Annotated in this window: 98 protein-coding genes and 1 riboswitch; of the genes, 79 read left to right on the top strand and 19 right to left on the bottom strand. The window is 47.3% G+C overall.

Translation table 11 applies throughout. The features are described 5' to 3' along the window. The first annotated feature begins 66 nt into the window (after positions 1-66). The 14 genes from glnA (at position 67) to BLA28_RS01395 (ending at position 17,517) form a co-directional block, all read left to right on the top strand. Positions 67-1,410: a type I glutamate--ammonia ligase gene (gene glnA / locus BLA28_RS01460; protein ID WP_069155751.1), complete on the top strand. Its 1,344-nt coding sequence runs from the start codon at positions 67-69 to the stop codon at positions 1,408-1,410. A gap of 107 nt (positions 1,411-1,517) precedes the next feature. Further along, on the top strand, positions 1,518-2,078 hold the full coding sequence (locus tag BLA28_RS01455; protein ID WP_069155750.1) for an ANTAR domain-containing response regulator: 561 nt from the start codon (positions 1,518-1,520) through the stop codon (positions 2,076-2,078). 20 nt (positions 2,079-2,098) lie between these two features. Continuing rightward, complete coding sequence (dapF, locus tag BLA28_RS01450) at positions 2,099-2,956, top strand: diaminopimelate epimerase (protein WP_334293114.1); 858 nt, start codon at positions 2,099-2,101, stop codon at positions 2,954-2,956. 44 nt (positions 2,957-3,000) lie between these two features. Beyond that, complete coding sequence (locus BLA28_RS01445) at positions 3,001-4,215, top strand: LL-diaminopimelate aminotransferase (RefSeq protein ID WP_069155748.1); 1,215 nt, start codon at positions 3,001-3,003, stop codon at positions 4,213-4,215. Positions 4,216-4,640: 425 nt separating this feature from the next. Next, entirely contained in the window at positions 4,641-5,972 is a 1,332-nt protein-coding gene (gene aspS, locus BLA28_RS01440) for an aspartate--tRNA(Asn) ligase (RefSeq protein WP_069156562.1), read from the top strand. A gap of 93 nt (positions 5,973-6,065) precedes the next feature. Further along, positions 6,066-6,359, top strand: coding sequence for an Asp-tRNA(Asn)/Glu-tRNA(Gln) amidotransferase subunit GatC (gene gatC, locus BLA28_RS01435; protein WP_009254475.1), 294 nt, complete (start codon positions 6,066-6,068; stop codon positions 6,357-6,359). A 67-nt stretch (positions 6,360-6,426) separates the two neighbouring features. Next, positions 6,427-7,947: an Asp-tRNA(Asn)/Glu-tRNA(Gln) amidotransferase subunit GatA gene (gatA, locus tag BLA28_RS01430; RefSeq protein WP_069155747.1), complete on the top strand. Its 1,521-nt coding sequence runs from the start codon at positions 6,427-6,429 to the stop codon at positions 7,945-7,947. A gap of 4 nt (positions 7,948-7,951) precedes the next feature. Then, complete coding sequence (gene gatB / locus BLA28_RS01425) at positions 7,952-9,382, top strand: Asp-tRNA(Asn)/Glu-tRNA(Gln) amidotransferase subunit GatB (protein ID WP_069156561.1); 1,431 nt, start codon at positions 7,952-7,954, stop codon at positions 9,380-9,382. 346 nt (positions 9,383-9,728) lie between these two features. Next, positions 9,729-11,456, top strand: coding sequence for a sensor histidine kinase (locus BLA28_RS01420; RefSeq protein WP_069152099.1), 1,728 nt, complete (start codon positions 9,729-9,731; stop codon positions 11,454-11,456). Beyond that, positions 11,449-13,011, top strand: coding sequence for a response regulator transcription factor (locus BLA28_RS01415; protein ID WP_069155746.1), 1,563 nt, complete (start codon positions 11,449-11,451; stop codon positions 13,009-13,011). Before BLA28_RS01420 ends, BLA28_RS01415 begins: the two co-directional genes overlap by 8 nt. Positions 13,012-13,211: 200 nt before the next feature. After that, positions 13,212-14,573 carry an ABC transporter substrate-binding protein gene (locus BLA28_RS01410; protein WP_069152101.1) on the top strand — a complete coding sequence of 454 codons (1,362 nt, stop codon included), beginning with the start codon at positions 13,212-13,214 and terminating at the stop codon, positions 14,571-14,573. Positions 14,574-14,649: 76 nt separating this feature from the next. Continuing rightward, a complete protein-coding gene (locus tag BLA28_RS01405) occupies positions 14,650-15,522 on the top strand; it encodes a carbohydrate ABC transporter permease (protein WP_009254469.1) in 873 nt (290 codons plus the stop codon). Further along, complete coding sequence (locus BLA28_RS01400; RefSeq protein ID WP_069155745.1) at positions 15,519-16,355, top strand: carbohydrate ABC transporter permease; 837 nt, start codon at positions 15,519-15,521, stop codon at positions 16,353-16,355. The genes BLA28_RS01405 and BLA28_RS01400 overlap by 4 nt, the downstream gene beginning before the upstream one ends. Before the next feature lie 61 nt (positions 16,356-16,416). Next, positions 16,417-17,517: a hypothetical protein gene (locus BLA28_RS01395; RefSeq protein ID WP_069155744.1), complete on the top strand. Its 1,101-nt coding sequence runs from the start codon at positions 16,417-16,419 to the stop codon at positions 17,515-17,517. Positions 17,518-17,647: 130 nt separating this feature from the next. Here the strand turns inward: BLA28_RS01395 and BLA28_RS01390 are convergent, their stop codons facing one another. Then, positions 17,648-19,147 (bottom strand): response regulator, encoded by a 1,500-nt coding sequence (locus BLA28_RS01390; protein WP_069155743.1) that lies wholly within the window; start codon positions 19,145-19,147, stop codon positions 17,648-17,650. After that, positions 19,125-20,930: a sensor histidine kinase gene (locus BLA28_RS01385; RefSeq protein ID WP_081365574.1), complete on the bottom strand. Its 1,806-nt coding sequence runs from the start codon at positions 20,928-20,930 to the stop codon at positions 19,125-19,127. The genes BLA28_RS01390 and BLA28_RS01385 overlap by 23 nt, the downstream gene beginning before the upstream one ends. Positions 20,931-21,173: 243 nt before the next feature. Between BLA28_RS01385 and BLA28_RS01380 the strand changes: the two genes are divergently transcribed. The 17 genes from BLA28_RS01380 to BLA28_RS01300 all read left to right on the top strand — a co-directional run bounded on the left by BLA28_RS01380 (position 21,174) and on the right by BLA28_RS01300 (position 40,608). Then, positions 21,174-22,493 carry an ABC transporter substrate-binding protein gene (locus BLA28_RS01380; protein WP_169897192.1) on the top strand — a complete coding sequence of 440 codons (1,320 nt, stop codon included), beginning with the start codon at positions 21,174-21,176 and terminating at the stop codon, positions 22,491-22,493. Beyond that, positions 22,468-23,652, top strand: coding sequence for a serine hydrolase domain-containing protein (locus BLA28_RS01375; RefSeq protein ID WP_069155741.1), 1,185 nt, complete (start codon positions 22,468-22,470; stop codon positions 23,650-23,652). The genes BLA28_RS01380 and BLA28_RS01375 overlap by 26 nt, the downstream gene beginning before the upstream one ends. A 32-nt stretch (positions 23,653-23,684) precedes the next feature. Continuing rightward, the gene (locus BLA28_RS01370; protein WP_009254461.1) at positions 23,685-24,350 is read left to right on the top strand and encodes an aspartate/glutamate racemase family protein; all 666 of its coding nucleotides are present in this window, start codon (positions 23,685-23,687) and stop codon (positions 24,348-24,350) included. After that, positions 24,347-25,288, top strand: coding sequence for a carbohydrate kinase family protein (locus tag BLA28_RS01365; protein WP_069155740.1), 942 nt, complete (start codon positions 24,347-24,349; stop codon positions 25,286-25,288). The genes BLA28_RS01370 and BLA28_RS01365 overlap by 4 nt, the downstream gene beginning before the upstream one ends. Next, the gene (locus BLA28_RS01360; protein ID WP_069155739.1) at positions 25,279-26,115 is read left to right on the top strand and encodes a sugar phosphate isomerase/epimerase family protein; all 837 of its coding nucleotides are present in this window, start codon (positions 25,279-25,281) and stop codon (positions 26,113-26,115) included. The genes BLA28_RS01365 and BLA28_RS01360 overlap by 10 nt, the downstream gene beginning before the upstream one ends. A gap of 21 nt (positions 26,116-26,136) precedes the next feature. Beyond that, positions 26,137-27,009, top strand: a complete 873-nt coding sequence (locus BLA28_RS01355; protein ID WP_069155738.1) for a sugar phosphate isomerase/epimerase family protein — start codon at positions 26,137-26,139, stop codon at positions 27,007-27,009. A gap of 17 nt (positions 27,010-27,026) precedes the next feature. Beyond that, entirely contained in the window at positions 27,027-27,908 is an 882-nt protein-coding gene (locus BLA28_RS01350) for a class II fructose-bisphosphate aldolase (protein WP_069155737.1), read from the top strand. Between the two features lie 50 nt (positions 27,909-27,958). Further along, positions 27,959-29,407, top strand: coding sequence for an L-fucose/L-arabinose isomerase family protein (locus tag BLA28_RS01345; RefSeq protein ID WP_069155736.1), 1,449 nt, complete (start codon positions 27,959-27,961; stop codon positions 29,405-29,407). A gap of 12 nt (positions 29,408-29,419) precedes the next feature. Continuing rightward, positions 29,420-30,493 (top strand): aldose epimerase family protein, encoded by a 1,074-nt coding sequence (locus BLA28_RS01340; protein ID WP_069155735.1) that lies wholly within the window; start codon positions 29,420-29,422, stop codon positions 30,491-30,493. Positions 30,494-30,504: 11 nt separating this feature from the next. Continuing rightward, positions 30,505-31,437 (top strand): ABC transporter permease, encoded by a 933-nt coding sequence (locus BLA28_RS01335; protein ID WP_034593471.1) that lies wholly within the window; start codon positions 30,505-30,507, stop codon positions 31,435-31,437. Between the two features lie 15 nt (positions 31,438-31,452). Then, complete coding sequence (locus BLA28_RS01330) at positions 31,453-32,352, top strand: carbohydrate ABC transporter permease (RefSeq protein WP_016359944.1); 900 nt, start codon at positions 31,453-31,455, stop codon at positions 32,350-32,352. Between the two features lie 142 nt (positions 32,353-32,494). After that, positions 32,495-34,288, top strand: coding sequence for an extracellular solute-binding protein (locus tag BLA28_RS01325; RefSeq protein WP_044971214.1), 1,794 nt, complete (start codon positions 32,495-32,497; stop codon positions 34,286-34,288). 90 nt (positions 34,289-34,378) lie between these two features. Further along, on the top strand, positions 34,379-35,170 hold the full coding sequence (locus tag BLA28_RS01320) for a sugar phosphate isomerase/epimerase family protein (RefSeq protein WP_069155734.1): 792 nt from the start codon (positions 34,379-34,381) through the stop codon (positions 35,168-35,170). A 90-nt stretch (positions 35,171-35,260) separates the two neighbouring features. After that, the gene (locus BLA28_RS01315) at positions 35,261-36,412 is read left to right on the top strand and encodes a Gfo/Idh/MocA family protein (protein ID WP_069155733.1); all 1,152 of its coding nucleotides are present in this window, start codon (positions 35,261-35,263) and stop codon (positions 36,410-36,412) included. 75 nt (positions 36,413-36,487) lie between these two features. Further along, positions 36,488-37,339, top strand: a complete 852-nt coding sequence (locus BLA28_RS01310; RefSeq protein WP_009254449.1) for a sugar phosphate isomerase/epimerase family protein — start codon at positions 36,488-36,490, stop codon at positions 37,337-37,339. 20 nt (positions 37,340-37,359) lie between these two features. Further along, entirely contained in the window at positions 37,360-38,553 is a 1,194-nt protein-coding gene (locus tag BLA28_RS01305) for a Gfo/Idh/MocA family protein (RefSeq protein ID WP_069155732.1), read from the top strand. A gap of 447 nt (positions 38,554-39,000) precedes the next feature. Then, positions 39,001-40,608 carry a four-carbon acid sugar kinase family protein gene (locus tag BLA28_RS01300; RefSeq protein WP_242955394.1) on the top strand — a complete coding sequence of 536 codons (1,608 nt, stop codon included), beginning with the start codon at positions 39,001-39,003 and terminating at the stop codon, positions 40,606-40,608. A 1-nt stretch (position 40,609) separates the two neighbouring features. Here BLA28_RS01300 and BLA28_RS01295 read toward each other — a convergent pair whose 3' ends face one another. Next, a complete protein-coding gene (locus BLA28_RS01295) occupies positions 40,610-41,440 on the bottom strand; it encodes a helix-turn-helix transcriptional regulator (RefSeq protein WP_069155731.1) in 831 nt (276 codons plus the stop codon). Positions 41,441-41,589: 149 nt separating this feature from the next. Here BLA28_RS01295 and BLA28_RS01290 point away from each other — a divergent pair, with 149 nt between their 5' ends. The 3 genes from BLA28_RS01290 to BLA28_RS01280 are packed head-to-tail and all read left to right on the top strand — an operon-like array spanning position 41,590 to position 45,419. Beyond that, positions 41,590-42,408, top strand: a complete 819-nt coding sequence (locus BLA28_RS01290; protein WP_069155730.1) for a sugar phosphate isomerase/epimerase family protein — start codon at positions 41,590-41,592, stop codon at positions 42,406-42,408. 12 nt (positions 42,409-42,420) lie between these two features. Next, positions 42,421-43,569: a Gfo/Idh/MocA family protein gene (locus BLA28_RS01285; RefSeq protein ID WP_081329792.1), complete on the top strand. Its 1,149-nt coding sequence runs from the start codon at positions 42,421-42,423 to the stop codon at positions 43,567-43,569. 32 nt (positions 43,570-43,601) lie between these two features. After that, positions 43,602-45,419 carry an extracellular solute-binding protein gene (locus BLA28_RS01280; RefSeq protein ID WP_069155729.1) on the top strand — a complete coding sequence of 606 codons (1,818 nt, stop codon included), beginning with the start codon at positions 43,602-43,604 and terminating at the stop codon, positions 45,417-45,419. 96 nt (positions 45,420-45,515) lie between these two features. On the opposite strand, the gene BLA28_RS01275 is transcribed toward BLA28_RS01280, so the two are convergent. Beyond that, positions 45,516-47,237: a hypothetical protein gene (locus BLA28_RS01275; protein WP_069155728.1), complete on the bottom strand. Its 1,722-nt coding sequence runs from the start codon at positions 47,235-47,237 to the stop codon at positions 45,516-45,518. A 265-nt stretch (positions 47,238-47,502) separates the two neighbouring features. Between BLA28_RS01275 and BLA28_RS01270 the strand changes: the two genes are divergently transcribed. Continuing rightward, on the top strand, positions 47,503-48,573 hold the full coding sequence (locus BLA28_RS01270) for a diguanylate cyclase (RefSeq protein ID WP_069152104.1): 1,071 nt from the start codon (positions 47,503-47,505) through the stop codon (positions 48,571-48,573). Between the two features lie 34 nt (positions 48,574-48,607). Further along, positions 48,608-49,873: an AfsR/SARP family transcriptional regulator gene (locus BLA28_RS01265; RefSeq protein ID WP_009254439.1), complete on the top strand. Its 1,266-nt coding sequence runs from the start codon at positions 48,608-48,610 to the stop codon at positions 49,871-49,873. A gap of 114 nt (positions 49,874-49,987) precedes the next feature. Here the strand turns inward: BLA28_RS01265 and BLA28_RS01260 are convergent, their stop codons facing one another. Then, positions 49,988-50,674, bottom strand: a complete 687-nt coding sequence (locus tag BLA28_RS01260; RefSeq protein WP_069155727.1) for a hypothetical protein — start codon at positions 50,672-50,674, stop codon at positions 49,988-49,990. Positions 50,675-50,915: 241 nt separating this feature from the next. Here BLA28_RS01260 and BLA28_RS01255 point away from each other — a divergent pair, with 241 nt between their 5' ends. The 4 genes from BLA28_RS01255 to BLA28_RS01240 all read left to right on the top strand — a co-directional run bounded on the left by BLA28_RS01255 (position 50,916) and on the right by BLA28_RS01240 (position 55,499). Then, positions 50,916-51,410, top strand: a complete 495-nt coding sequence (locus tag BLA28_RS01255; RefSeq protein WP_009254437.1) for a DUF6106 family protein — start codon at positions 50,916-50,918, stop codon at positions 51,408-51,410. 145 nt (positions 51,411-51,555) lie between these two features. Next, positions 51,556-53,010, top strand: coding sequence for an IMP dehydrogenase (guaB, locus tag BLA28_RS01250; RefSeq protein WP_009254436.1), 1,455 nt, complete (start codon positions 51,556-51,558; stop codon positions 53,008-53,010). Positions 53,011-53,181: 171 nt separating this feature from the next. Further along, complete coding sequence (locus tag BLA28_RS01245) at positions 53,182-54,873, top strand: AAA family ATPase (protein WP_069155726.1); 1,692 nt, start codon at positions 53,182-53,184, stop codon at positions 54,871-54,873. A gap of 14 nt (positions 54,874-54,887) precedes the next feature. Continuing rightward, complete coding sequence (locus BLA28_RS01240; protein WP_069155725.1) at positions 54,888-55,499, top strand: sugar O-acetyltransferase; 612 nt, start codon at positions 54,888-54,890, stop codon at positions 55,497-55,499. A gap of 61 nt (positions 55,500-55,560) precedes the next feature. On the opposite strand, the gene BLA28_RS01235 is transcribed toward BLA28_RS01240, so the two are convergent. Then, complete coding sequence (locus BLA28_RS01235) at positions 55,561-56,160, bottom strand: histidine phosphatase family protein (RefSeq protein ID WP_069156557.1); 600 nt, start codon at positions 56,158-56,160, stop codon at positions 55,561-55,563. Positions 56,161-56,824: 664 nt separating this feature from the next. Here BLA28_RS01235 and BLA28_RS01230 point away from each other — a divergent pair. The 6 genes from BLA28_RS01230 to BLA28_RS01205 all read left to right on the top strand — a co-directional run bounded on the left by BLA28_RS01230 (position 56,825) and on the right by BLA28_RS01205 (position 63,388). Then, positions 56,825-57,409, top strand: coding sequence for a TetR/AcrR family transcriptional regulator (locus BLA28_RS01230; protein WP_009254430.1), 585 nt, complete (start codon positions 56,825-56,827; stop codon positions 57,407-57,409). 146 nt (positions 57,410-57,555) lie between these two features. Further along, a complete protein-coding gene (locus tag BLA28_RS01225; protein ID WP_069155724.1) occupies positions 57,556-58,296 on the top strand; it encodes a transglycosylase domain-containing protein in 741 nt (246 codons plus the stop codon). Continuing rightward, on the top strand, positions 58,289-58,984 hold the full coding sequence (locus tag BLA28_RS01220) for a response regulator transcription factor (RefSeq protein ID WP_069155723.1): 696 nt from the start codon (positions 58,289-58,291) through the stop codon (positions 58,982-58,984). Before BLA28_RS01225 ends, BLA28_RS01220 begins: the two co-directional genes overlap by 8 nt. A gap of 61 nt (positions 58,985-59,045) precedes the next feature. Then, on the top strand, positions 59,046-60,149 hold the full coding sequence (locus BLA28_RS01215) for a sensor histidine kinase (RefSeq protein ID WP_069156556.1): 1,104 nt from the start codon (positions 59,046-59,048) through the stop codon (positions 60,147-60,149). A gap of 138 nt (positions 60,150-60,287) precedes the next feature. Further along, a complete protein-coding gene (locus BLA28_RS01210; RefSeq protein WP_009254425.1) occupies positions 60,288-60,965 on the top strand; it encodes an ABC transporter ATP-binding protein in 678 nt (225 codons plus the stop codon). Positions 60,966-60,967: 2 nt separating this feature from the next. Beyond that, complete coding sequence (locus tag BLA28_RS01205) at positions 60,968-63,388, top strand: ABC transporter permease (RefSeq protein ID WP_069155722.1); 2,421 nt, start codon at positions 60,968-60,970, stop codon at positions 63,386-63,388. Between the two features lie 26 nt (positions 63,389-63,414). Here BLA28_RS01205 and BLA28_RS01200 read toward each other — a convergent pair whose 3' ends face one another. After that, entirely contained in the window at positions 63,415-64,845 is a 1,431-nt protein-coding gene (locus BLA28_RS01200) for a hypothetical protein (RefSeq protein WP_069155721.1), read from the bottom strand. 207 nt (positions 64,846-65,052) lie between these two features. Continuing rightward, a riboswitch (ZMP/ZTP riboswitch) is annotated at positions 65,053-65,131 on the top strand. 116 nt (positions 65,132-65,247) lie between these two features. Here BLA28_RS01200 and BLA28_RS01195 point away from each other — a divergent pair. Continuing rightward, positions 65,248-65,961 (top strand): IMP cyclohydrolase, encoded by a 714-nt coding sequence (locus BLA28_RS01195; protein WP_009254422.1) that lies wholly within the window; start codon positions 65,248-65,250, stop codon positions 65,959-65,961. Positions 65,962-65,980: 19 nt separating this feature from the next. Beyond that, positions 65,981-67,159, top strand: a complete 1,179-nt coding sequence (locus tag BLA28_RS01190) for a phosphoribosylaminoimidazolecarboxamide formyltransferase (RefSeq protein WP_069155720.1) — start codon at positions 65,981-65,983, stop codon at positions 67,157-67,159. A gap of 65 nt (positions 67,160-67,224) precedes the next feature. On the opposite strand, the gene BLA28_RS01185 is transcribed toward BLA28_RS01190, so the two are convergent. Together BLA28_RS01185 and BLA28_RS01180 are read right to left on the bottom strand one after the other, a co-directional pair. Further along, complete coding sequence (locus BLA28_RS01185; RefSeq protein ID WP_069155719.1) at positions 67,225-68,115, bottom strand: hypothetical protein; 891 nt, start codon at positions 68,113-68,115, stop codon at positions 67,225-67,227. 485 nt (positions 68,116-68,600) lie between these two features. Continuing rightward, positions 68,601-69,542, bottom strand: a complete 942-nt coding sequence (locus BLA28_RS01180; RefSeq protein WP_069155718.1) for a DUF975 family protein — start codon at positions 69,540-69,542, stop codon at positions 68,601-68,603. A 361-nt stretch (positions 69,543-69,903) separates the two neighbouring features. On the opposite strand from BLA28_RS01180, the gene BLA28_RS01175 reads away from it, so the two are divergent. The 15 genes from BLA28_RS01175 (at position 69,904) to BLA28_RS01105 (ending at position 89,056) form a co-directional block, all read left to right on the top strand. Beyond that, positions 69,904-71,574, top strand: coding sequence for a glutamine--tRNA ligase/YqeY domain fusion protein (locus BLA28_RS01175; protein WP_069156555.1), 1,671 nt, complete (start codon positions 69,904-69,906; stop codon positions 71,572-71,574). Between the two features lie 43 nt (positions 71,575-71,617). Further along, positions 71,618-73,036: a MocR-like pyridoxine biosynthesis transcription factor PdxR gene (gene pdxR / locus BLA28_RS01170; protein WP_069155717.1), complete on the top strand. Its 1,419-nt coding sequence runs from the start codon at positions 71,618-71,620 to the stop codon at positions 73,034-73,036. Between the two features lie 31 nt (positions 73,037-73,067). Continuing rightward, on the top strand, positions 73,068-74,438 hold the full coding sequence (locus tag BLA28_RS01165; protein ID WP_069155716.1) for an aldehyde dehydrogenase: 1,371 nt from the start codon (positions 73,068-73,070) through the stop codon (positions 74,436-74,438). Positions 74,439-74,467: 29 nt separating this feature from the next. Further along, positions 74,468-74,839: a DUF3783 domain-containing protein gene (locus BLA28_RS01160; RefSeq protein ID WP_069155715.1), complete on the top strand. Its 372-nt coding sequence runs from the start codon at positions 74,468-74,470 to the stop codon at positions 74,837-74,839. 22 nt (positions 74,840-74,861) lie between these two features. Continuing rightward, positions 74,862-75,182 carry a hypothetical protein gene (locus tag BLA28_RS01155; protein WP_069155714.1) on the top strand — a complete coding sequence of 107 codons (321 nt, stop codon included), beginning with the start codon at positions 74,862-74,864 and terminating at the stop codon, positions 75,180-75,182. A 1,080-nt stretch (positions 75,183-76,262) separates the two neighbouring features. Next, positions 76,263-77,246 (top strand): LacI family DNA-binding transcriptional regulator, encoded by a 984-nt coding sequence (locus BLA28_RS01150; protein WP_044971407.1) that lies wholly within the window; start codon positions 76,263-76,265, stop codon positions 77,244-77,246. A 541-nt stretch (positions 77,247-77,787) separates the two neighbouring features. Beyond that, positions 77,788-79,146, top strand: a complete 1,359-nt coding sequence (locus BLA28_RS01145; protein WP_069155713.1) for an ABC transporter substrate-binding protein — start codon at positions 77,788-77,790, stop codon at positions 79,144-79,146. Between the two features lie 176 nt (positions 79,147-79,322). After that, complete coding sequence (locus tag BLA28_RS01140) at positions 79,323-80,207, top strand: carbohydrate ABC transporter permease (RefSeq protein ID WP_009254406.1); 885 nt, start codon at positions 79,323-79,325, stop codon at positions 80,205-80,207. Then, positions 80,207-81,067 carry a carbohydrate ABC transporter permease gene (locus tag BLA28_RS01135; protein ID WP_025485514.1) on the top strand — a complete coding sequence of 287 codons (861 nt, stop codon included), beginning with the start codon at positions 80,207-80,209 and terminating at the stop codon, positions 81,065-81,067. Before BLA28_RS01140 ends, BLA28_RS01135 begins: the two co-directional genes overlap by 1 nt. Before the next feature lie 128 nt (positions 81,068-81,195). Then, positions 81,196-82,185 carry a LacI family DNA-binding transcriptional regulator gene (locus tag BLA28_RS01130; RefSeq protein WP_009254404.1) on the top strand — a complete coding sequence of 330 codons (990 nt, stop codon included), beginning with the start codon at positions 81,196-81,198 and terminating at the stop codon, positions 82,183-82,185. A gap of 179 nt (positions 82,186-82,364) precedes the next feature. Beyond that, positions 82,365-83,813, top strand: a complete 1,449-nt coding sequence (gene gtfA / locus BLA28_RS01125) for a sucrose phosphorylase (protein WP_069155712.1) — start codon at positions 82,365-82,367, stop codon at positions 83,811-83,813. A gap of 300 nt (positions 83,814-84,113) precedes the next feature. Continuing rightward, on the top strand, positions 84,114-85,148 hold the full coding sequence (locus tag BLA28_RS01120) for a Gfo/Idh/MocA family oxidoreductase (RefSeq protein WP_069155711.1): 1,035 nt from the start codon (positions 84,114-84,116) through the stop codon (positions 85,146-85,148). Positions 85,149-85,152: 4 nt separating this feature from the next. After that, the gene (locus BLA28_RS01115) at positions 85,153-86,484 is read left to right on the top strand and encodes a hypothetical protein (RefSeq protein WP_069155710.1); all 1,332 of its coding nucleotides are present in this window, start codon (positions 85,153-85,155) and stop codon (positions 86,482-86,484) included. A 26-nt stretch (positions 86,485-86,510) separates the two neighbouring features. Further along, the gene (locus tag BLA28_RS01110; RefSeq protein ID WP_242880547.1) at positions 86,511-88,031 is read left to right on the top strand and encodes a xylulokinase; all 1,521 of its coding nucleotides are present in this window, start codon (positions 86,511-86,513) and stop codon (positions 88,029-88,031) included. Next, positions 88,019-89,056 (top strand): alcohol dehydrogenase catalytic domain-containing protein, encoded by a 1,038-nt coding sequence (locus BLA28_RS01105; protein ID WP_069155708.1) that lies wholly within the window; start codon positions 88,019-88,021, stop codon positions 89,054-89,056. Before BLA28_RS01110 ends, BLA28_RS01105 begins: the two co-directional genes overlap by 13 nt. 148 nt (positions 89,057-89,204) lie before the next feature. Here BLA28_RS01105 and BLA28_RS01100 read toward each other — a convergent pair whose 3' ends face one another. Both BLA28_RS01100 and BLA28_RS01095 read right to left on the bottom strand, forming a co-directional pair. Then, on the bottom strand, positions 89,205-89,918 hold the full coding sequence (locus BLA28_RS01100; protein ID WP_069155707.1) for an SDR family NAD(P)-dependent oxidoreductase: 714 nt from the start codon (positions 89,916-89,918) through the stop codon (positions 89,205-89,207). Then, the gene (locus BLA28_RS01095) at positions 89,918-90,385 is read right to left on the bottom strand and encodes a VOC family protein (RefSeq protein ID WP_069155706.1); all 468 of its coding nucleotides are present in this window, start codon (positions 90,383-90,385) and stop codon (positions 89,918-89,920) included. The genes BLA28_RS01100 and BLA28_RS01095 overlap by 1 nt, the downstream gene beginning before the upstream one ends. Before the next feature lie 299 nt (positions 90,386-90,684). On the opposite strand from BLA28_RS01095, the gene BLA28_RS01090 reads away from it, so the two are divergent. From BLA28_RS01090 to BLA28_RS01025, 14 genes are all read left to right on the top strand, one after another. After that, positions 90,685-92,088 carry an ABC transporter substrate-binding protein gene (locus BLA28_RS01090; RefSeq protein WP_071698865.1) on the top strand — a complete coding sequence of 468 codons (1,404 nt, stop codon included), beginning with the start codon at positions 90,685-90,687 and terminating at the stop codon, positions 92,086-92,088. A gap of 70 nt (positions 92,089-92,158) precedes the next feature. Then, positions 92,159-93,019 (top strand): carbohydrate ABC transporter permease, encoded by an 861-nt coding sequence (locus BLA28_RS01085; protein ID WP_081329790.1) that lies wholly within the window; start codon positions 92,159-92,161, stop codon positions 93,017-93,019. Between the two features lie 3 nt (positions 93,020-93,022). Continuing rightward, entirely contained in the window at positions 93,023-93,850 is an 828-nt protein-coding gene (locus BLA28_RS01080; RefSeq protein WP_069155703.1) for a carbohydrate ABC transporter permease, read from the top strand. 29 nt (positions 93,851-93,879) lie between these two features. After that, positions 93,880-95,235 (top strand): GH1 family beta-glucosidase, encoded by a 1,356-nt coding sequence (locus BLA28_RS01075; protein ID WP_069155702.1) that lies wholly within the window; start codon positions 93,880-93,882, stop codon positions 95,233-95,235. A 36-nt stretch (positions 95,236-95,271) separates the two neighbouring features. Beyond that, a complete protein-coding gene (locus tag BLA28_RS33630; protein WP_009254392.1) occupies positions 95,272-95,442 on the top strand; it encodes a hypothetical protein in 171 nt (56 codons plus the stop codon). Positions 95,443-95,480: 38 nt separating this feature from the next. Beyond that, the gene (locus tag BLA28_RS01070; RefSeq protein WP_071698864.1) at positions 95,481-96,278 is read left to right on the top strand and encodes a DeoR/GlpR family DNA-binding transcription regulator; all 798 of its coding nucleotides are present in this window, start codon (positions 95,481-95,483) and stop codon (positions 96,276-96,278) included. Between the two features lie 43 nt (positions 96,279-96,321). Next, complete coding sequence (gene deoC, locus BLA28_RS01065; protein WP_069156553.1) at positions 96,322-97,023, top strand: deoxyribose-phosphate aldolase; 702 nt, start codon at positions 96,322-96,324, stop codon at positions 97,021-97,023. A 167-nt stretch (positions 97,024-97,190) separates the two neighbouring features. Continuing rightward, positions 97,191-97,847 (top strand): ThuA domain-containing protein, encoded by a 657-nt coding sequence (locus BLA28_RS01060; RefSeq protein ID WP_069155701.1) that lies wholly within the window; start codon positions 97,191-97,193, stop codon positions 97,845-97,847. 14 nt (positions 97,848-97,861) lie between these two features. Continuing rightward, positions 97,862-98,557: an SDR family NAD(P)-dependent oxidoreductase gene (locus BLA28_RS01055; RefSeq protein WP_242880546.1), complete on the top strand. Its 696-nt coding sequence runs from the start codon at positions 97,862-97,864 to the stop codon at positions 98,555-98,557. Positions 98,558-98,650: 93 nt separating this feature from the next. Further along, positions 98,651-99,268, top strand: coding sequence for a hypothetical protein (locus BLA28_RS01050; RefSeq protein ID WP_069155699.1), 618 nt, complete (start codon positions 98,651-98,653; stop codon positions 99,266-99,268). 547 nt (positions 99,269-99,815) lie between these two features. Further along, positions 99,816-100,796: a GDSL-type esterase/lipase family protein gene (locus BLA28_RS01040; RefSeq protein WP_069155697.1), complete on the top strand. Its 981-nt coding sequence runs from the start codon at positions 99,816-99,818 to the stop codon at positions 100,794-100,796. A gap of 33 nt (positions 100,797-100,829) precedes the next feature. Beyond that, positions 100,830-101,408, top strand: a complete 579-nt coding sequence (locus BLA28_RS01035; RefSeq protein ID WP_069155696.1) for a DUF4358 domain-containing protein — start codon at positions 100,830-100,832, stop codon at positions 101,406-101,408. Positions 101,409-101,425: 17 nt separating this feature from the next. Continuing rightward, entirely contained in the window at positions 101,426-102,841 is a 1,416-nt protein-coding gene (locus tag BLA28_RS01030) for an MBOAT family O-acyltransferase (protein WP_069155695.1), read from the top strand. Positions 102,842-102,864: 23 nt separating this feature from the next. Then, positions 102,865-103,989: a DHHW family protein gene (locus tag BLA28_RS01025; RefSeq protein WP_242880545.1), complete on the top strand. Its 1,125-nt coding sequence runs from the start codon at positions 102,865-102,867 to the stop codon at positions 103,987-103,989. Positions 103,990-104,126: 137 nt separating this feature from the next. Here the strand turns inward: BLA28_RS01025 and BLA28_RS01020 are convergent, their stop codons facing one another. From BLA28_RS01020 to BLA28_RS00980, 8 genes are all read right to left on the bottom strand, one after another. Continuing rightward, positions 104,127-104,960, bottom strand: coding sequence for a hypothetical protein (locus BLA28_RS01020; protein WP_069155693.1), 834 nt, complete (start codon positions 104,958-104,960; stop codon positions 104,127-104,129). Positions 104,961-105,395: 435 nt separating this feature from the next. Further along, positions 105,396-105,803, bottom strand: coding sequence for a toxin-antitoxin system HicB family antitoxin (locus BLA28_RS01010; RefSeq protein WP_050018713.1), 408 nt, complete (start codon positions 105,801-105,803; stop codon positions 105,396-105,398). Between the two features lies 1 nt (position 105,804). Beyond that, complete coding sequence (locus BLA28_RS01005; RefSeq protein ID WP_009254378.1) at positions 105,805-106,053, bottom strand: hypothetical protein; 249 nt, start codon at positions 106,051-106,053, stop codon at positions 105,805-105,807. A gap of 556 nt (positions 106,054-106,609) precedes the next feature. Continuing rightward, a complete protein-coding gene (locus BLA28_RS01000; RefSeq protein ID WP_081329789.1) occupies positions 106,610-107,536 on the bottom strand; it encodes a carbohydrate ABC transporter permease in 927 nt (308 codons plus the stop codon). 11 nt (positions 107,537-107,547) lie between these two features. After that, complete coding sequence (locus BLA28_RS00995) at positions 107,548-108,504, bottom strand: ABC transporter permease (RefSeq protein ID WP_069155692.1); 957 nt, start codon at positions 108,502-108,504, stop codon at positions 107,548-107,550. Positions 108,505-108,557: 53 nt separating this feature from the next. Further along, positions 108,558-110,045 carry an extracellular solute-binding protein gene (locus BLA28_RS00990; RefSeq protein ID WP_207650787.1) on the bottom strand — a complete coding sequence of 496 codons (1,488 nt, stop codon included), beginning with the start codon at positions 110,043-110,045 and terminating at the stop codon, positions 108,558-108,560. Between the two features lie 44 nt (positions 110,046-110,089). Next, the gene (locus tag BLA28_RS33945) at positions 110,090-110,314 is read right to left on the bottom strand and encodes a hypothetical protein (RefSeq protein WP_069155691.1); all 225 of its coding nucleotides are present in this window, start codon (positions 110,312-110,314) and stop codon (positions 110,090-110,092) included. Positions 110,315-110,354: 40 nt separating this feature from the next. Then, the gene (locus tag BLA28_RS00980; protein WP_069155690.1) at positions 110,355-111,377 is read right to left on the bottom strand and encodes an ArsR/SmtB family transcription factor; all 1,023 of its coding nucleotides are present in this window, start codon (positions 111,375-111,377) and stop codon (positions 110,355-110,357) included. Between the two features lie 464 nt (positions 111,378-111,841). Here BLA28_RS00980 and BLA28_RS00975 point away from each other — a divergent pair, with 464 nt between their 5' ends. Together BLA28_RS00975 and BLA28_RS00970 are read left to right on the top strand one after the other, a co-directional pair. Beyond that, on the top strand, positions 111,842-113,359 hold the full coding sequence (locus BLA28_RS00975; protein WP_242880544.1) for a glycoside hydrolase family 43 protein: 1,518 nt from the start codon (positions 111,842-111,844) through the stop codon (positions 113,357-113,359). 13 nt (positions 113,360-113,372) lie between these two features. Next, complete coding sequence (locus BLA28_RS00970) at positions 113,373-115,184, top strand: glycoside hydrolase family 2 protein (RefSeq protein WP_069155688.1); 1,812 nt, start codon at positions 113,373-113,375, stop codon at positions 115,182-115,184. Positions 115,185-115,343: the final 159 nt, after the last annotated feature.

Below are 115,343 nucleotides of genomic sequence, written 5' to 3'. Positions count from 1 at the left end.
TGGAAACGGATGGCAGAGGGAATTGATTAACCAAGGGATTATTTCGGTAAGAAAGGAATGAAGTGTATGCAATCATCCAAAAAGAATTATACCAAAGAGGACATCATGAACCTGGTGGAAGAGGAAGATGTGGAATTTATCCGACTCCAGTTCACAGATATGTTCGGCTGCCTGAAAAATATGGCAATTACCTCCAGCCAGCTGCTGAAAGCGCTTGATAACAAATGTATGTTTGACGGTTCGGCAATTGAAGGCTTTGTTAAGATTGAAGAATCCGATCTTTTTCTTTATCCGGATTTAAGCACCCTGGAAATATTTCCCTGGAGACCGCAGCAGGGAAAGGTGGCACGGCTGATTTGTGACGTATATCGTCCGGGAGGAGAGCCTTTTGAGGGTGACTCCAGATATATTCTCAGGCGTGCGCTGAAGGAAGCGGAAGAAATGGGGTATACTTTTAAGGTGGGGCCGGAATGTGAATTTTTCCTGTTTCATATGGATGAGAATGCCATGCCGACAACGATCAGCCATGAACAGGCCGGGTATTTTGATTTGGGACCGGTGGATCTGGGGGAGAATGCCAGAAGGGATATGGTGCTGACCCTGGAGGATATGGGCTTTGTTGTGGAGTCGTCACATCATGAGGCGGCGCCTGCCCAGCATGAAATTGACTTTGAATACGATGAGGCTCTTGCCACAGCTGACAATATAATGACCTTCAAGCTTACCGTGAAAACAATTGCCAAGCGCCACGGCCTTCATGCCACTTTTATGCCGAAACCCAAGGCAGGGGTGAACGGCTCCGGCATGCATATTAATATGTCTTTATCCAGGGACGGAAGGAATATATTCCAGGATCCGGAAGGGAAGGACGGACTGAGCAGGGAGGCTTATTATTTTATCGGCGGTATTATGAAGCATATTAAGGCGATTACCGCGATTACCAATCCTCTGGTTAATTCCTATAAAAGGCTGGTTCCCGGATATGAAGCGCCGGTTTATATCGCCTGGAGCACGACGAACAGGAGTCCGCTGATACGGATACCTGCGTCAAGAGGGGATGAGACACGGATTGAGTTAAGAAGCCCGGATCCGGCGGCCAATCCTTATCTGGCGCTGGCAGTCTGCCTGCGTGCGGGCCTGGAAGGGATCCGTGAAAAGATAGAGCCCCCTGAAAGTGTCAACTGCAATATTTTTTCCATGTCCGATGAGGAAAAGAGCCTGGCAGGCATCGAGAGGCTTCCGGGTACCCTTTTTGAAGCCATTGAGGAACTGGAAAAGGATGAATTTATCCAAAACAGCCTGGGCAATCATGTGGCAAACAAATATATAGAGGCAAAAAAGGAAGAATGGAACAAGTATTGCGCCCAGATAACGGATTGGGAAATCGATGAATATTTGTACCGGTATTAAGCGTATCTTTTTCTTGCAGCTGTCGGGCATTCTTATGCATAATTTTACAGCCTGAGATCCGGACAGTGTATCCGTAACAGTTGTTACGCATAGAAGGAGGTGCGCATGTGACAAATATCATTGTGGTCTTTCCCAAAATAGAGGATGCCAAAAGCATCAAGAATGTTCTTGTGCGCAATGGTTTTTCTGCTATGGCGGCCTGTACCACCGGAGCACAGGCAATTGGGTTGGCGGAGGATTATACCAATGGTATCGTCATCTGCGGCTATAAGCTGATAGATATGCTTTATTCCGAACTTTTGGATTGTCTTCCCGAGGGGATGCAGATGCTGCTCATGGCTTCCAATGCTTACCTCGGAGAGGTGAATCTGAAGGGTGCCGGGCGGGACATTGTATGTCTTTCCATGCCCTTGAAGGTACATGAACTGGTGAGTACCGTGGACATGATGTGTCAGTCCGTGGAAAGGCGGCGCAGACGCCAGCGGCTCATTCCCAGGGAGCGGAAACCGGAGGAGCTGGCCCTGATCAAAGAGGCGAAATGCCTGTTGATGGAGCGGAACCATATGTCGGAAGAGGAAGCGCACAGATATATACAGAAATGCAGTATGGACAGCAGTACCAGCATGGTGGAGACGGCTAAGATGGTGCTGACTACGATGCAGTATTAGAAAGGGATAAGCGGATGCAGATAAATTTTACGAAGATGCAGGGCTGCGGGAATGATTATGTTTATATCAATGGATTTACGGGATTTACGGAGATTATTCCGCAGCAGCAGAAGCCTGATTTTGTAAGAAAAATGAGTGACAGGCATTTCGGAATCGGAGGAGACGGCGTGATTTTTGTCAATCCGTCGCAGACGGCTGATTTTGAAATGGAGATGTATAATGCGGACGGCACCCGTGCGGAAATGTGCGGGAATGGTATCCGCTGTGTGGGGAAATTTGTATATGACAAGGGGCTGACGGAAAAAAAAGATATCCGGGTGGAAAGCTTTGGAAAGGTGAAGTATTTACAGCTGCTGACAGAGGGCGGGACGGTGAAGAATGTCCGTGTGAATATGGGAGAGCCCATACTGAAAGCTGAGGAGGTTCCGGTTGTATGTGATAAGGAGCAGGCGGTTTCGGAGCCTGTCGTGGTGGAAGGAAAAACATATGAGATGACCTGTGTTTCCATGGGGAATCCTCATGCGGTTGTGTATATGGAGGATGTGGCAGGTCTTGCCATAGAAAAGATAGGGCCTTTTTTTGAAAATCATCCCCGCTTTCCCCGCAGAGTCAATACGGAGTTTGTAAAGGTGCTGGATAAAAATACTGTGGAAATGCGTGTCTGGGAACGGGGAACGGGTGAAACTCTGGCCTGCGGGACGGGCTGCTGTGCCGTGGCTGTAGCCTGTGTCCTGAATGGCCTGACCGGAAGGAAAGTTACGGTTAAGGTACTTGGCGGACAGCTGGATATTGAGTGGGAGGAACGTACCAATCTGGTGTACATGACAGGACCTGCAGTAACGGTTTTTGAAGGAAGCGTGGATTTTTCTGCTGTCTGAAAAAATTGTGTGCAGGAATAAGTAAGAGATAAACGGAGGAAACTATGTTTAAGGTAAATGAAAATTATCTGAAATTGCCGGGCAGCTATCTTTTTTCCACAATAGGCAAAAAGGTGAATGCCTATGCCGCTGCCAATCCGGATAAAAAGATTATCCGTCTGGGGATCGGGGATGTAACCCAGCCGCTTCCGGCTGCTGTTGTTGAGGCCCTTCATAAAGCGGTGGATGAGATGGCCGACGCTTCCACATTCCATGGGTATGCGCCGGATCTGGGGTATGAGTTTTTAAGGAATGCCATTGTGGAAAATGATTTCCGCGCCAGAGGCTGTGATATCAGGGCGGATGAAATTTTTGTTTCCGATGGGGCCAAATCGGATTCTGCCAATATCCAGGAAATTTTTGGGCTGGATAATAAGATTGCGGTCTGTGATCCGGTGTATCCTGTTTATGTGGATTCCAATGTGATGGCGGGAAGGACCGGAAGCTATGATGCGGCGTCGGAAACATGGAGTGAGGTAATTTATATGCCCTGTACGGCGGAAAACGGGTTTGTGCCTGAACTGCCGAAAAAGACGCCGGATATGATTTATCTGTGCTTTCCGAATAACCCTACGGGCTGTACCATTACTAAGGATCAGCTCCAGGTATGGGTGGACTATGCCAATAAGGTCGGGGCTGTGATTATTTTTGATGCGGCTTATGAGGCCTATATTGCACAGGAGGATGTGCCTCATAGTATTTATGAGTGTGACGGGGCAAGAACCTGTGCTATTGAGCTGCGTTCGTTTTCAAAGAATGCAGGTTTTACGGGGCTGAGGCTCGCTTATACGGTTGTGCCGTGTGATCTGAAGGCCGGGGATGTGGCTTTGAACGGGCTGTGGGCCAGAAGGCATGGGACGAAGTATAACGGGGCGCCTTATATTGTGCAGAGAGCCGGGGAGGCTGTTTATTCGAAAGAGGGAAAGCAGCAGATCCGAGAGATGGTGGGGCGGTATATGAAGAATGCCCACTATATTCTTGAGGGACTGAAAGGTGCCGGGTATGAGGTTTACGGCGGGGTGAATTCGCCTTATGTGTGGATGAAAACGCCGGATAAGATGACGAACTGGGAGTTTTTTGATTATCTGCTTGAAAAGGCTAACGTGGTGGGGACGCCGGGATCGGGATTTGGACCCAGCGGAGAGCATTATTTCAGGCTGACGGCTTTCGGGAGTTATGAGAATACGGTGGAGGCTGTGGAGAGGATTAAGGGGATTTAAGGGTTTTTCAGGCCCGCCCGGCTTTTAGCTGGTAAAAAAACCCCTTGCCAAATAATTATATTTGTGTTATTATGTGAAACAATTTATAGAAAAGCAAAGAACGGGACTCTTGTCAGGGGAAGCGACAGGAATGCAGCGCCACCGACTGAAAGCGCTGCTTGTGAAAGCTGACGAAGGGAACACCCGGGAGCTGGTTATCTGAAATCTTTTCGGAGACGTAGGGTAATCCGTGTGACGCGCGTTAAGTGTAAGAGTGGATGAGGCGATGAAGCATTTTGTTGGAAGTGCCGTCTTGTCAATGCGGGTGGTACCGCGGATTTGAATGGAATCCGTCCCGGAATGCAGTTTACTGCATTCCGGGACTTTTTTATGTCCGCCCCGCAGCCGGAAACTGCAAACCAGCCACAAAAAAGGAGACCAGAATTATGGAGTTTTTAACGGGAGTACTGCAAAAAGAAACAATGGAAATTTCAGACCTTGTCAGGCCCGGCCTGGAGGGGAGCGAGGTAAAGGTAAATGGGGCGATCCATACCATACGGGATATGGGGCCGATTGCTTTTGTCATTCTCAGGAAGAGGGAAGGGCTGCTGCAGTGCGTATATGAGCCGGGTGCGGCGGACTTTTCCCTGAAGGATTTGAAGGAGGCTGATACCATAGAGGTGTCCGGGACCCTGGCGCTTTCCGAAAAAGCGCCGTCCGGAATAGAGGTCAGGATGAAGTCGGTCAGGATTCTTTCGGAACCCACAGAGGCAATGCCCATCCCGGTTTCCAAATGGAAAATGAACGTTTCTCTGGAAACAAACCTGGATTTAAGGCCGATATCCCTGCGAAATATCAGAGAACGCGCCAAGTTCCGCATCCAGGAAGGAATTGTAAGGGGCTTCCGTGATTTCCTGACAGCCCAGGGCTTTACGGAAATCCATACTCCTAAAATCGGTTCCAAGGGAGCCGAGGGCGGAGCCAATATTTTCAAGCTGGATTATTTTCACCGTCCTGCAGTTCTGGCACAAAGCCCACAGTTTTATAAACAGATGATGGTAGGGGTATTTGACCGGGTATTTGAAACAGCGCCTGTGTTCCGTGCGGAAAAGCACAACACCAAACGCCATCTGAACGAGTATACTTCCCTTGATTTTGAAATGGGTTATATCGATGGGTTTGAGGATATTATGGCGATGGAAACCGGCGCCCTTCAGAACATCATGAAGCTTCTGGAAAAGGAATACCAGAGGGAGCTGAAGCTTCTGGGAACGGAGCTCCCCAGGGTGGATAAAATCCCCTGTGTAAGATTCGACGAGGCGAAGCGGCTGGTGAGCGAAAAGTATGACCGGCCCATTAAAAACCCCTATGATCTGGAACCGGAGGAAGAGGTGCTCATCGGTAAGTATTTCAGGGAAGAATTCGGAAGCGATTTCGTATTTGTCACACATTATCCCAGTAAAAAGCGTCCTTTCTATGCTATGGATGATCCTGCGGATCCTACCTATACATTGAGCTTTGACTGCCTTTTTAAGGGAATGGAAATCACGACAGGCGGACAGCGTATCCATGACTACGGCATGCTTATCGATAAAATATATAAGCGCGGCATGACTGAGGAAGGAATGGAGCACTACCTGATGGCTTTCAAACACGGCATGCCTCCCCACGGAGGCCTCGGCATCGGACTGGAACGCCTTACCATGAAGCTTATCGGAGAAGATAATGTCCGTGAAACAACACTGTTTCCCCGTGACTTGAGCCGACTGGAACCTTAAGGGCAGACGTAACCGGGATAGCGGCTCAAGTCACGTGGGACTATGGGTCGACTCGAACCTTAATAACTGCCGAACAATAGAAAGGAGCTAACCATGGCAAATATCATTGATGATGAAACAATCGAGTATGTAGGTATCCTTGCCAAACTGGAATTATCCGGCGAAGAGAAGGAGCAGGCCAAGGCAGATATGGGCCGGATGCTGGATTATATAGATAAACTGAACGAACTGGATACGGAAGGTGTGGAGCCCATGAGCCATCTCTTTCCGGTGACCAACGTATTCCGGGAGGATGAAGTCACAAACACGGATAACAGGGATAAAATACTGAAAAATGCACCGGGAGAAAAAGAAGGGATGTTCAAAGTACCGCGTACGGTGGAATAGCCCGGAGGAACGGGCGGTGCTTTGAAAAAGGAAGGCCTCCATAATAGAGGCGGAAAGAGAGGGAGACATGAGCCTGTTGGAATGTACGGCCCTGGAGCTGGCCGATAAAATAAAGAAAAAGGAATGTACCTGTCAGGACGCTGTTCAGGCAGTTTTCGCACAAATTGAGAAACAGGAAAAGAACTATCACTGCTATATCAGCCTGGATAAGGAACGGGCCCTGAAAAGGGCCGGGGAGGTGCAGGCGGCCATTGATTCCGGTGAATTGACAGGCCCCCTGGCGGGAGTGCCGGTAGCCGTGAAGGATAATATCTGTACGGAGGATGTGGAAACCACCTGTGCATCCCGCATCCTTTCCGGTTTCGTTCCCACCTTCAGTGCAGAAGCCGTGGTGAATCTGGAAAAGGCAGGAGCCATTATTCTGGGAAAGACAAATATGGATGAATTTGCCATGGGTTCCACGACGGAAACCTCCGCCTATGGAGTTACCAGGAACCCCTGGAACCCGGAGCATGTGCCGGGAGGCTCCTCAGGAGGTTCGGCAGCAGCCGTAGCGGCAGGGGAATGTTACTTTGCCCTGGGCAGCGATACAGGCGGCTCTATCCGCCAGCCGGCGGGCTTCTGCGGCGTGGTCGGGATGAAGCCTACCTACGGAACGGTGTCACGCTATGGACTCATTGCCTATGGCTCTTCCCTGGATCAGATAGGGCCGCTGTGCAGGGATGTTTCAGACTGCGCAGCCGTACTTGAAGCCATAAGTTCCCACGACACAAAAGATTCCACCTCCATGGAACGTGAGACGGATTTCACGTCGGCGCTTACCGCTGATGTGAGCGGCATGCGGATTGGAATCCCCAGAGACTATCTGGGAGAAGGTCTGGACGGGGAAGTGAAGGAAGCCGTGCTGAGGGCAGCCGGAGAGCTTGAGAAAAAAGGGGCGGTGCTGGAGGAATTTGATTTAAGTCTTGTGGAATATGCCATACCCGCCTATTATACTATTGCTTCCGCGGAAGCCAGCTCCAATCTGGAACGGTTTGACGGCATCAAATACGGGTATCGAGCCAAAGATTATGATGGCCTTCATTCCATGTACAAAAAGACACGTTCCGAAGGCTTTGGCCCGGAAGTGAAACGCCGTATTATGCTGGGATCTTTCGTCCTGAGCTCCGGCTATTATGATGCGTACTATCTGAAGGCGCTTAAAGTGAAGGCGCTGATTAAAAAAGCTTTTGATGAGGCATTCGGACGTTTTGACTGCCTGCTTGGGCCGGTAGCGCCCACTACGGCTCCGCAGCTCGGCAAAAGCCTCACAGACCCCTTGCGGATGTATCTGGGAGACATCTATACCATCTCCGTGAACCTTGCCGGCCTTCCTGCTGTCAGCCTTCCCTGCGGAGTGAGCAGCGACGGGCTGCCCATTGGACTGCAGTTGATCGGCGACTGTTTTCAGGAGAAAAAACTGATCCGTGCGGCCTATACCTATGAACAGGCGAGAGGGAAGTTCCCCCTCAGCCCGGCATGGGAAGGAAGAAATGCCAAAACGGCAGATGGCACTGTAAATGCAGGTACGGACGGAAAGGAGGCATGAGAAAATGGCAAAACAATATGAAACAGTAATCGGCCTGGAGGTTCATGTGGAGCTGGCTACCAAAACAAAAATCTTCTGCGGCTGTTCCACCGCCTTCGGAGGCGCTCCCAACACCCATACCTGCCCGGTATGCACAGGGATGCCCGGCTCCCTGCCCGTCCTGAACAAGCAGGTTGTGGAATACGCCATCGGCGTGGGCCTGGCAACGGGCTGTACGATCACCAGATACTGCAAGTTCGACAGAAAAAACTATTTTTACCCGGATAACCCGCAGAACTATCAGATTTCCCAGCTCTATCTGCCCATATGCAGGGACGGCCATGTGGAGATCGAAACGGCCTCCGGAACCAAAAGTGTGGGAATCCATGAGATCCATATGGAAGAGGATGCAGGAAAGCTGATACATGATGAATGGGAAGACATTTCCCTTGTGGATTACAACCGTTCCGGCGTCCCTCTGATCGAAATTGTTTCCGAACCGGATATGCGCAGTGCGGATGAGGTCATCGCCTATCTGGAGAAGTTCCGGCTGATCATCCAGTATCTGGGTGCTTCCGACTGCAAGCTGCAGGAAGGGAGCATGCGCGCGGATGTCAACCTGTCTGTGAGAGAGGTGGGAGCTTCTGCATTTGGAACCAGGACGGAGATGAAAAACCTGAACTCCTTTAAAGCGATCGCCCGTGCGATAGAAGGAGAAAGGGAGCGGCAGATAGAGCTCCTGGAGGAAGGAAAATCCGTAACGCAGGAAACCAGGCGCTGGGATGATAATAAGGAATATTCCTACGCCATGCGCTCCAAAGAGGATGCCCAGGATTACCGTTATTTTCCGGATCCGGATCTGACTCCGGTATTTATCAGTGATGAATGGCTGGAACGAATCCGGGAAAAACAGCCGGAGTTCCGGACGGAAAAAATGGAGCGGTATAAAAGGGAATACCAGATCCCCGATTATGATATCGAAATCATTACCGGATCCAAACCCCTGGCCGACCTGTTTGAAGAGGCCGCCGCGATCTGCGGACAGCCCAAAAAGGTGAGCAACTGGATTATGGGAGAAACCCTGCGCCTTCTGAAGGAGAAAGGGGAGGAACCGGAGGATATCCGTTTTTCACCAGGGCATCTGGCATCGTTAATCGCCATGGCGGACCGGAAGGAAATCAATGGAAAAATTGCCAAGGATATCTTTGAGGTCATGTATGACAGGGATGTGGATCCGGAAGCATACGCGGAGGAAAAAGGCCTGAAAACCGTGAATGACGAAGGCCTATTGCGCAGCACAATTGAAAAGATTGTGGAGGATAATCCCCAGTCCGTGGAAGACTATCATAGCGGTAAGGAAAAGGCCATCGGATTTTTGGTGGGTCAGACCATGAAAGCCATGAAGGGAAAGGCTGATCCGGCTATGGTGAATGTTATATTGAAGGAGATTTTGTGACAGACAGGTTATGAAATATAATAAGGTGCATGCAATTTCCATTAAAATCAGATAATCTTAATATAGGCAGAATATTTTTTGCATACTGAACATCATAAAAAAGAACCGGATATTTTACGTATTCGGCTCTTTTTTTATGTGAATCTAAGTGAATTATTTAAGTCAGAAAGTTAAGAAAGATATTATTTTAGTGTGTCAATTCTAAAGGGATTTGAATAAATGATACGTGAAACAACCGTCTTAGCGGTTGTTTTGCAGTTCGATTTAAGGTATCATAGGAGCAAGGTAAAATGTTTTTCCGCTTCTTTTTAAGATCAGGAGCAGACCGTAACAGAGGTATAAATATATGAAATTACTGCGCAGGAAACCCTTTCTGGGAATTCGGGAAAAAATGATCTTATGCTGTATTCTCTCTACCATCATCACGATTGTCTTCTCCGATCTGGTTGTCTATTGGATATATCAAAAGGATATCACAGAAAAAGAATTTTTTTATATGGAAGACGGAAATCAGATTCTTTCGGATAATATAGATAATCTTATTTCAACGATTGAAGAGAAACTGGTGACCGAACTTGAATACTGCACAGTTTTTTCTTATCAGGATGATCTGAGCAATCTTTATGTGGCAGACGTTATGAGAAGCTTAAAAAGGTTGGTCACACTGATGAAAATGCGCGGTACCAATGTGAAGAGTATTTATATTCTGGATCAGTATACCTGCAGCTACTATTATGATACCAAAGAAGAATTATTGCTGGATGATTTTAAGGAAAAATCCGTCTATCAGGAAATCCGGGATAATCATAAGACCATGTTTCCACGTCAGGGCAGCACTTTGTGGAGAAGCTTTCCTGATAACCCCGATGAAATCTACCTGATTAAACATTATATTAATTCTGAAACTACGGATTATAAAGGAATTGTCTGCCTGACATTTGACAAGGATTATTTTCATACACTTCTTGGAGAACATGACTTTTCCAGTATCATTTATGATGAAAAAGGCTATTTGCTGTATTGCAGCGAAGACCTGAGATACGCCATGCAGTGTAAAGACAACTCTGTGAGGGATCAGTATCTGATATCCTCCACGTCGGTGGGTAAGCGGGGGTGGACTCTGGAGGCTCTGGTAAACAAAAGTACTATCCTGGCCCGTACCAAATCTCTGGCCAGTATTCTTCTGATTGTGGAGCTGGTGGTGCTGATTGGCGTGATTGCGATGATTGCCTATCTGTTTCGGGGTATGCTGGGAAATATTCTGGCACTTGATAAAAGCTTCAGGGATATTAATGCGGGAAAGCCCGTAGAACAAATCATTCCCCGTACACGGGACGAAACCGCGTATTTGTGTCAACAGTTTAATACCATGTATGGGGAACTGACCCAGAGTGTGGAGAAGATGGCACAGGACAGTACACTTCGTGAACGGGCGGAATACAATGCTCTTCTTGCTCAGATGAATCCTCATTTTCTCTACAACACACTGGAATCCATCAGTTCTATGGCAAAATTGTCCGGTCAGGAGGATATTGTACATACTATCCATATGCTGGGCTATCTGCTCCGTGCCTCCATCAATGGAAACACCCAGAAAATTCCTCTGCAGAAGGAGCTTTTGTATATACGTTATTACCTGGAACTGCAAAAGCTTGTGACCGGGGGCCGCCGTTTAGATTGGGATATTTCTATTGAACCCGGAACAGAACAGTATCTGGTTCCTAAACTTCTTCTGCAGCCGGTGGTAGAAAACTCGATTATTCATGGTTTGCATCTTATTAAGGATGACGGCATTATCGTGATCACCTCCGGAAAGAAAAAAGACTGTCTTATACTGGAGGTATATGACAATGGAGAAGGAACTAATCAGGAGGAAATAGACCGTATACTGTCGGAAGATGGGCAGGATGATTCCGGAAATGATCGGGCGCACATAGGAATCCGCAGTATTCAGAAGCGGCTTCATATTCTGTATGGGCCTGAATATGGCATGCAGATGGAAAGTTCACCTGGAAACGGCATGATTGTCAGAATTACACTGCCGTTGGAAAAAAGTGAGGAAGAGAATGTATAAAATAATAGTTGCGGATGATAATCTTTTGACCATACAGGCGCTGCAGGCAACGGTTCCCTGGGAAGAGTGGGGATTTCAGCTTGTAGGATGTGCGGAAAACGGTATTGATGCCCTGAGTCAGCTTTCTTTGTACCATCCGGACATCGCCATTCTGGATATTAACATGCCCGGTATGACCGGTCTGGAGGTGGCAAAACAGCTTTTGGAGAGTAAGGAAAGGATACTCTTTATTTTTCTTACCGCATATGATGAATTTTCCTATGCACAGACAGCCCTGCAAATCGGAGCCTTTGATTATCTGCTGAAGCCTTTGGATAATGAAGCCCTGAAGGAAATCTTATTACGTGCCGGAGAAAAACTGGATCGGGAAAGACAGACTGCCGATATGCGCAGCAAACTCCGTTCAGAATATGAAAACTGGGCCGGACATTTGCTGCTGGATGGCATTAACGGGGTAAACCGATCGGTGACTGAACTGGAAGACATGCTGCAGCAGGAATGGCGGCCGGCCGGTTATGAGCTGATGTTAATCAGCACAACCGATTTCCTTCCTCAGGAAAGAGTTGAACAGCTGACAGATCAGATCCGGCAATGCCTCTCCTGCCAGGAAACTTCATATCAGTTTAAATACGTCCACGCCCGGATAAAAGAAGGTTTTCTGATTTTACTGGTTTTTCAAAAAATCCAGATTATGCGGGATTATGACCTGGCTTCCCTTAAGATTGCCAACCGTATTGTGGATACCGGAAGAACTCTCGATACGGATTTGTTTGTGGGAGTCAGTGATTTTTCTGAGAGAAGCCTGGATGCCCTTCCCAAGGTTTATGAGGAGGCGGTATTCTCTGCAGAGAGCCGTTTTTTCCTGGAGAATAAAACAGTTATCCACTATAAAAGTATCACTAGTAAAAGTTTTCGAAATGAGTATACGCTCAGCAGAAAAATGCAGGATATGTTCCGTGTGCTTTATACGGAACCCTGGGATTTTACGGACTTGCTGGAGGAATTTATCGAATTGATCGTGCAGGAAACCTGCTACGATGTGAAATATGTTAAAAACATTTTCATGCAGATTGCATTTACCATTACATGCAGCATGCAGGAACGGAATACCGGGGACTGTCCCCTTAAATCCATGGATACCATCCTGGAGGACATGCGTAGAATTGACAGTATGCAGAGTATCATCACCTATATCAGAACTTACACAGCTCAGACCATAGGCCAGCTCCGGCCGGATAACAGCCAGATGTCCTGTCAGGGAAGAAAGGTTCTGGATTTTATCAATACGCATTATATGGAAAATATTACACTATGTGATGTGGCAGAGGATGCAGGAATTTCAGAGAGCCACCTCTGCCGGGTTCTGAAAAAGGAAACGGGTGAATCTTTTGTGAATATTCTTAACAAAATCAGAATCCAGAAGGCACAGAAGCTTCTTCAAAAAGGTGATTTAAAGGTTTATGAAATTGCTGAAATAGTTGGGTTTTCCAATTATGCCTACTTCTATCAGGTGTTTAAAAAAATCACCGGCTGTTCTCCGAAGGAATACCATTAGAATACTGCTGCCATACAAGTCTGTGCATTACCGCACAGACTTGCTTTATTTTTTATCAGAATATGGCGGATGATAAAATTTCCCAATGAAAAAGCAAAATTTTATATATAACTTACTTGCAAAATGATAGAATTATGAAATTTTTATTTTTCCTGTGTACTGTTAAAATAAATATATCAAGAAAACAGGAGGATTTATTTATGAAGCGTAAAGTTATTTGTATGCTGCTGTCAACAGCTATGATGCTGTCACTGCTCGCCGGGTGCGGTTCAAGTACAAGCACCACCGCTGTATCAGAACCTGCCGCAGAGCCAGCGGAGGCTGCTTCCGAAACCGCCGCTGCAGGGACAACTGCTGAAACAGAGAAGGCTTCCACAGAGTCTGCCGATATCACCGGCGAACTGAATATTATTCATTATCTGACAGAAACTGCCAAGCTGGCAGCTCTGGATGGTATGGTAGAGGGCTTCAAAGAGGAATATCCCAACATAACAGTAAATGTAGAAGCTATGGCAATGGATAACTACTCCGATGTAATCAAACTGAGATTCTCCACAGATGAGGCTCCCGATGTTATTTTCGGACAGCCCAAATCCTATACAGACCTGATTGACAACGGCCTGATTAAGGATCTGAGCGGTGAAGATTTTGTCAGCAGATTATCTGAGAGCTCCACTAACTGCGTTACCTACAATGGCGGTATATATGGCGTGGCGTTGGATCAGATGGCTAACGTAGTATTCTACAATAAGGATATCTTTGAAGAACAGGGACTGTCTGTTCCGACTACCTATTCCGAATTTATAGAAACCTGTGAAGCCCTGAAAGCCGCCGGTATCACACCCTGTGCAGCGGGCTATCAGGATGATATCGCATATGGTGCGAATTGGTATACCATTTACTATGGTTCCAAATGGAATCAAGCTCAGAATAATGCCCAGGAATTGATGGATGGCGCAAGCCTTGCCGATTATCCCGGATATTCCGAAGCTCTTGATCAGTGGAGAGAGATTATGGTCAACTACCAGAATTCCGACTGCAAAACAATCGATACAGCCAGAGCGGAGCAGATGTTCGCAAACGGAGAAACTGGTATGATCATCATCGGAACATGGGGGCTTGGAGCTATCATGGATTATAATCCTGATGGAAATTACGGCGGATTTACTTATCCTTCCGAGGAAAATGCAGATGAGTGCTACGTTCCTGTCAGCATCGATGATTCCTGGATGATTTCCGAGGGAAGTCCCAATGAGGAAGCTGCTCTTGCATTTCTTGAGTATGCAACAAGGGCAGAGGTTAACTCTGTTTGGTGCGGTACCGCATCCCAGTTGAGCGCCCTGGAAGGGGTGGAATGTGATACTCTGCCTCAGGCGGCCCAGGATATTGCAAATGAGATCGCCACAAAGAAAACCACTGCATGGTCTTCCGTTTCTAATTTCACCGGTCAGTATAGCACAGTATACACCAATTCTCTTCGTGATTTCGCAATGGATGACGAGATGACAAAGGAAGAATTTATCACCGAAATGGATGAAGGTTTCGCAGCAGCAGGAAAGTAACCTGAACCCGGCATAAAACTAGGGGCATCGACTGCGCTCGATGCTCCTTTTTAAATAAGTGAAAAGGGATAGATTTATGGCAAAATTGAGCGATAAGAAAAAAAGATGGATCAAGAACGAGGTGAAGGATTTCAGCTTCCTTCTTCCTTCTCTTGTTATATTCATCATTATTATAATAATCCCGTTGATATCCGGAATCCGCTATACCTTTACAGACTGGAACGGAATGTCAAAGGATATTAACTATGTGGGACTCAAGAACTATATTACTGTTTTCCGGGACAAAGATCTGCTGCTGCCAATCCGTAATACCGCCATTTTTACTTTGGTTACGCTGGTTATGATCAATGCATTGGGATTAGGGCTGGCTATGATGGTAGAAAAGGAATTTAAAGGTGTTAATGTCATCAAAAGCATTGTGTTTATACCACTGGTTGTCAGCCTGGTACTTGTTTCCTACATGTGGATGTATGTTTACAGCGATTTCTTTGGAATGCTCGGCTGGTCAAGTCCTTTGATTTCCAAAAAAACGGTACTGCTTGGTTTGTGTGCCATGGCTATTTGGAAAGAGGCCGGACTGGCTATGATGATTTACCTGGCGGCTCTGAAGGGGGTATCTTCCGATTATTATGAGGCAGCTACTATAGACGGCGCCGGCTTCTGGGCAAAGTTCAAAAATATTACCATTCCCATGATCGCACCTGCCTTTACCTATTGTATCCCGTTGTGGCTGGCCGGAGGACTGAGAATGTATGACTATTCCTATGTTGCTACTCAGGGAGGCCCCAGCCATGCCAGTGAATCCATGGCATATTATATTTATCAGTATCTGTTTCCATTCAACAAGGTGGGATATGGACAGACTGTGGCAGTGCTTTATTTGATTTTCTGTATTATCCTTTCTAATGTGATTACCAGAATGCTGAGAAGAAGGGAGATTGAGTTATGAGACATACTAAAAAATATAAAATACAGACTGCTGTCCGTGTTACCGTTTTGTGGCTCTTCGCCCTGATCTGTCTGGCTCCCTTTTATGTGGCAGTTTGTTATGCGTTTAAGTCCAAAACAGAATTTGCAAAGACCAAGCTTGCTTTTCCCACTACCCTTTACCTTCAGAATTTTGTGGATGCATTTGAATTGAAAAATTATTTTAATTCTGTAAAAAACAGCGCCATTGTGGCAATCTGTGTTGTAATTCTGATTATAATTATCTGCTCTATGAGCGCCTATATTATTACAAGAAAGAATAACAAGTTTTATAACTTTATTTTTTATTTTTTTCAGATGGTTATTTTAATCCCTTTTCAGACCATTATGTTTCCTCTCTACAGAGAACTGTATTCCCTGCATGCACTCAGCACCCTTTGGGGACTTGTTTTTACGGAGCTCGGCGTATATATGGGATACTATATTTTCCTGTATGCAGGTTTTATCAAGAGTGTCCCCATCGCGTTGGAGGAAGCAGCAAAAATTGACGGCTGTGACCGTTATCAAGTATTTGTCCGCATTGTTTTCCCGCTTCTTAAGCCTATCACCATGACTGTAGTGGTTTTGTGTTTTCTGGCTTCCTGGAACGACTTTTTCCTGCCATTAATCATGGTACAGAAGGATGAGGTAAAGACACTTCCCCTGATGCAGTTCTTTTTCTTCGGGGAATATACCAGCAACATCAACCTGGCATTCGCAGCCTCCATTCTTTCTATGATTCCGGCTGTAGCAGTATACTTCTGTGCACAGAAATATATAGTGGCAGGCATGACTGCCGGAGCGGTAAAATCATAAACATCTGTCAGTATAATTTATAAATCTAATAAAATTGGGAAAGGATTGGTGAACGGATTCTATGAAACAAAAATGGACGGAAGAAGAAATATGGAGTTGGTACAAAGCACAGCCCTGGATTACAGGATTTAATTTTATTCCCAGCGGGGCCATGAATGGAGGGATCTGGCTGCTTCAGGACTATGATCATGAAAGAGCCTACAGGGAATCCGCAAAGGAAATTGCCCTGGCTGCAAGCCTGGGTTTTAACAGCATCCGGTTTTTTGTACCCTTTTATCTGTGGAGAGTGCAGCATGACTCCTTTATGAAAAATTTTGAAGAGCTTTTATCTCTTCTGGATTTATATCATATGACCATGATGCCTGTCCTGTTCAATGACTGCTGTGTAGCAAAGTCCAAATACACCGAACCGGTTCTGGGGTCTCAGCCGGAACCGGTTCCCGGCTATTTCGGCGGAACGTCCGTCACACCGTTTGATGAAGATACCCAAAATGGAGACATTATCGGTTATGATATTACAGATGAACCGGAAATGGAGCCGACGGTACACGCTTATGTGAAAGAGCTTGCACAAACCTATGGGCAGGATAACCGTATTCTGATCTGGAATATCTGGAATGAAGCCGGGAATTCCCAGCGTATGGAAAAATCAGTTTCCCTGATGAAGAAGGTCTTTGAATGGATGCGTGAGGAGGATGTGAAACAGCCTCTTACTGCAGATATATGGGGAGCCGGAGCTGAACATCCCTATGGCTGGTTAAAAAATCCGGGGATTTATGCTGATGTGGAGAGGACAGCTATTGAACTGTCAGATATTATTACTTTCCATTTTTACGGAGATTACGCACATTCACGCATGTATATTAAATGCCTGAAGGAATACGGAAGGCCAATGATTAATACAGAATGGATGCATCGCCCCTATCGCAGTATTATTCAGACACACCTTCCTCTTTGGAAAAAGGAAAAGATAGGAAGCTATTTCTTCGGTTTTGTCAATGGCAAAGCACAGTTTAATTATGTCTGGGAATTTATAAAAAATCTTCCGGATATTGATACAAGACTGTGGATGCATGACATATTCCATTCGGATTTTACACCCTATGATGAAGAGGAAATAGATGTGATTAGAGAATGTAACAGAGATAAAAAGATTTTCTGATAAAGAAATATGTGTATTTAATTTCAAATTACGGTACTATTTCGCCCGGCGGTTTCTGCCGGGCGAAACGGCTGATAAACTGATATTTTTAGAGTTATTTAAACTGGGGCGGCAGCAGCTTTAAGCGGTGTTACCCCAGCTTCCTGATATATTCCGTAGGCGACATCCCCGTATATTTTTTAAACAGCTGGCTGAAATACTGCGGATTATTCCCACATCCCACGGCCTCCGCCACAGTATAAATCTTTTCCGTATCACAGTTAAGCAGCAGTTCCTTTGCCTTCTCGATCCGCTGACGGTTCAGCCAGGCCGAGAATTTTTCCCCTGTCTGCTTGTAGAACTGCTTGCTCACATAATCCACATTCATAAACAGATAATGGTTGGCAAGCCACTTCAGGGAAAGGGAGGATTCCGAAAGATGCTCTTTGGTATATGTAAGCAATTTTTCGATAAAGGGCTTGTAGGTCACTGACTGGCTTTTCGGAGGAAGAAGCCGGCCGAAATTTTCCTGAAAGGCAAGCAGGGCTTCCTCCGTGCTCCGTGCGGCGCCTATACTCTGGAAAAATTCGGCGTCAGCTACCGCAGAAACATCCGAATCAAAATGTCCGCGCTGGAAGATGATATTTGTGATCAGAAGATTTAAAAAGTCCTTATCCTCCACCGTATGGAGCAGGTTCATGATTTCTTCCTTCAGCTGGGAATAGCTGATCTGCATGGAATAATAATCCTGCAGAAGGAGGCGCACGCTGGTAAGACAGCCGCTGTAATTATAGACCGGGATGCGGTTATCTCCGTCAAGGAACAACAGGCGGTCGAAGCGGGACAGTCTGGGAAGGATGCGTTCCAGGAGATTTATAAGGCTGTCGAAGCTTTCTTTTTCCAGTGACAGGGAGACCTCCTGTCCGGGAAAATGCAGGCTGTCCAGAAAATCTGAAAAGGCTCCGGCCTTTCCCCCGGGCTGCTTGATTATGATGAGCAGGGTATTTTTTACATATACCAGATGGTACATGGTGCCCGGAAGGATTTCTTCCATAAAATCCTGCAGCTGTCCGCAGCATTCCTGCAGATTGTTTTCCATGAGAAAATAAACATAGTGCAGGTCGTAGGCCGTGTGGGTAAAATCCAGATAACACTGATAATTGTCGCAGAGCAGGGCCGGTTCGGCGGCATTTGTAAGACCGTCGGTCAGGATGTTGCGGAATACAGATTTTTCAAAGCGTACATTCTGTTCCGGCTCCTGATCAGCCTGCTGTTTCAGATAGCAGGCTTTTTTTACATCCTCTATGGCCTCTATAATCTGATTTTCATTACAGGGCTTAAGGAGATAGTGCCTGATCCCAAAACGCATGGCCTGTTTGGCATATTCGAATTCACTGTAACCGGAGAGAATGATAAATTGGATATTCTCTCTGGTATCATTGAGCTTTTCAATCAGCTCAAGACCTGACAGGCCGGGCATTTTGATATCGGTAAGTACGATGTCGGGATAAGAATCCAGAATGGCATCGTAGGCCTCCAGCCCGTTTTTACATACCCCCACCACTTCGATTCCGAGGCTTTCCCAGTCAATCAGACTGCGTATGGATTCCCGGATTATTTTTTCATCATCAACAATTATCAGTCGTAACATGATTCCACTCCCCTGGTTTTATTTTAATTTGTGCGATTGCAAGGCCGTCCCGGTTAAACAGGGACAGGCCATATTCCTTTCCGTATGTAAGGCGCAGGCGCTGGTCTATATTTATGAGGCCTATGCCGAAGCCTTCGGCCTGTACGCTGCCGTCAACCAGTTTTTCCAACAGGTTGTCAGGAAAGACGGATCCGTTGTTGGCCACTTCGATATAGGCATTGTCTCCGTCCCGGTAGGCCCGGATAGTAATGGTGCATACATCCGTCATTTCCTCCATGGCATGTCGGACCGCATTTTCCACCAAAGGCTGGATAATCAGCTTTGGCAGCCTGAATTCCAGCAGATCCGGATCCGCCTCCAGAGTGTATTGAAGCTGTTCTTCAAAGCGTGTCTGTTGGATGGTCAGATAGCAGGTTACGAAATCAAGTTCCCGCTTCAGGGATACCATTTCGTTGGGGTCGGACAGGGTTGCCCGGAGGAGATAGCCTAAGGATTCAACCATTCGGGATATATCCTTTTCACCGGAGGCCTTTGCACGCCAATTGATGGATTCCAGAGTATTGTAGAGGAAATGCGGATTGATTTGGGCGGTAAGCGCCTTCAGCTGGGCATCCTTGCGGAGGATTTCATTTTTATAATTCACATGGATGAGCTGCTGTATGCGCATTGCCATCTGATCGAACTGCTGGTGCAGCACGCTGAATTCATCCTTCCGTCCTTCATATTGGAAGGGGAAGGAGGAGGGCGTGAAGCTTCCCTCTTTATCCGCAAAGGATTTGATTTTCACCATCAGATTATCGATATGGACAGTCAGCAGGTGAATCAGGTGCCGTGACAGGACGATACTGCCGAGGACACTGCAGAAAAGTGTGACAAAAAACATGATGTGGATAATCACAAGGGAGCTGTAAATCTGTCCGTAAGGCACCAGACAATAGAAATCCCAGCCGGTTTCTGTGATCCTGTTTTTTACCACAAAATATTTGCTGCCGCTTATATTGATTGTCATGTAGGGCTCCCTGGTACCGAAAAAAAGGCGTTCGGAATCTTTTTCGGTAAGGGGCAGGCTGCTTTGGAGAAGGGAGGAGCCGTTTGCGAGGATATAGGAAGCCTGGCCGTACTGATTGGAAAAATGGCAGCAGTCGTTCAGAAGCCTTTCCATATCGATATTTATAATCAGATAGGCAAGAGGATCCAGTCTGGCGTTAGATATCCGCCGTACCTGCCTTACGAGGAAAAGGCCGTGGGACTGTGCATATTTGGTAACCCAGACAGGACGGCCGCTGTAGCCCCCGGCGATATCTTCCAGATCCCGGATGACTTCATCCGGCAGACGCTGGGAAATAGGGATATAGGTTTTCGCGGCAAATCCGTTTCCGGTAAGCATCATATAGGAAATATGATTTTTACGGTACTGCTGAAGGTAGGATTCCATGGTGGTACACATCGTCGTATAGCTGGCGGAATCCATGGCTTCTCCGGAATCCTTCAGATCAGACAGGGTTTCCTGGAGGGTATCATTGGCAATAAGGGTAGCGGAGAGCGTTTCTATTATATTAATGTGGCTTGTCATGTTGGAAGCGGAATAGGAAAGGTTGTCCGCCGTACTGTTATAGATGAGCCGGTTGCTGGTACGCAGGTACAGCATAAAAGCCAGAATGGCGAAAACGCTGATTAGTAAAATGTTGCATAATACAATCAGCATGATTTTCCGGTTCAGGCTGGAATCCAGGATATTCTTCTTTATTTTATCTGTAAACATTTTTCCTTTACCCATAAACATAACGAAACTTCCTCCTTACTGTCTATCAAAATTATACAAAATGGCCCAGTGAAACACAACATTGATGAAAGAAAAGACGGTTTTTCTGAAGAGAAGGCCGGTTTTTTTTATTAATCTTATCATACAGCGATGCTATAATCACTAACATAATCAAAACAGCTACATGTGGAAATGTTAAAAGCCTTTCCATCTGGGTTTCCCGAAAAACGGCAGAACCTGAATGTACACGCTGAGGAGGAGAATGTGAACAGTTTGAGAAAAAAAAGGCTGTCACTTCTGTTATTAATGCTTCTGCTTCTATCGGGATGCTATGGAGGAATAGAAAATGGCAGTGTTGTTGACGGAACAGATACATCCGAAAAGGAAATTTCGATATCCTGGTGGGGAGATGAAATCAGAAATGAGTACACGCAGGAGCTGCTGGATCAATATGAACAGCTGCATCCGGGAATCCGGTTCCTCCCCGTTCCGTTAGGGAAAGAGGATTATGGCGAGTATCTGGCAGTGACGGCGGCAGCCGGCGAATGTCCGGATATCATGCTCATGGATGATGAATTTCTAGAAACCTATGCAGGCAATGGAACATTGGCAGACTGCAGAAATTTGTTTATGGAGAATAGTAAAGAAACAGGCTTTTTCCTTGACAGCGAGATTTGGGAGCTGGGGAAGAAGGAGGGGATTCAGGCCGGGATTCCGGTATCCCTGACCATGCCGGTCCTTTACTGCCGGCCAGGAAAACTGGAGGAGGCGGGAGTGGAGCTGAAGAAGGATATGGACTGGGATGACCTGGCCCAGGCGAGCAGAAGCTTTCAGAAAAAAACAGGAGGGCCCGGTATCGTCTGGGGTCATGAAAGCTCCGAACTCTTAGTCAGCTGGATGGAACAAAATGATGCCCCCCTTTTTGAGGGAGGCAGGGTAAATCTGAATCAGGACAGCAAAAATAAATTAACTTCCTTTTTTTCCCTCTGCGGGGAACTGATGAAAAGCGGAGGGATGACGCCGCCGGAGAATCCGGAGCCGGAAGGGATAACGCAGGAAACAGAAAAGGAAGAAAAAGAAGGAGCCTTTTATCTGGGAGATGCGGAGGAACACCGGATATCAAAGGAAGACGATGATATAGAAGTGCTGCCGCTGCCCGGAGGACAGCCGAAAGCGGATTTGTTTTTTGCCCTTTCCGCAGCGCTGACACAGGATGAAAAGAAAGCAGCCGCCGATTTCCTTATCTGGCTGCTGGATGATGAGTATGCGGTGGAGCGGGCAGGACTGGAAAGAGGGATTCCTGCATCGGAAAAGGCGAGAAGGCTTCTGGAAGAATCAGAGAAGCTGCCGGCTGCAGACAAGTCGCTGCTTCAGCTTTACAGGCAGACACAGGAAAGGATGCCCGGTTTTGAAAAAGAGCCGGAGAAGAGGAAGGATATAGACAGGATTTACCAAGAGGTTATTTATAAGCTGTATCAGGGGAGCTGCTCTCCCGGAAGAGCGGCAGATGTATTTTATCAGGATGTACAGGAGCTGTTTACAGAACAGGAGGCGACAGATGAAAGCATTGGAAAAGCTGGATGATTTACTGGAAGGATTTGTCCGAATGGAACACGGCCCTGCGGGCTGTGCGCTGAAGGCGGTGCGCGGACAGGAGATTATATATGAGGGCTATAAAGGGTATGCGGATGAAAAAGCTGGAAAGCTCATAGGCCCGGGCACGGTATACAGGATGTATTCCTGTACCAAGGTAGTCACCGCAGCAGCAGCCATGCTGCTTCTGGAAAGAGGGAAAATGCTTCTGGATGATCCGGTTTCCCGTTACCTTCCCGAATACGGAGACTTAACATGGTGCCGGTATACCGGAAATAACATGGTCAGTCTCGAGAAAACAGGCGCCATGACAATCAGGCATCTGCTCACCATGACCTCCGGATTTACCTATGACGGCATACATAATACGACCCAGCAGGAGACGAAAAGGGTCCTGGAGGAAATGAACCGGGAGGGCGGGGCCTCCACCCGTGAATTCGCCCGCAGGCTGGCACAGGTACCGCTGCTGTTTGAACCGGGGACCCACTGGAATTACGGGCTGGGACTGGATGTGCTGGGAGCTGTTATCGAAGTGATAAGCGGCATGCCATTCGGCGAATTCCTGAAAAAAGAATTTTTTGAACCATTGGAAATGAGGCATACAGCCTTTTTCATAGAAGAAATACCGGAGGAAAAGCTGGCGGTTATGTACCGCTATGCGGGAGAAAAAAGAGTCCCCAATCTGACGGAAGAATTTAAGTTCCATTCCTCTTATCAGCTTCAGAGCGGAGGGGGAGGCCTTCTTTCCACAGTAGAGGATATGTCCCATTTTGCAAGAATGCTGGCAAAGGGAGGGCTGTGGAAAGGGAAAAGAATTCTGGGGAAACGCACCATCGAACTGATGAGCCGGAATCAGCTGCACGGGGAAGCGCTGGAGGATTTCCGGCGGACCCACCGGTATGGCTGGGGCTTCATGGCAGGCTGCGGCTACGGGCTGGGTGTGAAGACCGTAACGGATATGGCGGAAAGCGGCTGTATGGTGAATCAGGGGGCCTTCAGCTGGGCAGGCGCGGCAGGAACGCTTCTCTGGGCGGATCCGGAAAACGATTTGTCTTTTGTTTATGCCCATCAGCTCATGCCTGATAACCGTGAAGAATACTGCCATCCAAGGCTTTTAAATGTGATTTATGGACAGCTTGAAGATAAGTAAAGGCTGCCTGTATGGCAGAGAGGGGAAAGAAAATGGGAAAATCAATTGCTTTTGTAGAAACCAGCGGAGTATCTTCAGATGAACTGAAAGCGTTATGCCGGGAAATTATTCCGGATGTGAAGGTTTACCAGCTGATTGATGACAGCCTCATTCAGGAGGTAAATGCCAATTGCGGGCCGACACCTTTCGTCCGCAGGAGGATGATGGAATATTACAGGAATGCCCAGGAACTGGGAGTGGATTTGATTATCAACCAGTGCTCCAGCGTGGGGGAGGCAGCGGACGCTATCATGCCTTTCCTGGATACACCGGTCCTGAAGATCGACCAGGCCATGGCGGAACGCGCCGTGGAGTTGGGCAGGAAAATCGCTGTAATCGCCACCGTGGAATCCACAACAGGCCCCAGCGTACGGCTGATTGAAAGCGTCGCCGCCAAAATGGGGAAGGAAATCGAAGTGGATCTGCATCTGGTGGAAGGCGCCATGATGGTCCTGATTGAACAGGGCGATGCGGAAAAACATAACCGCATGGTGCTGGGAGAAGTGCAGAAGGCTGCAAAGGATAATGATGTGGTGGTGCTGGCACAGGGCAGTATGACAGTGCTCCTGCCTTTGCTGAAGGATATACCGGTTCCCGTTCTGAGCAGTCCCAGACTGTGTGTGGAACGTGTGAAGGAACTGCTGGAGGCACAGGGATGAACGAAAGGGATGCTATCCTGGACTGCCTGTTTATAGGGGGAAGCACTCAGGATGTGATGATGCGTATGGAACGGGTGCCCCAGGCGGATGAAAGAGTGCAGGCATGGGATTATGTGAAATGCTGCGGGGGCGTTTCCGCAACAGCGGCGTCCGCCCATCAAAAGCTCGGCGGCAGAACAGGAATTATTACTGCTGTGGGAAAAGATGATGCGGGGGTCTTTATCAGACAGGATTTGAAGGAACAGAATTTCCGGGAATGCCGGATACTGGAATCACCGGATGCTTCCTCTTCCGTAAGCCTGATACAGGTGGATGCCCTGGGCCGCAGAAGCATTGCCCATTATGGAGGCTGTATCGGGGAACTCACTTTTTCCATGCTGGATCAGGATTTGATGCGAAGCTCCCGTATTCTTCATCTGGGAGTGATGGAAGAGGAACTGATGCTGGAAATCGCCCGGTTCTGCGGAGAACAGGAAGGAGTCCTTCTTTCCATAGACGGAGGGAATTTATCGCTGGTTCTTGCCGAAAAGCTTCTGCCGTATACCGATATCTGGATCCCGGATGAAGGGACGGTGGCCAAAACACTGGGAGTCAGTCCCGAGGAGGCCTGCCGGAGATATCAGGAGATGTCCGGGAAAAAAGATTTCTTTACGGCGGTGACACTCGGGGATAAAGGCGCAGTCGGACTTCAGGGAGACAGATTCTTTACCGCCATGCCGTACAGGGTGCCGGTGACGGATACTACCGGGGCGGGAGACAATTACCACGGCGCTTTCCTGTATGCATACGGCCGGGGCTGGGAGTTAGAAAGATGCATGGAATTTGCCGGTATCTTTGCCAGTCTCACATGCCGGGAATGCGGCGGAAGGAAAGGGGAGCCATCCCTGGAGGAGGTCATGGACATTTTAAAAGAAAGGAAAGAAAAGCAATGGAGTTAGGAATGTATTCCATAGAAATAGAACGTCCCACCACGAAGGAGCTTTTCGAAGCGGCGGCCGGATACGGATTTACCAAAATGCAGTTTGATTTTTCCTCCGTATGTGACGAGCAGATGCCGGAGACCATAGAGAGAAGCCTGCTTCAGGAAATCCGTGAAGCCGCGGATCGTACCGGCATAGAAATCGTGGCGGTGAACGGAACCTTCAATATGATTCATCCCGACAAACAGGTGAGGATTGACGGACTGAAGCGTCTGGAAACAATCGCCAGATCCTGTAAAACGCTGGGCTGCTCCATCATCACTCTTTGCACGGGGAGCCGTAATGTGGAAAATATGTGGAGCCGTCATGAGGATAATGACAAACCCCAGGCTATGGAAGATTTGATGGGAACGATGGGGAAGGCGCTGGAAATCGCCCGGAAGTATGACCTGGTTCTTGGGATCGAGTGCGAACCGAGCAACTGCATCGATTCTGCTGAGAAAGCGGAAAGGATGTTTGAAGCCTTCGGCTGGGATGAGCATCTGGGAATTATTCTGGACGCGGCCAATTTGTTCCGGGCCGGAATGGCCAGGAAAGAAAATGTGAGAAGCGTGATTACGGATGCCTTTGACCGGCTGGGAAACTGTATCTGCCTGGCTCATGGAAAGGATATATCCGAAGGCGAAGATATTCACTATACCTATGCGGGAGACGGCATTGTAGATTTTCCTTTTTTCCTGGAAAAATTAAAAGAGGCGGACTATAACGGCTGCATGATTCTGCATGGGATCAAAGACGAAAAAGACATGGAAAAAGCAGTGGCCTTTATGAAAGGGCTGTCATAAGAGGAGTAGGAGGATTGAACAATGTATCAGGTATTAGATGTACGACTGCTGAAAATTCCGGGGACTGTGGAAGAACTGGCGCCGCTTGCCAGAGAATACGGATTTGACGGCCTGGATGTTCCGGAGGCGATTTTAGGGGACGAGAAAAAGGCGGATTCCGCCCAGGCGGCGATGAAGGAAAACGGTTTGAAATGGGGACTTCTTCCCACACCCGTTGATTTCTTTGATGAAACCATCGATGAGAAGAAATTTGAAGAAGCGCTGGAAATCCAGAAGCGCTGGGCGCAGCTGGGAGAAAAAATCGGCGTGAAATATGCCTATAACCATATCTGGCCCAGCAGCTCCAGGGAATTCGACGAAAATTTTGAATGGCATGTGAAGCGTCTGGAGAAGCTGCAGGAGGTTTTTGTCAATCACGGAATCCAATATGGCTTTGAATTCCTGGGGCCGAAGGAGCTTCGCGTAAGACATCCCCATCCGTTTGTACATACCATCAGCGGCGTCCTGTCCATCGCGGATGCGGCCGGAGGAAAAACTGGTTTCTTATTTGACACCTATCACTGGTACTGCGGAAGCGGAAGGCTGGATGATTTATACTTCGCAGCCCAGAACTGTCACCGCATGGTGAATTTCCACCTGAATGACGGTGTAGCGGGAAAAAGCAGGGATGAACAGGAAGATCAGGTACGGGCCATGCCGATGACCACCGGTATTATCGATGCGGCAAGGATTTATCAGCTTTTTGAAAAGAATGGCTATGAAGGGCCTGTGATGTGTGAACCCATGGTACCCTCTACGGACCGGTTTGCCGTACAGGATATAGAAAAGAGTATGGCAGAGGTCAAGGATGCTTTTAACAGATGCTCAGGAATCATTTCCACAGGCAGGAGATAAACGGGAGGAATTGCAGTATGGGAACAGGAGTTAAGAAAATGCTTCAGAAGGCTCTGGAAGAGGGATATGCGGTAGGATCCTTTTCCGCCAGATATCTGACCAACATAGGGCCGGTACTGGAAGCTGCGGTGCGGCAAAGCTCGCCGGTTATCGTTCAGGTATCTCAGAAGGAAATGAAGCGTTACGGTTCCACCTGCGGACAATTCGCAGATGAATACAGGCGGTGTATCAGGGAAATGGATATCCGTGTTCCGGCCGCGCTTCATCTGGATCACACCAAGGATCTGGATATCATACAGGCGGCGATAGATGCGGGATTTGACAGCGTTATGATAGATGCCTCAGAGCAGCCTCTGGAAAAGAACATGGAAATCGTGAAGAAAGTGGTTGCCATGGCACATGCCAAAGGCGTGGAAGTGGAAGCGGAAATCGGAAAAATATCGGCGAATGATTTGATAGAAACGGATTCAACCACACAGCTGTATACCGATCCTCAGGAAGCCGGTTATTTCGCAAAGGAGACAGCCGTTGATTTCCTGGCCGTATCCGTGGGAACCGTACACGGGGCTTACGGGACGAGAAAGCCTCATATCGAGCTGGAGAGGATACGGGAAATCAGGGAACAGGTATCTGTGCCGCTGGTACTGCACGGAGCGTCCGGGGTGCCGTCCCATCTTATAAAGGCGGCCATTTCATTGGAAGGCGGCGGAGTGAGCAAGATCAACGTGGCCACGGATCTGGAAGCAGCATTCTTAAGCGCGCTGGGTCTGGACAGTTCCATTACCAACGAGGCCGTGCTGAAGCTTCCTTCGGAACAGCTGGACAAAGCGCATGAGGCGGTTACCCGTGTCGTGGAAGAAAAAATGCGGGATTACCTTTTGAGCAGCCACAGGGCATAAAAAAACAGAGAGAAGCCGGAACGGCTTTAAAAAAAAGCAGAGGTGCAGATATGGGAATCAGGGAGAAATACCGGGATAAATACCGGGTGAAAATCGGCTTTGTGCCGACGAGGCGGGAAACCTTCAGTGAAACGGCCTTCCGTCTGGACAAAGCTGCGGAGACAAAGAAAAAAGTGGAAGAACGCCTGACAGCCATGCAGGTGGATTATGTAAACATTGACTTTTTGAATGAGGAAGGCCTGCTTTACCGAAGCAGGGATGCCGAGAAAGTGGCGGAGTACCTCAATCAGCAGAAGGTGGACGCTATTTTCATCGCTCATGTGAACTTCGGCTGTGAAGAGGCGGTGGCGCGTCTTGCTTCCATGGTAAGGAAGCCGGTGCTGCTGTGGGCCGTGCGTGATGATGCGCCGGAGCCGGAGGGCTACCGTTTCCGTGACGCCCAGTGCGGGGTGTTCGCCAGCAGTAAGGTGCTGTCCAGATTTGACATCCCGTTTACTTATCTGACCAATTGCTATACGGAGGATGTGAAATTCGAGAACGGTATCCGTAATTTCCTGGCGGCAGCAGGTGTGGCAAAGGCATTCAACGCGCCCAGGATCGGACAGATCAGCGTGAGGCCCGCCGCCTTCTGGTCGGTTAAATGCAACGAAGCCGAGCTTCTGGAGCGATTCGGAGTGGAGGTAATGCCCATTACCCTGGTGGAAATGCAGAAACGCTATCAGGATATCCTTCAGAAAAAGGGTACAGATTTTGAAGAAGAACTGGATCACATCATGAGCAAGGTGAAAGCGGAATGCGTCGGCAGAGAAGCGCTGGAAAGCATCTGCGCCATGAAGCTTGCAGTTTTTAACTGGGCGGAGGAAGAAAACCTGAGGGCTGCGGCAACACAGTGCTGGGCGCCTTTCACGGATATTTCAGGAATCGCCCCCTGCTATCTGATGGGAGACAGTACAGATGACGGTTTCCCCATCGCTTGTGAAAATGATATTCACGGCGCGCTGACGGCCATTATGGCCCTGGGAGCAAACGGCGCTTCCGAGCCTCCGTTCTTTGCGGATCTCACCGGCCGGCATCCCACCGACGATAATGCGGAGCTGTTATGGCACTGCGGCGTATTCCCGCCCGGACTGGCAAATGAAAAGGGTGTGACAATAGGCTGCCATCAGGGGAAAGGTTATAAGGGAGCCGGGCAGTTTGAACTGAAGCAGGGTGATATCACATTGCTGCGGTTTGACTCGCTGAAGGGAGATTACAAGCTGCTCTTCGGAGAAGGTAAGACTACACAGGGGCCTTACAGCAAGGGCACTTATGTATGGGCCAAATTCAACGACTGGCCGGCCTGGGAAAGAAAGTTTGTATGCGGCCCTTATATTCATCATTGTACAGGCGTTTACGGCAGCTATGCACATGTATTCCAGGAAGCGGTGAAGTATCTGAAGGGGGTGGAGCCGGATCCGGTATATCCCGCACAGGAGGCGCTGAATGAACGGTGGAAATAGGAAGGACGGCATATGAAAGGAATAGAAATTAAAAGCTTCGGAAATACATGGGACGGAAGAAAAGCCCTGTGCTGGACAATCACAAACGGGGCCGGGGCACAGCTGTCGCTCACCGATTTCGGAGCAAGGATTACCGGAATCTGCGTACCGGACAGAGACGGCAGGATGGAAGACGTGGTGCTGGGCTTTGACACCGCAGAGGAATTCACACAGAAGGGCCGCTACTTCGGAACCACGGTGGGCAGATACGCCAACCGGCTTGCAGGCGCATCCTTCCGTCTGAACGGAAGTGTATATAAGCTTTATGCCAATAAAGGGACCAACAGTCTCCACGGCGGAAAAAGCGGTTTTGACGATAAAATCTGGAAAGCAGACATTACCGGAGAGGACAGTATCCGTTTTACCTATGAGAGTGCGGATGGAGAAGAAGGATACCCCGGGAAAATGGATGTAACGGTCTGCTACCGTTTTACGGATGAAAATGAGGTGGAAATTACTTATCGTGCCGTATCGGATAAGGATACAATCATAAACCTCACAAACCATGCTTTTTATAATCTGAAGGGACATGGGAATGGCAGTATCCTGGGACATAAACTGAAGCTGTATTCATCCTTCTTCACGCCGGTAAATGCGGATATGGTGCCGGATGGCAGCATTCTTCCCGTGAAAGGGACGGTAATGGATTTTACCGGACTGCATCCCATCGGTGAGCAGATAGATAAAACAGACGAACAGCTGCGGCTGGCGGAAGGCTATGATCACAACTTTATCCTGCAGAAGGAAGAGCGCGGAAGCCTTTCCAAAGCGGCGGAGGTGGTTGAGCCGGAAAGCGGCAGGACAATGACGGTGTTTACGGACCAGCCCGGTATTCAGTTCTACAGCGGAAACCTGATGAAGCCGTGTACAGGTAAGGGCGGACGGGAATACGGAAAGAGAGATGCTTTCTGTCTGGAAGCACAGTGCTTTCCCAATTCCATGGAAGTGACGCACTTTCCAACGCCGGTGCTGCCGGCCAATGATACATATGAACAGAAGACGGTATACCGGTTCGGTATCTGCCGTGATAAGGAAAAGGGGGAATAGGTTTGCATGGGGTGAAAGTAAAAACAGGGACGGCAGGAAAAAACCGCAGCTCGAAAAAGTATCAGTTGTTTTTTATGGTATTTCCGTTTCTTATACTATTGTTTTTGTTCAGTTACCTTCCGCTTTACGGATGGGTATATTCGTTCTTTGATTACAGGCCGCCCAAAAGCCTGTCGGACTGTGCTTTCGTAGGAATCGACTGGTTCCGCAGCATGGTCAGCACACCGGAAAAGCGTTTGCAGCTGTGGGAAGTGCTGCGGAATACCTTTGTGATGAGCGGTTTGGGACTGCTGACCTCCTGGATGCCGATGGCTTTTGCCATCCTGCTGTCGGAAATCAGAAACAGACACTTTAAGAAAGCAGTGCAGACACTTACCACAATTCCCAATTTCATCAGCTGGGTTCTGGTTTACTCCATGGCTTTTTCCCTGTTTTCAACCAGCGGCATGATGAACACCTTCCTTCAGCAGCTGGGAATTCTGTCAAAGCCTGTGCAGTTTCTGCAGGACAATACCCACACATGGCTGAGCATGTGGCTGTGGGGACAGTGGAAGGGACTTGGCTGGGGCGCAATCATGTATCTGGCAGCCATATCGGGCATCGACCAGGAGCTGTATGAAGCAGCCCGGGTTGACGGCGCCGGAAGATTCCGGCTTATCTGGCACATAACCGTGCCGAGCCTTCTTCCCACCTTCTTCGTACTGCTGATCATGAATGTAGCCAACTTCCTGAACAACGGTATGGATCAGTATTTTGTTTTCCAGAATGCATTTAATACAAGCAAAATCCAGGTACTCGACCTGTATGTATATAACCTGGGTATCAAAGCAGGAAATTACTCCCTGGCAACGGCTATCAGTATGCTTAAGAGTATTGTCAGCGTAACGTTATTATTCACCGTCAACGGCATCTCCAAGGTGCTGCGCGGCGAATCCATCGTATAAAAGGAGGTGCGGCAGATGAAAAAGAAAAAAACATCCTTAGGTGACTGGATATTCAATATTTTCCTGGGATTGTTCTTCACCCTGTTCACCCTAATATGCATCTATCCCTTTTATTACCTGATTATCAATACGATAAGCGCCAATGATATCAGCGCCAACGGACAGATTATGTTCCTGCCGAAGGGAATTCATTTCCAGAATTACATAGATGTTTTCAAAATTCCCGACCTGGCGAGCGCGGCTTTAGTCTCCCTGGGAAGAACCGTACTCGGAACCATCGGAGCGGTTTTGGGAGCCGCTTATCTGGGATTTATGTTTACCCAGCAGAAAATGTGGGCCAGAAAATTCTGGTACCGTTTCACTATCATTACCATGTATTTTAACGCAGGGCTGATTCCCTGGTATATCACCATGAGGAACCTCCACCTGACCAATAATTTCCTTGCATATATACTGCCCGCTATCGTGCAGCCGTTTAATATCATACTGGTGAAAACCTATATGGAATCCATTTCACCGGCCCTGCAGGAAGCGGCGGAAATAGACGGTGCCAGCGTCATGAAGGTTTTTATGAAAATCATGCTTCCTCTTGCCAAGCCGATTATGGCGACAATAGCCATATTCGCTGCGGTAGGACAGTGGAATTCCTTCCAGGATACCCTGATTCTCATGACAAAACCGGCGCTGTACACCCTGCAGTTTTTACTGTATCAGTATATCAATCAGGCGAGCTCTCTCGCAGCCATGATCAAAAACGGAACGGTGATAAGCACCTCTTCGCTGGCTACGATGCAGACGCCTACTTCCATAAGGATGACGGTTTCCGTTGTTGTTATCCTTCCGATTCTGCTGGTATATCCTTTCTTCCAGAAGTATTTTGTCAAAGGAATCATGATTGGTTCCGTGAAAGGATGAGTTTGTTCAAAATGTTGGCAGAGGCAGTGAGACAGGTTAGATTATGAAAGGGGGAAAGGAGCAGAGAAAAAGAGTATGACTGCCGTTTTGGGGAAAACAGGCAATCAAAGAAATGTAAAAACAGATAAAAAAGGAGAAGAGTATGAGAAAAAGAAGTAAAAAAGTATTGGCATTATTACTTTCAGCAGTGATGGCAGCATCCGTGGCAGGCTGTGGTTCAAAGGGAACAGCCTCACAGCCCGCACAGGAAAACACGGCGGCCGGCACAGATGAGGCAGCCGGCACCGCAGCGGCGGAGGGAGAAGAAAACACAGGTTCGGCTTATGCGGATACGCTGACGATTGACGTATTTGCAGAAAATGCAAATTACCAGGGCCTTCAGAGCGGATGGTTTGCAAAGATAATCAAGGATAAGTTCAATATCGAGCTGAACATCATTGCACCCAATATTTCAGGACAGTCCATTTATCAGACACGTTCGGCAGCCGGAGAGCTGGGAGACATTGTCTGCCTGGGTTCTGAGAAAATGAAGGACTGCGTGGAAGCAGGACTGATTTATGATATGACGGATCTGGTGAAAGACAGTGCGATATTAAAGCCTTTTGAAGCAGGCGCACTGGGCTTGTCCGATTACTTCGGTACGGATGACAGAATCTATGCTTATCCCACCAATGCTTCGGGTGTGGCAAAGAATACGGAAGCCGCTCAGGTACGTAACGGTGCTCCTGAAAATGGTTTTTATACCAGATGGGATTATTACTATGAACTGGGCTGCCCGGAAATCAAGAATATGGACGACATTCTGACGGTCTGCAAGCAGATGCAGGATAATCATCCTACCAGCGATTCCGGAAAACCGGCATATGCGTTCTCACTGTTCCCGGATTGGGACGGCGATTCCATGACCTGTGCAAACAAGTATGCCATCATGTATGGTTATGGCGGAACGACAGGATATGTATTCTATAAGGCAAACGGAAAAGATTATTTTGATATTGCAGATGACAACGGCATTTATTACAAGACTCTGGAAATGTACTATAAGGCAAACCAGATGGGAATGCTTGACCCGGATTCCAGCACACAGAATTTTGATGATTTGAACGCAAAGGTTGCCGACGGCGCGGCTTTCAACTCTCCGTTCCCTATTTATCAGTACAATACTCCTGAGAATGTGGCGGAAGGCAAAGGCCAGGTATTTGTACCCGTTGGAGATATGGATTATGCACCTCTGGGACATTCCGTTCACGGACAGGGCGGTACCATGGCTATGGGCTCTACGGTAAAGGATCCGGAAAGAGTATTTGAGTTCTTTGAGTGGCTTAATTCCGAAGAAGCCATGATGCTCACCTTTGCAGGACCGGAAGGGCTTACCTGGGAAGAAAAGGACGGAAAGCCTTATCTGACCGAGTACGGCAAGGAAGCAATGCAGGGCGGAGATCCTCAGAATATACCCGTACCCGAAGAGTGGGGCGGCGGAAACTTCTCTGACGGCGCAAACCGTATCGTATCTTCCGTAGTATATAAGATGGATACCAACCCTACATACAATGAGCCTTATGATCCCTCCATGTGGTCTACAACCATGGAAGAAAACAGAACAAAGATTGACGATCAGTGGACGGAAACCTTTGGAGCTGAGTGGCCTCTTGATTATGTGGCAGAGAAAAATATGCTTGATCCCATGCCCGGTATTGCTTACCGGAAGCCTCAGGACAGCGGCGATATCAAAACCAAACGTTCCCAGTGCGGTGAGGTTATCAAAGAGTATTCCTGGAAGATGGTTTACGCAGAGGATGAGAATACATTCAAGTCTCTGTGGCAGGAAATGAAGGATAAGATCAAAGGCTTCGGTTATGATGAAGTACTCGCTTATGATCTGGAGAACCTGAAGGTTATCCAGAAAGCAACCGAGGAGGCACTGGCAGGAAATTAAGCGCGGTGTCAATGAAAACAGGCAATTGATTTGCGGGGGCCCGCCCGGCGGGCTCCCCGATGAGCCGGAAACGGCGGAAGGAGAGACACTATGAAAAAAGGTATCATCATCGGAATTCTTCAGAAATATCTTGGGGATAAAGAAAAACTGGACGAAGTTCTCGGCAGAGTAAAGGAAATGGGGTATGAGGCGATTCAATATATCATTCCCGATTATGTAACACCGGAAGAATATAAGGCTCTTCTTGACAAGCATGGCCTGAAGTATCTCTGCGTGGGTGCAAAATTCCAGGCAATGTCCGAGAATCCCCAGGCAATCCAGGATGCGATAAAGCTGTCTGATTTATTTGAAACAGACTATATCGACATCGATACCCTTCCTGTGGAAAACAGAAAGAGTGTGGAAGGCTATAAGGAATATGCGAAGAAGCTGAATGCCGTAGGCGCTGAAGTGAAAAAAGCGGGCAAGAAGCTCCTGTATCATCCTCATGCCCTGGAATTCGCATCCTTCGGGGATGGCTTAATCGGCCTGGATATCCTGATCCGCGAGACCGATCCGGAAGTTATTAATTTCATTCTTGATACACACTGGATGTCCTGCGGCGGCGTGGTTCTCGCCGACTGGATCCGTAAGGTGGAAGGCAGAATGAAAATCATACATTTCAAGGATTATGCCATCGAGCCCGGTATTGAAAGCTGCGAACAGGTAAACAAGCGTTTTGCCGAGGTGGGACAGGGAAATATCGACTGGCCTTCCGTAGTGGCGGCATGTAAGGAAACAGGCGTGGAATATGCGGTTGTTGAGCAGGATTCCTGCTATGATCTGGAGCCTTACGGCTGTGCACAGAGAAGCTATGACGGCATGGTGAAATACGGCGTATAAAGAACAGCTGAGAGCGTATTTGAAAATCGGGGGGAATTCATTTTCAAATACGCTCCGGGGAAGCCGCAGCGGCGGCAGGAGGGAAAGAAAGTGAAGGATGTATTTAAAATAGGTGTGATTGGATGCGGGGACATCAGTACAAGAAATTATGTTCCCAACATCATGGACCGTTTCAGCAACATGGAAATTTATGCCCTGTGCGACCTGAACAGAGAACGTGCCGAAAGCCTGGCTGCCGCGCACGGCATCGCCCATGTGCTTTCTCTGGATGAAATTTTTGAGGATCCGGAAATCGACGTGATCCTGAACCTGACCAATCCGCAGGTCCATTATGAGCTCAATATGCGTGCGTTGCGTTCCGGCAAGCATGTCTATTCCGAAAAACCGCTGGGGCTGAACCTGAAGGAAGCTTCCGACACCATAGCGCTTGCCAAAGAGAAAAACCTTTATGTAGGCTGCGCGCCGGACGTATTCCTGGGAGCGGGGGTACAGACCTGCAGGAAAGTCATTGAAGACGGCCTGATCGGGGATATCCTGAGCGCCAAGGTGGCAAATATGTACCATGGCCCGGAAAATATCCATCCGGCCCCGGATTTCTTCTATAAAATCGGAGCAGGCCCCATGCTGGATATCGGACCTTACGGTATTTCGGAAATGCTGTACTTTATGGGACCGGCCGAAGAGCTTTGCTGCTACGGCGGAATCGGCATCAATCCCCGTCCTATCAAGGATCACTATACCGATGTGGAGGTGAATACCCACTATAACGGTATCGTAAAATTTGCGGACGGCAGATGTGCCAGCGTGAATTTCAGCTGGGATACCTGGGGAGCGGAAAACGGCCCCTGTGTACAGGTATACGGGACAAAGGGTTCTCTTTTCCTCTCCGATCCTGATAATTATGGAGAGGGTAGCCGGGTGCATGTCCTTCTGGAAGAGGATATGCGTGATGAAAACGGAAAAATTTCACGGGATAAGACCAGCCGTTCCGGTGAATACAAGAAGGATATTCCCCTTGTATTTGACTGTCCCACGGAAAACAGAGGTTTGGGCTTATGTGAGATGATTGAAGCAATTAAGGAAGGACGTCCTTCCAGGGCGAACGGGGAGTTCGCCTGTCATGTGACAGAGGTGCTGGACGGCTTCAATATTGCCATAGCAACCGGGAAACCTTATAAAATGCAGACTACATTCCAGCAGATCAGCAGGATGCCCGAGGATTTTGTAAGTAAAATGCGGTAAGAGGATAACAGTTGAAACAGGTCTGCGTATCCATGTGCAGACCGCATGGATACGCAGTGACAGAGAGGAGAAGACATGAAAGGTGGATTACAGGCTTGTTCCGTTACAAAGGAGTTTCTTGAGGATACCTACGGAACATTAAAGAAAATGGCGGACTATGGCTACAAATACATAGAATCCGCAGGCACGATGTTCACACCGGAGCTGAAAGTGGATATGAAGGAGCTGAAAAAAATGATGGATGAGGTGGGTATTGAACACCCCTCCAAGCATTATTGCCCCTACCTTACCAGCGATCTGAACAGTGAGATCGAACGGCTTCACATTATCGGCGGTGATTATCTGGCGCTGGCTTCCGATTTCTTTACCAGCAGGGATGAGGTTCTCAGCCGTTGTGAGATGTACAATGAAACCGGAAAAATATGTAAGGAAAACGGAATTTCCTTTATTTATCATAATCATGCCCATGAATTCCAGAAATTCGGCGATAAGTCCGCTCTGGAGCTGCTTGTGGAAAATACGGATCCGGAATATGTAAACTTTGAAATCGATACCATGTGGGCATTCCGCGGCGGAGATGATCCGGTGGAAACCCTGAAGAAATTCGGAAAGAGAGTAAAGCTGCTGCATCTGGATGATTTCCATCCCAAGTATATGGATCACAGAAGCTTCTTTGACGGACTTCCGGAGAATCCGGTTATTACCGGGGAATTCTACGGCCAGTATAACATCGACGTGGCAACCGATATCGGAACCGGCGTGATGGATGTACAGAGTATTCTGGATGCTGCTGAGAAATATACGGATGTGAAGTACGGTTTCATTGAATTGAGCAGCGCCAACAGCCGTTATAAGGATGACATGATGAAAGCTGCTGAATTCGGAATCAACCAGCTGAAAAAATATAAAGGCGTAAGCTTTGTATAAAGGATGAAAGGAGTCAGGCAATGACAAACAGAGTTAAGGTCGGCATAGTCGGTGCCGGCGGAATCAGCTATACCTACCTGAAAAATTTGACAGAAACCTTCCATATTACAGAGGTGGTGGGAATCGCTGATATTATAGAGGAACGCAGCAAAAGAAGGGCGGAGCAGTTTCATATCCGTCAGATGACGGTGGAAGAAATCATGAATGATCCCGAAATTGAAATCGTGGTGAATCTGACCTATCCGCTTTCCCATTACATAATATCCAAGCAGGCCCTGGAATCAGGGAAGCACGTATTTGCCGAGAAGATGATGTCCACGGATTTTGAATCCGCACTGGAGCTTTATCAGCTGGCACAGAGCAAGGGGCTGCGCATCGGCCAGGCTCCCGATACGTTCCTGGGCGGCGCGCTGCAGACAGCCAGAAACCTGATTGACAAGGGTTTTATCGGAGAACCGGTAAATGCCCAGGCTATGGTGGCAAGATGCTACAATCTGACCCAGGATGAAAACCATCCTGACCTGCCGTTTGTTTTCACCGCAGGCGGAAGTATTCCCTACGATATGGGCTGCTATTACCTGCATGCACTGATTCATCTGCTGGGGCCGGTAAAAACGGTAGCGGGCCTGTCCAAAACCTTCCATCCCAAGGAGATGCAGCGTAATCCCAGAAACCCCGGCTACAACAAGCCGTTTGACATGAAGTTTCCCACTTCCATGACAGGGGCTCTGGACTTCTATAATGGCTGCTACGGCACATTTACCGCTATCAGCGACAGCCACAGGGAAGAGACGGCAAGACTGGAAATTTATGGTACGGAAGGAACCCTGATTCTTCAGGACCCCAACTATTTCTTCGGACCGGTTTATCTGGCGAGAGGCCAGAGGGGAGAAGAAATGGCGGCTATGCCTCTCACTCATGGCTACGGGCTGCATAATCCTGTTCCAGAAAATGCAACAGGAGAGGAAAGAACCTGGATCGACAGCTACCGCGGAATCGGTGTGGCGGATATGGCATGGGCCATCAGGAATAATCGTCCTCACCGCTGCAGCGGGGAGCTGGGACTGCATGCCATCGAGATTCTGGATGGTATTACGGAAAGCTGCAGGGAAGAAAAGACCTATCATATGACTACGAAACCGGATCAGCCGGCTATGCTGCCTCAGGGATTTATTTATGGGACGGCGGCGGAGGCTTGTTTGGATACGAAGTAAAAAATGGCTGCCGCAGGGGAATCTCTTGCGGCGGTATTTTTTTGGTGGGGGTGGGAACCGAATCCGCCCATCCCGCTGCGTCGGCTGGCTGTGTGGCCTTTGGATATGCTCCGTCTCCGGGTCTGTCCCCCACATGCCCCCGGGCAGGCAGTGTTTCCTGTGCGGGCACGCTCTCGCTCGGTTAAAAACGCAGCGGTACTAACGCTGCAGAGGACGCAGCGTAAGGACCGGCGTTTTTAAACGGCCCTTACAGGAAATCACTGCCTGTCCGGGGGCATGTGGGGGACAGACCCGGAGACGGAGCATATCCAAAGGCCACACAGCCAGCCGACGCAGCGGGATGGGCGGATTCGGTTCAGGGTAGGTTGTGGATGGCGTCGGAAGAGATTCAGGGCAGACAAAAGACAAGAGATAAGGGCTGTACTTGATTAATGGGAGGGGAGACGGATGGAAAGAGGTAAAAGGATTGGAAAAGATGAAAAGAGCGAAAGAGATGAAAGAATGGTTACAGATGAACAAACAGGAGGGAGTATAGGAATGAAAATGGATGGAAGAGTGGAAGCGGATGGGAAGATGGAGAGAGAGGTTGGGAGGACGATGGGGTTTGGTAAGGATGAGGTGTTTTTGAAGTGGGGGGAGAGAAGGGATGAGGAATGGAGTGAGGTGTGGGAGGAGAGGTATTGGGAGGTAATGGGACGGGAGAGGAGGAAGGTTGTGGTGCTGGATGATGATCCTACGGGGATTCAGACGGTGCATGGGGTTTTTGTTTATACGGATGCGGGGATGGAGAGTATCCGGGCGGGGCTGCTTGGGGAGGAGAGGGTGTTTTTTATATTGACGAATTCCAGGGCTCTGGGGGAGGAGGAGACGGTGCGGATGCATAGGGAGATTGGAAGGAAGGTGGCGGCAGCGGCTGAGGAATTGGGGGTGGAGTTTCTGTTTGTGAGCAGGGGGGATTCTACTTTGAGGGGGCATTATCCTGCGGAAACGGAGAGTCTGAGGGAGGGGCTTGAAGGGGAAGGGGGGTGTGTGGATGGCGAGGTTATCTGTCCTTTTTTTGAGGAGGGCGGTCGGTTTACGGCGGGGGATGTGCATTATGTGGAGATGGGGGGCGGACGGCTGGTTCCTGCGGGGGAGACGGAGTTCGCGAAGGATTCTTCGTTTGGTTATGTGAGCTCGGATCTGAAGGATTGGGTGGAGGAGAAGAGCGGAGGGAAGGTGAAGCGGGAGGATGTGGTTTCGGTTTCGCTGGAGGAGCTTCGGGAGTATCGGATTGGGGAAGTTGCGGATAAGCTGATGGGGGTGGAGCATTTCGGGAAGGTGGTTGTGAATGCGGTCTCTTATGAGGATTTGAAGGTTTTTGTGATTGCTTTGTTGGAGGCGTTGGGGAGGGGAAAGTATTTTCTGTTCCGGACGGCGGCTTCTTTTGTTAAGGTTCTGGGAGGAATGGAGGACAGGGCTTTGCTGGAGGGAGCGGATTTGTATGGGAATGTGAGAAGCCGGTTCGGGGGGCTGGTGGTTGTGGGGTCTCATGTGCAAAAGACGACAAGGCAGCTGGAGGTGCTCAGGAAAAGGGAAGGGCTTTGTTTTCTGGAATTTTCGGTCGAGGGTATCGGGGATGAGGAAAAAATGGAGGCGGAAAAGAGGCGGGTTCTGAAGGAAGCCGGAGAGCAGATGGCGGCGGGGGTGAGTGTGGTGATTTATACCGGAAGGCAGGTGCGGACGGCGGAGAGCGGGAAAAGAGAGGATAATCTGGCGCTTTCTGTGCGGATCTCGGAGGCGGTGACAGAGCTGGTGGGGAGAATGCCGGTTACGCCGCGTTTTCTGGTGGCGAAGGGAGGAATTACTTCCAGTGATATCGGGACAAAGGCTTTGGGGGTGAAGAAGGCTTTTGTTCCGGGGCAGATTCTCGCCGGGGTGCCGGTCTGGGTGACGGGGGAAGAGAGCCGTTTTCCGGGAATCCCTTATGTGATTTTCCCGGGGAATGTGGGAGCGGAGGATGCTTTGCTTCAGGTTGTGGAGAAGCTGGAGGCCGGAGCTGTTACGGGGGAGTGAGTCAGTGATCTTCCATAATAGTGATTATGGTTTCGGGGCGTTTTTTCTGGTAACGGTATTCCCTGGGGGTGCGGCCTACGTATTTCAGGAAGGCGCGGTTGAAGGTGCGGGGAGTGGGGAAGCCTACCTGATAACTGATTTCCGTTATGCCGAGGCTGGTTTCGGTCAGCAGGCGGCAGGCTTCGGAAATGCGCAGGGAGCGGATGTAGTCGCTGTAGGAGAGGTGGAGCTTCTGGGAAAAAAGGTGGGAAATATAGAATTTGCTCAGGTGCAGCCGGGTGGCCACCTGATCAAGGGATATTTCCTCCTTGTAATGGCCGATGCAGTAGTCCAGCAGCAGCTTGACGGTCTGGACGTCCACGTGCGGGGTATCCTCCAGTTCAGACAGAGCGAAGAGCTGGCCGAAGAGAATGAGAAGATAGCCTTTGGTCAGGTAATCACGGTAGCTGCCGGATTCCGTGCTGTCCTTTAAGGCAAGGATTTCCTGCATGGACCGCAGCACATGTCTGTTTTTTAAAGCGCCCGGTATCAGGGCGCTTTTTGGCACCTTTGACTGAAAGACGGAGGTGTATTCGGGGAGGATATCCATGGGGAAAAGAAGCAGGATATAATTTTCATCCGCAATTTTTTCGTAATGGTGTATCTGGTTGGGGAAGATAAAAAAGGCGTCGCCGGAGTTGATTTCGTATACCTTTTCTTCCACATAGGCCATGGCTTTTCCTTCGATCATTCCCACCAGCTCCAGGTGGTTGTGAAGGTGCGGGGCGTACGCCAGGCTCTGGCCGTAGATGCCGTAAATTTCATGTTTGGGGTTCTCAAAGAAAAAATTCATATAATGCCTCCCTGGACAGCAATAAATGTCTGATATTAACCATAGTATGACTTTTATTATAACATACAATGTCTTATTATGTAACCATGGAAACGAAAAAGCCTTAACAGGCGTCTTGTATACCGGGAAGGTATGCGGAAAGGAGTATTATGAAATTTCCTATTGCATTGCAGTTGTATTCCGTCAGGGATCTGCTGGAAAAGAACCTGGAAGGGGGACTTAAGCAGGTCAAAGAGCTGGGATATGACGGCGTGGAGCTGGCCGGTCTGTATGACCATACGGCGGCAGAGGTAAAAGAGATTCTGGATCGGGTGGGGATTCAGGCTGTTTCCGCTCATGTTTCTTTTACGGACATGCTTGAGGATCCGGAGGGGGTATTGAGTGATTATGCCATGCTGGGCTGCCGGTATGTGGCGATTCCTTATGTATCGGATGAATACCGTCCGGGGCATGAAGGATTTAAGGATTTGATAGAAGGGGCAAAGGTTCTTGGCGAGGCGGCGAAGAAAAAGGGAATGACGCTCTTATATCATAACCACGATTTTGAGTTCGCGCTCATTGATGGTGAGTATGCGCTGGATGTCCTGTATCGTGAGGTCCCTGCGTCGCTTCTGGAGACTGAACTGGATATCTGCTGGGTAAATATCAGCGGGGAGGATCCGGCCGCTTATATCAGAAAATACGCGGGCAGAGCGCCGGTTGTACATCTGAAGGATTTTATGCTCAAGGGCGATAAGCCGGAGCAGATGTATCAGCTGCTTGGTAAGGAAGAAAAACAGAATGCAAGGAATGAGGGCAATTTTGAATTCCGTCCGGTAGGTTTGGGATTACAGGATATTCCTTCGGTCCTGGATGCGTCTGCCGATGCGGGCGCTGAGTGGGTGGTAGTGGAGCAGGATGCTCCGTCTATGGGTAAGACTTCCATGGAATGTGCAAAGCTCAGTATCGATTATCTGAGAACACTGTAAGGAGGAACAAAAATGTCCGATGCAGTTTTAAGCCAGTTTACTCCTCCTGAAAGAGAAGTGAAAAAGGTATATGACAGGAAATTAAGGTTCGGGATTATCGGGACCGGATGGATTGCAGAGTCCCATGTGGAATGTCTGAAGGAAATGGAAGATGTGGAAATCGCCGCAGGGGCAGATTTGATTCCCGGTAAGGCGGAAGCATTTTTCAAGCGTTATGGACTGGAAGGGGTGCATTGCTACCCGGATCACAAGTCCATGATGGAAAAGGAAAAGCTGGATGCGGTATGCGTCTGTACATATAATACCACACATGCGGAATGTACGATTGACGCCCTGGAAAAAGGGATTCATGTAATCCTGGAAAAACCCATGTGCGTCACGCAGAAGGAAGCGGAAGATATCATCCGGGCGGAAAAGAAGAGCGGCAGGGTCCTTACGCTGGGCTTCCAGCCCCGTCTGGATGAAAACATGAAAATGATTAAGAAAATTGTGGATTCCGGAGAGCTTGGGAAAATTTATTATATCCAGACCGGAGGGGGCCGCAGAAGGGGGATTCCCAACAGTACTTTTATTGAAAAGAGTACCGCGGGAATCGGAGCGCTGGGAGATATCGGCTGCTATTCCCTGGATATGGTATTAAATGCCGTCGGCTATCCCAAACCGCTGACAGTGAGCGGCTATACCTCCAGCTATTTCGGACCCAATCCGAAATATAACAATCCGAAGGATGCGGCCAGATTTGATGTGGATGATTTCGCAGCGGCCTTTGTCCGGCTGGAGGGAGATATTGTCCTGGATTTCCGTATTGCATGGGCCATGCATATCGATACGCCCGGGGATACCATAATTATGGGAACAGAAGGCGCGCTGCGCATTCCTTCCACCGAGTGCTGGAACGGATCCGTGGGAGGCCCCATGAAGCTGTATAAGGATGTGGCGGGCGCACAGGTGGAGATGGAAATACCTCTGTGTGACGGGGAATATAACAGCCACGGTGTATTTTACAGCAAGCTGAGAGCCTTTATAGATGCCATACAGACCGGAGGCAGGGCACCTGTCCCTTCGGAACAAATCCTGTATAATCAGGCGATTATAGATGCCATTGTAAGATCCGCCGCCCTGGGGAGGGAAGTGGAGATACAGTATTCGGATATCAGTTAACCGGTTTCTTTTATAGAAAAGAGGGGGAAGAGATGATAAAAAAAGGGTTTCATAAAAACATTAAGAAAGCAGCTGCCTGGACGCTTACGGCCGTTATGGCCGCATCCCTGGCAGGCTGCGGGGGCGGTAAGGCGGATACGCCGGCTGTGAGCGAGACGGAGAAAAATACGGCTGTATCCGCTTCAGAAGAAGGGAACAGCGCAGCCGCAGAAAGTACCCAGTCGGGAGAAAGCAAATATGCGGATACGCTGACCATTGATTTCTTCACGAAGGATGCCAACTATCAGGGAATCCAGAGCGGCTGGTTTGCCAAAATAGTTAAGGATAAGTTTAACCTGGAAATCAATATTATCGCACCGAATATTTCAGGAGACGCAGTATACCAGACAAGGGCTGCGGCAGGAGAACTGGGGGATATCATTCATTTGAGTGCGGAACAGATGAAGGATTGCGTGGATTCCGGGCTCATAATGGACATTACGGAGCTGGCGGGTAACAGCGAGTCGCTGAAACGGTTTGAGACCGGAGCAAAATCCCTTTCCGATTATTTTGGGACAGGGGACGCTATCTATGCATTCCCTACGAACGCATCCACGGAAGCAAAACCTACGGACTGCTCCCAGATGAGATACAATGCGCCGGAAAACGGATTTTATACCAGATGGGACTATTATTATGAACTGGGCTGCCCGGAAATTAAGAATATGGATGACATGCTGAAGGTTTCCAAGCAAATGCAGGATAATCATCCGCTGAGTGATTCCGGAAAGCCGGCATATGCTTTTTCCCTGTTCCCTGACTGGGACGGAAAATGGCTTGCAACAGCCAGCAAGTACTGCATTATGTATGGCTACGGCGGTTCCACAGGCTATATCCTGTTCAATTCCGATGCCAGCAAAAGCTTCACGCTGGAAGATGAAGACGGTATGTACTATAAAGTGATTGAAATGTTTTACAAGGCTAACCAGATGGGTATCCTTGATCCGGATTCCAGCACGCAGAGCTTTGATGAGCTGACTGCGAAGGTAAAAGACGGCGCTGCATTCAGTTCTCCTTTCCCGATTACGGAATACAATACGCCTGAACATGTGGCGGAAGGAAAAGGCCAGGGCTTTGTACCGGTAGGAGATATGAATTATGCACCCCTTGGATATTCTCCTTACGGTCAGGGCGGCGCTGTGGCGATGGGAAGCAATGTGAAAGACCCGGAGCGTGTATTTGAATTCTTTGAGTGGCTGTCAACGCCGGAAGCGAATATGCTGACCTATGCGGGACCGGAAGGACTGACATGGGAAGAAAAGGACGGAAGGCCTTGTCTTACAGAATATGGAAAGAGCGCGCTTCAGGGCGGCAGCGTACAGAATGTGCCCGTACCTGAGGAATGGGGCGGCGGAAATTACGGAGACGGAAGCAACAAGCTCGTTACCTCCATTGATTATCAGATGGATCTTCATCCCAAATACAGGGAAACCTATGATACCGGTTCCTGGTCCAGCACGATAGAGGAAAACAGGAATAAGATCCATGATGAGTGGACGGAGGTTTATGGTTATGAATGGCCTCTGGATTATCTGGAAGCAAAGGATATGATTCATCCTTTCCCCGGAAATTCCTTCCGCGAGCCTGCCGATCCTTCGGATATTAAGACCATCCGTTCCGAATGCAACCAAATTCTTACGGAATACAGCTGGAAAGCTATCTATGCTTCCAATGACGATGAATTCCGTCAGTTATGGCAGGAAATGAAGGATAAGCTGGACGGCTTCGGATACCAGAAGGTACTGGAATTTGACTGGAAGAATTTTGAAGATGCAAAGGTGGCGGTACAGGAAGTGCTGAACGCAGGCTGAGTAAAAATAGAATAGAGTTGAAGGATAAAAAATCCGTTCCCTGGTTGGAGGAAAGACCAGGGAACGGATTCTTTTCTGCTATTTTTAAAATAATACTTATTTTTTGGAGCGCAGAAGCCGAAAGAATCGATAGGTACCATTGCACATGGATATCCGTATCTGCCGTTCTCCCTTGGCGCCCGGTACCGGATAGTATTCCTGTCCGTTTTCCAGATCACAGATGCCTGTGAGAGTGGGATCGTTCAGTATAATACCGGCCTCGGAAGGCGAATTATGATAGGATAAAACACCGAAGGTATCATTGTCATACAGGAACAGATTGCATCTGGGCTGCATGTCCAGGTATACCGGAAGCTTTGCGGAAAATACCTGATGTATAAGCTTGTTTACGGTTCCGGGAATCCGGTACAGGTCGCTGAAATCATCCGGTATGGTCAGGACAAGCAGCTGCCCTTTTCCGTAAAAATCACGGGTGAGAAGCGGGAAATTGCTGTATTCCGAAACAAATGCCAAATCACACCAGGTGGCGTTTGTCTTATACTGGAGCACGTCGGCACGGATAGGCTCAGCGCCTTCGTAAGCCGCCGGAGGACCTGCCTGGAATACATCCGCCCAGTATTCCCTGCCGGCTGCCTTGCGTCCGGTAAAGGAAAGAGAAGTCATTTCCCGGATACCCTTTGCTTCACAGGCCTTCAGGAATCCGCTTGTAACAACAGCTGTATTTCCGGCAGCAACATATGTTTTCAGCTTTTCAACAATAGCCCGGTCACATGCTGCGCTTGCGGTCAGCAGGACGAAAGGCTCGGAATCCGGGAAACAGGGCATGGGTTCCAGAGGAAGTCCGGTCATACCCAGATAATTCATCAGCTGATCCTCACCATCCGCATCATAAGGCTCATAAACAGGAAGGCCATAAGGGGTTCCCAGCTGTGTAAGCAGATTGTCAATCCGCGTAAGCTGATGGCCGAGGGGCGGAATCACCTGAGAATCCGTGAGCTCGGAAAAGCTGAACAGAGTGAGCTCTTTGGCGCCGGCAAGCAATGTGAGAATCGCCTGCTCCAGCCAGATATTGATATTGGCTTCACTGTCTCCCTGATCGATCCAGCCGCCTCCGTTTTTTCCGGGAGCTGTATTTTCCATCAGCCGGATCATGCTGTAGCTCAGATACCGCTGCAGATGCTGCTGGCTGTATTTGGGATGTCTGGATTCCGTACCGGTATAAATGCCGTCGAAAATATCCTTTTGCACGCGGGGATTATAGCCGCATTCCTGATAGGATTCATACCAGTTGGGATATTTAATGAAAAAAAAGCATTTGGGATTTACTTCTTTTGCCGTCCGGACCATTTCTTCCGAAAAATCCGCCATCTGCTTCAGACGGAAGTCCGCCCAGGTCCGCTGTCCCTTTTCTTTGATGCAGTCTTCACAGCGGCAGGAGGTAAAGAAGAAATCATCCAGTATGATCTCATCGAATTCAGAAGCCGTATATCTGACAACTTCGAGAAATTTATTCCTGTAAGCCGGGTCGGTAAAGCAGAAGGTATCAAAAATACGGGTTTTGTGGTCGTCAGATAAACGGACCGTTGATGTGATGGCCCCGCTGATTTGGATTCCGGCTTCCTGGAACATTTTTTTGATTTTCTGAAGCTTGTCTTTCGGCACATCATAGATTTCCCGGTGTGTATCCAGATAGACCTTGTCTAACCCCAGATATTGTTTGAAAAAATCAATCCCTTTCTGGATTTCGGATAAATCTGTCTGTGCCAGAAACTCGCCTCTCACATAAGAAGCAATTTTAAAATTCTGATAGTGCTGCATGGTAACCCTCCTTTAATAAAAGTGAATTGCGGTATTGCTAAGCTTATTATAATGGAAGGAACGTTAAGTAACAGCAATATAGGAAAGAAAGCCGTTTTTTTGATATGCAAAGTCGGATTTTTGATTATGCCCATTCAAATTCATATATAATAAATTATGACATTCGTGTCTCAAACCTTGATTTATTAGTACCACTGTGATATTTTTAAGATATATTGAAATTTTTTTGCCGGTAAAAACTTGACAGTTTTAAGGGGGAATGTAAATGCTTATAGACCCTATAGAGAAGGAACTGAAAAAACTTCAGGAAGAGAATTCCCGGCTTAAAATTTTAAGCGAGGTGGATGGCCTTACAGGGTTGTATAACCGGTTGGCAGGCGAAAGGCTCATAAATGACAGGCTGCAGAAAAATGCCGGGGGCAATTTTATGGTGGTTGACGTAGATGGCTTTAAAAAGATCAACGACCAATACGGCCATTTGTTCGGAGACGATGTACTTCGCGGACTTGCGGCGCTTATGAAAGAAATTTTCGGCGGAGAGAATCTGGTTGGCCGGTTCGGCGGGGATGAGTTTGTCATTTTTACCGTTAAGGAATGGGATGCCGGAAAAGCCATAGAAAAGGGAAAGGAACTTATCAGGCGGATGGAGGCAATGGGACGGAAAATGGGTGTAAAAGACCGTTTTTCCGCAACGATCGGCCTGTCTGCCTATCAGGATAAGGATACCTATTCATCCATGTTCAGCCGGGCTGATTTTGCGTTGATGCAGGGAAAAAAGAGCGGAAAGTCAGCTGTCTATTATTACAGAGAGCTGCATAATGAATCCCGGCCTGTCGCTGCTGCGGAAAGTAAGGGCGCCGAGGATACCGGGATAGACCGTGATATGGAACTTATCTGGATGGATCTGAGAGAAAAAGGCAGGCCTCAGGGGGCTTACTGCCAGGATTATCAAACCTTTAAACGTCTTTACCGGTTTGTGGAACGGGGACTGATGCGTGTGCCTTCCAGCGCCTATACGGTCTTGCTGACTTTGGTGGATGACAAGAAAGAATATGTGACGCTTCAGGATCAGGAGCACTTGATGACGGGCCTGGGAGAGGCCATCAGGCGTTCTTTGAGAAGCGGGGACGTATACACTCAATACAGCAGCTGTCAGTTCCTTCTTATGGTTATGGGAACCAGTCTGGAAAATGCATGGAAGGTCGTGGAACGGATCCGGAATAATTATTCCGGGGAGGCGAAGGAGCATTCCGTGTATATCGGTTCCAATATCCGTCCGCTTCAGTCGGCGGACAAGGGCATGACTCAAATTGGTGACGGAAGGAAATTGATGTAAAGGGATACATAAGAAATGGAGTGCGGACGGAAGAATGAATAGAAGGTTGGAAGACAAAACGATTTTAAAAGTAAACATGCTGGGAGGCTTTTCCCTTGTTTATGGGAATAAGCCGGTGCCCAATAATTATTCAGGAACATCCAAAATGATGCAGCTGTTCCAGATTCTTTTGTACGCAGGAAGAGAGGGAATTTCCAGGGGGGAGTTGATTGACCGCCTATACGGAAGAGAGGATTTGGAGGATGCGGGAGCGACGCTGAGGGTAAATATTTACCGGCTCCGAAAATATATCCAGAAACTGAAATGCTTTGAAAATGATGATTGTATCTGGTTCCAGGAAGGGGTATACCGGTGGAATTACACGGCGGTTCCGTTGGAACGGGATACGGACCATTTTAATACGACGGCGGAAGCTGCATTGAAGGAAGAAAATCCGGAAATCAAAATGGAGCTGCTGAAGGAAGCCTGCCGGATGTACCGTGGGGAATTCCTTCCGGAACTGGCGGGAGAAGAATGGGTGGCCATTGAAAGCTGTAAGTATCAGAAGCTGTATGTGGACTGCATTAATGAAGCGGCGGTTCTCCTGAAGGAAAACGGACAGTTTGCGGAGCTTCTGGAGCTGAGCAGCCAGGCCAGCAGTATTTACTATTTCGAAGAATATTATCTGATGCAGATTGACTGTCTTATGGCTTTGGGAAGATACAAGGAAGCCATGGAGATATATGAGACAGCGGCTGCTTTCTATTTTGAGGAACTGGGTCTGGAGCCCTCTGAGGAAATGCTGGACAGGTTCCGTCAGATGAGGGATAAAATCCATTACAATGCATCGGTGATCAGCGATATCAAACATGGCCTGCAGGAAGGGGAAAACAATAACGGCGCTTATTTCTGCAGCTATCCCGGCTTTGTGGACTGCTACCACATTGTCTGCCGGATGTCGGAACGCAGCGGACAGCCCGCTTTCCTTATGCTTTGTACCCTTGTGGACAGCGAGGATGTGCCTCTGACGGAGGAGGCCAGGCTCGGCAATTACATGGATAAGCTCAAGAGCGCTATCCGTTCCGCGCTGCGCAGGGGAGATTCCTTTACACGCTATGGAAACAATCAGTTCCTTGTACTTCTTGTAGGGATCAAGCAGGAAAACTGTGCCATAACCCAGAGCCGTATCACCAACTGCTTTTTAAGCTACGGGCTGCGGGGAAAGATTTCTGTCCGTTATGAGATTTATCCTGCAACAGAAGAGGAAGGTACGGCCGGCAATCTCCTGTTCCATCAGAACAATGACTGGCAGAATGCATAATTAACCGGGGCAGGGAAACCGGGTTGGATCGGAAAGGACACCGTTAAAAACGGTGTCCTTTCCTGCGCATTCATTTATACAAGGGTACAATTCAGCAGCCCGGAATTTTTTGTTCTATTCCATATTCATGTATTCCAGGAATTTGACTGCATTATCCACATGCTCCGAGTTGACAACAATTCCGAATAAAGCGTCATTGGTTACGGCATAAGCACCTGTCTCCACCACTTTGGGTGCATCCGCAAACTGGATGCCGATGGGAACCTCTCCCTGATCATCATCCGGAATATCATAATAGAAGAAGCGGTCCTGATACTTATCGATAAGCTCCTGAGGCAGCACCTCATTCAGATTGCAGAAATATCCGGGCTCCGCATAATTGGTGAAGGTTGAAGTATCAGCCATAATGACATCAAGTTCTTTGGCGGCAACCAGAGCCATAAGCTTCTGCACATTAGCCATGGTATACTGATCCGTTGCCTCCTCCTGTATGGTGAAATTCATTTCCAGGGAGGTGGAGTATTCCTTGGTATCAATCTGCGCATATTCATCAAAACCACTCATGAAAGCTTCTGTATCCATCTCGGAATAGCCATTGATAAATAATACGGAAAGCGCACTGTCCTTGGCTGTGACAATGGTATAAATCAGGTTGGCCGCGAAGGCAGCAACCAAAATGGTTACCAGGGTCGGAATCCTGTAATATTCCCAAAAGTACTGAAATTTTTCCTTGGGTGTTTTTCCGGCCAGTTTTTTGTGCTGGGCTTTGATTTCATCTGAAACGGAATTTCCATCTGCCATAATTATCCTCACTTCTGCTGTCGTACAGCTCTTTAGTCCTTTTTACTATGATAATCGGTTGTTTAAATGATGTCAATGAAGCGTTTGGGACAACCTCTAAAATTTTTCTAAAATCCTTGTGAATTTTTGGCGAAACACAGGTTTTGAAGGGATTCTTACTTGCATGTTACCGGATTTTGTAATATCATATATCCTAAGATAGCGGCGGGTAAACTGTCTGGCTGAAAGGGTGGAATGTATAATGGAGACTTATGTTGAATGTATGGTTCAGAAAAAACCGAGCGGGGCGATGACGGCTCTCAAGATATTATTGATTGGTATTGCTGCGGTTACCGGACTGCTGGGAATCATGGGACTTATTGTTTTCCTGATTATTGCGGTGGTTGCAGGTGTAGGCGCATATTTTGTCAATCTGAATGCCAATCTGGAGTATGAATATCTGTATGTGGACAAGCAGCTCACGGTGGATAAGATTATGGCGAGGACCAGACGTAAGAAGGTGGAAACCTTCGATATGGAAAGAATGGAGATTCTGGCCCCCATCAAATCATGGCATCTGGATGATTATAAAAACAGGCAGCTGAAAGAGGTTAATTACAGCAGCGGTGTGGAACAGCAGCCCGACATCCGTTACTGCATGATATATAATGGAGAGAAGAGAGTTATTTTCGAACCCAATGCCGCCATGGTTACGGCAATTAAATCAGTTGCACCAAGAAAAGTTTTTACGGATTGACAAGTGTCCGTAAGTCTGGTACACTTTTCAAAACACAAAACTGTCAGTAAGCTTACTGGCAGTTTTATATTCACATTTTTTTGAACTTTGTCCGTTCCCCACGGACAGAAATCCAATCATTCAAATGAAAACAGGAGGAGAAGAAATGGGTCAGATTATTGGTGACGGCATTACCTTTGACGATGTGCTGCTTGTTCCGGCATATTCCCAGGTAATTCCGAACCAGGTTGACTTGACAACCTGGCTGACGAAGAAAATCAAACTGAACATTCCGATGATGAGTGCAGGAATGGATACCGTAACTGAACACAGAATGGCAATTGCCATGGCAAGGCAGGGCGGTATTGGCATTATCCACAAGAATATGTCTATCGAAGCGCAGGCAGAGGAAGTTGATAAAGTTAAGCGTTCAGAAAATGGAGTTATCACCGATCCGTTCTCTCTTTCCCCTGAACATACGCTTGAGGATGCAGATAATCTGATGGCGAAATTCCGTATTTCCGGTGTCCCGATTACTGAGGGACGTAAGTTGGTTGGCATCATAACCAACCGCGATCTTAAATTCGAGACTGATTTTTCCAAGAAAATCAAAGAATCTATGACTTCCGAAGGACTGATTACAGCCAAGGAAGGAATCACTCTGGATGAAGCAAAGAAAATCCTTGCCAAAGCCAGAAAAGAAAAACTCCCTATTGTTGATGACAATTTTAATCTGGTGGGCCTGATCACCATTAAGGATATTGAAAAAACCATTAAGTACCCGCTTTCCGCAAAGGATGAGCAGGGACGCCTTCTGTGCGGCGCAGGCGTGGGTATTACCGCTAATGTACTGGATCGCGTAGGCGCCCTGGTGGATGCAAAGGTTGATGTTGTTGTACTGGATTCCGCCCATGGACATTCCGAGAACGTACTCAGATGCCTGCGCATGATCAAAGAGAAATATCCCGATCTGCAGGTGATCGCAGGAAATGTGGCGACAGGCGCCGCTACAAGAGATCTGATAGAGGCAGGAGCGGATGCGGTTAAGGTTGGCATCGGCCCCGGATCCATCTGTACAACCCGCGTGGTTGCCGGTATCGGTGTCCCTCAGGTTACAGCCATTATGGACTGCTATGCAGTAGCAAAGGAATATGGCATTCCGATTATTGCAGACGGCGGAATTAAATATTCCGGAGATATGACGAAGGCCATCGCTGCCGGAGGCAGTGTTTGTATGATGGGCAGTATCTTTGCAGGCTGCGATGAAAGCCCGGGAACCTTTGAACTGTATCAGGGACGTAAATATAAAGTATACCGCGGCATGGGATCCATCGCTGCCATGGAAAACGGCAGCAAGGATCGCTATTTCCAGAACGATGCCAAGAAGCTTGTTCCGGAAGGTGTGGAAGGCCGTGTGGCATACAAGGGAACCGTGGAAGACACTGTCTTCCAGCTGATGGGCGGTTTACGTTCCGGCATGGGCTACTGCGGAACCCAGACCGTTGATGAATTGAAGGAAAACGGCAGATTTATCAAGATTTCCGCCGCATCCTTGAAGGAAAGCCATCCCCATGACATTCATATAACCAAGGAAGCGCCTAACTATAGTGTGGACGAGTAACAGCGTGAATGCGCTTCCTTTAAAAAAGCTGTCCAAAAGCCTTTCGGGGTTTTTGCGGCAGCTTTTTTGGATAATAAAAATAAGACGTCTGAAGAGTCAGGTGGCGGAAACAAAATATACATGATAAAATAATATTGTAAATTTATGTGTATTTGCCGAAGGAGAATAATTATGAAAAAAAAATTACCCATCGGAATAGAAGACTTTAAAGAAATTATCGAAAAAGATTGTTACTATGTAGATAAAACTTTATTTATTAAGGAACTTCTGGATAACAGCAGCAAGGTACGGCTGTTTACCAGGCCCCGGCGCTTTGGAAAAACATTGGCTCTCAGCATGCTTCGGTATTATTTTGAAAAAGAAATTACAGTGGAAGGAAAGGCCGGGTATAACAGCAGGCTGTTTCGGGGACTTAAGATTTTGGATGCCGGAGAATCCTATCTCAGCCATATGGGGCAATATCCGGTAATAAGCCTGTCATTAAAATCGGCGAAACAGCCATCTTTTGAAATGGCCTATGCCAGCATCCTCGATGAACTTGCCTTAGAGTTTGACAGACATAAGAGCGTGCTTTACAGCGACGAACTCAGTGAAGACGAGAAGGCCTTGTTCGAAAGATTCATTAAAAGACAAGCTTCCGAATGGGAGAACTTTAAAGCCTTGAAATTTCTTTCCAAATGTCTGCAGAAAGTATATCAGAAGAACGCCATAATTTTATTGGATGAATATGATGTGCCGCTGGAAAATGCATGGTTCCGCGGATTCTATGAACAGATGACGTTTTTTATCAGATCGCTGTTTGAGTCTGCCCTGAAAACAAATCCCAGCCTGGAATTTGCAGTGATAACAGGTTGCCTTAGAATCAGTAAAGAAAGTATTTTTACCGGATTGAATAACCTGGAAATCATATCTGTTTTAAGCAGCAGGTATTCGGAACACTTTGGCTTCACTGTTCCGGAGGTCGGGAATATGCTTTACTTTTATGATATAGAAGAAAAAAAAGAAGAAGTGAAGAGATGGTATGATGGTTATTTCTTTGGAAATACAGAAGTGTATAATCCATGGAGTATGATTAATTATGTGAACGAGGCTGTAAGCAATATCAATTCGCTGCCACGGCCGTATTGGGCAAATACATCATCTAATGGGATTATACGAGATATGATTGAGCATGCGGACAACAGTATAAAATTGGAACTGGAAAATCTGATTGCGGGAGAATGTATTGAAAAACCAGTGCATGAAGATATCACTTATGAAGAAATACATGAGTCGGAGGATAATCTTTGGAATTTTCTTTTCTTTACAGGTTATTTAAAAAAAGTCAGAGAGCATATGCAGGCGGATACGGTCTATATTACGCTGGCAATTCCTAATGCAGAAGTAAAATATATATACCGTAATACCATTATGGAGTGGTTTGACGGTCAAATCCGTCTGAAAGATTTTTCTGCATTATACAAGGCGCTGCTGAATAAAGATATTGCGTTAATAGAAAGAGAACTTTCAAAAAGTCTGATGGAGACGGTCAGTTTCTTTGATTATAAAGAAGATTATTACCATGGTTTTATCGCTGGGTTAGTTAAAATGATGGAAGGTTATATTGTCGAATCCAACCGGGAAAGCGGTATGGGGAGAAGCGATATTATTATCCGTTCGGCGCCGTATGAAGGGATAGCAATTATTATTGAAACAAAGGTAGCAGATTCCTATGGACAGCTGGAAGAAAAAGCATTCCAGGCGCTGGCGCAGATAGAAGAGAAACAGTATGATGCCGGACTGCGTTCAGAAGGCTATCACACATTTATAAAATATGGGATTGCTTTCTTTAAAAAGCTTTGCAGGGTTCATGTGAATGAATAAGAAGGAGAAAAGGTATGGATTTAAAAGAAGTAAAGGAACGGATGCAGAACGGAAAACTGTATTTTCCCACAGACGAGGCCCTGTTGAGCGAACAGGCAGAATATATGGAGATCTTATATGATTTCAATAATACCCGCCCGTCGGAAGGGGAAAAGAGGGCGGAACTTTTAAAAAAGCTTCTTGGCGGAGTCGGCAAAAACTGCTATGTGGAGCCGCCTCTTCATGCTAACTGGGGATGCAATACCTATATGGGGGATGATGTATACGCCAATTTCAATCTGACCCTGGTGGATGATGTGAAGATAACCATCGGAAACCATGTCATGTTCGCACCGAACGTAACCATATCAGCTGCCGGCCATCCCGTGGAGCCGGGACTTCGTTACAGACAGGCCCAGTATAACCTGCCGGTTACCATAGGAGACAATGTCTGGATAGGCGCAGGTACGGTGATACTGCCGGGAGTGACCATCGGGGAAAATACGGTGATAGGCGCCGGGAGTATTGTGACCAGAAGCATTCCCGCCAATGTGGTGGCCTATGGAAATCCATGCAGAGTAATAAGGGAAATCGGAGAACGGGATCGAAAATATTATTACCGGGATCTGGAGATTGATTTGGAATAAATCTTACCGGCCCGGACAGATGAAATTTTCCTGATTTCCTAAAGGAAGAAAGGCTCCCGGCTCAGGTCAGGAGCCTTTCTCCCTTTATCTGGACAATACCTGTATTATTCAATTTATAATGGGAAACCATCTGGTTAAAAGGCGTATTGTTCAGATAGGCCATGAGCGACATAATAACCGCGCTGTGGGTAACCAGCACTATGGAATGAGAAGAGGAACCGGAACCAACGGCTTCAGCTTCCTCTTCCACCAGGCTGCGCAGAGAAGGAAGCAGTCTGTCCAGCAGATCCTGATAGGATTCGCCCATTGGTGTCTTCTGGTATCTTCTGTTTTCATACCATGCGGTGAATTCTTCAGGATACTGTTCCTCAACCTGTGTCCAGGTCAGGCCTTCCCACAAACCGAAATTAATTTCTTCCAGCCCGTCTCTGACAATACATTCCGTATTCAGCTTTTCCGATACGATCCGGGCGGTCTGGCAGGCTCTTTTCAGCGGGCTTGTAAAAATGCGTTCCGGCCTGATCCGGTTGGTTTCCAGCTGCCGGGCCAGCCGGACAGCCTGTATCCGTCCATTTTCATTCAAATCGGTATCCGTACTGCCCTGAATCCGTTTCTGTACATTCCAGTCCGTTTCTCCATGTCTTGTAAATAAAAGGTTCATAATATAACTCTCCTGTTTATAACGATACAAATCTTTTGCCTGCTTGGCACAGTGCTGCATGAATATCACAGCAGCGAGCCGCTGTTCCCGTGCAGTATTCTTCACGGCCCGCCGGTCCGGCAGGAGCTGAGACATTATATATTTTAGCACAGCCCGCGAGATAAATCCACGGAGAAAGGTCACAGGGGTGCAGATAAAAAATATTGGCGCTGCCTCTGCCCTGCCTTCCGCCTGCGTGTCTCCCCTGGCCAGTGCCCGGTGATACTCCGCGGTCCTCCCTGTGCGGCCGCTGCCCTGCAAGGTTCCTGTGCAGGCAAACGACTTTTAGTCGTTTTTGCTCTCGCTCGGATAAATGCGCAGCGGTACTAAGGCTGCAAAGAACGCAGCCTAAGGACCGGCGTATTTATACGGCCTTTACAGGAATCCTTGCAGGGCAGCGGCCGCACAGGGAGGACCGCGGGGTATCACCGGGCACTGGCCAGGGGAGACACGCAGGCGGAAGGCAGGGCAGAGGCAGCGCCAATATTTTTTATCTGCACCCGGTCACAGGATTGGCATGGCTGAATCACGGCGGATATGCTATGATAAGAAGAGAAGCATTATGATTCATTTTAATATATTTACATGTTTTTATTGCGCTGCGGTGCGCAGACAGGAGCAGCAAATGAAATCGAAGGGGAAGGATTACAGGACACGGGTAACGAAAATGCTTATCCGTAAGGCCTTCACTGATATGCTGAAGGAAAAACCCATTCAAAGCATAACAATAAAAGAACTCTGTGAGACGGCAGGAATCAACAGAGGAACCTTTTATTCCCATTATTCGGATATCTATGACCTGTTGGAAAAAATGGAAGAGGAAATGATGGCTGATTTTATAAAAGCGCTGGAACCTCTTCTGGAAACGGATAAAGAAGATTTGACACCGGTAAAAATTACAACCGGTATTTTCCGCTGTCTGAAAGAAAATGCGGATATTTGCACCGTTACTCTGGGAGACTATGGGGATAAAGATTTCGCGCTCCGCCTGATTAATCTGGGAAGGGAAAAATGTGTGGAAACCTATTCACGCTATTTCGGCTCGGCAACTCCTAAGCAGATTGAGTTTTTTTATGCATTTGTCAGCGCCGGCTGTATCGGCCTGCTCCAGAAATGGCTTGCAGAGGGTATGGTCAGCAGCCCTGAGGAGATTGCGGCGATGGCGGAGAATATCATGATGTATGGCATGGGAGCGCTGGAGCGCGCCTGAAAATTTAAAAAAATTTAATAATACCTTAGTAAGAAATATAAGGATTCTGTGTTATACTTTTCAATAATTCAGGCCGGGCCTGAAGGCGGGTCTGTGTTATTCCCGCCATGATTTTGACTGACGGATACAGGTTAAGGAGCAGCATAATGAGATTTATTAAAAAGTTTATAATAACCCTTATTGTTATTCTCCTGTTGGGGGCAGGTGCGGCAGGCGGGCGTCTGCTCTGGCAGGGTTATCAGATATATCAGGAAGTCATTGACGGGGAGCCTCTTTCGGATAAGGTGGAGGAAATCCGTTCCAAACCCAAATATACGCCGCTTTCACAGCTGCCGGATACTTATAAGAATGCGGTGGTGGCTGTGGAGGACAAACGTTTCTATAAGCATGGCGGCATTGATTTGATTTCCACTGGCAGGGCGGTATTTATTAACCTGAAGGAAAAGAAGCTGGCTGAAGGGGGAAGCTCCATTACGCAGCAGCTGGCAAAAAACATGTATTTTTCCCAGGAAAAAACGTTCCTGAGGAAGGTGGCCGAGCTGTTTGTCGCTTTTGAACTGGAGAAAAATTATACGAAGGATGAGATTTTGGAGCTGTATGTGAATACCATCTATTTTGGCAGCGGCTATTATTGTGTCTATGATGCGGCGCAGGGTTATTTTGAGAAGGAACCGGAACAGATGAATGATTATGAAAGCACGCTTCTGGCCGGGATTCCCAATGCGCCTTCTGTATACGCACTGACCAACCGGCCGGAGCTGGCGGTCCAGAGGCAGCGGACAGTGGTGGAATGTATGGTGGAACAGAAATATCTGACCAGGGAAGAAGCGGATCGTATTTTGCAGGAAGGAGAGCAGATTCAGCAGGCGGGACAAAATAATGAATAGGGTATTGATAGTGGAAGATGATACACTGCTGAATACCACTCTTGCCTATCATCTGCAGGGAAGGGGAATGGGGACGGAATCGGCGTTCTGCTGCAGAGAGGCCAGGGAAAAGCTGGGGGTCTTAAGATATGATTTGGTCATTCTGGACGTAAACCTTCCGGATGGCGACGGCTTTACCCTCTGTAAACAGATTCAGCAGGAATGGAAAACGGCAGTGATTTTCCTCACGGCCAATGATCTGGAAAAGGATGTGCTTAAGGGATATGATTTGGGAGCGGCGGACTATGTGACCAAACCCTTTTCCATACAGATTTTCCTGAAAAAGACGGAAAGGCTTATGCAGCTGATTTCACCAGCAAAAGAAAGGGCAGAGGACGGTTATGAGGATGAAGCGCTTCGGATCGGCCTGGAGAGTATGTCCGCTTCCTATTGCGGCAGGGATATTCCGTTTACTCCGCTGGAATACCGGCTTCTGGGCATTTTTATCCATAATCCGGGAATTGTCCTTACGAGACAGAAGCTGTTGGAAAGATTGTGGGACGATCAGGGGAATTTTGTGGATGAACATACACTGACAACGGTTATCAGCCGGATGAGAGGCAAGCTGGAAGGCAGCCATCCTTATATTAAAACTGTCTACGGGATGGGATACCTGTGGAATGCAAAAAGCGGGCGGAGTGACGGCTGAGACAGGCGGGAAAGGGAAAGACGGACGGAATATGCAGGGACAAATATCGCAGGGGAAAATGCTGCAGAGACAGATTTTACCTGAAAGACGCTCCTTCTTCAGGAAGCGGGGCAGAACAATAATCGGAACGGGAATGCTTCTGGCGGCCATAGCGGCAGTCGGAGGCTTTTTTGCAGTTACAGGGGAGATTGGGGCGTTGGCGGCAGGCGGCAGCGTTCTTGTTTTGGCTGCTGTCTGGACGGCGGTGATGTACTTCCTTGAAAAAAAGGAACTGGAAGGGTTTATGGCGGATGTCGGAAGACTGCTGGATACCATGGAGGGCATATGGAATCAAGAGGAGGAAATATGTCCTGTGGAGAAGTTCCGTGAAATAACCGGCCTGGAGGAGGAAACGCTTCTGTCCAGGCTGGGCGGCAGGTTTTGCCGGCTTTATGAGATGATGGATAATGCCAGAACGAACACACAGGAGGACAGGAAAAAATTACAGTCCCTGGTTTCTGATATCTCCCATCAGGTCAGGACTCCTGTGACCAATCTTAAAATGATCGAAGCGGCGCTGACGGAGCCAGCAGGGGATCAGGAGATGACAGCGGAAAAAAGAAGGGAATTCCTTGAGGCTATGAATTCTCAGGTGGAGAAGCTGAATTTTCTCATGCAGGCGCTGGTAAAGACTTCCCGTCTGGAAAACGGCCTGATAACACTTCATAAACAAAAAGGGTTACTGTATGAAACGCTGGCGAAAGCCCTGGGAGGCATTTTATTCTCCACGGAGGCAAAGAAAATAGAGGTGGAAGCCATTTGTCCGGAGGAACTGCAGCTTCCCCACGATAAGAAATGGACGGCGGAGGCCATATTCAATCTTCTGGATAATGCTGTGAAATATACTCCGTCCGGAGGAAAAATCCGGGTGGAGGCAGTCCCTCAGGAAATGTACACCCGGATTGATGTTTCCGATACGGGCAAAGGAATCAGGGAAGAACATCAGGCCGCTGTTTTCCGGCGTTTTTACAGAGAGGAAGAGGTGGCGGGGATACCCGGGCTTGGAATAGGGCTGTATCTTACCCGCGAAATCATTTCCCAGCAGGGCGGTTATATCAGGCTTACCTCCTCCGAAGGAGAAGGCTCGGTATTTTCCGTCTATTTATTAAATAAGGAATTCAGATAAGCTTTGGTATTTCTTTCTGTTTCTGTGACTTTTCTGCAACAATTCCATAGTAGACTAAATGCAAATGAAAAACGTAACCTTTCAGAATTATAAATGGTTACGGATTAAAACAAATAAGCAAACAGGGAAGGAGCAGAAATGACAATTTTGCAGACAGCGGATTTAAAAAAATATTATGGACAGGGCACCAATCTTACAAAGGCATTGGATGGAGTAGATCTGTCGGTGGAGCAGGGGGAATTCCTGGCGGTGGTGGGGACCAGCGGCAGCGGAAAATCTACCCTGCTTCATATGATGGGCGGCCTGGATACGCCTACCTCGGGCAGTATAAAGGTGCGGGGAAAGGAACTTGCGGAAATGAATGATGAGCAGCTCACTATTTTCCGCAGGAGGAATATCGGATTTGTATTCCAGAGCTATAATCTTGTGCCTATATTAAATGTATATGAAAATATTGCGCTGCCTGTGGAGCTGGACGGGGAAGCGGTGGATTTGGCGCTGTTTGACCGGATCGTGGATATCCTGTCTTTGAAGGAAAAGCTGGACAGCATGCCCAATCAGCTGTCAGGCGGACAGCAGCAGCGGGTGGCAATAGCCAGGGCGCTGATTACCAAGCCCGCCATTGTGCTTGCGGATGAGCCTACAGGAAATCTGGACAGCCGTACCAGCGCGGATGTGCTGGGGCTTTTGAAAATGACCAGCGAGGAATTCCATCAGACCGTGGTGATGATAACCCATAATAACGAGATCGCCCAGCTTTCCCATCGGATTGTGCGGATTGAAGACGGCAGAATCGTCGGAAAAGCGGAGGTGTAGGTATGTTAAAGAACCTGAATGCGGGCATCATCCGGAGGCTGGCGGCAAACGGCCTGAAATCGGATAAAAAAAGGAATCTTTTTCTCATTATCACCATCGCCTTCAGTGCCTGCCTCATGCTGACGCTGTCTCTGAAAATACTCGGGGAAAATACCAAGGTGAATAGATATATGCGGGGGAGGTACCAGACTGTTTTCAATGATCTGTCGGAGCAGGAGATCCGGGAGCTCCGGGAAAGGCCGGAGGTAGAGGCTTCCGGCAGGAAAAAGGGTCTGTGTACACCGCGGATAAAGGACTATACCCTGAATGTGGAGTATGCCGATCAATCGGCGGCAAGCCTGCTGACCTACGGGAATATAACGGGTAGCTGGCCGGAGGCAGAGGAAGAGGTGGCGGTGGAGGAAGCATACCTGGAACATCTGGGCCTTCCTGCCGTGCCCGGACAGATACTCCCGTTGGATCTGGGAGACGGGAGTGTCAGGGATTATACGGTCAGCGGCGTACTGATGGGTGAAAATGAAACCCGGGTATACAAGGTCATAGTCTCAGAAGCCTATATGCAGGCTGTTTTTGACGGGAATCCCAGATACGATATGTATATCCGCCTTAAGGATACGGAAAATGACAATATGGAAATCCTTAAGGATAAGGTCCGGGCATTTGCTGCAGCTAACGGGGTGGCAGAGAATAAGGTATTTTACAGTTCCACTTATTTCAGCCTGGGAGAGGATCTTCCCATAGAAAAAATATTGGCAATCCTGTTTTGCTGTGTCCTCATTGTCATAGCCACATCACTGGTGATTTACAGCCTTTTCTATATCTCCGTCATTGCCAAAACACAGGAATACGGCAGGCTCCGGGTTATCGGAACGACGAAGAAGCAGATCCGAAGGCTGGTGAGGAAGGAAGGCATGTTTCTGTCGGGAATAGCCATTCCTGCAGGCCTTGTGCTGGGCTGCATCCTGGGCTTCCTGCTTGTGCCCGAAGGATGGAAATGGTCCATATCCCTGCTTTTTGTTATAGTGATAGGGGTGATAACCGAAGCGGCTGTCATGATTTCCATACGTACGCCGGTGAAAATCGCTTCCTCTGTTTCTCCTGTTGAGGCCGTACGGATCAGTGCAGCAGAAGAGAATCGAAAAACAGGAAAAAGAAAACGCAGGAAAATGACACCTTTAAACCTGGCCATCCTGAATTTTTCCAGAAATAAAAGAAAAGCGGTTCTTACCCTTACCTCTCTGGGATTTACAGGTATCCTGCTGATGTGCGCCGCCGCATATCTGAGTTCTGTGGATGCGGATGCCATGTCCAGATCCGGTTTTGGGCTCGGCTGCGCCCACCTGGAACTGGAGCAGTCGGATGCCGGCAGCAGTACGGACGAAGAGGGACGTACGGATTATTATACAAGAATACAGCAGAATAATCCTCTGGATGAAAAGCTGCTTGAGGCAGTAAAACAGATAGACGGCGTAACGGATGTGCTTATATTTAAAGGCTGCAAGTCGGATATGATTTTTCCCGAAATGAACGATTATGCAAGAGCGAATCCGGAGGAGCTTTCTTTCCGTAATATCGGACTTACCAGAGAGCAGATGGAAGCCTATAGCGGATATCTTACGGAAGGAACTATGGATTACGATACTCTGGTGCAGAACAATGGCATTCTGATAGCCGATTCGGATAACTTGATAGGACGTTATTATGGGTATACCGCGAAGCTTGGAGACAGGATACAGATAAAGACAGACAGCGGCGATACGGCGGAATTCCAGGTGATGGGGGTCCTGAGAGGCCTTAGACTTGGCATCGATGTGCCCTTCTTTTATATGCCGGATGCCTGTCTGCCCCTTTTAAAGTCCACGGTGACTAATTTTAATACACATTTCATGCTGGTGGGCGATCAGGAAAACGAAGAAAAGATAGAAGAGGCTGTTATCGGTCAGATGGAAGAATGGAATGATGTGGAAATCACCTTTCTGAGTGATCTCAGACGGCAGATGATCGTTATGCTGGATCAGATGAAGCTTCCGCTGTATGGACTGGTAGGATTCATAGCCATCTTCGGCCTTCTGAATCTGATAAATACGCTGCTCACCAATGTGGTGACGAGACGTCAGGAATTCGGAATCCTGCAGTCTGTGGGAATGAGCGGAAAGCAGCTTTCCGCCATGCTGAAAGCGGAATGCTTCCTGTATGTGTCAGGAACATTGTTCCTTACCCTTACTTTGGGCACGCTTGCCGCCTGGATTTTGTGCAGGGTATTTGACCAGTTGGGAACCTTCGGGAAGCTGGTATTCCATTTTCCCTTCCTGCCCATTTTTATATTCACAGCCCTGCTTCTGGTGATTCAGGTATTTTTCTCCCTGTGGGCGGTGAATTACTGCGGAAAGGAATCTCTGGTACAGAGGATTAAAACGGAGTAGGCTGCCCGGAAGAGAAGGCGGGAGGCTCAGCCTCCCGTATAATAAGGAACGACTACAAAGAAAACGGAATAAAGAAGTGCTGCAGCGGTGAAGAAAATCAGCAGGCCCATGAGGATGGCCGGGATTTTTTCAGCCAGGCTGCGGCATTTTATTTTATCGGCCAGTTCCTGAAGAAGGAAACAGGCTTTGCGCAGTCCCAAAGTGACGAAATACATAAAGGCCGGAAGCATGGGCATCAGATATCGTCCCTGGGGCTGGAAATCCCAGGTATAGGAATAATAGACGCACAGGAAGATGGGGATCGCGCAGGCCAGAACCATACAGCCGTTGAAAAAGAAACGGCGTTTTTGATCCTGCCAGGACAGATACAATCCGCGGCCTGCAGGTATCATACAGACCAGAAGGCCGATAATGAAAATCCGATAATAGGTTTCATAAATATAGTAGTGTGTAGGCAGGCTCATGGGACCGAACATGGCCACAAAGCTTCTGGCAAGCAGGGTGAAATAATCCGTCCCGAATACCATGGCAAAGACACCAATTCCCTGATTCTGATAGGTCTGTCTTAAAAGAGGGTGGAAATCCGGCGTACAGGTGGAAGCCACGCAGAGATTGCGGGCGTTCATTCCCAGAAAATCCCCATGATAAAGGAATGCATTGCGGATAAACCACCAGCCTGCGCCTATCAGAAACAGAACGGTGATGAACAGGCCGGCGCGCAGCAAGGGCCTCCAGTCCATATAATACCGGTCCACAGGAGAGGCCGTCCCGTCCCGGGTAATCGTCCCTGCCAATACCTTTCCCACAAAACAGCTGATAAAAAGTATGACGGTTACCAGCACCGCGCCGTAGGCATTGTAATAGGATAACGCACACAGGATAACGCCCACTGCCGTCTGAATACAGCGAGAACGGTTAAAGCCGTTTTTCATCCCGTCAAGAACGGCGGTAAACATGAGAATGACGGAAAAGACAGCGCAGGAATCCGTATTGATATAGGTATGCAGAAAAAGGCTCTGGGGAAGAAAGACCACCAGGCAGGAAAAAAGCCATTGAGTCATTGTTTCCGTGAACAGCAGCCTGGAAAGCCTTCTGGTGAGAACCGCGGCGGCCATCCCGAAGAATACATTTACCAACCGGGCGGCTATGAGAAGGACATCAAAACGATCGGTGAAAAGATTCACCGTGCGCAGAAGATAACCCTCCAGTATGTAAGTGAGCATGGGCTGAAAGGCATAGGAGCCTCCGTAACCGGGAATCAGCACAGCCGGATCATCTCCCCTGGGAAGATATCCGTTTTCATAAATGAAACGGACCACACGGAAACGGTTGATTTCATCAGGACCTTCCCCGAATGGCTGAAGAAATACAAAGATCATCATGCAGAGAAAAGCCAGGGAAAGGAAAAGGATTTCATGGAAAAGCTCGTTTTTATAAAAACGACGTATTTTAGTCATATATTGCTCCTGTTAATAAATGAGTCCTTAGTTGAGGGATGATGCTGTTTCATAAAACATAAATTTATTATAATCGAATTACCTCTAAATTTCCACAAAAATACTTGTCAGAGGAAATCGGATGGGATATACTGTCAGTACAGGGCATTTTGCCTATGAATTTACGTGAAGGCGGGTACCGTTCGGTTTTGAGGGTATCCGACTTGATGCAGTACATGCGACTGGCGGATTGGTGGAGCACCACAGGGAGCATGTATGAAGAAAGCCGGTCGCCTGGGTACCCGTATGTGAGTAACCAGGCGGTTTTTTTGTTTTCTAATCTATTTATCGAAAACAAAAGCGGGGAAGCTCCTGAAAGGACATTTACGAAAGAGGCCGCCAAGCGGCAGAATGGAGGAAGCAATGAAATTACTGTCTCTGGAAGAAGAATTGAAAAGCAACGCCTATCCCGGAAGAGGGATTGTGCTGGGGAGGACTCCCGATGGGAAAAAAGCGGTAGCCGCTTATTTTATCATGGGAAGAAGCTCCAACAGCCGCAACCGGATCTTTGCAGTGGATGGAGAAGGAATCCGCACACAGGCATTCGATGAATCCAAGCTGGAGGATCCCAGCCTCATCATTTATGCGCCTGTAAGGGTTCTGGGCAATAAAACGATTGTGACCAACGGAGACCAGACAGATACCATTTATGAAGGCATGGACAAACAGATGACCTTTGAACAGTCCTTAAGATGCCGGGAATTTGAGCCGGACGGCCCCAATTATACCCCCCGTATTTCCGGGATCATGCACATCGAAAATGGCGGTTACAATTTTGCCATGTCTATTTTAAAAAGTGATGACGGATGCCCGGATTCCTGCAATCGTTTTACCTACGCTTATGAAAATCCGGCTGCTGGAAAAGGACGTTTTATCCATACATATATGCATGACGGAAATCCCCTTCCCAGCTTTGAGGGAGAACCTAAAATGGTGGAAATCAAAGGGGAAATCGATGAGTTTACCGATATGCTCTGGAACAGCCTGAATGAAGAAAATAAGGTGTCCCTGTTCGTGCGCTATATCGATATCGAAGACGGAACCTTTGAAACAAGAATCGTAAATAAAAACAAATAGGAAAACAGGAGAGAAAGAAATGAATGAAATTCAGTTAAAATATGGCTGCAACCCGAATCAGAAGCCTTCCCGCATTTATATGGAGGATGGAAGCGAACTTCCGGTTTCCGTACTGAACGGCAAGCCGGGTTATATCAATTTCCTGGATGCGTTAAACGGCTGGCAGCTGGTTAAGGAACTGAAGGAGGCCACAGGCCTTCCCGCGGCGACCTCTTTTAAGCATGTATCACCTGCCGGCGCGGCGGTGGGGCTGCCTCTGTCGGATACGCTGGCAAAGATTTACTGGGTGGATGATCTGGGAGAGCTTTCTCCTCTGGCATGTGCCTATGCGAGGGCCAGAGGTGCGGACCGTATGTCTTCCTTCGGCGATTTCATTTCCCTTTCCGATGTTTGTGATGCAGATACTGCCAGACTGATCAAAAGAGAGGTATCCGATGGCGTGATCGCTCCCGGATATACGGACGAAGCCCTGGAAATCCTGAAACAGAAGAAAAAAGGAAATTACAATGTAATTCAGATTGATCCTTCCTATCAGCCTGCTCCGCTGGAGAGAAAACAGGTATATGGAATCACCTTTGAGCAGGGAAGAAATGAACTGCGTGTTGACGAGGCGCTTCTTTCCAATATTGTAACGGAAAATAAGGATATCCCGGCTGAGACGCTGATTGATATGAAGATCGCTCTTATCACCCTGAAATATACCCAGTCCAATTCCGTCTGCTATGTAAAGGACGGACAGGCCATAGGTATCGGAGCGGGGCAGCAGTCCAGAATCCATTGTACACGTCTTGCGGGAAGCAAGGCGGATAACTGGTTCCTGCGTCAGTCACCTCAGGTGCTTTCCCTTCAGTTTGCGGACGGACTGGGACGTGCGGACAGGGATAACGCTATTGACGTATATATGAGTGATGATTATATGGATGTTCTTGCGGACGGCGTTTGGGAGAGAACCTTCAAGGTGAAGCCTCCTGTTTTTACAAGGGAAGAGAGAAAAGAGTGGCTGGATAAACTGGAAGATGTAACTCTGGGATCCGATGCCTTCTTCCCCTTCTTTGACAACATCGACCGCGCCCGCAGAAGCGGTGTGAAATATATCGTACAGCCCGGCGGATCCGTACGGGATGATGCGGTTATCGATGCCTGCAACAGATATGGGATGGCAATGGTGTTTACCGGAATTCGTCTGTTCCATCATTAATTAGCCAGACGGAAAAAAGAGTACAGTCTGCGGCCGGAAGTCCGCAGGCTGTTTCTTTTGCATAATCATCTGACCGGCAGGAATTTTTCCATATATTTTTCGGCTTCTTTTCTGCTGAGACTGAATTTTTCCTTAAGCTTTTTAATTATATGATCTTTGGAAAAGCCTTCTTCCATTAGTATTTCCACAGTCTGTTCAATCCCTTGCTCCAGTCCTTTCTTGACCCCATCATCAAATATCATTTGTCCCAATTTGGTCATCGCGATTCTCTCCTTTACTCTGTTTATTCCATCCCCCGATAAAAATTTATCAGCCAGGACATAAAGAACTGCCTGCATTTTTTCCATTTCCAGTTCCGACAAAGCGGCTCCGGCTTCCTGGATCATAGTGATGCTCTCTGTAATCCGCTCCTCAATATCCATGCTTCCCGACATCAATGGGGCCAAAAGCAGGGGTGTAAGATCTTCTTTTGTCAGAGGTTCACCCAGAGCTTTCTTCTTTTTCAGCCGTTCAAAAAGAAGATCGGAATTCCGGTTTTTCAGACGGATAACCTTTACCCGGTATGTATTGATCCCTTCCGTCAATTCTGATTTCAGGCGCTTTACCTGAGAGGAACAGATAACGTAGGTCACCACGGCAACCCCAAAGGTTCTGCTTACCGCCGCTTCGTATTCACGGAAACGCCGCAGATCCTTGGTGGTAAGGGAATCGCTTTCAAATTCCAGATGCACCCAGCTTCCGTCTTCCATGGCATAATTGAAATCCTGGAACATCTGCCGGCTTTCCAGTTTGACAGCTTCTGTCGGGGCGATATACTTTATCACCCCCTTCACGCCCAACAGGGGCAGTAATTCCCCTCCGAAGAACTGGGCAGCTGTTTTCAAAGCCAGATCTTCCTGGTGGAAATTCTGCTTTTGACTCTGCCTGCCGGCGTCTGCTTTTTTGTGTTTTTTCACACAGCCTCCTATTCCGTAAGCTGTATGTAAAATCCTGTCTTTAGTATAATTATAACCGGAAATCTGACATCGGGCAACCGTATCTTACTGCAATTATATTTATTAATAATTGAACGGTAATATAAAATGGAAATGAATATTTGAATGGTACTTTGTCCGAAAAGGACAGAATATTTGATTTGATGGTTGAAAACCAGAAAAGATGATTCCGGTTCCGGCGATAGGCTTTTACACACAATTCCGGCTGCCGATGTATTGTAAAGTATATCACAGAGAAGGGTGAATGCCAAGTTAAATATTGATAAAATCTGTTCATTAAAGGATTTAAGTTTTGGAACTTATTAATGTGGGTAAATAACAGGATTATATCATGGAATTAAATTTCAGCCGGAAATCTAAAAACAGAAATCCTTTCATTAAGAAGAGTTCTCTTCTCAAGGAAAGGATTTCTGATTAAGCCCTGTTACATTATTTGCCTATTAAAATTACTGTGGATTCGGGTTATCGTTTTGCTGATTATCAGGAGTATAGCCCTGTTGGGTACCGCCCTGCTGGAAATTAGGATCATAGCCCTGCTGAGTACCGCCCTGCTGGAAGTTAGGATCATAACCCTGCTGGTAAGGGTTGCCGAAGCCCTGCTGGCCGTAATTCTGCTGCTGTCCATAGCCCTGCTGCTGGCCGCCGGCCTGCTGGTAACCGCCGGGCTGATAACCATTCTGCTGATAACCGCCATAGCCTGCGCCGTACTGCTGCTGATAGCTTCCGCCGTATTTCAGGCTGTTATAGAAAGCCGCATTGGTAATTTCCACATAAGGGGTAACATAAAGTCCGGCGATACCGCAGGTAACACCCGCCAGGAGATACCAGAGAATGAAGGAAAGATCCAACACAAATTTATCCATCTTATGTCCGTACATCATGGCCTTGCTCTCATTGATGCATTCCATAATGCCTTTATCCGGATTTTCCGCAAATATGTAAACTGCCTGGGAATAACGGTACATGGCAATGATTCCGGGAACCCACAGAAGCAGTGACCATGCAAATACGAAGAAGCCCATAACAATACTCAGGCCCCAGATTTTCAGACAATATCTGGCATAGGCAAACAAATCGTTGATGCCTGCCGGCTGCCGGTTGATGACACGCAGAGTATATGCGGTAAAGCCCATACTGAGAAATCCGGTTACCAGAGTGGAAACGAGGGACAGCAGGATGGACGGTATCATCATTCCTGCGTAAATAGCGGCTGCAGCATCCGGATTTGATACCAGAGTGGTAAAAACACTGGAAACACCGGACATCATGGAAATAACAAAACTGATTGCCGCGAGAATTACCATGTAAACAAGGGCAACAAGTACGGGATGGGGATTAGCCTGCTGCATGGCAGCTTTGGCATCCATTTTCAATTGCACACGATCCATATCAAGTATCCTCCTCAAAAAGAATGTAATCTGGTTTTTTGAAATATGGAAGTATTATAACACTATAAAGGAAGATACGCCATAATGAAACGGAAATTTTAAAATAATTAAAATTTAATCATATTTACGATTGTAAAAATGCGGCAGATAAATCTCGCAGGTGGCCGTTAGCCGGATTCGGACAAAAAGCCTAAAAAACAGGGGTTTCCCGTATTTTTTCTTTGCGTATTCCGAATACTTGTGATAAGATAGTTTTTATTAATAAAGTAAGGTTCAAGGAGGGAGAACCCGCCTGATATGAATAAACCGGGAGCTCGCACAGGATATGTGCAGGAGAGCTGAGGAAGGCGGGAAAAAGAGCATGAGTGAGATAAGCAAGAATTTTATTGAACAGATTATTGATAAAGATCTGGCCGAGGGTGTATATGATACAGTGCATACCCGTTTCCCGCCGGAGCCCAATGGCTATCTGCATATCGGACATGCCAAGAGCATTCTTTTAAACTCCGGTCTTGCAAGGGAATACGGCGGAAAGTTCAACCTTCGTTTTGACGATACCAATCCGACCAAGGAAAAGCAGGAATTTGTGGAATCGATCAAAGAGGATGTGAAGTGGCTGGGCGCCGATTGGGAGGACAGGCTTTTCTTTGCCTCCAATTATTTTGAGCAGATGTACGAAGCGGCTGTAAAGCTTATCAGGAAAGGAAAGGCTTATGTATCGGACCTTTCGGCAGAGCAGATCCGCGAGTACAGAGGGACGTTGACGGAACCCGGAAAAGAGGATCCCGGAAGCGCAAGAAGCGTGGAAGAGAATCTGGAATTATTTGAAAAAATGAAGGAGGGCGTATATGCCGACGGGGAAAAGGTCCTGCGCGCCAGAATTGACATGACCTCTCCGAATATGAATATGCGTGATCCGGTCATTTACCGTGTGGCCCATATGAGCCATCATAATACGGGAGATACCTGGTGCATATATCCCATGTATGATTTTGCCCATCCGATCGAAGATGCCATCGAAGGAATCACTCATTCCATCTGTACGCTGGAATTTGAAGATCACAGGCCTTTATACGACTGGGTGGTGAGGGAACTGGAATATCCCCGTCCTCCCAAGCAGATAGAGTTTGCCAAAATGTATCTTACCAATGTGGTAACCGGAAAGCGTTATATCAAGAGGCTGGTGGAAGAAGGTATTGTGGACGGCTGGGATGATCCCCGTCTGGTATCTGTGGCAGCCCTTAGAAGAAGAGGCTTTACGCCGGAATCCATTCAGATGTTTGTGGATCTCTGCGGTGTATCCAAGAGTAATTCCTCTGTTGATTATGCAATGCTGGAATATTGTATCAGAGAGGATCTGAAGCTGAAGAGATCCCGGGTGATGGCGGTTATCGATCCCATTAAGCTGGTGATTGACAACTATCCCGACGGACAGATCGAGATGCTGGAGGCGCCCAACAACCTGGAAAATGAGGAACTGGGAAGCCGTCAGATACCTTTCGGAAGGGAACTCTATATTGAAAGGGAAGACTTTATGGAAGAGCCTCCCAGAAAATATTTCCGTCTGTTCCCCGGCAATGAAGTACGCCTGATGAATGCTTATTTCGTTACCTGCACCGGTTTTGAAAAGGATGCGGACGGCAATGTGACCGTGGTTCACTGCACCTACGATCCGGAAACCAAATCCGGAAGCGGCTTCAATGCCCGCAAGGTAAAAGGAACCATACACTGGGTATGTGCAAGTGAGGCCTTTAAGGCGCAGGTCCGCCTGTATGAAAATATTATCGATGAAGAAAAGGGCGTTTATAACGAGGACGGCAGCCTGAACCTGAATCCCAATTCCCTGGTGGTGAAAGAGTGCTACCTGGAACCCTCTCTGAAAGAGGCGTCCGCCTTTGAAAGCTTCCAGTTTGTAAGACAGGGCTTTTTCTGTGTGGACTATAAGGATTCCAAGCCCGGTGCGCCGGTTTTCAACCGTGTTGTTTCTTTAAAGAGTTCATTTAAGCTGCCCAAGGCAGAGGTGACAGGGTAATAGTTCAGGCTTGCCTGAACTGTTATGAAACAGGAAATAAATCATGAATGATTTGGCTATTCAGCTGTCGGATGACGGCGGCAAACATCTGTATGAACAGATATATGAATACATCAGAGATGAAATTAAGGAGGGGAAGCTTCTGGCAGGAGAGAAGCTTCCCTCCACGCGTTCCCTGGCGGAATATCTCCAGGTGGCGCGCAGTACGGTGGAGCTGGCATACGGGCAGCTGCTGTCGGAAGGTTACATCGAATCCTCCGCGTACAGAGGCTATTATATAAGCCGGGTGGAAGAACTCTACCAGATTATGACGGATATGTCGCAAAAAGAAGAGGAAGCTGCCGGGACAGGTATTCCCTCCAAAGAAGGGGCAGGAAAGAACTATGCCTATGATTTTTCCCCGAATGCCATAGATATGAGTGTGTTCCCTTTCGGCACCTGGCGGAAAATCACGAGAGAGATACTCAGTGGTGACAGAAAAGAACTGTTTGCCCTGGGAGAACCACGGGGTGATGCGGACTTCCGACGGACAATATGCAGGTACCTCCATTCCTCCAGAGGAGTGAATGCCTCTCCGGAACAGATCATTGTCGGAGCGGGTAATGATTACCTGCTGCTGCTTCTTCAATATATTCTGGGAAAGGATATCTGTGTGGCATTTGAAAATCCGTCTTACCGGAGGGCTTATCGTATTTTTTCTTCCTTCGCGGCCCGAACGGTGACGGTCCCGGTGGATGAAAGCGGGATTTCCGTAAAGGATCTTGCCGGGAGCGGGGCGGATGCAGCCTATGTCATGCCTTCCCATCAGTATCCCACAGGGGTGGTGATGCCTATCGGAAGGCGGATGGAGCTTTTGAAGTGGGCGGCAGAAGAGAAAAACAGATATTTGATTGAGGACGACTATGACAGCGAATTCCGGTACCGGGGAAAGCCCGTGCCGTCTCTGCAGGCCTCTGATACGGCAGGAAAGGTGATTTATATAGGAACCTTTTCCAAGTCTGTCGCCCCGGCGATCCGTGTGAGTTATATGGTGCTGCCTCCCGCTCTGCTGAAGCGGTATGAAAAGGAATGTGCTTTTTTTTCCTCCACGGTGTCCCGTATCGATCAGACAGTGCTCAATGAATTCATACGAAGCGGGGCTTTTGAGCGTCACTTGAATAAAATGAGGAAGGTTTACAAAGAAAAGCACGATATTCTGCTGGAGGAGCTTCGTCCTTTTTTGAAAAAATACCGGCTCTCAGGCGAGCATGCCGGCCTTCACGTATTGCTCACTTCCAGGGAACCGGCGGATGAGGAGGCCCTTATCCGGAAAGCGGAGGAAAAAGGCGTACGTCTTTACGGCCTTCATGAAGCGGCGCTGGAGCCTGTCGGCCGGCCGGAAGCCACGGTGCTGCTGGGATACGCAGGGCTGGAAAAGGAAGAGATAAAAGCGGGGATTGCACTGCTGAAGGATGTGCTGTAGAGTGTAAACGTAAAAGAAAGGAGAGGATTTCATGGAAATAGATAAACTGGTACAAAGGCAGCATGATTTTTACCGTACGGGACGGACGAAGGATACGGCGTTTCGAATCGCATCCCTGCAGAAGCTGGCGGATACCATAGAAAAGTATGAGGCGGAAATCGGAGAAGCACTGAAGGCGGACTTGCATAAGTCTGTTTTTGAAGGATTTATGACAGAGGTGGGACTTACCTTAAGCGAAATCCGTTTTCTGATAAAGCATACTGCCGTCTGGAACCGTCCGAAAAAGGTGCGTACCCCTCTGGCGCAATTCCATGCCAAAAGCTATATTGTGCAGGAACCCTATGGCGTGGCGCTGGTGATGTCTCCCTGGAATTATCCTTTCATGCTCTCCCTTGAGCCTGCGGCAGGAGCCATTGCCGCGGGGAACTGCTGCATCATCAAGCCCTCGGCTTATGCGCCTGCGACCTCTGCCATCCTGAAAAAGATCATAGAGGAAGCCTTTCCCGCGGAATATGTGGCTGTTGTGGAAGGCGGAAGACAGGAAAACACACAGCTGCTGGAGCAGGAATTTGATTATATTTTCTTTACCGGAAGCGTATCGGTAGGCCGGCTGGTGATGGAGAAGGCTGCGGCCCATCTGACTCCGGTCACGTTGGAGCTGGGAGGGAAAAGCCCCTGCATTGTGGAGAGGGATGCGAAGCTTTCCCTTGCGGCGAAGCGGCTTGTTTTCGGAAAATTCCTGAACAGCGGCCAGACCTGTGTGGCGCCGGATTACTGTTTTGTACATGAGGCGGTAAAGGACGAGTTTATCGGATATCTGGAAAAATGGATCGATAAAATGATCGGAAAACAGCCCTTCAGCAATCCGGATTATCCGAAGATGATCAATGAAAAACACTATGACAGGGTGCTGGGGCTCATAAAGGGCGAAAACGTAGTTACGGGCGGCTGCGGCAAACGGGAAACGCTGCAGATTGCACCCACGGTCTTAAAGGACGTGGCCCCGGATGCTCCTGTGATGCAGGAAGAAATTTTCGGCCCCGTGCTTCCTGTGCTCACCTATCGTGATATCAGTGAGGTGGAGCGGTTTGTGGCCGACAGACCGAAGCCCCTTGCCCTTTACCTGTTTACCGGAAGCCGGGAAACGGCAGATCGGATTACAGAGAACCTTTCCTTCGGCGGAGGCTGTATCAATGACACGATAATCCATCTTGCTACGTCACAGATGGGCTTCGGCGGTGTCGGCGCAAGCGGCATGGGCTCCTATCATGGAAAAAAGAGCTTTGAAACCTTCAGCCACGCGAAATCAATTGTGAATAAATCGACGTGGATGGATCTGCCCATCCGGTATATGCCTTATACGAAAGGGAAAGAGAAGCTTCTCAGGAAGTTTTTGAAGTAGTGGGAAAAACAGCGTGAAAGGATAAGATAATGGGAAAAAAGGTTTTATTATATGAGTTTAAGGGAATACGTCTGGGACAGGTGCATAAGGCCCTGGAAAAGCTGCCCTTTGAAATCCGGGTGGTGGAAAGACAGGAGTATTGGATGACCCTGGGATACCTGGCGGGACTGGAAGGAAGCCCTGCCCTGGGGAAGCGTTATGACGGTCCGGGGATGGAACAGGAGATGGTGGTATTCTCCGGTTTCGTGGGGGATGACATTGACAAGACGCTGAAGGCATTCCGGGAAAATGGACTGGCCGGAGTCGGGCTGAAGGCGGTTTTGACGGAAACCAACAAAAACTGGAATTCTCTGCAGCTGTTTGAGGAACTGAAGAAGGAGCATGCACAGATGCAGCATTAATTTTTTATAGAGCATTATTTAGTTGAAAATATACCTTGCGGCGTTTGATGAAAATGTAAATGTGAGATTTGTGAAAGACGAGGCAGTGTTATTTGCAAAGGTAGCATTTGATATGACAACAAAAGAGGATCGAATCAGAACTTGCTATATGCAGGCATGTTTAGCGTATGTTAACTATGAAGCAATTAATAATACAACTATTCGAAATTTGTTTGGTCTGTCCATAAAAGAGAGTTATAAAGCTTCCAGAATTATTAAGGATGCAGTAGAAGCACAATTACTTCGGCCGCTTGATGATACAACAGCTCCTCGGTATATGAAATATATTCCGTATTGGGCATGATTTAACTTGCGTTAACTTGCGAATGCTTATATGAAGTTAAATTTTGAAATTGTGAATAGGCTAATTACTGTTAGTTTAGGGAGATATTTAGCAATTTTCATTGATATATAATATTTTAGCTGATTCTATTCATAAAATATAACTTGCAATAATTTGCATTGTAAATGATGTATATCATAACGTTGTGTAAACTTTTTCATGGGAACGCGCTGTCTATCACATAGACAATGCCCCATTCCGGTTTACCGGCTGCAGATGGATAAAAAAAGGAGGAAGCCCCCTATCTGGATATCGGTATCAGCAGCCTGTACGATACGCACAAGGATCCCGGTGAGCAGTATGAAAGACTGAGATTGGAATCGTATCAAATGAAAAATCATATATAACAAACGGTTGACATATATTGCTTCATAAAATCTTTGCTGGCAATGATCACAAAAAAAGCTGGAAATCAAAGCTTTTCATGGCATTGAATTATAAAAGGGTAAAAAGGGATTCGGAAAAAAAACTATATTTTTCCTGAATCCCTTCTGCATTTTGTGTATATTAACGATTTGTATATCAACCGGTTGACATATTGGGATTGCCGTGATATTATCAAAGTACAGTAAGACAACCCCCCCCAATAAAAAACACCGTTGTCTGTTGCGACAGACTTGCAGAACACTCTTTCCCCCTCCCTTTTCTTTGTGTCTGCAGGGTTTCAGGCTTCGGTACCCCCCCCTTTTTATATATGAAATATTTGTCTTACTGTGATATGTCCCCTTCTGATATCTTCTCCCCCGAAGATATCATCACCATAAAATGAGGGGCGCTCCGAAGGATACAGCTGAAAGAACGCCCCTATCCCTTCAAGTATAACGCCCGGATGAGTCAGAAAATGACTTATCCGGCTTTTTTATTACTGCGGCAGAATTTTAATAAATGCTTTCATAATAATTGTAAAAATGCAGACTGCCGGCTTTTCCCAAAATGTCCTATTGAATAATGAGTATCCATTCTGTAAAATGAGTTATGATGTAGAACAGGTTATCACTTTTCAGCACGTTATTAATATGAAACGTAAAACCGGAGGCAATGATGGCAACACTGAAAGATGTGGCAAAAGAGACCGGGCTGACTGTCAGTACGGTGTCCCGGGTATTGAATAATCGGGGGTATATCAGCAGCAATACAAGGGAAAAGGTTTATGATGCCATGAAAAGGCTGAATTATCAGCCCAATGAGCTGGCACGTTCCCTTTCCAAACAGACAACCAATACCATAGGTGTAATCGTTCCTCATATCGATCATCCTTATTTTGCCAGGCTGCTGAGCAGTCTGGAAACAGCGGCTTACCAAAACGGATACAAGCTTCTGCTTTTTAATTCCAGGGAAAGGGATGAAAAAGAGGATGAATATATGGAGATGTGCAAAGCCAGCCGTGTAGCGGGGATTATTCTCTGCAGCGGCAGTGTGGAAACCGAACGCTTCCGTGATCTGAATGTGCCGCTGGTGACTATTGAGCGTTTCCTGGAGTACGGAACCTCCGCTGTCGAGTGCGATAACCGCCAGGGAGGCCGTTTGGCGGCACAGCACCTTCTGGAATGCGGATGCACTAATGTGATTTATCTGAGCGGCGAAAATGCGGTATCCATGCCCGCGGACGACAGGGCGCTGGGATTTATGGAACTCTGCGGGCAGGAAGGGCTGCATTGCCTGGATCCGGGGAAGGAAATTGATGCCAGGCTGTATGCGTCGCTGGATTATCATGCTTATATTGAAAAAATTCTGACGGAGTTTCCGGAGATTGACGGAATTTTTGCCAGCAGTGACGTCATTGCCGCTCAGGTTATCCAGATCTGCAGCAAAAGAGGAATAAAGATACCGGAGCAGATACGGCTGGTAGGCTTTGATGACAGCAGTATTGCTTCTCTTACGACGCCGGGAATTACCACGATCCGCCAGCCGGTGAGAGAAATGGCCGAGATGGCCGTGCGGATGCTCATCCGGGCGGAAAGAAAGGAAATCGTACCAAACCGGACAACCTTGCCGGTTACTTTGATTCGGCGCGAAACTACCTGATATCATGTTAGTTTTTAAGAACGGTGGCTATATCGTATGATATTATGCAAAAAGGCGGCATTTCTGCCGCCTTTTTGCACGGTCTGATTTCTGAAAGCATATCTTTTTTATCTCATGTATTTTCCATGAACCGGAATCAAGAACACTATTGTCTATTTTGTGCAGGATAAGAAACAGAAGAGGAAGGAAGGTGGTAATCTGGTATCCTTGTGAAAAGACGGTATATAACCTGAAAAATAATAAGAAAATAGTGAATCGATTCACAAAATAATGCAAAAATATTATAAAATAAGTTATGAATCGTTTTAAATTTTCAATATGCACAAATATTTGTATTGGTTTTATATGGTGATTTCCAAAAACATAATTTTTATACAAAAAATATAAAAAAACATGTTGACAATTACAGACAGCGGTGTTATTGTTTAATTACAAAATGAAACGATTCAAGTTCATGCAGGACACATCATCACCAGTAATGAACATAGGTAATCCATTAGCTGCCGGATAGAGGGCAGCACAATTTCAAGGAGGAATGAAGATGAAGAAGAAATTACTCAGTGCAGTTCTTTCCGTTGCCATGATAGCTACGGTGCTTGCAGGATGCGGCGGAAGCGGGGCTTCCACATCACAGACAGGAGCGGCAGGGGAGAGCACGGCAGCAGCGGCTGCAGAGGAAGGAAGCTCAGCGGCTTCCGCAGCAACATCCACAGATGGTGTGAAGATTACGGTACTGAATACCAAGAGTGAGATCCAGACACAGTGGGAAGAACTGGCGGCAGAGTACAAGGATATCACCGGCGTAGACGTAGAGGTTTCCGTAACCGTAGGCGACTCACCTTCCCAGGATATTACCAAGAGATATGCTTCCGGTGAAGTTCCCACCATTTTCATGGGAGACATTCAGGACATCATCATGCTGGATGAATACGCACTTGACCTTTCCAATGAAGACTGGGCGAAAGACGGCGGCAGCGATTACGGCTGCAATTACAACGGAAGACTGATTGGTTTCCCTTTCTGTATTGAAGCCCGCGGACTTATGTATAATAAGACGGCAATCGAAGCGGCTGCAGGCGAAACCTTTGACCCCACATCCATTAAATCCCTGGATGACCTGACAGCTCTTCTTGACAAGCTGGTTGCAGGCGGAATGGAAACACCGGTGGCCCTGAATATGGAAGACTGGTCTCTGGGCGGACATTACCTCACTCAGGTATATGAAGAGCAGGACGGAACCCTGGAAGGAACAACCGCATTCCTTGACGGCCTGAAAGCAGGAACCGAAGATTTAAAGAGCAATGCAAGATGGAATTCCCTGATGGATACTTTTGATGTATTGATGAAATACAACATGAATGCCGGGGACCCTCTGGCAGCAGATTACAACAATAACGCAGTTTCCCTGGCTGAAGGAGATATCGCATTCTGGTTCAACGGAAACTGGGCATGGGCGGAAATGTCAGATTTTGCAGTAGATGGAAGTGAATACGGCATCATGCCGGTTGCACAGCCCGACAGTTCTAACGGAGCAGTGGATAAGCTGGCAGGCGGCGCAAGCAAGTACTGCATGATTGATACCAAATTCAACAGTGAAGCACAGCAGCAGGCAGCCAAAGATTTTCTGAACTGGCTTGTATATGATGAAAAAGGACAGGATTTCCTTGTAAATAAGTGCAGCCTTGTTCCTGCATTTTCCAACATCACCCTTGAAGTAACCAATCCCATGGGGCTTTCCGTACAGAGCTATGCAAATGAAGGCAACCTGATTCCCGGATATCCGGAATACCCCGGAGACCACTGGAAAGAAATGGGCGCCGAAATGCAGAAATATCTGGGAGGCCAGGAAACAAGAGACCAGCTGGCTGACAATATTGCGGCATACTGGCAGGCACAGTAATACATTCTTATATTAGTTGAAATATGGCTGAAAACAAGGGGCCGGATCTGAAAGGGTCCGGCTCTTTGAGCGAGAAAGCGTGAAAACAGACAATGGTTTTCAACCGTGGATTCAGGCCTGCAGAAGCGGGCAGCCTGGTGAGTCAGGCAGCTTACTAAGGTAAGCAGGAGGTAGAAATGCAGAATCAAAATAAGTTTCATTACAAAGCAATGATGTTCTTAAGCTTTGCAGGTCCTGCTGTTATTTTGTTTTCAGCAGTTGTCATTGTCCCATTTATTTTCGGACTTTATCTTACGTTTACGGGCTGGGATGGTATTTCCAGCAGCATTCCCTTCGTAGGGTTTGAAAATTATCTGTCACTGTTCAAGGATACAAGCTTCTGGATTTCCCTGGGAAGAACGATCCTGTACGCGGTCATCGCCGTTATCCTGGCCAATGTGGTGGCGTTCGCGCTGGCCTATCTGGTAACGAGCAAGATTAAAGGAAGCAATTTCTTCCGTGCGGCGTTTTTTACGCCCAATCTGATTGGCGGTATCGTTCTTGGTTATATCTGGCAGTTCGTTTTCAAACAGGCAATCCTTGTTATCGGGAAAGCCACAGGAATCAGCCTGTTTTCCACGTCCTGGCTGTCCGATCCTTTCAAAGCCTTCTGGGCATTGATCATCGTTACGGTATGGCAGCTTTCCGGCTATCTGATGCTGATTTATATCGCAGGCCTGATGGGCGTTTCCGATGATTTAAAGGAAGCCGCCAAGATTGACGGCTGTGACGAGAAAAAAACCACACGCTATATCACCCTTCCCATGATGGCGGGAACCTTCACAATCTGCTTTTTCCTGGCTATCACAAGGGCATTTGTAACCTATGATGTGAACATATCCCTGACAGAAGGAGGCCCCTTCGGTTCCACGACCCTGGCAGCCATGTACGTATATAATATGGCGTTCTCATCCAAGAAATACGGACTCGGCCAGGCGGAGGCGCTGATACTGTTCCTGGTAATCGCCGTAATTGCCGTTACCCAGGCGTTCATAGGAAAGAGTAAGGAGGTAGAAGCATAATGGATCTGAATACAAAAGGATTTATTAAGAAAAAAGTCTCTTTTGCGTTAAAAATGATAGTGCTTGTCATCTGCTTTATCATTTATATGTTCCCTTTTGTTATGGTTGTAATCAACTCCTTCAAAACAAAAAGAGATATTATTAAGGAACCTCTTTCCCTGATCGGAACCAACGGCGCGTCTGTGGCCAATTATGTGGAAGCCTTTACCAAGATGAATTTCCCCAGGACGTTTATGAACTCCCTTTGTGTTACCGGTATCAGCGTTCTGCTTATCATCGTCGTTTCCTCTATGTGCGCTTATATTTTCGTGCGTACGGATTATAAGCTGAATAAGATATTCTTTTCCCTGATGATAGCTTCCATGGTTATTCCTTTCCAGGTAATCATGATTCCGCTGGTATCTATCTATGGCGGACAGCTTCATCTGCTCAACCACAGAATGACGCTGATACTGATGCACGTTGGTTTTTCAACGGCCATGTCGGTATTCATGTATCACGGCTTTATCAAGAGCAGCATACCGCTGTCCCTGGAGGAAGCGGCGAGGCTGGACGGGTGCTCCAGGCATCAGACCTTTTTCAGGATTGTGCTCCCTCTGCTTAAGCCGACAACGGCAACGCTGGTTATCCTGTATGCCATGGGGCTTTGGAACGATTTCCTTCTCCCTTCCCTGGTTCTTACCAAAAAAGAACTGTATACGCTTCCCATCGCAACACAGATGTTCTACGGAACCTATTCATCGGATCTGGGACTGATTATGGCATCCCTGATCATGGTGGTGATTCCGGTTATTATCCTTTACCTGTTCCTGCAGAAATATATTATTGCAGGTGTGGTTGCCGGTGCAGTGAAGTCCTGATTATGTCATAAATTTAAAAAAATAAGGAATTGCAGATTGCCATTACCGTGACAGCAGGGTATCATGAGGGGAAGAAAACAAAAAAGGATTGACAAATCCCTTTTCAGATTCACCGGGAGGTAGAGAGAATGGTAACGATTAAAGATGTTGCGGCAGATGCCGGCGTATCGGTAGGAACAGTATCCAAGGTACTGAACAATATGTATGTGAAGGCTGATAACAGACGCAGGGTGGAGGAATCTATCCACAAGCTGGGATATCAGGTGAATACGTATGCCAGAGGGCTGAAGGCGCAGCAGACCTTTACGGTAGCGATTATTGTACCGGATTTAATCAATCCTTTCTTTGCCCTTTTGGTAAATTATGTGGAGCAGGTGCTGGCGGCTGTGGGCTATAAGCTGCTGGTCTGCAATTCCCACTGTAATGCGGACAGAGAACTGGCCTATATCAATATGGCCAAACAGAATAAGGTGGATGGTTTGATCGCCGTAACCTACAGTAATACGGATGAATATCTGGAAGCAGATATGCCCTTTGTGTCCATAGACAGGCATTTTAAGCATCAGATATGCTGCGTATCCAGTGACAATGAAATGGGAGGCCGCCTTGCGGCTGAAAAATTTATAAGCACCGGATGCAGAAATGTAATTTATATCCGTAATGGATCCAATTTGGAGGGCGAGACCCTCAAGAGAGGAAAAGCTTTTGTAGATACCTGTATGCAGGGCGGAGTTGAGGCTACCCGTATGGATTTCGGAGAGGAAACAACCCTGTCCAAGCAGCAGATGAATAAAATTATCAGTTTCCTGGAGCAGTGTGTGAAAAACGGTTCTATGATGTATGACGGCATTTTTACCAGTTCCGACGTACATGCTATTGTGGTTTTAAAACAGCTGACGGAAATGGGAATCCGGGTGCCCGAGGATGTACAGATCATCGGCTATGACGGGATGCGGATCCTGAACGTGGGTGATTATCCGGTATCGAGCATCGCCCAGCCTGTGAAGGAAATGGCGGTGACCTGTGTGGACACGCTGATAAAGCTCATAGAAAAAAAGCCTGTGGAAAGGCGTATTATCCTGCCGGTAACCTTTGTGGAGGGCGGGACGACAAGATAAGCCGGATGCAGACACAATGCGGGGGACCGCGCCCGTGACGCGGCGGTTGTGGAATGCAGAGATGCCAGCCTTTCCGGAGAGTTGTGGGAGCTTGCTTCCCTTTGGAAATCGTAAAGAAAGATGATAGATTTTATTTTATATAAATGACAGTGTCTGAATTCAGAAAGGCGGTAGTAAAAATGAAAACGTTAGAAAACAAGTGTATGTTAATTACCTATTCCGACTCCATGGGACATAATCTCATGGATTTGGAAAGGGTACTTTCCACATATTTCAAAGATGCGGTAGGCGGTGTTCATATTCTCCCTTTTTTCCCTTCTTCCGGAGACAGGGGCTTTGCACCCATGGATTATACCCGGGTGGATCCTGCGTTCGGGGGATGGGAAGATGTGGAAAAGCTTGCGGATAAATATTATCTGATGTTCGATTATATGATCAATCACATCTCCGCACAAAGCGAATATTATAAAGATTTCCTGGAGAAAAAGGATGCTTCCCGCTATCGCGATCTGTTTATCCGTTATAAAGATTTCTGGGAGGGCGGGGAACCTACACAGGAGCAGGTAGATGTGATTTATAAGAGAAAACCGAGAGCCCCTTATGTGGACGCTCACTTCGCGGACGGGACCGTGGAAAAGGTATGGTGCACCTTCGATGAGGAGCAGATCGATATTAACTGCAAATCAGAAACCGCAAAAGAATTTATCAGGGATAACCTCACAGGGATGTGCAGGCACGGCGCGGCAATGATCCGCCTGGATGCCTTTGCGTACGCTACCAAGAAAGCCGGCACCAGCTGTTTCTTTATCGAGCCGGATATCTGGGATCTGCTGGATGAATGTACGGAAATCCTGAAGCCCTATCATGTGGAAATCCTTCCGGAAATCCATGAGCATTATACCATGCAGAAAAAGATCGAGGAAAAAGGCTATTATGTCTATGACTTCGCCCTTCCCATGCTTCTGATTAACGCCCTGTATTACGGCCAGACCGGATATCTGAAAAGCTGGCTGGAAATCTGTCCCAGAAAGCAGTTTACCACACTGGATACCCATGACGGGATCGGCGTGGTAGACGTTAAGGATCTGCTTCCCGATGAGGAAATCAACAGGACGAAAGAGGATATTTTCAAATACGGCGCAAACGTAAAGAAGATTTATAATACGGCTGCTTACAATAACCTGGATATTTATCAGGTGAATTGTACTTATTATTCCGCGCTGGGAGACGACGACAAGGCATATCTTCTGGCAAGGGCGGTCCAGTTCTTCGCACCGGGCATCCCTCAGGTATATTACGTGGGGCTTATGGCGGGAAAGAACGATCTGAAGCTTCTGGAAGAGACCAAGGTGGGCAGGAATATCAACCGCCATTATTATACGGAAGAAGAGATTGCGGAAGAAGTGAAGCGGCCCGTGGTAGAGAAGCTGATAAAGCTGATGGAATTCAGGAATTCCTTCCCCGCTTTTGATGACAGCTTTGAAATGCAGGACTGTGAGGACGGCAGACTTGTCATTGTGAGAAAGAGCAATGGATATACGGCGCAGCTGGATGCGGATTTTAGGACAAAGGAATTCGTGGTTTATACGACAACGCCGGATGGAGAAAAAAATAAGCTGGTATTTTAGTTTACAGCTTAATAAACAATAATAGAAAACAGATTCATGACGGACTTCAGATGTTTTAAAATCGCTCCGGATATACGACTGAAATACAGAGTATATCCGGGGCTTTTTTTGTCGTACCGATTTCTTTTGGCACAGGTAATATTCAGCACACTGTAAATTCGCAGTTTTATAGAATTATCCCGTATCTCCTTTTCACTTCATCTAATAAAGACTATTAAAAGATAAAAAACAACAACAAATATTGACAAAAACAACAATAAAGAATAACATTAGAAATATAAACGATAACAGGAGGGTTATATGGAGGAGAAAATAAGAGTGGGGCTGATTGGAGCCGGAAGGGCCGGTATGATTCATGCCAGAAATATGGCCTGCAGAGTGCAGGGGGCACAGGTCGTATGTGTTTCAGATGCGGAGGAAAGCAATGCACGCAGTGCGGCACAGGAATTCGGCTGTGAGTATGCTGCTGATTACCGTACGCTTCTGGAACGTTCTGATATTGATGCCGTAATTATTGCGGTGCCTACGAAATACCATCGCCGGATTGTGGTTGAAGCGGCCGGGTATAAAAAACATATTTTCTGTGAGAAGCCTATGGCTATGAATGTACGGGAATGTGAGGATATGATACGGGCAGCGGAACAAAACCATGTAATACTGCAGATTGGATTTATGAGAAGATTCGACGAGAGCTTCAGACGGGCAAAAGAGATAGTGGAAACCGGAAGTATCGGTGAAGTTGTTATGGTAAAATCGCTCACGCATGGTCCGAGCACACCTCATGAATGGATGTATGATATCGCAAAGAGCAATGGACCGCTGGCGGAAGTCAACAGTCATGATATTGATACTCTCCGGTGGCTTACAGGTGCTGAAGTGCTGAGCGTCTATGCACTTGCAGGAAATTTCCGCTGTGGAAAGGTAAGGGAGGATTACCCGGATTTCTATGACAGTGTGCTGATGAGCGTACGAATGGATAATGGCATGATAGGCTGCATAGACGGTGCCCAGGGAGTGGAATATGGGTATGATGCCAGAGTTGATATTATGGGGACGAAAGGCCTCATTACAATAGGGGATTTAAAGGGGAAATCCACAATTACATATACAAAGTCAGGCGGCTTTCAGGGAGATGTGGTAAAGAGCTGGATGGATCTTTTTTCAGAAGCGTATATCAGAGAGGATCAGAGCTTTATTCAGAGTATTCTGGAAAATAGAGCGCCGGATGTAAGCGGCTGGGATGGAATGATGGCGGTAGATGTGGTTCGGGCCGGAAATGAATCAATCCGTACGGGAAATATTGTCTGGCTGAACGGTAAACAGGGAAAGGGGTAAGGAAATGAAGGCGAGACTGGTACCATTGCAGTTTGAAGAAATGAACGAACGGGAACAGGATGAATTCAGGGAACAGATGAAGCTGCTCACAGAGATGTATGCTGATGTTGCACAGTTTGAAGAGCCCGTTAAAGTAGGGGAAGAAATGCCGGAAGGGGCGGATGCGGCTGTATTCCCTCTGCTGATTTTCGCAGCATACAGACATGATGAGCAATTGTTATCCTGCAGCCTGCCCATGATCATTCTTACCAGTGAATATGGAACGATTGAAATGTGGGATTGGGAGATCGCTACCTATCTGCGCCAGCTTGGATGCAGGGTATTTACCCCTTACAGTGTGGATATGGCAAAAACAATAATGCGGGCTTTTGCTGTAAAAAGAAAGCTTGCAGACGGTGCCAAATTTTTGATGTTCCAGGATACACCCGGAGAGGGAAAACAAGCTAATATTTTTAAAAAGTTTTATTGGTGGGAGAAGCAAAGCACCGATAAAATGGAAGAAACTTTTGGATGCAGGGTGGTATACAAAAGTTGGAAGGAACTCAATGAAAGAGCATCGGAAATCAGTTATGAAAAGGCGGCCGAAATAAGCGCGGATTGGGAAATCTGCCGGGAAGGGGTATCGGACGACAGTTTCTACCGTGCGGTCAGGATATATCTGGCAGTAAAAGATGTAATGGAAGAAGTGGGTGATGTGGAAGGAGTGGGGGCCAACTGCCTGAATGAGTCTTTCTGCAGTGACACAACTCCCTGCCTGGCATGGAATATGTTGTTTGAAAGAGATCATATTATCTGGGCCTGTGAAGGAGATACTCTTACGATGCTGTCTACATACATCATTTACGGAAGTCTGGAACAACCGGTAATGATGACAAATCTGTATCCCTTTTTGATGGGAATGGCGGCCCTTGCCCATGAGAAAATAGATCACTTTCCGGATATGGAGGAACCGGACAAATATGCACTTGGAGTGCATTGCGGTTATTTTGGTTTTGCTCCGAGAGCATTCTGCAGCCAGTGGACCCTCCGGCCCAAAGTATTGGAAATCGTGGATGAACATGCATGTATGATAGACTGCAGGATGAAAGAAGGACCTGTGACATTGGCAAAAATTTATCCTGGTTTCAGAAAAATTTCATTGATACAGGCTCAGCTGGAAACCTATGTACAGTATCCCGGATCGGACTGCAGAAACGGCGCTTTGATCCGCTGGCAGGATGGATACAGGGTAATGGAAGAATTGTGCTCTCATCATTCCCTTATTGTTGCCGGAAATGTAATTCCCCTGCTCCGGCAGGTGGCCGCTGTATTTGACTGGGAAGTCGTACAGATGTAATGCTGGCGCATGGGGAGGAATGCCGGGTGGACAGATATTTGATAAGTATTGATATAGGAACGCAGGGAACCAAAGCGGCTCTGCTGGATGAGCAGCTTCAGGTGATCGGCACTTCCTTTGAAGCTTCCCGTTTGTTAGGAGAAAAGGCCGGGGAAATATGGCAGGAACCTGATGAAATTTATGGTTCCTGTGTGCGTACTGTCAGGAATTTGATGGATAAAACCGGGGCGTCCCCATCTTGCGTGGAAGCAATAGGAGTTGACAGTCAGATGGCCGGGATCATGGGGATAGATAAAGAGGGAGAAGCATCCACCTGTTATGATTCCTGGCTGGATACACGCTGCAGCAGCTACATAAAGCTTTTGGAAAGTGAGGCTGGTGATGAGATTCTCACATGCAGCGGAGGACCGGTTACCGGCAGCCATGCTGCCAAAATACTCTGGTGGAAGCATCAGCGTCCGCAGCAGTATGAGAAGACGGCGGCATTTGTGCTTCCGCATGGCTATGTGACAGGAAAGATGGTCGGAAATAAGGCGGATAAGGCGGTATTTGATCATACCTGCCTGCATTTCAATAATTTCAGCGACAATGAGAAAAAGCAGTGGAATGAAGGACTGATGACGCATTTCGGGATAGAAAGCGAAAAATTGCCCAGGATAGTATCTCCCTTTGAGATAATTGGTACTACAACAGAGCGTTTCGCTAAAGAAGCCGACCTGATTTCAGGTATTCCGGTAACTGCCGGTCTGGGGGATTCGGCGGCAAGTACTTTTGGATCAGGTATGTTTGAAACGGGAATGCTTTTGGACTGTGCGGGAACGGCATCCATTCTGTGCAGCGTGGTGGACGCATATGTACCCGATCGGAAAAACAAAACTCTGGTTATGATGAGAAGTCCCATGGAAGGCTTATGGCTGCCGTTATCTTATATTGCAGGAGGCGGGCTGTGTATCCGGTGGCTGAGAGATCAGCTTACAGGGGAACCGGCAATGAGCTATGAGGAACTGGAAGAGATGGCGCGGAGAATACCGGCCGGCTGTAATGGCCTTTTGTTTAATCCTCACTTTTCAGGAAGAGTGCTTCCTCCTGAACCGGGAATGAAAGGGGCCTTCCTGGGGTTGGATTTTAATCATACAAAAGCGGATATGTACAGAGCCGTATTGGAAAGCATTGCCTGTGAATATGCCATTTATCTGGAGATTTTAAGGGATTTGTTTCATAAGGAAAATTTTGAAAAGCTGAATGTGGTGGGGGGAGGTTCCAAATCAAGGCTGCTTAATCAAATTAAGGCGGATGTGCTGGAAATCCAGGTTCAGACCTGTGAAACGGGGGAAACGGCTCTGATAGGAAGCGCGGCAGTGGCCGGAGCAGCGGTGGGATTGCTGAAGGATTATAAAGGGAAGATAAAGTCTGCAATTGCAGGGAAAGACTGTTATATTCCCGAACCACATAACAGTGAGATCTATCGTAAGAAAATAATACGGCACCGGCAGATGCTTAAAATGCTGTCCGGATGGAAAGAGGAGATGGAAATATGCGGGCTTTAAGACTGTTTGGGGCAGGAGATATCAGGTTGGTGGAGATACCCGAGCCCCAAATTACAGAGGAAGAAATTCTGCTTAAAACGGATGCTGCCGCTGTTTGCGGAACGGATATCAGAATGTGGAAAAATGGACACAAAGGAGTGGATGCAGAACATCCGCTTACACTTGGACATGAATTTTCGGGAACTATAGTCGAAACAGGAAGTAAAGTCCCTTTCTACAAAAAAGGCATGAAGGTGGCCATGCAGCCTAATATCGGCTGCGGAATCTGCGACAGGTGTGTGTCGGGAGCCTTTCATCTTTGCGAGAGCTATAAGGCCTTCGGAATCAATATGGACGGTGCATTTGCAGAATATGTCAGGATACCTGCCGAGGCAGTGATACGGGGGAATCTGATGGTGCTGCCGGAAGGAGTTACGCCGCAGGAGGCAGCTGTGGTAGAACCTCTTTCCTGTGCTTATAATGGCTTTACCAAATGTCATGTAAAGCCCGGAGAAAGGGCTATGGTGGTGGGTGCGGGAGCGATCGGCATGTGCCATGCCATGCTGCTGCATATGGCAGGAGCCCGTGTTCTTGTGAATGATATCCAGGAGGAAAGGCTGGCATATTGTAAGAGTATTTTCCCGTTTATTGATACCTATACCGGCGGAGAGCTTCCGGAATATGTCAGAGACTGGACGGGCGGAAGAGGTCTGGATGTGGCGGTCGTTGCCTGTCCGGCTCCTCAGGCGCAGGCAATGATGCCGGAATTGATGAATATTGGAGGACGGATTAACTTTTTTGGGGGGCTTCCGGCGGAAAAGGAGCCTGTGCCTATTGATACAAATCAGGTACATTATAAGGAATTATACCTAACGGGATCCACGCGGTCCAGTATTGCACAATTCAGAAAAACCATGGAATTTGTGGCGGAAAATCTTCTGAACGTAAAATTACTGATAACGGATTGTTATTCTCTGGAGGAAGCAATGACGGCATTTGATAAGGCTGCCAGGGCACAGGGGATTAAACATGTTTTTCGATTTTAAGAAAATCGGGAATTGAGATATGATTGCGGAGCCGGTACCTTTGCAGTTAAAAATAACAGGGTATCCCCAAAGCTGAAAACGGCTTGGGGAATACCCTGTTATTTTATAAGAAATCAGAGGAATCCGTACAGGTTAACGCAGTGGAAAATCACCAGTTCAGAGGATTTTTCTGATAATCAAGATACATTACTTCCGGAGGGATCTGAGCGGGGTGCAGAGTTATGTCCATAATCGCATCAGCCGCTTCTTCAGGGGACAGTGAGGTAGGGCTTAACAGCGCTCCTTCCCCGCCCATATCTGTTTTCATCCATCCGGGGTGGTAACAGAAAACCCGTACCCCCTTTTCTGCAAATTGGTTGGAGAAGATTTTGGAAGCCATGTTGAAAGCGGACTTGGACATACTGTAGCCATATTCAGCGGTGCGTACGCAGTCTCCCACACTGCCGGATTCGGAGGTGACATTCATTACGACTGTACCGGATTTAAGCAGGGAAACTGCATTTTTAAGAACGCGCAGCGGGCCTAATGCATTCACATTATAAAGAAGCATACAGCGGTCGATGTCTGTCTGTACCAAAGGGACACGGTCGGAGGGAAAGAAAATCCCGGCTATGTTATAAATGATGTCAAGGGATGTTCCCCGGTCTGCCAGTTCCTGCATGGCAGCAGTTACTTCATCTGTTTTTCCTAGGTCACACTGTTTGACGGTAAGTGAAGTTGGGAAAGAATGCTGCAGAGCGGTAAGCTCCTCTGTAATAGTATGTTCCAGGACATATAGCTGATCACCGATTTCCAGATGTTTTTTTGTAACATGCAGGCCCAGTCCTTTACCGGATCCGGTAACTAATACAAAACGCTTCATCAGGAAAGTACCTCCTGTTCTTTTTCAAGCAGCTCAAGAACTACATTCATAGAATCAGATGCATCAAGATAGGCATAACGGCCTCCCGGAAAATCACCGCGCTGGATAGAAGGAATGCCGAGCTCTTCGCAGTCGTCAATGCATTTATCCATATTTTTTACAGCGAAGGAAATGTGATGGATACCAGGGCCATTTTTTTCCAGGCACTCTTTCCAATATGAGGGGACGTCTCCGACAGGCTGTATCAATTCCAGCTCGATGTTTTCAAAATTAAAACATACCTGATAAATACGGCCCTCGAGCGGTTCCCCGCGATAAACAGCGTGTGTCTGTGCATAACCATCAGACTGACTGATCTGCTGACTGGGAAGGCCCAGAAATTTTTCCCAGGCGGTTTTTGCCGTCTGGATATCTTCGGTAAGTATACCGATCTGGGTGATTATTCGTTTGCGAAATGTTTTTTGCATAAAGACTAACCCCTTTCTCTTCGTGAAAAGTACAAAAGAAAATGATAAACTGCTGTTTCATATAGAGTATAACCCAACTAAAAACAATAATCAATAATAAAAGATAATAAACAATAAATGTAAACAAGAAAAAGTACACAAAAAAGCAATGGCGAATTTGGATAAAACATAGGAAATGTTGAAATATATAAAAAATAAATTGAAAAAAGGAAAATATATGATACAATAAAAAGCAAGAAACGATAACAAAAGATAAAATACGAAAACAAAGCGTTTCTAAAAAAGAAGGAGGTATTTTTATGAAAAGGCAGTTAAAAAAAGTGACATCAGTCTGTCTGGGGGCTATATTGGCAGCATCTCTTACGGCCTGCGGCGGAAATTCCGCGCAGCAGGAACCTGCAGTGAGTGCGCCGGTACAGAATGAACAGACAGCTGAAGAACAGAAAGCAACAGAGAGTATGGAAAGCCAGGCATCGGCGGATGAGCAGGAAAGCCTCTGGGATTTATCTGGTGAGATAACAATTACGGCATGGAATTCTTCCTATACGGCAATCGTTGAAGGTGCGGATCGTTTTATGGAAATGCATCCGGAGGCGAAAATTACTGTGGAACAGGTGGCAGATAATACCAAGCTGTTTACACAGCTTACAACAGGAACCGGGGTTCCGGATATCATGCAGTTCCAGAACAGAGATGACCTGACTGCTTTTGACAAATATGCCGGTTCTTTCCTGGATATTTCGGATCTTATGGCCAAATATGAAAAGGATCTGGTGCCCGCGGTAATTCCTCTTTTGAAGGATGGGGATACATGGCTGGCTGCACCCTGGGATGTGGCTCCAGCCATGTTGTTTTACAGGACAGATATCTTTGAAGAATGCGGTGTGAATCCGGAAGATATCAAGACCTGGGATGATTATATTGAGGCAGGTAAGGTAATCAACGAGAAAACAAACGGAAAAACTAAGATCATGGGATTTGATTATAATGGAACAAGCAGTTTTGATATGCCCTTGATTATTTTTTACGAACAGGGCGGCTCTTTCTTTGATGAAAGCGGGAACGTACAGTTTAACAGCGATGCAGTTACCACCGCTTTTGGTATCTTCCAGAAAATGATAGATGAAGATATCGCCATGAATCTGCCCAACGAATGGACAGACAGAATTACCGCTCTCGCAAATGACAGTCTCTGTACGGTTCCTTATGGTGTATGGTTTGCAGGAACACTGAAAGAGAATCTGGCGGATCAGGCAGGAAAATGGTCCTGCATACCACTGCCTGCAGTGGAAGAAGGCGGAAATAATCAGGTGAATTCAGGCGGTTCTACTGTGATGGTTTCCTCATCTACGAAATATCCGGAGCTTTGTAAAGGATTTATCGAATGGTTTTTCTTATCTACGGAAGGCAGCAGAATAAATATGGAAGTATCCACATTGTTTGATGCTTATATGCCGGCTTATACGGATGAGTCCTATACAAAAACAGATGAGTATTTCGGAATGTCTCCGGCTGCACTGGCGGCACAGTTATGCGAAGAGATACCGGATCTTCCTTTCCCGGCATACTTTACAGACATTGGACAGATTTTCCAGTCTGATGCCGTAGGCCCGGTATTTGTTGATGGCAAAGATATGGATTCTGTGCTGACAGAAGCAACAGATAAAGCACAAAAACAGCTTGAATTCCTGAGAAACGAATAAGGCGGTTGAATGACTGCAGGTGGCGGTACGCAGGTACCGTCACCTGCCGGTATAGGGAAGGTGGATATATATGAGTTATAAACTGAAAATGAAATTGGCTCCCTGGTGCTTCATTACCCCGTTCCTGATTGTTTTTGTCCTGTTTGCAGTATATCCGGTTTTGTATTCTATAGTGCTGAGTTTTGGAACCTATAAAGGAGGAACGGTAAATTTTTCGGGGATTAAAAATTATATGTTCCTTCTGTCGGATAAATCTTTTTTTCAGTCAATATTAAATACATTTAAAATAGGCATCATTCAGGTCCCTATTATGATTTTTCTTGCCATGGTACTGGCCTGCTTTCTGAATTCCAAGATGGTGAAGGGAAAGGGATTTTTCAGAATGGCAATCTTTATTCCGGTTCTGATTGATGCGGTAAGTTACTCTGTTATTTTTTCCCTGTTATTTAACGACCAGGGATTTGTGAACAGCATAATTGGAAAATTAGGATTTACCCCAACATCCTGGTACATAAATCCATGGCTGGCTACTATGATGATTGTAATTGCACAGACCTGGAAATGGACCGGGTATAATACTATCATTGTGTTGTCGGGGCTTCAGAATATTCCGGGTGAATTATATGAAGCGGCAGCAATCGATGGAGCAAGCCGTATCCAGCAGTTTTTTTCCATTACAATCCCTTTGCTGAAAAATATGATCATTCTGGTGATGGTTACAAGTGTGAACGGAGCGGTGCAAATGTTTACCGAACCAAACATTATTACTCATGGAGGACCTACCGGAAGTACGACGACGGTAATGCTGTACCTGTATAATATGGGATTTAAGAATTTTAATTTTGGAATTGCGTGTGCGGGTTCCTATGTAGTGGTTTTTATAGTTGTTATACTGACAATGATACAGATGCGTGCAGGAAAGGAGAAATAAGAGATGAAGAAGATAAAGATACCGGTCATTCTTTCTTATGTGGTACTGATTCTCTGCGTGATCGTCGCGCTGTTTCCCTATCTGTGGACATTTCTTGCCGCTACGCATACCAATTCACAGGTTTTTAATTTTGCCTATTCCTTCAGGCTGGGCACCAATATTGTACAGAACTATAAAGATCTGCTGGAGGTGCTTCCCATTTGGAATAACCTGTTCAGCTCTATATTTATTGCCGCTATATTTACCATTCTGGTGTTAATCATTGATGCAATGGCGGGATATGGGTTTGCCCAATATCAATTTAAGGGAAGAGATACTCTGTTTATGGTTTGCCTGGCGGCAATGATGATACCGGTTCAGGTACTTATGGTTCCGTTGTATATCCAGTTTTCGGGAATGAACATGATCGATTCCTATTGGTCTGTTATTTTGTCCGGATTGCCCGGGGCGTTCGGTGTATTCCTGATGAGGCAGTCCATGCTGTCCTATCCGAGGGAATTGATTGAAGCGGCCAGAATAGACGGGGCGGGTGAAAGCAGGATCTTTTTTACCATCGTGCTGCCGAACATGAAGCCGGCGCTGACTTCTCTGGGAATCCTGTCTTTTGTTAATCAATGGGGAAATTATTATGTACCCCTTGTACTCCTTAATTCAACGAAAAAATATACGGTGCCGGTAGCGATGGCTCTTCTGGCGCAGCCTAATTTTGATGTGAATTATGGGGCATTGATGCTGGGAGCATGTATGGCGGTTCTGCCTATTATGATTTTCTTTTTAATATTTCAAAAGAATTTTATTGATGGTATGATGGTAGGTGCAGTAAAAGGCTGATTTCATTATAGGGAAGGGGTGTAGAGATTATGATATTTAAAAAAGATTTTGCCTGGGGAGCGGCAACCGCGTCTTATCAGAATGAAGGCGGTATGAATGCTGATGGAAAAGGATTATCGATTTGGGATGTATTCACCCATGAAAAGGGGCGGGTAGCGGACGGAACCAACGGGGATGTAGCCTGTGATCAATATCATCGGATAGAAGAGGATATTGATATTATGAAAGAGCTTTCGATGAATGCATATCGGTTTTCCCTGTCCTGGCCAAGAATTATGCCTGAAGGAAACGGACAAGTAAATGAAAAGGGTCTGGATTTTTATGACAGGATGGTAGACAGCCTTTTGGAACGGGGGATTACTCCTTATATCACTTTGTTTCACTGGGATTTACCCTATGAGCTTTATCTTAAAGGAGGATGGCTGAATCCCGATATGCCGGAATGGTTTGCGGAATATACCTTGGCAGTGATGAACCGGCTTTCCGACAGGGTGGATCATTGGATTACACAGAATGAACCTCAGTGCTATATAGGCAGCGGAATGGCATCGGGCATTCATGCACCGGGACTGAAAATGAACAAAAAGGATTGTCTGCAGGCAGCGCATAATTCTCTTCTTGCCCATGGCCGCAGTATACAGGCAATCAGAGCGGAGGCCAGGAAAACCCCGGTTATCGGCTATGCGCCAGCCGCCTGGTGGCTATGGTCTCCCGTCAGTGATGATCCGGCGGATATTGAAGCATGCAGAAAACAGACCTTCTGTGCAGATGAGGACCAGGTGGGAGGCAGCGCATGGTGGATGGATCCGGTTTTTCTGGGAAAGTATCCGGAAAGTGCTGTAAAGATAGTGGAAGAATATATGCCCCGGATTGGGCAGGGAGATATGAAGCTGATATCTCAGCCGGTTGATTTTCTGGGGATTAATGTATATCAGACTTATCTGGGAAAGGCGGCGGAAGATGGCAGCTGTATCACGGTGGACCATAAACCCGGATATGATAAAACGGCATATCCCTGGCCGATAACCCCGCAGGCTCTTTATTGGGGACCTAAATTTTTCTCTGAACGTTATCACACGCAGATTATTGTTACGGAAAATGGTTTATCTAATACGGACTGGATTCATTTGGACGGGAAGGTACATGATCCGCAGAGAATTGATTTTACACATAAATATCTGAAGCAGCTTAAAAGGGCGGCGGAGGAAGGAATTGATATCGGGGGTTATTTTCATTGGACTCTGACGGATAATTTTGAGTGGGCTACAGGATATGGAAATCGATTTGGTCTTGTGTATGTGGATTTTGAGACGAACAGGCGGATTATTAAGGACTCGGGATACTGGTATAAGAGTGTGATTGAGTCTAACGGAGAAATTATTTAAGAAAATAAAAAGAGGCAGGGATTTTATAGGAAATAAATGGAAAATGGTATCCTGATTGATAAAAAATATGCTATAATCTGTTATTACAAGGAATGTGAAATGAAGCAGATATTAATATGCCGATGGCAGGCGCAGGAACTTGAATGGGTAGAACTGGAAAAGCGCAGCAGCTCGAATGTGAAGCGGGATGCTTTCGGAAGAAAATGACGGATTTCGCTGAAAATTAAGAACTGGGAGGATAACGCATGGGCGGCAGCACAGAACAGGGAATGTTTGCTGAAGAAAGAAAAAGCAGGATTATAGAATTTATCAATAAAAATGAAAAGGCTACAGTGACACAGCTATGTGATAAATTTGATGTGTCGAGAGCCACAATACGCAATGATCTGAATGAACTGGATGAAAAGGGGCTTATTAAGCGCACCCATGGAGGGGCGATATCCACTCAGTCTGTTAATTATGAAATGAATTTTGTGGACAGGGAAATTTTGTTTCAGGGTGAGAAAGAGGCGGTGGCAAGACAAGCTCTGCAGTATATCAGAGAAGGCGATTGTATTGGATTGGATGCAGGAACCACCACTTATGAACTGGTAAAACTGCTTACGGAGTTTTCAAGGCTTACTATTGTTACTTATGATTTAAATATAGCGGCTTTTTTGGATTCCAATACAGAACATGCCGTGTTTTTGGCTGGAGGAGAAATCAGAAAGCATTTTCATTACCTGACAGGAGAAGCAGCTCTGAGAACTTTACAGGATCTGTATCTGGATGTTCTCTTTTTGGCAGGAAACGGCGTAGATGCTGTAAAGGGGCTGACAACTCCGAATCTGGATACCGCCAGGATTAAAAAATGTCTGATTGCTAATTCCAGGCATAAGGTGCTGTTGGCGGATCATAGTAAGATTAATAACGTATCATTTACTAAATACGCTGATGTATCTGAAATAGATGTCTTTATAACAGATACAGGGGCAGACAAAAAGAGCCTGAAGGCCATAGAAGAAAAGGATGTGGAAGTTGTAACGGTAGAAGCCGGGAACTGAACAGAAGATGGCCGGATGGAGTTATGGAGAGGAAAGAACCGGAATGAACAGTAAGACAATAACCCGGGAACAGCTGTGCGGGATGTTTGACCATACCTGTTTAAAGCCTTTTGCGGATCATCAGATGCTTGAGGAGCTTTGCCGTCAGGCGAAGGATGGCAGGTTTGCTATGGTAGCAATTAATTCCGCACCGGTTTCGTTCTGCAGTAAACTGCTGAAAGGAACGGGAGTTCATGTGGGAGCGGCTATCTCATTTCCGCTGGGCCAGACTACAATAGAAACCAAGGTATTTGAAACCCAAAAAGCCATAGAAGATGGTGCGGATGAGATTGATTATGTGATAAATATAGGCGAATTGAAAAATGGAAATTATTCTTATATCAAAAAGGAAATGGAAAGTATTGTTAAGGTCTGCCGGGATGGAAATGTGTTATGTAAGGTAATTTTTGAAAATTGCTATCTTACCCGGGAAGAAATAAAGAAGACCGCAGAGATAGCAAAAGAAGCAGGCCCTGATTTTATAAAAACCAGCACTGGCTTCGGAACATCGGGTGCAGATGCATCGGATGTACGCCTGATGAAGGAAACGGTTGGTGATCATGTGAAAGTTAAGGCTGCCGGCGGGATCCGTTCCTGGGAGGTATGCAGACAAATGATAGATGCAGGTGCAGAACGGATTGGAACGAGCAGCAGTCTTGAGATTTTAAAGGAGTTTGATATGGAAAGGGCTTCTGCGGATAACTAGTGCACCTGTATATATCCTTTAAGAGGAATGATTCCGAGATGCCGGAAAATATGATATGAAGAACGGAACCGGCCGGGAAGGCCGGTTCTTTTTATCCAAAAGAAAACAGTTGATTTTACGTTAAAAAAAGTTATACTGGAAGTAAATAATAAAAGGGAGGTTACAGAATGAAAATACTGGTATTATGCGATGACAAATGGCATCCCGCGGAAGTGGTGGAAAAAGGGATGGCTTTCTTGACGGAGGAAGGCTTTGAGCTGGATTTTGTGAAGGATGCCAAGGACATTCTCACGCCTGAAATGCTCAGACGGTATCCGCTGATAGTGAACGCGAAAGGGAATGTGCTGAACTGCGGAAACGATGCGCCGTGGTTTGATAATGGAGTGACGGAGGTAGGCCCGAAGGAACTCAAAAGCTATGTGGAGCAGGGCGGCGGATTCCTTTCCATTCATTCGGGAAACAGCTTTACCGCGGATGAATGCAGGGAATACACGGAATTTGTAGGGAACAGCTTTGTGACCCATCCGGCCAGATGTGAAGTGAAGGTGCATGTGGAGAGAGAACACCCGGTTACGGAAGGTGTTTCGGATTTTACCATACGTGACGAGCATTATCAGCTGGATCATCTGGCAGAAGATATCCTGCCTTTACTCACCACCCGGTCGGAAACGGGAGGAAATCAGATGGGCGGATATGTTCGTATGGTGGGAAAGGGAAGGCTTTGTGTTCTTGCACCCGGACATATTTTATCCGTATGGGAAAACCCTGAATTCAGAAAGCTTATAAGAAATGCTATTCGCTGGTGCACGGACGGCCAGGCATGAAGGAGGGGGACAATGTGGAACAGGTATTTATAACCGGGGCGGACAGAGGCGTGGGCTTTGCCCTGTGCGAACAGTTTGCCATGCATGGCTATCAGGTACTGGCAGGTCAGTATATGCCCGGATGGAAAGCCCTGGAAGGCCTCAGGGAGAAATATCCGGACCAGGTCACCTGTATCGCCCTTGATGTGGGAAACACGGAATCCGTAAAAGACGCTGTGCGCAGGACTGCCGACATATGCGGCAAAGTAGATATCCTGGTAAACTGTGCCGGAATCATCAGGGACGATACCCGGGAAGGCTTCCGCTCCACCCTGAACACCAATACAGTGGGAACCCTGCGGGTAACAGAGCTTTTTCTCCCTCTTATGGAAACCGGAAAAAAGCGACTCTGCTTTTTCTCATCAGAAGCCGGAAGCATGTCTATGCTCCACAGGACAGGAGACGGAGACAGCTCCTACTGTACCTCCAAGGCAGCCCTTAACATGTGCGTCCGCCTGCTGTTCAATGAACTGCAGCCCAAAGGATACACCTTCCGCCTCTACCACCCCGGATGGGTCCGTTCCTATATGGCAGGAGACGAAAAGGCAGTCCGCGGACGCTATGAGCCCGAAGAAAGCGCGCAGGCGGCATACCGCCAGTTTACATCCTCCCGAGGCTATGAGGATGCCCTCATCATGACAGATATCAAAGGCGAACTATGGCCTTTTTAAGAAAACCCGGAGGAAATATAAGATTTTCCCCCCGGAATTTACATGCCGCTTTCATCTTTTCTACAATAAAGTGTGCGGATCGGAGTAAAAGAAATGAAAACAGCCTTAATATATAATGCGGATAAACCTGCCGCAGCACAGACCGCGTCCTTCTTATCAGAAAAAGGCTACCACATCATCAGGAAGAACGCGTCAGACATGAGAGAAGACGACTGGAAAGAGTTGGAAAAACAGCCCCTTGACCTTTTAATCCTGACTCCGGATACAGACTACCCGGAAAATGACGGTCCTGCAGGCACCATAAGGGATTACGACAAACTGGCCGCATTTACAGCAGACCGGATTTATCAAATCCATGAATGCATGCGGCGCTCCATCCCCATGCTGGAGAAAGGTAAAGAAAAGAGAATCGTTATTCTCACCAACCCCTGTTCCAGCATCAACTGGTGCCAAGACACAACAAATTACGCCGCCCACATGATCCTGACAGGAATAAACATGCAGGCCAAGCTCCTCTTCAACCGCCTCCGCCCCCAAGGCTTCACCATGCGCTGCTACGCCGCCAGTGAAGAAAGTCCCCAATCGGAAGGCATTACACCAGGAGACTATACAATCCTGAAATTCTGCTACGAAGCCGATGAACCCGCCGTCCACTCCGACGAAAACCGCCTGGTAATGCGTGACCGTTTTTTTCGCGAAATACCATGGTAGCCAACACTGGTTGGTTACAAACAACACAACCTTCAGAAAAAACAAAGAGCCGGCGACTTGACCGGTCCACAATTTCCTCCGGGCCCTCCTGCTTCTCCCTGCCGCTCCCCGGTCTTTGCCGGCGGAATCTCTGTGCCCTCAGGACCATCTCAAAAAAAGGGTGCAGTTTCTTACCGTTTTATTCCCGCAATTCACTGCCGCCCTTAGCGGCGCTGTCTGACGACCGAAGGGAGGAGTTATAGCCGCGATGGCAGTGAATTGCGGGAATAAAATGGTTAGAAACTGCCCCTTTTTTTGTCTGGCCCTGAGGACACAGAGTTACCGCCGGCAAAGACCGGGGAGCGGCAGGGAGAAGCAGGAGAGCCCGGAGGAAATTGTGGACCCAGCCAAGTCACCGGCTCTTTGTTTTTTCGCCCTTTTACGACACAAAATTACAAAATGATGCAAAAATGATGCAATTTTGATGGGGATTTGATGCATCTTACATGTAGACTTTAAAAGAACAGAAGGAACACAAAAGCATACGCAGCAGATAAGGGTGAAAATAATGAAAAAAGGAGCAAGAAGAATAGGAAAAGGCTGGAAATATAGGGTGACTGCCTTAGCGGCGGTTATTTTTATTGTGGGGAGCAGTTTGACCACAGTATACGCTGCAGAGAGACGGACGCTGGAAAGTACGGTGGAAAAGAAGCCCAGAATTATGGAACTGGAACGGGAAAGGAAGCCGGAGCTTGTTAAAAGTATGTGGAAGGATATGGCGCTGGCGGAAGAGATGAAGGCCGTGGAGATGGGATCCGGAGAAATGTCGTCGGGAGCTGAAGCCGCCGAAAATGCGGAACCGGAGCTTACGGAAGAAGAAAAGAAGGCTGAAGCAGAGGTGGACGCCTATTTTGATAATGCTGTCTTTGTCGGGGATTCCATCATGCTGGGATTTCGGAATTATGCCATGAAAAGACAGGATACTTTTTTGAGCAGGCCTCAGTTTCTGGCGGCCGGAAGTTTTTCAGTAAATAATGCCCTGTGGCCTGTGGATGATAAAAGTGTCCATCCGGTTTACCGGGGGGAGCAGCATCAAATATGGGAATCCATCGCCATGATGGGAAGCAAACGGGTTTTTCTGATGCTGGGTATGAATGATCTGAATATCAACGGAGTGGAAGGAACCTGTAAAAAATATGAAGAATTGGTCGATAAGATCAAAGAGACGGATCCGGATGCAGAAATAAATATCATGAGCATGACCTATATCCTTCACGGGAAGGAGGTCGGCATGCTGCAGAATGATATCATCCGGCAATATAATCAGGAACTGGAAAAGCTGGCAGATGAAAAAGGATGGGGCTTTGTGGATATTTCCCAGCCTCTGGCAGATGAAAACGGGGATTTGGCGGTGGAATACTGCAGCGATGATTTTGCCCACCAGAGACCGGAGGCCTATGATGTATGGGTGTCTGTACTCCGGGATTATGCAAGGCGTCAGCTGGATGAACATATGGAAGTTACCGGAAATTTCGCAGAAGAAGGATAAAGAGCACGAGTGCAGGAAAGGAGTCGGATTTACATGAGGAAAAAGGCAGGTTGGAGAGGTATGTTTGCCTGTTTGGCAATTACGGCATTCGTGCTGGGAGGCTGCGGAAAGGCTGCAGGGGAAACGGAAACGCAGGCGGTTTCCATGAAAGAGGATCAGCCGGGGGCTGACGAGGCGGCGCAGGAAGCCGGAAACGAAGGCGGGGCAGAGGAATCCAAAGCGGAAGAAGCCAAATCTGTGCAGGATATTTATGAGGAGATCACGCAGAAGGTGGAGCTGTGCTCGCCGGTAACCATGACGGACAGCTTTATCAGCAATTATTATGGGATTGATCCGGATAAGCTGGAAGAATATGTGTTTTCCATGTCTGAGGATGCCACGAGCGCGGAAACCATTATCATTATGAAGGTCAGGAACGAAGCGGACACGGAGGAAATCAGTGCGGCGCTGGAGACTGTGAGAGATGAAAAAAGCGGGGAAATGAAGGATTATCTTCCGGCCCAGTTTGAAATCGTGGATAAGAGCAGTGTAAAAACAGAAGGCAGCTATGTGTATCTGGTGATTTCCGAGCGTGCGGATGAAATCATCAGAGTCATCAGAGTGGGAATTTAGGAAGGGCGGATAAGGATATGGTTTTCAGCAGTATCCCATTTTTGTTTTTCTTCCTGCCGTTTTGCCTGATACTGTATTATGCGGTCCCTTATTCCTGGAAAAACGGGGTGCTGCTCGTATTCAGTCTTATTTTTTATGCATGGGGAGAACCGGTCTATATATTGCTTATGCTGTTTGCCTCAGGAGTGGATTTCTGTAATGGCAGGCTCATGACCCGGTTTGGAACGACGCAGGGCAGGCGCCGTTTTTTTCTGTGCTGTTCTGTGGTGATAAACCTTTCTGTGCTGGCATTTTTTAAATATGCGGACTTCCTGATTATGACGTTTAACAGCATATTCCGCACCTCGTTTGCCCCTCTTGGGCTGGGGCTTCCTGTGGGGATCAGTTTTTTTACCTTTCAGACAATGAGCTACAGCATTGATCTTTACAGAAGGAAGGTGCCGGTGGAAAAGAATTATTTCACTTACCTTACTTATGTATCCATGTTTCCTCAGCTGGTGGCGGGGCCTATTGTCCGTTTTGCCACGGTAAATGAGGAGCTGCACAGCAGGAAGATAAAAAAGGAAGAGGCGGAAAAGGGAATCCTGCGGTTCATGCAGGGGCTTTTCAAGAAGGTGCTTATCGCCAATCAGGTCGGTGCCATGTGGGAAGAAATCCGTCTGCTTCCTGCTGTCCAGGTTTCGGCCGCAACGGCCTGGCTCGGGGCGGCGGCCTTTACTCTGCAGCTGTATTTTGATTTCAGCGCCTACAGCGATATGGCCATTGGTATGGGATGGATGCTGGGCTTTCATTTTCCTGAAAATTTCCGTTATCCTCTTTCTTCCGTGTCGGTCACGGATTTCTGGCGGCGCTGGCATATATCCCTGTCCACCTGGTTCCGGGATTACGTATATATACCGCTGGGAGGAAACCGGAAGGGTGTGGCCAGGCATCTGCGGAATATGCTGATTGTCTGGTTCCTTACGGGTCTGTGGCATGGGGCAGCATGGAATTTTGTCCTATGGGGATTGTATTACGGACTTCTGCTCGCGTTGGAAAAATATGTGTGGGGCAGATGGCTGGAAAGGCTGCCGGCGATTGTGCAGCATGCTTATACGCTGCTGATTGTGGTGTTTGGCTTTGTTATTTTCGTGTTTGATGATATGGGGGCTTTAGGGCTTTACCTGCGATCCATGGCGGCCTGCGCAGGGAATTCCTGGTGGGGAGAGGAATTCCTGTGGCATATATCCAATTATGGGGCGGTCCTGTTTGCTGCCGTGCTGCTGGCATTTCCGGTATATCCATGGATGAAACGGAAAATGAGCAGTTTGGGAAGCGTGGGCGGGGCGGCATTGCGGGCCGTGTCGCTGGCAGGATATGTCCTCCTGTTTTTGCTGACTACGGCATTTCTGGTAAATGATACCTATAATCCGTTTTTGTATTTCAGATTCTGAAGACTGGCAGGGAAGAGATAAGAATGGAAAAAAGACTTGAAAGGCTGACGGCGCTGATTCTGGCTGGTCTGGTGCTGATGCTGTCGGCAGGCTTTTTTATTGGTGAAAAAAAGGATTTTTCTGAAAATGAAAACCGCTATCTGGCGTCGTTTCCTCATTTCTTGCTGGAAAGAGTGGTGAGCGGGGCGTATATGGAGGACTGGAATTCATGGCTGGCGGATCATTTCCCTTTCCGGGATTTTTTTGTGGGTGCGAAAACGGAGACGGAAACTGCGCTGGGAAAGAAGGAAATCAATGGAGTTTTTATTGCGGAGGACGGCTATCTGATAGAAGAGTACCGGGAACCTGCCAATACGGAACGGATTGCCGGGACTCTGCGTAAATTTGCCGGAGAATTGGGGGAAGGGCAGCCGGAGCCTAAACTCATGCTGGTACCAACCGCTTTTTATGTGTACCGGGAAAAGCTGCCGGAGCATGCGCCCTGGAGAGACCAGATGGAAACGGCGCAGGCACTGTATACGGCTTCCGGGATGGAGGCAATAGACTGCAGCCGCGCGCTGCTCACCTGCGGAGAGGAAAAGTTGTATTACAGGACGGATCATCACTGGACTACGTTAGGAGCGTACCAGGGGTACCGGGTTTTCTGTGAAAAAATGGGACTGGAACCGGTCCCTCTGGAAAAACTGATTCCGCAGGTGGTGACTGAAGATTTTAAGGGCACTCTTTATTCCAAATCCGGCGATTATAGCCATCCCGGAGAGGGGATTACCATTTACACGAATCCTGCGGATCGCCTGACAGTGGAATATAAGGATACGGGGGAGATAACGGACACCCTTTATAATATGGAATATGCGCAGAAGAAGGATAAGTACTCCCTGTTCCTGAATAACCTCCATCCTCTGGTGGAGATTACCAACGAAACGGCAGAAACGGACAGAGAGCTTGTCCTGATAAAGGACAGCTATGCCAATTCCATGGTACCCTTCCTTGTCCGGCATTTTAAGAAAATCTACGTGTTTGACACCCGATATTATAAAGACGGGCCTTCCGCATTTATCGCTGCACATCCGGGCATAACGGATGTGGTGCTTCTTTATAACATGAATACGCTGGATACGGATACCGGGATTCGGGGGATATATTGATAGAAAGAGATTGTAAAAAGACTCTCGGGAAAAGAAAAACGGGGCCGTCAGACCAATTTGATAACGTTGGTCTGAGGCTCCGTTGAAGTTTTAAAATGAATTCAGTAAGGGCTGCCCTGCAAATCTGTACGGGACTCTTATAATTCTTCTTTTATTTCCTCCGCCTTATCGGCTGCGGCATCTGCCATATCTTCCGCCGCGTCTTCCACAGCGTCCTTAACATCCTCCGCTTTTTCGGCGGCGCTGTCAGCAGCGTCCTTAACATCCTCTGCAGCCTCATGAACTGTTTGTGCGGCAGCGTCGGCGGCCTTACCGGTCATATCTTCCGCTGCGCCCATGGTGGCGTTTATTTTTTCTCCTACCTTGCTGACTGCCTTTTCTGTTGCTTCCTTTACCTTGTTGAGGGCGGATTCCATTTGCTCATCCACATTGGCATATTCATTGCTGTTTTTTATACGTTCCACGGTATCATTGATCTTGGTGGTGACATTTTCAAATTCTTCGGAATTCTTGATCTTGGTAACCGCTTCGTCCACTTTGGAAGAAAGGGTTTCATATTCTTCAGAAGATTTAATCTTCTGTACGGTATCCTCCACTTTTTCGGACACATCATTGAAAAGGGCGTCAGCCTTTTCCTTTGCTTTTTTCAAATCAAGGGATACATAAGAACGGCCGTTTCCCTGTTTGTCGGAAGTATGTTCCTCTGAGGAGTGCATATCCAATCCTTTTGCGTGAGCCTGTGCTTCATCGTGTTCATCATCAGCAGCAGAGGAAATACTGTCGGAATAATCGTCATTCAGATCTTCATCATCGAATATGTCGAATTCATCAAAATCCTCTCCGCCGCCTGTTTTTTCTCTGTCTGTTGAATTCTCTCTGTTTTTGAGGTAGTAATAAGTACCGGCAGCAGCGGCACCGACAACTGCAGCAGCGGCGAGTAATCTTCCCAATCCATTTGACTTTTTGGCCATTGTTCTAAACCCCTTTCTTAAGGCTGTTGTTATAAAACGGACCGGATGCACCGGGCCTGCAATTCAGCGGCTGAACCCGCTTAGTGTTATTTTAATACTATTTTGCGGAATTGAAAAGAAAATATGTATTAAAAATGTATTAATTTGGAAATATTTTTATGCGTAAGGAATTGCGTATTTATCAGATAGGCGCGTGTTGATCAATATCTACTTTGGAACAGGGAAGTATTTTATTATTCCAGTGATAGCATGGGGAGAATTATAGGTTCTATTCCGGCGGCGCTCATCGTGGTGGAAATACCAGCGCGTATATGCGGGTAGATCATCAGGGTGGCCTGCTCTGCCATATCTGATGAGTCGATTTCTGAAGAGCTTCTGTTAAAATTTACTTCGATCATATATTTTATAAAAAAAGTTTTATCAGTTACTTCTTTTTCACTTTCCAGGTAAATGGAGGCTGCCTTCTGATTCAAATAATTCCCGCTGTAATTGGATTTTATTCTTGTTGAGTGCATTATAATACACAATAGCATCATTTATATATTGATTCAGGCTTATATTGAGTGCTTTCGCATTATTACTGGCTTCCTCATGTGTAAAAGGTGAAAAACGGAGAGAAACCTTGCCGCTGTATGCATATTGGGAATGTACTGTGGGGGCGGGGACGGGGATGCCGCAAACAGTTGCGGTATCTATCCATTCTTCCTCGTTTATTTCAAGTTCTTTTATGGCATCTTCTGCAGTATCACCCTGCCCGAGGCAACCTTTGAGAATTTTACTCCTGGCAACCCAAAAAAGATGATCTTCTACCTGCATTTGATATACTTCGAATTCGTATTTCATTCTATGACCTCCCGACAGAATCAAACAAAACTTTTAGTTCCTTAATATAAGCTTCTTTTACATACTTTCCATGAACAGGTATGGGAATAACAGTTCCAGATGCTTTGTGGACAACTTTTTTACTGTGATTTCCACCAGTGATAATCTGACAGCCGAAATATTCTGCCAATACTTCTATGTCAGAAAAAGTAATATCATTGGGAATGGGCTTTTTATAGAATTTTTGCAATCTTTTTTCTATTGTGCTCATTTTACTCCTTTATTACAAAATGGTATCATATATAATACTACAAGTCAATGTGAACGGGGAAGGACAGAAGCGATAAGCCAATGTTTTCCTTTTTACTGTGTCAGAAGGGGCGATAAAAAAGATAGAAGGTGTATGGTAGGATGTAGAAATTAAGTTTCATACATGGAAATAATTTTGATTTTCGGCCGTTAGAAAAATTATCGGATAATCGAAGAATAGAGTTCCTTCAATAAAAGAAGTAAGCAAGATGTTAGAAAAATTTTATAAAGACATTATACCCGTTATAACGAAAACTTTCAACTAATTTTTCCGTGGGATGTTCTTTTGCGGGACATTAGATATCGGAGTCCGACGAATGATTCGCTCCATCTTCTCATGCTGTTCCAGGCACAGGCGTAGAAGGGGGTTAACGGCGATTGAGGGGAAATAGGGTCTTTATGAAAAGTGAATTTTCCTGTGGCTCATCTGGAAGGGTACAAAACGGACAGGCACCTAAATGATGATTTGGTACACCTGTCCGCTTTGTATTCCATGTGGCAATAATTAAAAATAGCAGTTATCCCTTGATAGATCCCACAAAAACACCTTTTACAAAATACTTCTGCAGGAAAGGATAGATGCATAAAATCGGCGCGGTAACGATTACCGTGACGCAGTATTTCACCAGTTCCCGGTAGGCTGTCGCACCCTGCACGCTGTTTATGGACACGCCGCCCGCGCTGCCCACAGAGGACATGGTGGAGTCGTTCATGACCAGAATTTCCTTCAGCAGAAGCTGCAGAGGATAAAGAGCGCGATCCTTCAGCAATACCATGGCGTTGAACCAGGAATTCCAGTTGCCGACAAGGTAATACAGGAAAATGACGGCAAGCACTGGTTTGGACAGCGGCAGAATGACTTTTGTCAGGATTTTTACCTGAGAAGCGCCGTCAATGACCGCGGCTTCTTCCAGCTCGTAAGGAAGTGACTGGAAGCCGGTGCGCAGGATGATCATATTCCAGGTGTTAAGCGCTGTGGGCAGCACCATTGCCAACAGGTTATTGTAAAGTCCGATCTGCTTCATCAGCAGAAACCAGGGGATCAGGCCTCCGCCGAAAAACATGGTGATGGTAATGATGATCATGATGGCGTTTTTGAGCATCAGATCCCGGCGGGACAGGGTATATGCGCCCATTATGGTCAGCGCCATGTTGAGAAAGGTCCCAATCCCTACGTAAAGAAACGTATTTTTAAACCCGATCAAAATGCTGTTATCCTGAAAGACGAGCCTGTAGCCGCTCAGAGTGAATCCAAGTGGCTTCAGTAATACGCCCTGGTGGGCGATCAGTTTCGTCGGATCGCTCACCGAAGCGAATAATACATGCAGCATCGGATAAAGGCACAGGAGCGTCAGGAAGGTCAGCAGCACATAGTTGAAGATTGAGAAAGATATATTGGAAGGTGACCATTTCCCGATCTTACTTTTTTGTTTTGTTTCTTTCATGTCGGCGCCTCCTAAAAAATACTGATTTCCGAATACTTTTTGGATATCTTATTGGTAATCCATAAAAGCAGGAAATTGACGACGGAACTGATCAGGCCGACAGCCGTTGCGAAGCTGTAGCTTGCTTCCTGCAGGCCGCGGCGGTATACATAGGATGCGATGACATCTGCTGTATCATAGGTTAAAGGATTATACAGCAGAATGATTTTTTCATGTCCGGAAGCCATAAGGCCTCCGACTGCAAAAATGAACAGAATAATGATGGTGGGACGGATCTGCGGCAGTGTTACATGCCACATTTTGCGCAGCCTGCCCGCCCCGTCAATTTCCGCCGCCTCATACAGCCCCGGATCAATGGAACTCATTGCGGACAGATATATGATGGAATCCCAGCCGATATTCTGCCAGATGCCGGAAAAGGTGTATATGGGCCGGAACATGTTGGAATACCCAAGGAGGGATGCGTGCTCCGTGCCGGTGATCATGTTCACAAGCTGTGTCAGGATACCGCCTGACTGGGTAAAAATATGAATCATACCGCAGATGACGATGAGGGAAATAAAGTGGGGCATATAGGTGATTGTCTGGACGACCTTTTTAAACTTCATGGACTTGACTTCGTTGAGCAGCAACGCCAGAAGGATCGGCGAGGTGAAGCCGAAAGCCAGTCCCCATACGTTCAGCATCAGGGTATTTTTAATCGTCCTGAAAAAATAGGGACCGGAAAGGAAATTCTGGAAGTGCTTCAGCCCCACCCATTTGCTGCCTGCAAAGCCCAGAAGGGGCTTGTAGTCCTTGAAGGACAGCAGGATACCCCACATGGGCGCATAGCAGAAAACGAGATACCAGAGCAGGACGGGCACAATGAGCAAATAGGCAAAGGAATTCTTTTTCAGGTCTTTCTTCAGGGCGGCCCGGAAACTGACCGGGCCGCTGGAAACAGAGGATTTTTTTTGAAATGCTTTCATGTTGGACTCCTATCCGTGGTGGTGAAGGGATTATACGTATCGGAACGCTGGGATTATCTCGCGTTATAACGATCCAGAGCCGCCTGCCATAAGCCGACGAATTCGTCCAGTCCCTGTGCCTTTGCTTTCTGTAGGAATTCGTCATACGCGTCTACAGGAAGCTGCCCCATGATGATTTTGGAAAAATATTCATTTCTCATGGTTGACAGAACTGTGCCCAGTTCACCTTCGCGCGCGGATTCATCAGGAGTGAGGGTTACCGGCGGCATGGTGACGGAGGAATCCATGGTTTCCGTCCAGTATTTCCTGATATCGCCGGAATAGCTGCCTTCTGCTGTGATCAGCGGATTGGAATTATGTTCATCACGGATGTTTGCAAAATCATGAATGCGGTATTTCCAGATCAGGTTGCTGATGGGCTGCCCGTCGGGATCGTTGTACATCAGTCCGTCCGGTATGTAGTAAGGGAGACCGTTTTCATCGATCAGGTGAACATCCCCATAGGAACCATAGTTATAAATTTCCCACCCCTTTTTGGTGAAGGCAAAATCCAGGAACGCACAGGCGGCTTCCACATTTTCACATTGGGTGGTGATTGCTGCGATGGAACCGGTTTGTTTAAAGTTGCGGTATGTCTGTCTGGAAGGCTCGCCTTTTGTCAGGACGGGATTTAATGCGGCGACAAAATCAATGTCATTATCTTCCTTCCAGTAGCCCCACATGGTATCGGGGGAATCCATCATAACGGCACAGTCACCGGAAACCGCTTCGGCCATTCTCTGGTTGAAGTCAGCCGTCGCCCAGTCAGTGTTGATCAGCCCTTCTTTATACCAGTTCTGCATAGTGGTCAGATATTCCTTCGCTTTTTCCTGGCCGGGACCCCAGGCAGCTTTGCCGTTGTCATCCACAAACATCCAGTCCCAGACCCCATAGGCGCCGTTTATGATGCCGGTGAAAATCTGGCCGTAGTTGGAGCCATAATTTAACGGCTGGGAGTAACCGGCTTCCTTGCAGGCAACAAGAAAATCATGCAGCTCATCAACTGTTTCGGGAACGGGAAGTCCGGTCTTATCCAGAGCCTCCTGCTTGATCAGGAGACCGAACCAGCACCATTCATTATAGGGGGCCAGGCCATAAACGCCTCCGACAATACCTTCATCGGTGATCGTTGTTTTACGGCGTTCCTCATCGGAATTTCTCCATGCGGAATAATTTGGCATATATTCATCCACGATATCGGTCAGGTCGAGATAAGCGCCCTCATTGACCCCGGCGGCGATGCCTCCGGTATAGCGCTTCGCATCTATGATGATATCGGGCAGATCGCCGCTGGCGATCATCAGATTAAAATCAGTGGTTTCTTCCCCGAGTGTAGGGACGATGAAATTGAGCTTGATGCCCGTTAATTCCTGTAACTGCTTGAATACACGCTGGTTATTCAGGTCGGGGCATACGGATGACAGGATAGAATTGCTGGGCATCCAGACGTCCAGCGTAACATCCTCTTTGTAGGGATATGCAGAATAATCGTTGGGGATCACCGTGTCGAAGACGTCCCCCAGATAGGTGTCATTGAGAGTTGTGTTTACTTTGTCGATCTCTTCCTCATCCGGCGTTTTATTGCCGCGCAGTGAGGTAAGATCCTCCTGGGAATTTGAGGGGGGGGGGTAGAAACAGTTTGGGATTCTCCCTGTGCTTCCCCGGACTGCTCCGCGGAATCGCCTGTGCCTGCAGAATTTCCTGCACAGCCTGCAAGACCGGTCGCGGCCATGGCCAGAACCAATAATAAACTGACGAGTTTCTTTTTCATTTAATGTCCTCCTTCATTTGATAGGACCTGACATCTGATGTCATTGGTCGGATTGTCCGGCGCTGCTGCTGCCCGGAGCGCCATCGGGCTGTAAATCATCTGGTTCCTTCTTCTGTGAATCGCCGTTGGCAGCTTTTACCTTCATGACCAGGGCCTGTGCATAATCACCGAATTTTTCTCCGAAGAGATTCATGCCGCCTGCATGAACGGCGTCCGGTTTGACACCGAGCCTGAAGCTTATATAGCTGCCTTCGTTCAGACAGAGAGCGGAAAGCGTTAGATCCGAACATTTGATATCATCCTCAAAGCAGCCCAGCGGATTGATCCTGATGGTTTTATAAATCCCATATTGTGTCATGGTATCACCCCACCATTCCGGATTCAGCCGTCCCCTTCTTCCGCCGAAATCACCGGGGGATAAAATGGTGGCGATTTCTCTTCCATTGATCCATACCGTAATATCGGATGGCCAGTCGTTCTGATAACCGGGAGCCTCAGAACATACTTCAAAGGAAAAGGAAACTTCCTTTAACCGGCAGTTTTTTAACAGATAGGTGGGGAACCTGTATTCCACAAAGCCTGTGTTAAACCAGAGAAGCTGCGCTTCATTGCGGTTATGACAGTAGAAGCTGGAAGGGGAATCCTCCACGCCCAGGTAGCCCTTTTCACTTATGATGCCGCAGTTGCCGGATACCTCAAAATCAAAGTAATTGCCGATAGGCATGATTTGCCGGAATTCCTTGCTGTCGCTGTGATCCATCTTATGCTGAAAGGCATTGAGGTAAATGTCCTCGAAGGTAATGCCGCAGACCTTTTGAGCGCCCCTCACACCGGGTTTCTCGCTGACGGATATCATACCCGCTTCTTCCAATACCTTTACATGCAGGGCGGCAGAGGACTGAGGAAGGCCGAAAGCCGCTGCAATTTCACTGATGTTTGCAGATTTTTCGATCAAAAGCTTCAGTATTTCCAGCCTTACTTCAGAAGAAAGGGCTTTACCAACCAGCGCGGTCTGCTCCAGATTATTTAAGTCAAGAGAGATCCGCTTCTTGTTTGTCTTCAAATGATACCTCCTTTTCGGATTATCCAAACGGCCCTGAAGCCGCATGTTGGATTTTGTTTTGCTGACAATAATTATGTATTTTTGCGCTTTTCTCAATTTGAGGATAGCACTGTTCCGGTGAACCGTCAATTGTTTAAAACATAATAATTGTTTGTTTGAATTTTGTGGAAATTGAATAAAAATAAAAATTTTTATATGTAATAAGCATAGTTATAAAATGAACAAGGAAAATATAAACAAAAATATCATTCATTATTGGACAATTATAACATATATTTTTGCTGGAATATTTGGTATTTTAAAATTGGAATTTCAAACAGCAAATTTGATTTTCTATTTATAACAATAATTATGTTATTAAATGCATTTTCTCCAGTTTGAACTGTAACAATTGTGCCGGATAATCCGGCATATGTCTTTACCGTTATAAAGGTGCGTACAGAAGTACGCGGATGGGATTGAAAATGAAAATTGGATGGAAGCGGCCGGCTGTTGCACTGGGCGCTGCGGCCGTGTGTATTCTTCTGGCAGGAATGCTGCTGGTTATATTGAGTGAGAAAGGAAAGACCGAAATGGAAATGGGAATTTATTTTAAGAAGGAAACGGGAAATGCATTTTTTACAAATGATCTTGGCATTACGGATATCGGGGATCCGTTTGTTCTGAAAACGGAGACGGATGGCTACTACATGTACTGTACTTCGGCCCCCAATGGTTTTTACTGTTGGAAATCGGAGGATCTGGTGAACTGGTCCGGCAAAGAGATGTGTTATGTAAGGCAGCCTGATTCCTGGTGTGTGGATTGCTTCTGGGCGCCGGAGGTGGTGTTTTATGAAGGAAAATATTATATGTTTTATACGGCAAAGAATCAGCAGGACAGCCTGAGAATCGGACTGGCAGTGTCGGAGAAACCGGGCGGGCCATTTGTGGATGTGAAGAATGAGCCACTTTTTGACTTCGGCTATGCGGCGATTGACGCTAATGTACTCATTGATGCGGACGGAAAGAAATATCTGTATTATTCAAGGGACTGTTCGGAGAACGTAGTTGACGGTCTGAAGAAAAGTGAAATTTACGGCGTGCCTTTAAGCGACGATCTGCTGTCAGTGCAGGGCGAAGCGGTGAAACTTCTGACTCCCCAGCAGAAATGGGAAAAGGAATCCGGTGATACACAATGGAATGAAGGACCGGAAATGATTACCCATGAGGGAAAATATTATCTGACCTATTCGGCCAATTTCTTTGCCAGTCCGTCATATTCACTGGGGTATGCGGTGTCTGACAGCCCTCTCGGGCCGTTTGTCAAGGCAGAGGAAAATCCCCTGCTTACGTCCGGAATAAGAAAAGACGTGTCGGGCACAGGACATCACAGCTTCACACTGTCGCCGGACGGTACCCAGCTGTGGGCAGTTTATCATTCCCATACGAACCCGCAGGCGCCCAGCGGAAACAGAAAGGTGAATATCGACCGGGCCGGCTTCACGGCCGACGGAAAGCTCTATATCAACGGTCCGGTGACGGCCATGCAGCCTGTACCTTCAGGAGCGGCAGCCGTGGATATCACCAATCGTTTCACCGCAATGGCGAATGGGGAAAAAGCGGCTCTTCTTGTTGACGGCTTTTTCTCCATATACAAAAAGCATGCCGATATGGATATGAAGCTGGAAGCGGAGAACGGCGGGACGGTAAAGGTAACACTGGAAGCGGATGAAGAACTGCCGGTTTACGCAGCGGCGATTTATCCGGGGCAGGGAGGAATGAAGGATATTTACAGCGTGAGTCTGTGCGTGGATGACAGGATTTGTTCAGAAGAATACATAGTGGGAGAAGAAGCGGTTTCCCCCTTACTTTTATCGTTTGAACCGGTGCAGGCCCAAAAAATCGATTTTGTGTTTACGATGAGGGAAGGCGCGGACAGTCTGAAGCTTTCGGAAATCACAATATTGCAGCCTGCAGAGTCACAGAATAGATTGGGAAAATGAAAGGAAGAAACATATGAAAAGAAAGGAATATCCGAGACCGCAGTTTGTCCGCAGGGAATGGCAGTGCTTAAACGGAAGCTGGGAGTTCGCATTTGATGATGAAAACCGGGCGCAGGCAGATCACTGGGAGCTTGATTCCTTCCGGCCGGAGGGACGCATTGAAGTGCCCTTCTGCTTTGAAAGCAAACTGAGCGGGATCGGCGATACCTCTATCCATGACCATGTGTTTTACAAAAGAAATTTCACTGTGCCGGAGGAATGGAAGGGCAGAAGGGTTCTGCTGCATTTTGAGGCGGTCGATTACTCCTGCCGCGTTTTTGTGAATGAAAAGCTATGTACAGAGCATACAGGCGGCAATGCCGGTTTCTGCGCGGATATCACAGATTACCTGCGGGACGGGGAACAGACTCTTGCCGTGGCGGTTTATGATCCGGCGCAGGATGAAACGATCCCCCGGGGAAAACAGTTCTGGCAGGAGGAAAGCGCCGATATCTGGTATACGCGTACCACAGGTATCTGGCAGAGTGTATGGATGGAGCCTGTGGAGCAGACCCATATCACCCGTGTGAAATTTACTCCTGATGTGGACCATGACATGGTGATTTTGGAAGCCGAATTTTCCGGCTGCCCTTCGGATATGTATCTGGAAGCGGAGATCTACTTCGGCGGGGAACAGATCTGCTGTGACCGTTATCTGGTAAACAATAAAGCTGTATTCAGGAGGGCCATCCATCTTTCCAAAGATCACATTTTTTACGGCATGGCGCACGGAATGCGCCGCTGCTGGACACCTGAGAACCCTGTTCTCTATGATGTTAACCTGCGCCTGTTTGCCGGAGGAGAGCTTACCGACAGCGTGGACAGCTATTTCGGCATGCGTAAGATCCACGTGAAGGACGGGATTACCTATCTGAACAATAATCCATACTATTTCAAGCTCGTGCTGGATCAGGGGTATTGGCGCGACGGAATACTGACTGCCCCCTCGGATGAGGATTTTGTCAGGGACATCAGCCTGATGAAGGAAATGGGATTCAATGGCTGCCGGAAGCATCAGAAGGCGGAGGATGCCCGTTTCCTGTATCATGCGGATAAAATGGGCTTTCTTGTATGGGGCGAAATGGCTTCCGCGTGCCTCTACACGGACACCGGAGTGGAACGCTATGCAAAGGAATGGTTTGAAATCATAAAAAGGGATTATAACCATCCATGCATCGTGGCCTGGGTGCCGTTTAACGAAAGCTGGGGCGTACCCAATATTGATGTCGACAGACGGCAGCAGGATCAGACCATGGGAATGTACTATCTGATAAAAAGCCTTGATCCAACCCGGCTTGTGGTCAATAACGACGGATGGGAAATGACAAAAAGCGATATTTGCGCAATCCATAACTATGCCCACGGTTCCACGGCAGAACCCGAAAAACAGGACTTTTTCCGAAGAACCATGCAGGAAGAGGAGCTTCTTTTATCACCCACACACGCGGGAAGAAGCGTATATGCCCAGGGATACGCATATGGAGGCGAGCCGATTCTCATCACGGAATGCGGCGGAATCAACTTTAACTCAGAAGAAAAAGACAGCTGGGGCTATACAAGTGCAAACAGCGAAGCAGATTTTCTGCAGCAATACGAACATGTGATACACACCATTTTAGAATCCGACCTGATTTACGGATTCTGTTATACCCAGCTTTCCGATGTGGAACAGGAAACAAACGGCCTTCTGACCTATGACCGCGTTCCCAAATGCCCACCGGAAAAAATAAAGAAAATCAATGATTCCTACAGACACAATATTGCCATGGAAACTGCCCGTTCATAATCCCATTTGCTGTACCTGAAGAAAGCAGCACAACCTGGATTGAATGCATGACCTGTCCGTAACAATAATAATTTAGTAAGAAAAACCCCCTGCCGGAATATAACCGGACAGGGGGACTGCCTTATGCTCCTGAAAACAGCATAACACATCATCTTATTA

The organism is Eisenbergiella tayi, assembly GCF_001881565.1.
GTDB classification, from domain to species: domain Bacteria; phylum Bacillota; class Clostridia; order Lachnospirales; family Lachnospiraceae; genus Eisenbergiella; species Eisenbergiella tayi.
This window is presented reverse-complemented; position numbering and strand designations above follow the sequence as displayed.

Coding starts and splice junctions, on each gene's coding strand:
- BLA28_RS33630 (WP_009254392.1), top strand. CDS start 95,272: ATGGAAAATGGTATCCTGATTGATAAAAAATATGCTATAATCTGTTAT.
- BLA28_RS01010 (WP_050018713.1), bottom strand. CDS start 105,803: ATGAAATACGAATTCGAAGTATATCAAATGCAGGTAGAAGATCATCTT.
- BLA28_RS01025 (WP_242880545.1), top strand. CDS start 102,865: ATGGAAAAAAGACTTGAAAGGCTGACGGCGCTGATTCTGGCTGGTCTG.
- BLA28_RS01330 (WP_016359944.1), top strand. CDS start 31,453: ATGAAAAAGAAAAAAACATCCTTAGGTGACTGGATATTCAATATTTTC.
- BLA28_RS01240 (WP_069155725.1), top strand. CDS start 54,888: ATGGATTTAAAAGAAGTAAAGGAACGGATGCAGAACGGAAAACTGTAT.
- BLA28_RS01075 (WP_069155702.1), top strand. CDS start 93,880: ATGATATTTAAAAAAGATTTTGCCTGGGGAGCGGCAACCGCGTCTTAT.
- BLA28_RS01295 (WP_069155731.1), bottom strand. CDS start 41,440: ATGAATTTTTTCTTTGAGAACCCCAAACATGAAATTTACGGCATCTAC.
- BLA28_RS00995 (WP_069155692.1), bottom strand. CDS start 108,504: ATGAAAGCATTTCAAAAAAAATCCTCTGTTTCCAGCGGCCCGGTCAGT.
- BLA28_RS01310 (WP_009254449.1), top strand. CDS start 36,488: ATGAAAGGTGGATTACAGGCTTGTTCCGTTACAAAGGAGTTTCTTGAG.
- aspS (WP_069156562.1), top strand. CDS start 4,641: ATGGAGTTTTTAACGGGAGTACTGCAAAAAGAAACAATGGAAATTTCA.
- BLA28_RS01305 (WP_069155732.1), top strand. CDS start 37,360: ATGACAAACAGAGTTAAGGTCGGCATAGTCGGTGCCGGCGGAATCAGC.
- BLA28_RS01415 (WP_069155746.1), top strand. CDS start 11,449: ATGTATAAAATAATAGTTGCGGATGATAATCTTTTGACCATACAGGCG.
- BLA28_RS01030 (WP_069155695.1), top strand. CDS start 101,426: ATGGTTTTCAGCAGTATCCCATTTTTGTTTTTCTTCCTGCCGTTTTGC.
- BLA28_RS01225 (WP_069155724.1), top strand. CDS start 57,556: ATGAGATTTATTAAAAAGTTTATAATAACCCTTATTGTTATTCTCCTG.
- BLA28_RS01165 (WP_069155716.1), top strand. CDS start 73,068: ATGGAAATAGATAAACTGGTACAAAGGCAGCATGATTTTTACCGTACG.
- BLA28_RS01220 (WP_069155723.1), top strand. CDS start 58,289: ATGAATAGGGTATTGATAGTGGAAGATGATACACTGCTGAATACCACT.
- BLA28_RS01375 (WP_069155741.1), top strand. CDS start 22,468: ATGAAAGCATTGGAAAAGCTGGATGATTTACTGGAAGGATTTGTCCGA.
- BLA28_RS01325 (WP_044971214.1), top strand. CDS start 32,495: ATGAGAAAAAGAAGTAAAAAAGTATTGGCATTATTACTTTCAGCAGTG.
- BLA28_RS01365 (WP_069155740.1), top strand. CDS start 24,347: ATGAACGAAAGGGATGCTATCCTGGACTGCCTGTTTATAGGGGGAAGC.
- gatA (WP_069155747.1), top strand. CDS start 6,427: ATGAGCCTGTTGGAATGTACGGCCCTGGAGCTGGCCGATAAAATAAAG.
- BLA28_RS01255 (WP_009254437.1), top strand. CDS start 50,916: ATGGAGACTTATGTTGAATGTATGGTTCAGAAAAAACCGAGCGGGGCG.
- BLA28_RS01180 (WP_069155718.1), bottom strand. CDS start 69,542: ATGGATCGTGTGCAATTGAAAATGGATGCCAAAGCTGCCATGCAGCAG.
- BLA28_RS01050 (WP_069155699.1), top strand. CDS start 98,651: ATGAAAACAGCCTTAATATATAATGCGGATAAACCTGCCGCAGCACAG.
- BLA28_RS01410 (WP_069152101.1), top strand. CDS start 13,212: ATGAAGCGTAAAGTTATTTGTATGCTGCTGTCAACAGCTATGATGCTG.
- BLA28_RS01350 (WP_069155737.1), top strand. CDS start 27,027: ATGGGAACAGGAGTTAAGAAAATGCTTCAGAAGGCTCTGGAAGAGGGA.
- BLA28_RS01355 (WP_069155738.1), top strand. CDS start 26,137: ATGTATCAGGTATTAGATGTACGACTGCTGAAAATTCCGGGGACTGTG.
- BLA28_RS01300 (WP_242955394.1), top strand. CDS start 39,001: ATGGAAAGAGGTAAAAGGATTGGAAAAGATGAAAAGAGCGAAAGAGAT.
- BLA28_RS01095 (WP_069155706.1), bottom strand. CDS start 90,385: ATGCAAAAAACATTTCGCAAACGAATAATCACCCAGATCGGTATACTT.
- BLA28_RS01160 (WP_069155715.1), top strand. CDS start 74,468: ATGGGAAAAAAGGTTTTATTATATGAGTTTAAGGGAATACGTCTGGGA.
- BLA28_RS01385 (WP_081365574.1), bottom strand. CDS start 20,930: ATGTTTATGGGTAAAGGAAAAATGTTTACAGATAAAATAAAGAAGAAT.
- BLA28_RS01100 (WP_069155707.1), bottom strand. CDS start 89,918: ATGAAGCGTTTTGTATTAGTTACCGGATCCGGTAAAGGACTGGGCCTG.
- BLA28_RS01345 (WP_069155736.1), top strand. CDS start 27,959: ATGGGAATCAGGGAGAAATACCGGGATAAATACCGGGTGAAAATCGGC.
- BLA28_RS01360 (WP_069155739.1), top strand. CDS start 25,279: ATGGAGTTAGGAATGTATTCCATAGAAATAGAACGTCCCACCACGAAG.
- BLA28_RS01270 (WP_069152104.1), top strand. CDS start 47,503: ATGCTTATAGACCCTATAGAGAAGGAACTGAAAAAACTTCAGGAAGAG.
- BLA28_RS01060 (WP_069155701.1), top strand. CDS start 97,191: ATGAAAATACTGGTATTATGCGATGACAAATGGCATCCCGCGGAAGTG.
- BLA28_RS01140 (WP_009254406.1), top strand. CDS start 79,323: ATGCAGAATCAAAATAAGTTTCATTACAAAGCAATGATGTTCTTAAGC.
- BLA28_RS01005 (WP_009254378.1), bottom strand. CDS start 106,053: ATGAGCACAATAGAAAAAAGATTGCAAAAATTCTATAAAAAGCCCATT.
- BLA28_RS01150 (WP_044971407.1), top strand. CDS start 76,263: ATGGCAACACTGAAAGATGTGGCAAAAGAGACCGGGCTGACTGTCAGT.
- pdxR (WP_069155717.1), top strand. CDS start 71,618: ATGAATGATTTGGCTATTCAGCTGTCGGATGACGGCGGCAAACATCTG.
- BLA28_RS33945 (WP_069155691.1), bottom strand. CDS start 110,314: ATGAAAAAGAAACTCGTCAGTTTATTATTGGTTCTGGCCATGGCCGCG.
- BLA28_RS01395 (WP_069155744.1), top strand. CDS start 16,417: ATGAAACAAAAATGGACGGAAGAAGAAATATGGAGTTGGTACAAAGCA.
- BLA28_RS01390 (WP_069155743.1), bottom strand. CDS start 19,147: ATGTTACGACTGATAATTGTTGATGATGAAAAAATAATCCGGGAATCC.
- BLA28_RS01265 (WP_009254439.1), top strand. CDS start 48,608: ATGAATAGAAGGTTGGAAGACAAAACGATTTTAAAAGTAAACATGCTG.
- BLA28_RS01245 (WP_069155726.1), top strand. CDS start 53,182: ATGAAAAAAAAATTACCCATCGGAATAGAAGACTTTAAAGAAATTATC.
- BLA28_RS01445 (WP_069155748.1), top strand. CDS start 3,001: ATGTTTAAGGTAAATGAAAATTATCTGAAATTGCCGGGCAGCTATCTT.
- BLA28_RS01195 (WP_009254422.1), top strand. CDS start 65,248: ATGAAATTACTGTCTCTGGAAGAAGAATTGAAAAGCAACGCCTATCCC.
- BLA28_RS01115 (WP_069155710.1), top strand. CDS start 85,153: ATGAAGGCGAGACTGGTACCATTGCAGTTTGAAGAAATGAACGAACGG.
- BLA28_RS01120 (WP_069155711.1), top strand. CDS start 84,114: ATGGAGGAGAAAATAAGAGTGGGGCTGATTGGAGCCGGAAGGGCCGGT.
- BLA28_RS01235 (WP_069156557.1), bottom strand. CDS start 56,160: ATGAACCTTTTATTTACAAGACATGGAGAAACGGACTGGAATGTACAG.
- BLA28_RS01035 (WP_069155696.1), top strand. CDS start 100,830: ATGAGGAAAAAGGCAGGTTGGAGAGGTATGTTTGCCTGTTTGGCAATT.
- glnA (WP_069155751.1), top strand. CDS start 67: ATGCAATCATCCAAAAAGAATTATACCAAAGAGGACATCATGAACCTG.
- BLA28_RS00970 (WP_069155688.1), top strand. CDS start 113,373: ATGAAAAGAAAGGAATATCCGAGACCGCAGTTTGTCCGCAGGGAATGG.
- BLA28_RS01105 (WP_069155708.1), top strand. CDS start 88,019: ATGCGGGCTTTAAGACTGTTTGGGGCAGGAGATATCAGGTTGGTGGAG.
- BLA28_RS01290 (WP_069155730.1), top strand. CDS start 41,590: ATGAAATTTCCTATTGCATTGCAGTTGTATTCCGTCAGGGATCTGCTG.
- BLA28_RS01085 (WP_081329790.1), top strand. CDS start 92,159: ATGAGTTATAAACTGAAAATGAAATTGGCTCCCTGGTGCTTCATTACC.
- BLA28_RS01340 (WP_069155735.1), top strand. CDS start 29,420: ATGAAAGGAATAGAAATTAAAAGCTTCGGAAATACATGGGACGGAAGA.
- BLA28_RS01205 (WP_069155722.1), top strand. CDS start 60,968: ATGTTAAAGAACCTGAATGCGGGCATCATCCGGAGGCTGGCGGCAAAC.
- guaB (WP_009254436.1), top strand. CDS start 51,556: ATGGGTCAGATTATTGGTGACGGCATTACCTTTGACGATGTGCTGCTT.
- BLA28_RS01020 (WP_069155693.1), bottom strand. CDS start 104,960: ATGGCCAAAAAGTCAAATGGATTGGGAAGATTACTCGCCGCTGCTGCA.
- BLA28_RS01370 (WP_009254461.1), top strand. CDS start 23,685: ATGGGAAAATCAATTGCTTTTGTAGAAACCAGCGGAGTATCTTCAGAT.
- BLA28_RS01210 (WP_009254425.1), top strand. CDS start 60,288: ATGACAATTTTGCAGACAGCGGATTTAAAAAAATATTATGGACAGGGC.
- BLA28_RS01080 (WP_069155703.1), top strand. CDS start 93,023: ATGAAGAAGATAAAGATACCGGTCATTCTTTCTTATGTGGTACTGATT.
- BLA28_RS01090 (WP_071698865.1), top strand. CDS start 90,685: ATGAAAAGGCAGTTAAAAAAAGTGACATCAGTCTGTCTGGGGGCTATA.
- BLA28_RS01200 (WP_069155721.1), bottom strand. CDS start 64,845: ATGACTAAAATACGTCGTTTTTATAAAAACGAGCTTTTCCATGAAATC.
- BLA28_RS01190 (WP_069155720.1), top strand. CDS start 65,981: ATGAATGAAATTCAGTTAAAATATGGCTGCAACCCGAATCAGAAGCCT.
- BLA28_RS00975 (WP_242880544.1), top strand. CDS start 111,842: ATGAAAATTGGATGGAAGCGGCCGGCTGTTGCACTGGGCGCTGCGGCC.
- BLA28_RS01070 (WP_071698864.1), top strand. CDS start 95,481: ATGGGCGGCAGCACAGAACAGGGAATGTTTGCTGAAGAAAGAAAAAGC.
- BLA28_RS01230 (WP_009254430.1), top strand. CDS start 56,825: ATGAAATCGAAGGGGAAGGATTACAGGACACGGGTAACGAAAATGCTT.
- BLA28_RS01275 (WP_069155728.1), bottom strand. CDS start 47,237: ATGCAGCACTATCAGAATTTTAAAATTGCTTCTTATGTGAGAGGCGAG.
- gatC (WP_009254475.1), top strand. CDS start 6,066: ATGGCAAATATCATTGATGATGAAACAATCGAGTATGTAGGTATCCTT.
- BLA28_RS01040 (WP_069155697.1), top strand. CDS start 99,816: ATGAAAAAAGGAGCAAGAAGAATAGGAAAAGGCTGGAAATATAGGGTG.
- gatB (WP_069156561.1), top strand. CDS start 7,952: ATGGCAAAACAATATGAAACAGTAATCGGCCTGGAGGTTCATGTGGAG.
- BLA28_RS01145 (WP_069155713.1), top strand. CDS start 77,788: ATGAAGAAGAAATTACTCAGTGCAGTTCTTTCCGTTGCCATGATAGCT.
- BLA28_RS01280 (WP_069155729.1), top strand. CDS start 43,602: ATGATAAAAAAAGGGTTTCATAAAAACATTAAGAAAGCAGCTGCCTGG.
- BLA28_RS01000 (WP_081329789.1), bottom strand. CDS start 107,536: ATGAAAGAAACAAAACAAAAAAGTAAGATCGGGAAATGGTCACCTTCC.
- BLA28_RS01175 (WP_069156555.1), top strand. CDS start 69,904: ATGAGTGAGATAAGCAAGAATTTTATTGAACAGATTATTGATAAAGAT.
- deoC (WP_069156553.1), top strand. CDS start 96,322: ATGAACAGTAAGACAATAACCCGGGAACAGCTGTGCGGGATGTTTGAC.
- BLA28_RS01420 (WP_069152099.1), top strand. CDS start 9,729: ATGAAATTACTGCGCAGGAAACCCTTTCTGGGAATTCGGGAAAAAATG.
- BLA28_RS01135 (WP_025485514.1), top strand. CDS start 80,207: ATGGATCTGAATACAAAAGGATTTATTAAGAAAAAAGTCTCTTTTGCG.
- BLA28_RS01320 (WP_069155734.1), top strand. CDS start 34,379: ATGAAAAAAGGTATCATCATCGGAATTCTTCAGAAATATCTTGGGGAT.
- gtfA (WP_069155712.1), top strand. CDS start 82,365: ATGAAAACGTTAGAAAACAAGTGTATGTTAATTACCTATTCCGACTCC.
- BLA28_RS01400 (WP_069155745.1), top strand. CDS start 15,519: ATGAGACATACTAAAAAATATAAAATACAGACTGCTGTCCGTGTTACC.
- BLA28_RS01285 (WP_081329792.1), top strand. CDS start 42,421: ATGTCCGATGCAGTTTTAAGCCAGTTTACTCCTCCTGAAAGAGAAGTG.
- BLA28_RS01405 (WP_009254469.1), top strand. CDS start 14,650: ATGGCAAAATTGAGCGATAAGAAAAAAAGATGGATCAAGAACGAGGTG.
- BLA28_RS01260 (WP_069155727.1), bottom strand. CDS start 50,674: ATGGCAGATGGAAATTCCGTTTCAGATGAAATCAAAGCCCAGCACAAA.
- BLA28_RS01130 (WP_009254404.1), top strand. CDS start 81,196: ATGGTAACGATTAAAGATGTTGCGGCAGATGCCGGCGTATCGGTAGGA.